Annotated in this window: 122 protein-coding genes and 2 tRNA genes (2 of these 124 only partly in view); 105 read left to right on the top strand and 19 right to left on the bottom strand. The window is 69.9% G+C overall.

Features of this window, described 5'->3' with window-relative positions; all coding sequences use genetic code 11:
* From MICNX66_RS13270 to rplQ, 31 genes are all read left to right on the top strand, one after another.
* Positions 1 to 25: the 3' portion of a hypothetical protein gene (locus tag MICNX66_RS13270; protein WP_062632875.1), read on the top strand. The gene continues 188 nt to the left of window position 1, outside the view; only the last 25 of its 213 coding nucleotides appear in the window; its start codon lies beyond the left edge, outside the window; its stop codon occupies positions 23 to 25.
* Between the two features lie 861 nt (positions 26 to 886).
* Complete coding sequence (gene rpsJ / locus MICNX66_RS13265) at positions 887 to 1195, top strand: 30S ribosomal protein S10 (protein ID WP_017201594.1); 309 nt, start codon at positions 887 to 889, stop codon at positions 1193 to 1195.
* An 8-nt stretch (positions 1196 to 1203) separates the two neighbouring features.
* Positions 1204 to 1863, top strand: a complete 660-nt coding sequence (gene rplC, locus MICNX66_RS13260) for a 50S ribosomal protein L3 (RefSeq protein WP_025102408.1) — start codon at positions 1204 to 1206, stop codon at positions 1861 to 1863.
* 2 nt (positions 1864 to 1865) lie between these two features.
* The gene (gene rplD / locus MICNX66_RS13255) at positions 1866 to 2528 is read left to right on the top strand and encodes a 50S ribosomal protein L4 (RefSeq protein WP_187662253.1); all 663 of its coding nucleotides are present in this window, start codon (positions 1866 to 1868) and stop codon (positions 2526 to 2528) included.
* Positions 2525 to 2848 (top strand): 50S ribosomal protein L23, encoded by a 324-nt coding sequence (rplW, locus tag MICNX66_RS13250; RefSeq protein WP_025102406.1) that lies wholly within the window; start codon positions 2525 to 2527, stop codon positions 2846 to 2848. The genes rplD and rplW overlap by 4 nt, the downstream gene beginning before the upstream one ends.
* Before the next feature lie 21 nt (positions 2849 to 2869).
* Positions 2870 to 3709, top strand: a complete 840-nt coding sequence (gene rplB / locus MICNX66_RS13245; protein ID WP_025102405.1) for a 50S ribosomal protein L2 — start codon at positions 2870 to 2872, stop codon at positions 3707 to 3709.
* Positions 3710 to 3721: 12 nt separating this feature from the next.
* Positions 3722 to 4003, top strand: a complete 282-nt coding sequence (rpsS, locus tag MICNX66_RS13240; protein WP_017201589.1) for a 30S ribosomal protein S19 — start codon at positions 3722 to 3724, stop codon at positions 4001 to 4003.
* Between the two features lie 25 nt (positions 4004 to 4028).
* Entirely contained in the window at positions 4029 to 4427 is a 399-nt protein-coding gene (gene rplV / locus MICNX66_RS13235) for a 50S ribosomal protein L22 (RefSeq protein WP_060927232.1), read from the top strand.
* A complete protein-coding gene (rpsC, locus tag MICNX66_RS13230; RefSeq protein WP_025102403.1) occupies positions 4427 to 5179 on the top strand; it encodes a 30S ribosomal protein S3 in 753 nt (250 codons plus the stop codon). The genes rplV and rpsC overlap by 1 nt, the downstream gene beginning before the upstream one ends.
* A complete protein-coding gene (rplP, locus tag MICNX66_RS13225; protein ID WP_187662252.1) occupies positions 5179 to 5598 on the top strand; it encodes a 50S ribosomal protein L16 in 420 nt (139 codons plus the stop codon). The genes rpsC and rplP overlap by 1 nt, the downstream gene beginning before the upstream one ends.
* Positions 5598 to 5915, top strand: a complete 318-nt coding sequence (gene rpmC, locus MICNX66_RS17010; RefSeq protein WP_025102401.1) for a 50S ribosomal protein L29 — start codon at positions 5598 to 5600, stop codon at positions 5913 to 5915. Before rplP ends, rpmC begins: the two co-directional genes overlap by 1 nt.
* Positions 5915 to 6247: a 30S ribosomal protein S17 gene (gene rpsQ / locus MICNX66_RS17005; RefSeq protein ID WP_021201120.1), complete on the top strand. Its 333-nt coding sequence runs from the start codon at positions 5915 to 5917 to the stop codon at positions 6245 to 6247. Before rpmC ends, rpsQ begins: the two co-directional genes overlap by 1 nt.
* Positions 6244 to 6612 (top strand): 50S ribosomal protein L14, encoded by a 369-nt coding sequence (gene rplN, locus MICNX66_RS13210; RefSeq protein ID WP_025102399.1) that lies wholly within the window; start codon positions 6244 to 6246, stop codon positions 6610 to 6612. The genes rpsQ and rplN overlap by 4 nt, the downstream gene beginning before the upstream one ends.
* Positions 6613 to 6614: 2 nt before the next feature.
* On the top strand, positions 6615 to 6974 hold the full coding sequence (gene rplX, locus MICNX66_RS13205; RefSeq protein ID WP_187662251.1) for a 50S ribosomal protein L24: 360 nt from the start codon (positions 6615 to 6617) through the stop codon (positions 6972 to 6974).
* Complete coding sequence (gene rplE / locus MICNX66_RS13200) at positions 6974 to 7564, top strand: 50S ribosomal protein L5 (protein WP_187662250.1); 591 nt, start codon at positions 6974 to 6976, stop codon at positions 7562 to 7564. The genes rplX and rplE overlap by 1 nt, the downstream gene beginning before the upstream one ends.
* 133 nt (positions 7565 to 7697) lie before the next feature.
* Entirely contained in the window at positions 7698 to 8096 is a 399-nt protein-coding gene (rpsH, locus tag MICNX66_RS13195; RefSeq protein WP_025102396.1) for a 30S ribosomal protein S8, read from the top strand.
* 6 nt (positions 8097 to 8102) lie between these two features.
* Positions 8103 to 8639: a 50S ribosomal protein L6 gene (rplF, locus tag MICNX66_RS13190; protein ID WP_187662249.1), complete on the top strand. Its 537-nt coding sequence runs from the start codon at positions 8103 to 8105 to the stop codon at positions 8637 to 8639.
* Positions 8640 to 8641: 2 nt separating this feature from the next.
* On the top strand, positions 8642 to 9001 hold the full coding sequence (rplR, locus tag MICNX66_RS13185; RefSeq protein ID WP_187662248.1) for a 50S ribosomal protein L18: 360 nt from the start codon (positions 8642 to 8644) through the stop codon (positions 8999 to 9001).
* Positions 9002 to 9021: 20 nt separating this feature from the next.
* Positions 9022 to 9696 carry a 30S ribosomal protein S5 gene (gene rpsE, locus MICNX66_RS13180; RefSeq protein ID WP_269474805.1) on the top strand — a complete coding sequence of 225 codons (675 nt, stop codon included), beginning with the start codon at positions 9022 to 9024 and terminating at the stop codon, positions 9694 to 9696.
* Positions 9696 to 9881 carry a 50S ribosomal protein L30 gene (gene rpmD / locus MICNX66_RS13175; RefSeq protein ID WP_017201575.1) on the top strand — a complete coding sequence of 62 codons (186 nt, stop codon included), beginning with the start codon at positions 9696 to 9698 and terminating at the stop codon, positions 9879 to 9881. Before rpsE ends, rpmD begins: the two co-directional genes overlap by 1 nt.
* A complete protein-coding gene (gene rplO, locus MICNX66_RS13170) occupies positions 9881 to 10498 on the top strand; it encodes a 50S ribosomal protein L15 (protein ID WP_232089087.1) in 618 nt (205 codons plus the stop codon). Before rpmD ends, rplO begins: the two co-directional genes overlap by 1 nt.
* Positions 10499 to 10650: 152 nt before the next feature.
* Positions 10651 to 11973 (top strand): preprotein translocase subunit SecY, encoded by a 1323-nt coding sequence (secY, locus tag MICNX66_RS13165; RefSeq protein ID WP_187662246.1) that lies wholly within the window; start codon positions 10651 to 10653, stop codon positions 11971 to 11973.
* Positions 11970 to 12614, top strand: a complete 645-nt coding sequence (locus tag MICNX66_RS13160; protein ID WP_187662245.1) for an adenylate kinase — start codon at positions 11970 to 11972, stop codon at positions 12612 to 12614. The genes secY and MICNX66_RS13160 overlap by 4 nt, the downstream gene beginning before the upstream one ends.
* Position 12615: 1 nt before the next feature.
* Positions 12616 to 13467, top strand: a complete 852-nt coding sequence (gene map / locus MICNX66_RS13155) for a type I methionyl aminopeptidase (protein WP_187662244.1) — start codon at positions 12616 to 12618, stop codon at positions 13465 to 13467.
* Complete coding sequence (locus MICNX66_RS13150; RefSeq protein WP_187662243.1) at positions 13467 to 14138, top strand: DsbA family protein; 672 nt, start codon at positions 13467 to 13469, stop codon at positions 14136 to 14138. Before map ends, MICNX66_RS13150 begins: the two co-directional genes overlap by 1 nt.
* A 173-nt stretch (positions 14139 to 14311) precedes the next feature.
* Positions 14312 to 14533 carry a translation initiation factor IF-1 gene (gene infA / locus MICNX66_RS13145; RefSeq protein WP_017201569.1) on the top strand — a complete coding sequence of 74 codons (222 nt, stop codon included), beginning with the start codon at positions 14312 to 14314 and terminating at the stop codon, positions 14531 to 14533.
* A gap of 64 nt (positions 14534 to 14597) precedes the next feature.
* Positions 14598 to 14714, top strand: coding sequence for a 50S ribosomal protein L36 (gene rpmJ, locus MICNX66_RS13140; protein WP_005050492.1), 117 nt, complete (start codon positions 14598 to 14600; stop codon positions 14712 to 14714).
* 193 nt (positions 14715 to 14907) lie between these two features.
* Positions 14908 to 15282: a 30S ribosomal protein S13 gene (gene rpsM, locus MICNX66_RS13135; protein WP_187662242.1), complete on the top strand. Its 375-nt coding sequence runs from the start codon at positions 14908 to 14910 to the stop codon at positions 15280 to 15282.
* Positions 15283 to 15312: 30 nt separating this feature from the next.
* Entirely contained in the window at positions 15313 to 15711 is a 399-nt protein-coding gene (gene rpsK / locus MICNX66_RS13130; protein ID WP_017829189.1) for a 30S ribosomal protein S11, read from the top strand.
* Positions 15712 to 15841: 130 nt separating this feature from the next.
* Positions 15842 to 16831, top strand: coding sequence for a DNA-directed RNA polymerase subunit alpha (locus MICNX66_RS13125; protein WP_025102386.1), 990 nt, complete (start codon positions 15842 to 15844; stop codon positions 16829 to 16831).
* A 34-nt stretch (positions 16832 to 16865) separates the two neighbouring features.
* On the top strand, positions 16866 to 17438 hold the full coding sequence (gene rplQ / locus MICNX66_RS13120) for a 50S ribosomal protein L17 (protein ID WP_187662241.1): 573 nt from the start codon (positions 16866 to 16868) through the stop codon (positions 17436 to 17438).
* Positions 17439 to 17493: 55 nt separating this feature from the next.
* On the opposite strand, the gene MICNX66_RS13115 is transcribed toward rplQ, so the two are convergent.
* On the bottom strand, positions 17494 to 18714 hold the full coding sequence (locus tag MICNX66_RS13115; RefSeq protein WP_187662240.1) for a PAS domain-containing protein: 1221 nt from the start codon (positions 18712 to 18714) through the stop codon (positions 17494 to 17496).
* Positions 18715 to 18874: 160 nt separating this feature from the next.
* Here MICNX66_RS13115 and MICNX66_RS13110 point away from each other — a divergent pair, with 160 nt between their 5' ends.
* The 18 genes from MICNX66_RS13110 to MICNX66_RS13025 all read left to right on the top strand — a co-directional run bounded on the left by MICNX66_RS13110 (position 18875) and on the right by MICNX66_RS13025 (position 35988).
* Positions 18875 to 19894 carry a Bug family tripartite tricarboxylate transporter substrate binding protein gene (locus tag MICNX66_RS13110; protein WP_187662239.1) on the top strand — a complete coding sequence of 340 codons (1020 nt, stop codon included), beginning with the start codon at positions 18875 to 18877 and terminating at the stop codon, positions 19892 to 19894.
* Between the two features lies 1 nt (position 19895).
* Positions 19896 to 20456, top strand: a complete 561-nt coding sequence (locus tag MICNX66_RS13105; RefSeq protein WP_187662238.1) for a tripartite tricarboxylate transporter TctB family protein — start codon at positions 19896 to 19898, stop codon at positions 20454 to 20456.
* Positions 20456 to 22003 (top strand): tripartite tricarboxylate transporter permease, encoded by a 1548-nt coding sequence (locus tag MICNX66_RS13100; protein WP_187662237.1) that lies wholly within the window; start codon positions 20456 to 20458, stop codon positions 22001 to 22003. Before MICNX66_RS13105 ends, MICNX66_RS13100 begins: the two co-directional genes overlap by 1 nt.
* A gap of 46 nt (positions 22004 to 22049) precedes the next feature.
* Positions 22050 to 22847 (top strand): sulfite exporter TauE/SafE family protein, encoded by a 798-nt coding sequence (locus MICNX66_RS13095; RefSeq protein WP_187662236.1) that lies wholly within the window; start codon positions 22050 to 22052, stop codon positions 22845 to 22847.
* Positions 22848 to 23037: 190 nt separating this feature from the next.
* Complete coding sequence (locus MICNX66_RS13090) at positions 23038 to 24042, top strand: SIS domain-containing protein (RefSeq protein WP_187662235.1); 1005 nt, start codon at positions 23038 to 23040, stop codon at positions 24040 to 24042.
* Positions 24043 to 24061: 19 nt separating this feature from the next.
* Positions 24062 to 25345 carry an ABC transporter substrate-binding protein gene (locus tag MICNX66_RS13085; protein ID WP_187662234.1) on the top strand — a complete coding sequence of 428 codons (1284 nt, stop codon included), beginning with the start codon at positions 24062 to 24064 and terminating at the stop codon, positions 25343 to 25345.
* Positions 25346 to 25409: 64 nt separating this feature from the next.
* Positions 25410 to 26291 carry a carbohydrate ABC transporter permease gene (locus tag MICNX66_RS13080; RefSeq protein WP_187662233.1) on the top strand — a complete coding sequence of 294 codons (882 nt, stop codon included), beginning with the start codon at positions 25410 to 25412 and terminating at the stop codon, positions 26289 to 26291.
* A gap of 1 nt (position 26292) precedes the next feature.
* Positions 26293 to 27135: a carbohydrate ABC transporter permease gene (locus MICNX66_RS13075; protein WP_187662232.1), complete on the top strand. Its 843-nt coding sequence runs from the start codon at positions 26293 to 26295 to the stop codon at positions 27133 to 27135.
* Positions 27132 to 28046: a PfkB family carbohydrate kinase gene (locus tag MICNX66_RS13070; protein ID WP_187662231.1), complete on the top strand. Its 915-nt coding sequence runs from the start codon at positions 27132 to 27134 to the stop codon at positions 28044 to 28046. Before MICNX66_RS13075 ends, MICNX66_RS13070 begins: the two co-directional genes overlap by 4 nt.
* Before the next feature lie 14 nt (positions 28047 to 28060).
* A complete protein-coding gene (locus MICNX66_RS13065; RefSeq protein WP_025102374.1) occupies positions 28061 to 28798 on the top strand; it encodes a GntR family transcriptional regulator in 738 nt (245 codons plus the stop codon).
* Positions 28799 to 28889: 91 nt separating this feature from the next.
* Positions 28890 to 29345: an FAS1-like dehydratase domain-containing protein gene (locus MICNX66_RS13060; RefSeq protein ID WP_187662230.1), complete on the top strand. Its 456-nt coding sequence runs from the start codon at positions 28890 to 28892 to the stop codon at positions 29343 to 29345.
* Positions 29342 to 29746, top strand: a complete 405-nt coding sequence (locus MICNX66_RS13055) for a MaoC/PaaZ C-terminal domain-containing protein (RefSeq protein WP_062632840.1) — start codon at positions 29342 to 29344, stop codon at positions 29744 to 29746. The genes MICNX66_RS13060 and MICNX66_RS13055 overlap by 4 nt, the downstream gene beginning before the upstream one ends.
* Positions 29743 to 30873, top strand: a complete 1131-nt coding sequence (locus MICNX66_RS13050) for a UDP-N-acetylmuramate dehydrogenase (protein WP_187662229.1) — start codon at positions 29743 to 29745, stop codon at positions 30871 to 30873. The genes MICNX66_RS13055 and MICNX66_RS13050 overlap by 4 nt, the downstream gene beginning before the upstream one ends.
* Positions 30870 to 31580, top strand: a complete 711-nt coding sequence (locus MICNX66_RS13045) for a FadR/GntR family transcriptional regulator (RefSeq protein ID WP_187662228.1) — start codon at positions 30870 to 30872, stop codon at positions 31578 to 31580. Before MICNX66_RS13050 ends, MICNX66_RS13045 begins: the two co-directional genes overlap by 4 nt.
* A 136-nt stretch (positions 31581 to 31716) precedes the next feature.
* A complete protein-coding gene (locus MICNX66_RS13040) occupies positions 31717 to 33144 on the top strand; it encodes a four-carbon acid sugar kinase family protein (protein WP_187662227.1) in 1428 nt (475 codons plus the stop codon).
* Entirely contained in the window at positions 33141 to 34031 is an 891-nt protein-coding gene (locus MICNX66_RS13035; protein WP_187662226.1) for an NAD(P)-dependent oxidoreductase, read from the top strand. The genes MICNX66_RS13040 and MICNX66_RS13035 overlap by 4 nt, the downstream gene beginning before the upstream one ends.
* A gap of 39 nt (positions 34032 to 34070) precedes the next feature.
* The gene (locus MICNX66_RS13030; protein ID WP_187662225.1) at positions 34071 to 35492 is read left to right on the top strand and encodes a GntP family transporter; all 1422 of its coding nucleotides are present in this window, start codon (positions 34071 to 34073) and stop codon (positions 35490 to 35492) included.
* 94 nt (positions 35493 to 35586) lie between these two features.
* Positions 35587 to 35988: a VOC family protein gene (locus MICNX66_RS13025; protein WP_187662224.1), complete on the top strand. Its 402-nt coding sequence runs from the start codon at positions 35587 to 35589 to the stop codon at positions 35986 to 35988.
* Positions 35989 to 36071: 83 nt separating this feature from the next.
* Here MICNX66_RS13025 and MICNX66_RS13020 read toward each other — a convergent pair whose 3' ends face one another.
* Both MICNX66_RS13020 and ald read right to left on the bottom strand, forming a co-directional pair.
* Complete coding sequence (locus MICNX66_RS13020; protein WP_187662223.1) at positions 36072 to 37301, bottom strand: pyridoxal phosphate-dependent aminotransferase; 1230 nt, start codon at positions 37299 to 37301, stop codon at positions 36072 to 36074.
* A gap of 81 nt (positions 37302 to 37382) precedes the next feature.
* Complete coding sequence (ald, locus tag MICNX66_RS13015; RefSeq protein ID WP_187662222.1) at positions 37383 to 38477, bottom strand: alanine dehydrogenase; 1095 nt, start codon at positions 38475 to 38477, stop codon at positions 37383 to 37385.
* Between the two features lie 106 nt (positions 38478 to 38583).
* Here ald and MICNX66_RS13010 point away from each other — a divergent pair, with 106 nt between their 5' ends.
* Positions 38584 to 39102 carry an Lrp/AsnC family transcriptional regulator gene (locus tag MICNX66_RS13010; RefSeq protein ID WP_187662221.1) on the top strand — a complete coding sequence of 173 codons (519 nt, stop codon included), beginning with the start codon at positions 38584 to 38586 and terminating at the stop codon, positions 39100 to 39102.
* A gap of 16 nt (positions 39103 to 39118) precedes the next feature.
* Here the strand turns inward: MICNX66_RS13010 and MICNX66_RS13005 are convergent, their stop codons facing one another.
* The 3 genes from MICNX66_RS13005 to aceA form a co-directional block, all read right to left on the bottom strand.
* Positions 39119 to 39550 (bottom strand): hypothetical protein, encoded by a 432-nt coding sequence (locus tag MICNX66_RS13005; RefSeq protein ID WP_187662220.1) that lies wholly within the window; start codon positions 39548 to 39550, stop codon positions 39119 to 39121.
* Positions 39551 to 39639: 89 nt separating this feature from the next.
* Complete coding sequence (gene aceB / locus MICNX66_RS13000) at positions 39640 to 41274, bottom strand: malate synthase A (RefSeq protein WP_187662219.1); 1635 nt, start codon at positions 41272 to 41274, stop codon at positions 39640 to 39642.
* Positions 41275 to 41400: 126 nt separating this feature from the next.
* The gene (gene aceA, locus MICNX66_RS12995) at positions 41401 to 42726 is read right to left on the bottom strand and encodes an isocitrate lyase (RefSeq protein ID WP_187662218.1); all 1326 of its coding nucleotides are present in this window, start codon (positions 42724 to 42726) and stop codon (positions 41401 to 41403) included.
* A gap of 245 nt (positions 42727 to 42971) precedes the next feature.
* Here aceA and MICNX66_RS12990 point away from each other — a divergent pair, with 245 nt between their 5' ends.
* The 7 genes from MICNX66_RS12990 to MICNX66_RS12960 all read left to right on the top strand — a co-directional run bounded on the left by MICNX66_RS12990 (position 42972) and on the right by MICNX66_RS12960 (position 50891).
* Positions 42972 to 44417 (top strand): helix-turn-helix transcriptional regulator, encoded by a 1446-nt coding sequence (locus MICNX66_RS12990; protein WP_187662217.1) that lies wholly within the window; start codon positions 42972 to 42974, stop codon positions 44415 to 44417.
* Positions 44418 to 44439: 22 nt separating this feature from the next.
* A complete protein-coding gene (locus MICNX66_RS12985; RefSeq protein WP_187662216.1) occupies positions 44440 to 45567 on the top strand; it encodes a DUF6226 family protein in 1128 nt (375 codons plus the stop codon).
* Between the two features lie 218 nt (positions 45568 to 45785).
* Positions 45786 to 46889, top strand: coding sequence for an ABC transporter substrate-binding protein (locus MICNX66_RS12980; RefSeq protein WP_232089086.1), 1104 nt, complete (start codon positions 45786 to 45788; stop codon positions 46887 to 46889).
* Positions 46889 to 47686 (top strand): ABC transporter ATP-binding protein, encoded by a 798-nt coding sequence (locus tag MICNX66_RS12975; protein WP_187662214.1) that lies wholly within the window; start codon positions 46889 to 46891, stop codon positions 47684 to 47686. Before MICNX66_RS12980 ends, MICNX66_RS12975 begins: the two co-directional genes overlap by 1 nt.
* Complete coding sequence (locus tag MICNX66_RS12970) at positions 47679 to 48527, top strand: ABC transporter permease (RefSeq protein ID WP_187662213.1); 849 nt, start codon at positions 47679 to 47681, stop codon at positions 48525 to 48527. The genes MICNX66_RS12975 and MICNX66_RS12970 overlap by 8 nt, the downstream gene beginning before the upstream one ends.
* A 107-nt stretch (positions 48528 to 48634) precedes the next feature.
* Positions 48635 to 50014, top strand: coding sequence for an NtaA/DmoA family FMN-dependent monooxygenase (locus MICNX66_RS12965; protein WP_187662212.1), 1380 nt, complete (start codon positions 48635 to 48637; stop codon positions 50012 to 50014).
* Complete coding sequence (locus MICNX66_RS12960) at positions 50007 to 50891, top strand: ribokinase (RefSeq protein WP_187662211.1); 885 nt, start codon at positions 50007 to 50009, stop codon at positions 50889 to 50891. The genes MICNX66_RS12965 and MICNX66_RS12960 overlap by 8 nt, the downstream gene beginning before the upstream one ends.
* Before the next feature lie 22 nt (positions 50892 to 50913).
* Here MICNX66_RS12960 and MICNX66_RS12955 read toward each other — a convergent pair whose 3' ends face one another.
* A complete protein-coding gene (locus MICNX66_RS12955) occupies positions 50914 to 51501 on the bottom strand; it encodes a PadR family transcriptional regulator (protein WP_187662210.1) in 588 nt (195 codons plus the stop codon).
* A gap of 103 nt (positions 51502 to 51604) precedes the next feature.
* On the opposite strand from MICNX66_RS12955, the gene MICNX66_RS12950 reads away from it, so the two are divergent.
* Together MICNX66_RS12950 and MICNX66_RS12945 are read left to right on the top strand one after the other, a co-directional pair.
* Positions 51605 to 52114 (top strand): flavin reductase family protein, encoded by a 510-nt coding sequence (locus tag MICNX66_RS12950; RefSeq protein ID WP_187662209.1) that lies wholly within the window; start codon positions 51605 to 51607, stop codon positions 52112 to 52114.
* Positions 52111 to 52524 (top strand): riboflavin kinase, encoded by a 414-nt coding sequence (locus MICNX66_RS12945; protein ID WP_187662208.1) that lies wholly within the window; start codon positions 52111 to 52113, stop codon positions 52522 to 52524. Before MICNX66_RS12950 ends, MICNX66_RS12945 begins: the two co-directional genes overlap by 4 nt.
* Here MICNX66_RS12945 and MICNX66_RS12940 read toward each other — a convergent pair whose 3' ends face one another.
* The gene (locus MICNX66_RS12940) at positions 52525 to 53175 is read right to left on the bottom strand and encodes an amino acid deaminase (protein WP_187662207.1); all 651 of its coding nucleotides are present in this window, start codon (positions 53173 to 53175) and stop codon (positions 52525 to 52527) included.
* A 118-nt stretch (positions 53176 to 53293) separates the two neighbouring features.
* Between MICNX66_RS12940 and MICNX66_RS12935 the strand changes: the two genes are divergently transcribed.
* Genes MICNX66_RS12935 through MICNX66_RS12910 form a run of 6 tightly spaced genes read left to right on the top strand, consistent with a single transcriptional unit; the run spans position 53294 to position 58278 of the window.
* Complete coding sequence (locus MICNX66_RS12935) at positions 53294 to 53986, top strand: HAD family hydrolase (protein WP_187662206.1); 693 nt, start codon at positions 53294 to 53296, stop codon at positions 53984 to 53986.
* A gap of 2 nt (positions 53987 to 53988) precedes the next feature.
* Positions 53989 to 54978 carry a phosphate/phosphite/phosphonate ABC transporter substrate-binding protein gene (gene phnD, locus MICNX66_RS12930; protein ID WP_232089085.1) on the top strand — a complete coding sequence of 330 codons (990 nt, stop codon included), beginning with the start codon at positions 53989 to 53991 and terminating at the stop codon, positions 54976 to 54978.
* A 1-nt stretch (position 54979) separates the two neighbouring features.
* A complete protein-coding gene (gene phnC / locus MICNX66_RS12925) occupies positions 54980 to 55804 on the top strand; it encodes a phosphonate ABC transporter ATP-binding protein (protein ID WP_232089084.1) in 825 nt (274 codons plus the stop codon).
* Positions 55805 to 55830: 26 nt separating this feature from the next.
* Positions 55831 to 56625 (top strand): phosphonate ABC transporter, permease protein PhnE, encoded by a 795-nt coding sequence (phnE, locus tag MICNX66_RS12920; protein ID WP_187664214.1) that lies wholly within the window; start codon positions 55831 to 55833, stop codon positions 56623 to 56625.
* Positions 56622 to 57437: a phosphonate ABC transporter, permease protein PhnE gene (gene phnE / locus MICNX66_RS12915; protein ID WP_187662204.1), complete on the top strand. Its 816-nt coding sequence runs from the start codon at positions 56622 to 56624 to the stop codon at positions 57435 to 57437. The genes phnE (MICNX66_RS12920) and phnE (MICNX66_RS12915) overlap by 4 nt, the downstream gene beginning before the upstream one ends.
* Positions 57424 to 58278, top strand: a complete 855-nt coding sequence (locus MICNX66_RS12910) for a MurR/RpiR family transcriptional regulator (RefSeq protein WP_187662203.1) — start codon at positions 57424 to 57426, stop codon at positions 58276 to 58278. The genes phnE (MICNX66_RS12915) and MICNX66_RS12910 overlap by 14 nt, the downstream gene beginning before the upstream one ends.
* Before the next feature lie 130 nt (positions 58279 to 58408).
* Here MICNX66_RS12910 and MICNX66_RS12905 read toward each other — a convergent pair whose 3' ends face one another.
* Positions 58409 to 59917: a PucR family transcriptional regulator gene (locus MICNX66_RS12905; RefSeq protein WP_187662202.1), complete on the bottom strand. Its 1509-nt coding sequence runs from the start codon at positions 59915 to 59917 to the stop codon at positions 58409 to 58411.
* A 93-nt stretch (positions 59918 to 60010) separates the two neighbouring features.
* On the opposite strand from MICNX66_RS12905, the gene gabT reads away from it, so the two are divergent.
* The 8 genes from gabT (at position 60011) to poxB (ending at position 70483) form a co-directional block, all read left to right on the top strand.
* Complete coding sequence (gene gabT / locus MICNX66_RS12900) at positions 60011 to 61372, top strand: 4-aminobutyrate--2-oxoglutarate transaminase (RefSeq protein WP_187662201.1); 1362 nt, start codon at positions 60011 to 60013, stop codon at positions 61370 to 61372.
* Between the two features lie 91 nt (positions 61373 to 61463).
* Complete coding sequence (locus MICNX66_RS12895; RefSeq protein ID WP_101848465.1) at positions 61464 to 62846, top strand: flavin monoamine oxidase family protein; 1383 nt, start codon at positions 61464 to 61466, stop codon at positions 62844 to 62846.
* On the top strand, positions 62846 to 63730 hold the full coding sequence (locus tag MICNX66_RS12890) for a universal stress protein (protein ID WP_187662200.1): 885 nt from the start codon (positions 62846 to 62848) through the stop codon (positions 63728 to 63730). Before MICNX66_RS12895 ends, MICNX66_RS12890 begins: the two co-directional genes overlap by 1 nt.
* Complete coding sequence (locus MICNX66_RS12885; RefSeq protein ID WP_187662199.1) at positions 63730 to 65286, top strand: APC family permease; 1557 nt, start codon at positions 63730 to 63732, stop codon at positions 65284 to 65286. The genes MICNX66_RS12890 and MICNX66_RS12885 overlap by 1 nt, the downstream gene beginning before the upstream one ends.
* Positions 65287 to 65300: 14 nt before the next feature.
* Positions 65301 to 66767, top strand: a complete 1467-nt coding sequence (locus MICNX66_RS12880) for an NAD-dependent succinate-semialdehyde dehydrogenase (protein WP_187662198.1) — start codon at positions 65301 to 65303, stop codon at positions 66765 to 66767.
* A 25-nt stretch (positions 66768 to 66792) separates the two neighbouring features.
* A complete protein-coding gene (locus MICNX66_RS12875; protein ID WP_187662197.1) occupies positions 66793 to 68157 on the top strand; it encodes an NAD-dependent succinate-semialdehyde dehydrogenase in 1365 nt (454 codons plus the stop codon).
* A 123-nt stretch (positions 68158 to 68280) separates the two neighbouring features.
* Positions 68281 to 68718: a pyridoxamine 5'-phosphate oxidase family protein gene (locus MICNX66_RS12870; protein ID WP_187662196.1), complete on the top strand. Its 438-nt coding sequence runs from the start codon at positions 68281 to 68283 to the stop codon at positions 68716 to 68718.
* Between the two features lie 40 nt (positions 68719 to 68758).
* Entirely contained in the window at positions 68759 to 70483 is a 1725-nt protein-coding gene (poxB, locus tag MICNX66_RS12865; RefSeq protein WP_187662195.1) for a ubiquinone-dependent pyruvate dehydrogenase, read from the top strand.
* A gap of 63 nt (positions 70484 to 70546) precedes the next feature.
* Here poxB and MICNX66_RS12860 read toward each other — a convergent pair whose 3' ends face one another.
* Together MICNX66_RS12860 and MICNX66_RS12855 are read right to left on the bottom strand one after the other, a co-directional pair.
* Positions 70547 to 73339, bottom strand: a complete 2793-nt coding sequence (locus MICNX66_RS12860) for a tetratricopeptide repeat protein (RefSeq protein ID WP_187662194.1) — start codon at positions 73337 to 73339, stop codon at positions 70547 to 70549.
* A gap of 28 nt (positions 73340 to 73367) precedes the next feature.
* Complete coding sequence (locus MICNX66_RS12855) at positions 73368 to 75188, bottom strand: HSP90 family protein (RefSeq protein ID WP_187662193.1); 1821 nt, start codon at positions 75186 to 75188, stop codon at positions 73368 to 73370.
* 192 nt (positions 75189 to 75380) lie between these two features.
* Between MICNX66_RS12855 and MICNX66_RS12850 the strand changes: the two genes are divergently transcribed.
* From MICNX66_RS12850 to MICNX66_RS12810, 9 genes are all read left to right on the top strand, one after another.
* A tRNA-Trp gene (locus MICNX66_RS12850) sits at positions 75381 to 75453 on the top strand.
* 39 nt (positions 75454 to 75492) lie between these two features.
* Positions 75493 to 75765 carry a preprotein translocase subunit SecE gene (gene secE / locus MICNX66_RS12845; RefSeq protein ID WP_025102339.1) on the top strand — a complete coding sequence of 91 codons (273 nt, stop codon included), beginning with the start codon at positions 75493 to 75495 and terminating at the stop codon, positions 75763 to 75765.
* Positions 75766 to 75807: 42 nt separating this feature from the next.
* Entirely contained in the window at positions 75808 to 76842 is a 1035-nt protein-coding gene (nusG, locus tag MICNX66_RS12840) for a transcription termination/antitermination protein NusG (RefSeq protein ID WP_025102338.1), read from the top strand.
* Between the two features lie 305 nt (positions 76843 to 77147).
* Entirely contained in the window at positions 77148 to 77579 is a 432-nt protein-coding gene (gene rplK / locus MICNX66_RS12835; protein ID WP_025102337.1) for a 50S ribosomal protein L11, read from the top strand.
* An 11-nt stretch (positions 77580 to 77590) separates the two neighbouring features.
* Positions 77591 to 78280 (top strand): 50S ribosomal protein L1, encoded by a 690-nt coding sequence (rplA, locus tag MICNX66_RS12830; RefSeq protein WP_025102336.1) that lies wholly within the window; start codon positions 77591 to 77593, stop codon positions 78278 to 78280.
* Between the two features lie 190 nt (positions 78281 to 78470).
* Complete coding sequence (locus tag MICNX66_RS12825) at positions 78471 to 79286, top strand: amino acid ABC transporter substrate-binding protein (RefSeq protein WP_187662192.1); 816 nt, start codon at positions 78471 to 78473, stop codon at positions 79284 to 79286.
* Positions 79287 to 79289: 3 nt separating this feature from the next.
* The gene (locus MICNX66_RS12820; RefSeq protein WP_187662191.1) at positions 79290 to 79955 is read left to right on the top strand and encodes an amino acid ABC transporter permease; all 666 of its coding nucleotides are present in this window, start codon (positions 79290 to 79292) and stop codon (positions 79953 to 79955) included.
* Positions 79942 to 80745, top strand: coding sequence for an amino acid ABC transporter ATP-binding protein (locus MICNX66_RS12815; protein WP_269474804.1), 804 nt, complete (start codon positions 79942 to 79944; stop codon positions 80743 to 80745). The genes MICNX66_RS12820 and MICNX66_RS12815 overlap by 14 nt, the downstream gene beginning before the upstream one ends.
* A 40-nt stretch (positions 80746 to 80785) precedes the next feature.
* The gene (locus MICNX66_RS12810; protein WP_187662190.1) at positions 80786 to 81142 is read left to right on the top strand and encodes an iron chaperone; all 357 of its coding nucleotides are present in this window, start codon (positions 80786 to 80788) and stop codon (positions 81140 to 81142) included.
* Positions 81143 to 81146: 4 nt separating this feature from the next.
* On the opposite strand, the gene lysE is transcribed toward MICNX66_RS12810, so the two are convergent.
* Positions 81147 to 81800 (bottom strand): L-lysine exporter, encoded by a 654-nt coding sequence (lysE, locus tag MICNX66_RS12805; protein WP_187662189.1) that lies wholly within the window; start codon positions 81798 to 81800, stop codon positions 81147 to 81149.
* A gap of 69 nt (positions 81801 to 81869) precedes the next feature.
* Here lysE and MICNX66_RS12800 point away from each other — a divergent pair, with 69 nt between their 5' ends.
* Positions 81870 to 82754: a LysR family transcriptional regulator ArgP gene (locus tag MICNX66_RS12800; protein WP_187664212.1), complete on the top strand. Its 885-nt coding sequence runs from the start codon at positions 81870 to 81872 to the stop codon at positions 82752 to 82754.
* A gap of 34 nt (positions 82755 to 82788) precedes the next feature.
* On the opposite strand, the gene MICNX66_RS12795 is transcribed toward MICNX66_RS12800, so the two are convergent.
* Positions 82789 to 83469: a YqaJ viral recombinase family protein gene (locus MICNX66_RS12795; protein ID WP_187662188.1), complete on the bottom strand. Its 681-nt coding sequence runs from the start codon at positions 83467 to 83469 to the stop codon at positions 82789 to 82791.
* Between the two features lie 247 nt (positions 83470 to 83716).
* Between MICNX66_RS12795 and MICNX66_RS12790 the strand changes: the two genes are divergently transcribed.
* From MICNX66_RS12790 to rplL, 3 genes are all read left to right on the top strand, one after another.
* Positions 83717 to 84691, top strand: coding sequence for a hypothetical protein (locus tag MICNX66_RS12790; protein WP_187662187.1), 975 nt, complete (start codon positions 83717 to 83719; stop codon positions 84689 to 84691).
* Positions 84692 to 85015: 324 nt separating this feature from the next.
* Positions 85016 to 85504, top strand: a complete 489-nt coding sequence (gene rplJ, locus MICNX66_RS12785; RefSeq protein ID WP_025104226.1) for a 50S ribosomal protein L10 — start codon at positions 85016 to 85018, stop codon at positions 85502 to 85504.
* A gap of 48 nt (positions 85505 to 85552) precedes the next feature.
* Entirely contained in the window at positions 85553 to 85936 is a 384-nt protein-coding gene (gene rplL / locus MICNX66_RS12780; RefSeq protein ID WP_025104227.1) for a 50S ribosomal protein L7/L12, read from the top strand.
* Between the two features lie 66 nt (positions 85937 to 86002).
* Here the strand turns inward: rplL and MICNX66_RS12775 are convergent, their stop codons facing one another.
* Positions 86003 to 87007 (bottom strand): LacI family DNA-binding transcriptional regulator, encoded by a 1005-nt coding sequence (locus tag MICNX66_RS12775; protein ID WP_187662186.1) that lies wholly within the window; start codon positions 87005 to 87007, stop codon positions 86003 to 86005.
* 283 nt (positions 87008 to 87290) lie between these two features.
* On the opposite strand from MICNX66_RS12775, the gene MICNX66_RS12770 reads away from it, so the two are divergent.
* From MICNX66_RS12770 to MICNX66_RS12740, 7 genes are all read left to right on the top strand, one after another.
* Positions 87291 to 88613 (top strand): ABC transporter substrate-binding protein, encoded by a 1323-nt coding sequence (locus tag MICNX66_RS12770; protein WP_187662185.1) that lies wholly within the window; start codon positions 87291 to 87293, stop codon positions 88611 to 88613.
* A 110-nt stretch (positions 88614 to 88723) separates the two neighbouring features.
* On the top strand, positions 88724 to 90061 hold the full coding sequence (locus MICNX66_RS12765) for a carbohydrate ABC transporter permease (RefSeq protein WP_187662184.1): 1338 nt from the start codon (positions 88724 to 88726) through the stop codon (positions 90059 to 90061).
* Entirely contained in the window at positions 90061 to 91029 is a 969-nt protein-coding gene (locus MICNX66_RS12760) for a carbohydrate ABC transporter permease (protein WP_187662183.1), read from the top strand. The genes MICNX66_RS12765 and MICNX66_RS12760 overlap by 1 nt, the downstream gene beginning before the upstream one ends.
* Before the next feature lie 191 nt (positions 91030 to 91220).
* Positions 91221 to 92591, top strand: coding sequence for a cystathionine beta-synthase (locus MICNX66_RS12755; RefSeq protein ID WP_187662182.1), 1371 nt, complete (start codon positions 91221 to 91223; stop codon positions 92589 to 92591).
* Between the two features lie 54 nt (positions 92592 to 92645).
* Positions 92646 to 93806: a cystathionine gamma-synthase gene (locus MICNX66_RS12750; RefSeq protein WP_187662181.1), complete on the top strand. Its 1161-nt coding sequence runs from the start codon at positions 92646 to 92648 to the stop codon at positions 93804 to 93806.
* Positions 93807 to 93853: 47 nt separating this feature from the next.
* Positions 93854 to 94495, top strand: coding sequence for a phosphatase PAP2 family protein (locus MICNX66_RS12745; RefSeq protein WP_232089083.1), 642 nt, complete (start codon positions 93854 to 93856; stop codon positions 94493 to 94495).
* A gap of 18 nt (positions 94496 to 94513) precedes the next feature.
* Complete coding sequence (locus MICNX66_RS12740; RefSeq protein ID WP_187662180.1) at positions 94514 to 95116, top strand: GNAT family N-acetyltransferase; 603 nt, start codon at positions 94514 to 94516, stop codon at positions 95114 to 95116.
* 51 nt (positions 95117 to 95167) lie between these two features.
* Here the strand turns inward: MICNX66_RS12740 and MICNX66_RS12735 are convergent.
* Positions 95168 to 95255 (bottom strand) — tRNA-Ser (locus tag MICNX66_RS12735).
* Positions 95256 to 95420: 165 nt separating this feature from the next.
* Here MICNX66_RS12735 and mpaB point away from each other — a divergent pair.
* The 12 genes from mpaB (at position 95421) to trhO (ending at position 105027) form a co-directional block, all read left to right on the top strand.
* Positions 95421 to 96488, top strand: coding sequence for a daptide biosynthesis RiPP recognition protein (mpaB, locus tag MICNX66_RS12730; protein WP_187662179.1), 1068 nt, complete (start codon positions 95421 to 95423; stop codon positions 96486 to 96488).
* Entirely contained in the window at positions 96485 to 97744 is a 1260-nt protein-coding gene (mpaD, locus tag MICNX66_RS12725) for a daptide-type RiPP biosynthesis aminotransferase (protein ID WP_187662178.1), read from the top strand. Before mpaB ends, mpaD begins: the two co-directional genes overlap by 4 nt.
* 234 nt (positions 97745 to 97978) lie before the next feature.
* On the top strand, positions 97979 to 98914 hold the full coding sequence (gene mpaC / locus MICNX66_RS12720) for a daptide-type RiPP biosynthesis dehydogenase (RefSeq protein WP_232089082.1): 936 nt from the start codon (positions 97979 to 97981) through the stop codon (positions 98912 to 98914).
* 5 nt (positions 98915 to 98919) lie between these two features.
* Positions 98920 to 99054 (top strand): MpaA1 family daptide-type RiPP, encoded by a 135-nt coding sequence (mpaA1, locus tag MICNX66_RS17000; RefSeq protein WP_259951368.1) that lies wholly within the window; start codon positions 98920 to 98922, stop codon positions 99052 to 99054.
* A 44-nt stretch (positions 99055 to 99098) separates the two neighbouring features.
* Positions 99099 to 99224, top strand: coding sequence for an MpaA2 family daptide-type RiPP (mpaA2, locus tag MICNX66_RS16995; protein ID WP_257721411.1), 126 nt, complete (start codon positions 99099 to 99101; stop codon positions 99222 to 99224).
* Positions 99225 to 99234: 10 nt separating this feature from the next.
* Complete coding sequence (gene mpaA3, locus MICNX66_RS17030) at positions 99235 to 99354, top strand: MpaA3 family daptide-type RiPP (RefSeq protein WP_292788270.1); 120 nt, start codon at positions 99235 to 99237, stop codon at positions 99352 to 99354.
* A 68-nt stretch (positions 99355 to 99422) separates the two neighbouring features.
* Positions 99423 to 100235, top strand: coding sequence for a daptide-type RiPP biosynthesis methyltransferase (gene mpaM / locus MICNX66_RS12715; protein ID WP_187662177.1), 813 nt, complete (start codon positions 99423 to 99425; stop codon positions 100233 to 100235).
* Entirely contained in the window at positions 100232 to 101917 is a 1686-nt protein-coding gene (mpaP, locus tag MICNX66_RS12710) for a daptide biosynthesis intramembrane metalloprotease (protein WP_187662176.1), read from the top strand. The genes mpaM and mpaP overlap by 4 nt, the downstream gene beginning before the upstream one ends.
* Before the next feature lie 2 nt (positions 101918 to 101919).
* Complete coding sequence (locus MICNX66_RS12705; RefSeq protein ID WP_187664210.1) at positions 101920 to 102636, top strand: ATP-binding cassette domain-containing protein; 717 nt, start codon at positions 101920 to 101922, stop codon at positions 102634 to 102636.
* Complete coding sequence (locus MICNX66_RS12700; RefSeq protein ID WP_187662175.1) at positions 102633 to 103361, top strand: ABC transporter permease; 729 nt, start codon at positions 102633 to 102635, stop codon at positions 103359 to 103361. Before MICNX66_RS12705 ends, MICNX66_RS12700 begins: the two co-directional genes overlap by 4 nt.
* Positions 103358 to 104089 (top strand): hypothetical protein, encoded by a 732-nt coding sequence (locus MICNX66_RS12695; RefSeq protein WP_187662174.1) that lies wholly within the window; start codon positions 103358 to 103360, stop codon positions 104087 to 104089. Before MICNX66_RS12700 ends, MICNX66_RS12695 begins: the two co-directional genes overlap by 4 nt.
* A 29-nt stretch (positions 104090 to 104118) precedes the next feature.
* Positions 104119 to 105027, top strand: coding sequence for an oxygen-dependent tRNA uridine(34) hydroxylase TrhO (gene trhO, locus MICNX66_RS12690; RefSeq protein WP_187662173.1), 909 nt, complete (start codon positions 104119 to 104121; stop codon positions 105025 to 105027).
* A gap of 18 nt (positions 105028 to 105045) precedes the next feature.
* Here trhO and MICNX66_RS12685 read toward each other — a convergent pair whose 3' ends face one another.
* The 4 genes from MICNX66_RS12685 to MICNX66_RS12670 all read right to left on the bottom strand — a co-directional run.
* Positions 105046 to 107313, bottom strand: a complete 2268-nt coding sequence (locus MICNX66_RS12685; protein WP_187662172.1) for a transglutaminase family protein — start codon at positions 107311 to 107313, stop codon at positions 105046 to 105048.
* Positions 107300 to 108490 (bottom strand): DUF58 domain-containing protein, encoded by a 1191-nt coding sequence (locus MICNX66_RS12680; RefSeq protein WP_187662171.1) that lies wholly within the window; start codon positions 108488 to 108490, stop codon positions 107300 to 107302. Before MICNX66_RS12680 ends, MICNX66_RS12685 begins: the two co-directional genes overlap by 14 nt.
* Positions 108491 to 108500: 10 nt before the next feature.
* Complete coding sequence (locus MICNX66_RS12675) at positions 108501 to 109490, bottom strand: AAA family ATPase (protein WP_187662170.1); 990 nt, start codon at positions 109488 to 109490, stop codon at positions 108501 to 108503.
* Positions 109491 to 109599: 109 nt separating this feature from the next.
* Positions 109600 to 111129, bottom strand: the 3' portion of a protein-coding gene (locus MICNX66_RS12670; RefSeq protein WP_187662169.1) for a DEAD/DEAH box helicase family protein. Its footprint extends 1404 nt past the window's final position; only the last 1530 of its 2934 coding nucleotides appear in the window; its start codon lies off the right edge, out of view; it ends in the stop codon at positions 109600 to 109602.

The following is a 111129-nucleotide window of genomic DNA, read 5'->3' as shown; positions in this document are numbered from 1 at the left end:
TGACAAGAGCATCGGCAACGAGTAGAGCCGGACGTCTCCGCGAAGAGCGGCGGTCCCCGCACCCGGGACCGCCGCTCTTCCGCGTCGGGGAGAAGCGCGGCGCCCTCGGATGTGGCGGATTCTCCGAGGGATCGAGTAGGATCGTCTCGACCGCCTGGGGATCTTGCGGTCGGGGCGCCGAAGGGGTTCGGCTCCCGAATCACGCGGGTCTTCCGCGTTCACACTGGGGAAAGCGATCTTGGGGATCATCGTGCGACGCGCGCACTCCGTGCGCCTGAGCGTCTCCCCGCCTGCGCGGCGGGTCTTCCGCCGTGCCCTCGGTCGAGGCGTCCGGCGTCCCTTCACGCCGGATTCCTCGCGTTCGGTGTGCCCCCTCGCACCGGACGCCCTCCCCAAGCGGGGCGAGGCATGGGGATGCCTCGCCCCGCGCTCCTCTGCGCGCTGAGGCCCCGCGGCGACGAGGTTCGCTGGGAGTCCGGTGAGCGCGACACGCCCGGGTTTGCAGAAGTGAAATCAGCCGTGGCAGAATAGACAGGTTCGATATTCCGTCGCCGCTGTGCGTGCGCCGGATCACTGCCAGGGCAGTGCATAGACGGCGCCTCCTCCGGGAGGCTGCAGGGTTCTAGGCCGCGGGTAGCAGAACACAATCCCGACACCTTCATCATCGAGGGCACTGCCGTGCGCGGCGGGGGTCGGACATCCGTTCACCTTCGGGTGGGCGGCTGACAGCAGAACAGTGGTGCAGCCTCTTCGACAGGCTCCCGGGCCGCGAGGTCGAGGAGTCCGAGAAGACGAGTGCCGAGGCGCGAACAGCGCCGACGTGCGTCCAATGCCCCAGGGCCACCCGGTCCAGGACGGTAAGACGCTGAAAGAGAGAGAGCAGACAATGGCGGGACAGAAGATCCGCATTCGCCTGAAGTCGTATGACCACGAGGTCATCGACACGTCCGCACGCAAGATCGTCGACACCGTGACCCGTGCGGGCGCGACCGTCGTCGGCCCCGTGCCCCTTCCGACCGAGAAGAACGTCGTGTGCGTCATCCGGTCGCCCCACAAGTACAAGGACAGCCGCGAGCACTTCGAGATGCGCACCCACAAGCGTCTGATCGACATCGTCGACCCGACGCCCAAGGCCGTCGACTCGCTGATGCGTCTCGACCTGCCGGCTGACGTCAACATCGAGATCAAGCTCTGAGGTCCGCCATGGTTGACATCAACTCCAAGGTTTCCAAGGGCATGCTCGGCACCAAGCTCGGCATGACCCAGGTCTGGAACGAGAACGGCAAGCTCGTTCCCGTCACCGTCATCGAGCTCGCCCCGAACGTGGTCACCCAGATCCGTACCCCCGAGAAGGACGGCTACAACGCCGTGCAGATCGCGTACGGCCAGATCGACCCCCGCAAGGTGAACAAGCCCCTTTCGGCTCACTTCGAGGCTGCCGGCGTCACGCCGCGTCGCCACGTGACCGAGGTCCGCACGGCCGACGCCGCCGACTACACCCTGGGCCAGGAGCTCACGGTGGACGGCACGTTCGAGGCCGGCCAGCTCGTCGACGTCGTCGGCACGAGCAAGGGCAAGGGCACCGCCGGTGTCATGAAGCGCCACAACTTCAAGGGCGTCTCGGCATCGCACGGTGCACACCGCAACCACCGCAAGCCCGGCTCCATCGGCGCATCGTCGACCCCGAGCCGCGTCTTCAAGGGCATGCGCATGGCCGGCCGTATGGGTGGCGAGCGCGTGACCGTCCTCAACCTCACGGTGCACGCCATCGACATCGAGAAGGGACTCATGCTCGTCAAGGGCGCCGTCCCCGGTGCTCGCGGCCGCATCGTCTACGTCCGCAACGCAGTGAAGGGTGCCTGATCATGGCTGACTCCACTCTCGCGCTCGACGTCCTCAAGGCAGACGGCAAGAAGGCAGGCTCCGTCGAGCTTCCCGCCGCTCTGTTCGACGTCAAGACGAACATCCCGCTCATCCACCAGGTCGTCGTCGCGCAGCTCGCGGCGGCTCGCCAGGGCACGCACTCGACCAAGCGTCGTGGTGAGGTCTCCGGTGCCGGCCGCAAGCCCTTCAAGCAGAAGGGCACGGGTAACGCCCGTCAGGGCTCGATCCGCGCGCCGCACATGACCGGCGGTGGCATCGTGCACGGCCCGAAGCCGCGCGACTACTCGCAGCGCACCCCCAAGAAGATGATCGCGGCCGCCCTGCTGGGCGCGCTCAGCGACCGCTTCCGCGGCGACCGCCTGCACGCGATCGACACGTTCGGCACCGACGGCGCGCCGTCGACCAAGGCTGCTGCGGGCTTCCTCGCCCAGGTCGCCACGTCGAAGAACGTCCTCGTGGTCATCGAGCGCGGCGACGAGCTCGCGCTCAAGAGCCTGCGCAACCTCGGCAACGTGCACCTGCTGTCGTACGACCAGCTCAACGCCTACGACGTGCTCGTCTCCGACGACATCGTCTTCACCCAGGCCGCGCTCGAGGGCTTCATCGCCTCCAAGTCCGGCGCCAACCAGGAGGTCTCCGCATGAGCGAGCAGGCATCTGTTCTCCAGACGGCCCTGAACAAGGACCCGCGCGACATCATCCTGAAGCCGGTCGTGTCCGAGAAGAGCTACGGCCTGATCGACGAGGGCAAGTACACCTTCCTCGTCGACCCGCGCGCTTCGAAGACCGAGATCAAGCTCGCCATCGAGAAGATCTTCGGCGTCAAGGTCGCGTCCGTCAACACGATCAACCGCGTCGGCAAGGCCCGTCGCACCCGCTTCGGCACCGGTAAGCGCAAGGACACCAAGCGCGCCATCGTGAGCCTGAAGTCGGGCACCATCGACATCTTCACGGCAATCGGCTGATCCGGGGGATAAAGGACAATCATGGCTATTCGCAAGTACAAGCCCACGACCCCGGGCCGTCGCGGCTCGTCGGTGGCTGACTTCGCCGAGATCACCCGATCGACGCCGGAGAAGTCGCTGCTGCGCCCGATCTCGAAGACCGGTGGTCGCAACAACCAGGGCCGCATCACGACCCGTCACATCGGTGGTGGCCACAAGCGCCAGTACCGCGTCATCGACTTCCGTCGCAATGACAAGGACGGCGTGAACGCCAAGGTCGCTCACATCGAGTACGACCCCAACCGCACCGCGCGCATCGCGCTGCTGCACTACTTCGACGGCGAGAAGCGCTACATCCTCGCGCCGGCGAAGCTGAAGCAGGGCGACATCGTCGAGTCGGGCCCCGCGGCGGACATCAAGCCGGGAAACAACCTCCCGCTGAAGAACATCCCCACGGGTACCGTCATCCACGCCATCGAGCTCCGCCCCGGCGGCGGCGCGAAGATGGCGCGCTCGGCCGGTGCATCGGTCCGCCTCGTCGCCAAGGACGGCCCCTACGCCCAGCTGCGTCTGCCCTCCGGTGAGATCCGCAACGTCGATGCGCGCTGCCGCGCGACCATCGGCGAGGTCGGCAACGCCGAGCAGTCGAACATCAACTGGGGCAAGGCCGGCCGCATGCGCTGGAAGGGCGTCCGCCCGACCGTCCGCGGTGTCGCGATGAACCCGGTCGACCACCCGCACGGTGGTGGTGAGGGCAAGACGTCCGGTGGACGTCACCCCGTCTCCCCGTGGGGTCAGGCCGAGGGCCGCACCCGCCACGCCAACAAGGAAAGCGACAAGTACATCGTGCGTCGTCGCAACGCCGGCAAGAAGCGCAAGTAGGAGTAAGAGAAGATGCCTCGCAGTCTCAAGAAGGGCCCCTTCGTCGACGAGCACCTGCTTCGCAAGGTGGTCGTGCAGAACGAAGCCGGCACGAAGAACGTCATCAAGACCTGGTCCCGCCGGTCCATGATCATCCCGGCCATGCTGGGTCACACGATCGCGGTCCACGACGGTCGCAAGCACATCCCCGTGTTTGTCTCCGAGACCATGGTCGGTCACAAGCTGGGCGAGTTCGCGCCCACCCGCACCTTCCGCGGCCACGAGAAGGACGACAAGAAGGGCCGCCGCCGCTGACGCGGTGGCGATAGAGGAGAGAGAAATGGTGGAGTCCATCGCACGCGTGCGACACATCCGCGTGACCCCTCAGAAGGCTCGTCGTGTCGTCGCGCTCATCAAGGGCAAGCAGGCCCAGGAGGCTCTGGCGATCCTGAAGTTCGCTCAGCAGTCCGCCAGTGAGCCGATCTACAAGCTTGTCGCGTCGGCCATGGCCAACGCGCAGGTCAAGGCGGATCGTGACGGCGAGTACCTCGACGAGCAGGACCTGTACGTGGCTAACGCCTACGTCGACGAGGGCACGACGCTCAAGCGTTTCCAGCCCCGTGCACAGGGTCGCGCTTTCCAGATCAAGAAGCGCACGAGCCACATCACGGTCGTGCTCTCGACGCCGGAGGCGGCTCCTGCCGCGGCCGGCGACAGCAACAAGAAGGCGAGCAAGTAATGGGACAGAAGGTCAACCCGTACGGCTTCCGCCTCGGCATCACCACGGACCACGTGTCGCGCTGGTTCTCCGACTCGACGAAGCCGGGTCAGCGTTACGCCGACTACGTGGCCGAGGACATCAAGATCCGTCGCCTGCTGCAGACGCAGCTCGACCGTGCCGGCGTCTCGAACATCGAGATCGAGCGCACCCGTGACCGCGTCCGCGTCGACATCCACACCGCCCGTCCGGGCATCGTGATCGGTCGTCGTGGTGCAGAGGCCGAGCGCATCCGCGGCGACCTCGAGAAGCTCACGGGCAAGCAGATCCAGCTGAACATCCTCGAGGTCAAGAACCCCGAGGCCGACGCTCAGCTGGTCGCCCAGGGCATCGCCGAGCAGCTCTCGGCTCGTGTGGCGTTCCGCCGCGCGATGCGCAAGGGTCTGCAGGGCGCGCAGCGCGCCGGCGCCAAGGGCATCCGCATCCAGGTCTCGGGCCGTCTCGGCGGCGCGGAGATGAGCCGGTCGGAGTTCTACCGCGAGGGTCGTGTGCCGCTGCACACGCTGCGCGCGAACATCGACTACGGCTTCTACGAGGCCAAGACCACCTTCGGCCGCATCGGCGTGAAGGTGTGGATCTACAAGGGCGACCTCACCGCCAAGGAGCTCGCGCGCGAGCAGGCCAACGCGCCGAAGTCGCGCCGTGACGACCGTGGTGACCGCCGCCGTGCCCCGCGCAACGAGGCACCTGTTGCAGAAGGAGCGTCGGCATAATGCTCATCCCCCGTAAGGTCAAGTACCGCAAGCAGCACCACCCGGGGCGCTCGGGTCAGGCCACCGGCGGCACGAAGGTCTCCTTCGGCGAGTACGGTATCCAGGCCCTCACCCCCGCGTACGTGACGAACCGTCAGATCGAGTCCGCTCGTATCGCGATGACCCGTCACATCAAGCGTGGCGGCAAGGTGTGGATCAACATCTACCCGGACCGTCCGCTCACGAAGAAGCCGGCCGAGACCCGCATGGGTTCCGGTAAGGGTTCCCCCGAGTGGTGGGTCGCCAACGTCAAGCCGGGCCGCGTCCTCTTCGAGGTCGCGGGTGTCGACGAGCAGCTCGCTCGCGAGGCACTGACCCGTGCAATCCACAAGCTGCCGCTCAAGGCACGCATCATCAAGCGCGAGGAGGGCGACGCGTAATGGCGATCGGCACCAAGGAGCTCGCTCCGGCAGAGCTCGACACGTTCGAAGACCAGCGCCTCGTTGAGGAGCTGCGCAAGGCCAAGGAGGAGCTGTTCAACCTCCGTTTCCAGTCGGCCACCGGCCAGCTGGAGAGCCACGGCCGCATCCGCGCCGTCAAGCGCGACATCGCGCGCCTCTACACGGTGATCCGCGAGCGCGAGCTGGGCATCCGTGCGACGCCCGCTCCGGTCGAGGCTCCCGCGAAGAAGGCGACCAAGTCGAAGGCGAAGAAGGCGGACGCCGCCGAGGACGCCCCGAAGGAAGAGGCTGAGTGATGGCCACCAAGAAGGAAGCGACTGTGGAGACGCAGGCCGCAGGACACGAGTCGTCCGAGCACGACGTCCGCGACTCCGCTGCCCGCGGCTACCGCAAGGCCCGCCGTGGCTATGTCGTCAGCGACAAGATGGACAAGACGATCGTCGTCGAGGTCGAGGACCGCGTGAAGCACCCGCTTTACGGCAAGGTCATCCGCCGGACGTCGAAGGTCAAGGCGCACGATGAGGCGAACTCCGCCGGCATCGGCGACCTGGTCCTGATCAACGAGACCCGCCCGCTGAGCGCCACCAAGCGCTGGCGTCTGGTGGAGATTCTGGAGAAGGCCAAGTGATTCAGCAGGAGTCCCGCCTCAAGGTCGCCGACAACACCGGCGCCAAGGAGCTGCTCACGATCCGCGTCCTCGGTGGCTCGCGCCGCCGCTACGCCGGTCTGGGCGACACCATCGTCGCGACCGTCAAGGACGCGATCCCCGGTGGCAACGTCAAGAAGGGCGACGTCGTCAAGGCGGTCATCGTCCGCACCAAGAAGGAGACCCGTCGTCCCGACGGCTCCTACATCAAGTTCGACGAGAACGCCGCCGTCATCCTGAAGAACGACGGGGAGCCCCGCGGCACCCGTATCTTCGGGCCGGTCGGCCGTGAGCTTCGCGACAAGAAGTTCATGAAGATCGTCTCGCTGGCACCGGAGGTCATCTGATCATGGCGAAGATCAAGAAGGGCGACCTGGTTCAGGTCATCTCGGGCGCCAAGCCCGAGCGTGGTGGCGACCGCGGCAAGCAGGGCAAGGTCCTCGACGTCCTCGTCGGGCAGAACCGTGTCGTCGTCGAAGGCGTCAACTACGTCACCAAGCACACGCGCGTCGGTCAGACGCAGCGTGGCACCAAGACGGGTGGCCTCGAGACCGTCGAGGCGCCCATCCACATCTCGAACGTCGCACTCGTCGACCCCTCGACCAAGAAGCCGACCAAGGTCGGCCACCGGGTCGAGGAGCAGACCAAGGACGGCGTGAAGCGCACCGTCCGCGTGCGCTTCGCGAAGAAGAGCGGTAAGGACCTCTGATGGCAACGACCGACGCTGCGGTGGCTGGCAAGATCCAGCCCCGCCTGAAGGCGAAGTACAACGCCGAGATCAAGAAGGCTCTGCAGGACGAGTTCGGCTACGAGAACGTCATGCAGATCCCCGGCCTGGTCAAGGTCGTCGTGAACACCGGTGTCGGCGAGGCTGCTCGCGACAGCAAGGTGATCGATGGGGCGGTCGACGACCTCACCAAGATCACCGGCCAGAAGCCGATCGTCACCAAGGCCCGCAAGTCCATCGCGCAGTTCAAGCTGCGTGAGGGCCAGGCCATCGGCGCGCACGTCACCCTCCGTGGCGACCGTGCGTGGGAGTTCGTGGACCGCCTGGTGTCGCTCGCGCTGCCCCGCATCCGCGACTTCCGCGGTCTGTCGGGCAAGCAGTTCGACGGCAACGGCAACTACACCTTCGGTCTCCAGGAGCAGAGCGTGTTCCACGAGATCGATCAGGACAAGATCGACCGCGTCCGTGGTTTCGACATCACTGTCGTGACCTCGGCGAAGACGGACGACGAGGGACGCGCGCTGCTGCGTCACCTCGGCTTCCCGTTCCGCGCGGACGACGCCCAGGCGTGACCCTTCGACGGGCTCAGTGGTCTCCGTGTCACTGAGCCCGTCGATGTGCACGTACAATTGAAGATTGCGTGCTCATCGCAGGCCGTCTGTCGTGTAACGGCAGCCGGAACCTCATGATCGAAAGTAGACAACAATGACAATGACAGACCCGGTCGCAGACATGCTGACCCGTCTGCGCAACGCGAACTCGGCGCACCACGACACCGTGACGCTGCCGTCGAGCAAGCTCAAGACGCACATCGCAGAGATCCTCCAGCAGGAGGGCTACATCGCCGGTTGGGAGACCTCCGACGCTCGCGTGGGCAAGAACCTCACGCTGACGCTGAAGTACGGTCCGAACCGCGAGCGCTCGATCGCGGGCATCAAGCGCGTGTCGAAGCCCGGCCTGCGCGTGTACGCGAAGTCGACCGAGATCCCCACGGTCCTCGGCGGCCTCGGCGTGGCCATCCTGTCCACCTCCTCCGGTCTCCTCACGGACCGCCAGGCTGAGCAGAAGGGCGTGGGCGGAGAAGTTCTCGCCTACGTGTGGTAATCCGAAATGTCGCGTATTGGACGACTTCCCATCGACGTTCCCGCGGGCGTGACCGTTTCGGTCGACGGCCGTGAGGTCGCGGTGAAGGGCCCCAAGGGTGAGCTCACCCTCACGGTGGCCAGCCCCATCGAGGTGTCGGTCGAGGAGAACCAGGTTCTCGTCACCCGCCCCGACGACGAGCGCGAGTCCCGGTCTCTCCACGGCCTGACCCGCACGCTCATCAACAACAACATCATCGGCGTGACCCAGGGCTACACCAAGGGTCTCGAGGTCGTCGGCACCGGTTACCGCGTGCAGCAGAAGGGGAACTCGGTCGAGTTCGCCCTCGGCTTCTCGCACCCGGTCCTGATCGACCCGCCCGCCGGCATCACGCTCACGGTCGAGGGCACGAACAAGCTCACCGTCAGCGGGATCGACAAGCAGGCCGTCGGTGAGGCGGCTGCGAACATCCGCAAGATCCGCAAGCCCGAACCGTACAAGGGCAAGGGTGTGCGCTACGCCGGCGAGAACGTGCGTCGCAAGGCCGGAAAGAGTGGTAAGTAACCATGGCTCTCAAGTCAAAGTCTGACGCCCGCGCGCGTCGTCACGCCCGTCTTCGCAAGAAGATCGTGGGCACCGAGGTGCGTCCGCGCCTCGTCGTCAACCGTTCGGCGCGTCACGTCTTCGTGCAGCTCGTCGACGACAGCAAGGGCCACACGGTCGCCTCGGCCTCGACGCTCGAGACCGACCTGCGTTCGCTGGATGGCGACAAGACCGCCAAGGCTCGCAAGGTCGGCGAGCTCCTCGCCGAGCGCGCGAAGGCCGCAGGCGTTTCCGAGGCAGTGTTCGACCGTGGCGGCAACCGCTACGCGGGTCGTGTCGCCGCCATCGCCGACGGCGCCCGTGAAGGGGGTCTGGCACTGTGAGTGACAACAAGGAGAACGAAGTGACCGAAGCGGCTGCTGCCACTTCCGAGACGGCCGCCGGCACCACGCAGGCTGAGCCCTCTCGCGACCAGCGGGACGGCCGCCGCGGCGGACGTGACCGTAACCAGGGCGGCCGCGACCGCAACTCGCGCGACCGCGGCGACAACCAGTTCCTGGAGCGCGTCGTCACCATCAACCGCGTCTCGAAGGTCGTGAAGGGTGGTCGTCGCTTCAGCTTCACCGCTCTCGTGGTCGTCGGTGACGGCAACGGTCTGGTGGGCGTCGGCTACGGCAAGGCCCGTGAGGTCCCGCTGGCGATCTCGAAGGGTGTCGAAGAGGCCAAGCGCAACTTCTTCCGCGTCCCGCGCGTCGGCAGCACCATCCCGCACCCCGTGCAGGGTGAGTCGGCCGCCGGTGTGGTGCTCCTGCGCCCCGCCGCTGCCGGTACCGGTGTCATCGCCGGTGGTCCGGTCCGCGCCGTGCTCGAGTGCGCCGGCATCCACGACGTGCTGTCCAAGTCGCTCGGCTCGTCGAACACGATCAACATCGTGCACGCGACGGTCACCGCCCTGAAGGAGCTCGAGGAGCCCCGCGCCGTCGCCGCACGCCGTGGTCTCGAGTTCGACCAGGTCGCCCCGGCCCGGCTCGTCCGCGCCGAGGCCGAGGCCATCGCCGCACAGAAGGTAGGTGCCTGATGGCCGCGCGACTCAAGGTCACGCAGATCAAGTCCAAGGTGAGCGAGAAGCAGAACCAGCGCGACACGCTGCGCAGCCTCGGTCTCAAGCGGATCGGTGACACCACCGTCCGCCCCGACGACGCGCAGACGCGCGGCTACGTCAAGACCGTCGCCCACCTCGTCAAGGTTGAGGAGATCGACTAATGGCTGAGAAGAACGAGGCCGTCGAGGCCGAGAAGGCCACCAAGAAGGCGGCGGCTCCCAAGGCCGACGCTGCCAAGAAGCCCGCCGCGAAGAAGGCACCGGCCAAGACCAGTGCCGCCGACGCCAAGGCTGACGGCTCCGCGAAGGCTGCGCCGAAGAAGGACGCCGCGGCGTCCCGCCCCGGTGTGCTGAAGGTCCACCACCTGCGTCCCGTCCCCGGGTCCAACACCGCGAAGACCCGTGTCGGTCGCGGTGAGGGCTCGAAGGGCAAGACGGCCGGTCGCGGCACGAAGGGCACCAAGGCCCGCAACACCGTGCGCGTCGGCTTCGAGGGTGGCCAGATGCCGCTGCACATGCGCACGCCGAAGCTGCGCGGCTTCAAGAACCCGTTCCGCGTCGAGTACCAGGTCGTGAACCTGGAGAAGCTCGCGGAGCTCTACCCCCAGGGTGGCGACGTCACCGTCAGCGACCTGGTCGCCAAGGGTGCGGTTCGCAAGAACGAGAAGGTCAAGGTTCTCGGCAACGGCGACATCGCCGTGAAGCTCACCGTCGCGGTCGACAAGGTCTCGGGTTCTGCCGAGCAGAAGATCGTGGCTGCGGGCGGATCCGTCAAGTAACCACTGCGGAAGAGGGGTCGGAGATTCTCCGGCCCCTCTTCTGGTTCGGCGGGGGAGAAGCCGACCGCACGCATTCCCCCGGCCTCGGAGTGGGTTACCCTGGTGTTTCAGCCGCCCCTCGGGGTTCGGCCACCTTTTCAGGAGGAACGTTCTTGTTTAGCGCCATCGCGCGGATCTTCCGCACGCCCGACCTGCGTCGGAAGATCGGTTTCACTCTCGCGATCATCGCGATCTACCGCCTCGGCTCGAACGTCCCCGCGCCGTTCGTCAACTTCCCGAACGTCGAGCAGTGTCTCGCGGCCAACGCCGGCACCGAGGGTCTGCTCGGACTCGTCAACCTCTTCTCCGGAGGCGCGCTGCTGCAGCTGTCGATCTTCGCGCTCGGCGTCATGCCGTACATCACCGCGACGATCATCACCCAGCTCCTGCGCGTCGTCATCCCGCACTTCGAGGCGCTGCACAAGGAAGGCCAGGCCGGGCAGGCCAAGCTGACCCAGTACACGCGGTACCTCACGATCGCCCTCGCGCTCCTGCAGTCCACGACGCTCGTCACCGTGGCCCGCACCGGCCAGCTCTTCGGTACGACCGACATCGGCGCGTGCACCCAGCTCCTCACGAACGACGTCTGGTGGGCGCAGGTGCTCATCATCATGGCGATGACGGCCGGTACCGGTCTGATCATGTGGTTCGCTGAGCTCGTCACCGAGCGCGGCATCGGCAACGGCATGTCGCTGCTGATCTTCACCTCGATCGCCGCGACGTTCCCCGGCGCGATGTCGATCATCTGGCAGACCCGGGGCTTCGAGGTCTTCCTCCTCGTGCTGCTCGTCGGCATCATCGTGATGGGACTCGTGGTGTTCGTCGAGCAGTCGCAGCGGCGCATCCCCGTGCAGTACGCGAAGCGCATGGTGGGCCGTCGCACCTACGGCGGCACGAACACGTACATCCCGATCAAGGTGAACATGGCCGGTGTGATCCCCGTCATCTTCGCCTCGTCGCTGCTGTACATCCCCGCGCTCATCGCCCAGTTCAACACCCCGCAGGACGGCTCCACCCCGCCCGCGTGGGTCAGCTGGGTCAGCGCGAACTTCACCACCGGCAACAGCCCGATCTACATGGCGGCATACTTCCTGCTGATCATCGGGTTCACCTACTTCTACGTCGCGATCACGTTCAACCCGGTCGAGGTCGCCGACAACATGAAGAAGTACGGCGGCTTCATCCCCGGGATCCGGGCCGGCCGTCCGACCGCGGAGTACCTGGATTACGTGCTCACCCGCATCACGCTCCCCGGTTCCCTCTACCTGGGCCTGATCGCCCTGATCCCGCTCATCGCGCTCGCGACGGTCGGTGCCAACCAGAACTTCCCGTTCGGTGGCGCGTCGATCCTCATCATCGTCGGCGTGGGTCTCGAGACGGTCAAGCAGATCGACGCCCAGCTGCAGCAGCGACACTACGAAGGACTTCTCCGATGACAGTGCCCCACCTGGTCCCTGAGCCCGTCGAAGGGCACCGACCCACTGCCCGTTTGCTCATCGTCGGCCCCCAGGGTTCCGGCAAGGGCACCCAGGGTGTGCGCATCGCCGAGTCCTACGGCATCCCTGTCGTCTCGACCGGCGACATCTTCCGCGCGAACATCAAGGAGGGGACGCCGCTCGGCCAGCAGGTCACCGCGATCCTCGACAAGGGCGACCTGGTGCCGGACGAGCTGACCAGCGAGATCGTGCGCGACCGGCTGAGCCAGGAGGACGCGGAGAACGGCTTCCTCCTCGACGGCTACCCCCGCAACACCGCGCAGGTGGCGCACCTCGATGCGTTCCTCGAAGGACGCGGCGAGGCGCTGGACGCGGTGATCCTCCTCGACGTCCCGCGGGAGGAGAGCATCGCCCGCCTCGCCCTTCGCGCTGCGGAGCAGGGGCGTTCCGACGACACCGACGAGGCCATCGCGCACCGACTCGACATCTACGAGAAGGAGACGGCGCCGATCATCGAGGTCTACAGCAGCCGGGGCATCGTCGACCGCATCGACGGTGTGGGCTCGCTCGAGGAGATCACGGAGCGCATCGCCGCCGCTCTGGCCGCTCGCGGGCTGCGTTCCCCCGCCTCCGCCGCCTGAGATGTTCCGCCGCTCGATCTACAAGACCCCGGCTCAGCTACGAGCCATGGTCGAACCCGGCCTCATCACCGCCGAGGCCCTGGACGCCGTCCGCGCCCTCATCAAGCCGGGGGTGAAGACGATCGAGCTCGACGCCGCCGCGAACCGCGCCATCCTGCAGCGGGGTGCGGAGTCGAACTTCCAGCTCGTCAAGGGGTATCACCACACGATCTGCGTCTCGGTCAACGAGCAGGTCGTGCACGGCATCCCGGGGGAGCGGGTCCTCCAGCCCGGCGACATCGTCTCGGTCGACTGCGGAGCCCAGTTCGAGGGCTGGAACGGGGACAGCGCGATCACCGTCGTCGTCCCGGATCCCGAACACCCTGAGCTCGTGGCCCGCCGTGAGGAGCTCTCGCGTGTGACGGAGGGGTCGATGTGGGCGGGGATCGCCGCGATGGCCTCGGCGTCCTCGATCGACGAGATCGGCGCCGCGATCCAGGACTACATCGAGGCGCAGGGGCCGTCCGCCGTGAGCGGCGAGCCCTACGGCATCCTCCGCGAGTACGTCGGTCACGGCATCGGTCGGAAGATGCACGAGGCGCCCAGCGTCTTCAACTACCGCACGCCCGACCGCGGTGCAGACGTGAAGCCGGGACTCGTGCTCGCCATCGAGCCGATGGTCACCGCCGGGGGTGAGGCGACGTTCGTGGAGGACGACGACTGGACGGTCACCACGGTCGACGGCACCGACGGCTCACATTGGGAACATAGCGTCGCCCTGCATGATGGGGGCATCTGGGTGCTCACCGCGCCCGATGGTGGAAGAGCCGGACTCGCCCCGTTCGGGGTCGAGCCTCGAGAGATCGGAAAGTAATGGCAGCGGCGAAGAGCAACACCAACTGGTTCGCGATCGGCGTCTCCATCGCCGTCGTCGTGGTCCTGGTGGCCCTCGGCGGACTCGTGGTGTTCCTCAACAACCAGGCGACGTCTCCCGGCGCCACCCCGTCCGCCAGCGACAACTTCGACGCCGAGGCCGGCTCCGTCTCCATGGGCGACGGAGACACGACCGTGTCGGTCTTCCTCGACTTCCAGTGCCCGGTCTGCAAGTCCTTCGAGGACCAGTTCGGTGCGGCGCTCGAGGCGAAGGCCCAGAGCGGGGAGATCACGCTCGAGCAGCACCCCATCGCGATCCTCGACCGCTTCTCGCAGGGCACCGAGTTCTCCTCCCGTTCGGCCGGCGCGGCGTTCTGCGTCGCCGAGTCGGACTCCGACCTGTACTTCGACTACGCCAAGGTCCTGTTCGAGAACCAGCCGGCGGAGAACACCCCCGGCCTGACGAACGAACAGCTCGCCGAGTTCGCCACGCAGGTCGGCGCGGGCGACGACGTCGTGTCCTGCATCACGGACGAGACGTACCGCAAGTTCGGCGCCGCACAGGCGAAGAGCAACGACATCCAGGGCACGCCGACCGTCGAGATCGACGGAGAGCGCCTCGACCTGCAGAACCAGGAAGACATGAAGCGGTTCACCGACCTGCTCGGCTGACACCCGCCCATCCGCTCGACGCCCCGTCCGGCCAAGTTGCCGGATGGGGCGTCGTCGGATAACATAGATCTTTGGTGCCTTGTGCCATGCGTTCGGCGTGTCCGATCCGGCCCGGTACCGCACACCACCCACCCACCGCAGATCGACCGATCTGCAGAAGCGTCAGCGAGGCTATGGCTAAGAAAGACGGTGTCATCGAGATCGAGGGCGTGATCTCCGAGGCTCTCCCCAACGCGATGTTCCGCGTTGAGCTCAGCAACGGACACAAGGTCCTGGCAACGATCTCCGGAAAGATGCGGCAGAACTACATCCGCATCATCCCCGAGGACCGTGTGGTCGTGGAGCTCAGCCCCTACGACCTGACACGCGGCCGCATCGTCTACCGCTACCGCTGATCGGTCGAGAAGTAACACCCCAGGCTTCGCGCCTGCCCGGTGAAGACAGCGAACAGGAAACATCATGAAGGTCAACCCCAGCGTCAAGCCGATCTGCGACCACTGCAAGGTGATCCGCCGCCACGGCCGCGTCATGGTGATCTGCAAGAGCAACCCGCGTCACAAGCAGCGCCAGGGCTGAGCGCCCCCGCTGCGTGAGCGCCGCTCTCGCAATCTCATAACTCAATACGAAACGGCAGGATCAGACGCTTCGATCCTTCGACAGGCTCAGGAACCCAGGTTCCCGCCTGTCGGACGACGCGGAGCTGACACCTCGGGGCGGAGGCCCGGGCACCGATCCTGCTCCACACCTCCACAACACCCAGGAGAACCGCATGGCACGTCTTGCCGGCGTTGACATCCCGCGCGACAAGCGCGTGGTGATCGCCCTTACCTACATCTACGGCGTCGGCCGTACCCGCTCCGTCGAGATCCTCAAGGCGACCGACATCGACGAGAGCATCCGCGTGAAGGACCTCAGCGACGACCAGCTCGTCGCCCTCCGCGACTACATCGAAGGCAACTACAAGGTGGAGGGTGACCTGCGCCGCGAGGTCGCCGCAGACATCCGCCGCAAGGTCGAGATCGGCTCCTACGAGGGCATCCGCCACCGTCGTGGTCTCCCGGTCCGCGGTCAGCGCACCAAGACCAACGCCCGTACCCGCAAGGGCCCGAAGCGCACCGTCGCCGGCAAGAAGAAGGCCCGCTAAGCAGCGGCCAGGGACTAGGAGAACACTTTCATGGCTGCACCCAAGGCCGCCGCGCGCAAGCCGCGCCGCAAGGAAAAGAAGAACATCGCGCTGGGCCAGGCCCACATCAAGTCGACGTTCAACAACACCATCGTTTCGATCACCGACCCGTCCGGCGCCGTCATCGCCTGGGCCTCGTCGGGTGGCGTGGGCTTCAAGGGCTCCCGCAAGTCGACCCCGTACGCCGCCGGCATGGCAGCGGAGTCCGCTGCCCGCCAGGCTGCGGAGCACGGCGTGAAGAAGGTCGACGTCCTCGTGAAGGGTCCGGGCTCCGGCCGCGAGACCGCGATCCGCTCGCTGCAGGCCGCCGGCCTCGAGGTGGGTTCGATCCAGGACGTCACCCCGCAGGCGCACAACGGCTGCCGTCCGCCGAAGCGCCGCCGCGTCTGATGCGTGTGCCGAGCCGCTCGTCCTTCGGGTCGAGCGGCTCGGCGCCCCGCGTGGGGCATCGACTTCCACAACTCAAGACCTCACCCCACCACATGTCATATAGCGGGCATGTGATCGAAAGGAACACAGAGTGCTTATTGCACAGCGTCCCACACTGACCGAGGAAAAGATCGTCGAGAACCGGAGCCGGTTCATCATCGAGCCTCTGGAGCCCGGCTTCGGCTACACGATCGGCAACGCGCTGCGCCGCAGCCTGCTGTCGTCGATCCCCGGTGCCGCTGTCACCAGCGTCCGCATCGACGGTGTGCTGCACGAGTTCAGCACGATCCCCGGCGTGAAGGAGGATGTCACCGAGATCATCCTCAACATCAAGCAGCTGGTCGTCTCCAGCGAGCGCGACGAGCCCATCACCGCGTACCTCCGCAAGACCGGTGCCGGTGAAGTGACCGCCGCCGACATCTCGGCTCCGGCCGGTGTCGAGGTGCACAACCCCGAGCTCGTCATCGCGACGCTGAACGACACCGCCAAGTTCGAGCTCGAGCTCACCATCGAGCGCGGCCGTGGCTACGTCTCCGCGACGCAGAACCGCAACGAGTACGCCGAGGCCGGTCAGATCCCGATCGACTCGATCTACTCGCCCGTGCTCAAGGTCAGCTACCGCGTCGACGCCACCCGTGCCGGTGAGCGCACCGACTTCGACAAGCTCATCCTCGACGTCGAGACCAAGTCGGCGATCAGCCCGCGCGACGCCGTCGCCTCGGCTGCCAAGACGCTCACCGAGCTGTTCGGTCTCGCCCGCGAGCTGAACGTCGAGGCCGAGGGCATCGAGATCGGCCCGGCGCCGGTGGAGGCTGTGAACTCCAGCGAGCTGTCGATGCCGATCGAGGACCTCGACCTGTCGGTCCGCTCGTACAACTGCCTGAAGCGTGAGGGCATCAACACCGTTTCTGAGCTCGTCGCCCTGTCGGAGACGCAGCTCATGAACATCCGCAATTTCGGCCAGAAGTCGGTCGACGAGGTGCGCGACAAGCTCATCTCGCTCGGTCTGTCGCTCAAGGATTCGGTGCCCGGTTTCGACGGCGCCCACTTCTACGGCGGCAGCGAAGACGAGTCCTTCTGATACCCGACCCTTTCTGACCAGGAGTTAGACGATTATGCCCAAGCCCACCAAGGGTCCCCGCCTCGGAGGCGGCCCCGCCCACGAGCGCCTGCTGCTTGCCAACCTCGCCGCTGCGCTGTACACCCACAAGTCGATCAAGACGACCGAGACGAAGGCCAAGCGCCTGCGTCCGCTCGCCGAGCGCCTCATCACCTTCGCCAAGCGCGGCGACCTGCACGCCCGCCGTCGCGTGCTGTCGGTCATCGGTGACAAGGAAGTCGTGCACGTCCTGTTCAACGAGATCGCTCCGCTCGTCGCGGACCGCGAGGGTGGCTACACGCGCATCACCAAGGTCGGCAACCGCAAGGGCGACAACGCTCCCATGGCCGTGATCGAGCTCGTCCTCGAGCCCGTCACCCCGAAGGCGAAGTCGACCAAGAAGGCCGCCGCGGCTCCGAAGGACGAGAAGCCCGCCGCCGAGGAGGCTCCCGCCGAGGAGACCGTCGAGGCTCCCGCGGACGAGACCCCTGCCGACGACACGGCTGCCGAGGCCGGCGCCGAGTCGCAGGCCGAGGGCGAGGCCGCTGAGGCCGCCGCCGAGGACGCTGTCGAGAAGAAGTCCGAGTAAGGACCTCTCTCCCCACGAAGCCCGCCGCCCCTTCCGGGGTGGCGGGCTTCGTCGTTCATCGAGGGGCGGTGATCCGGTAGCGTGCCCCCGGCCGTCCCTTCGTGGAGTAGTCCAGCGAGCGCACCGCCTGTCCGGTCGCCGCGAGGTGCTCCAGGTAGCGGCGGGCACTGACGCGGGAGATGGCCAGGTCGTCGCCGATCTCGGTCGCCGAGGCGTCGGGCCGAGCCGCGAGGGCCGCTGAGACCCGCTCCAGCGTCTCCGCGCTCAGACCCTTCGGGAGGCCGTAGCGCTCCCGGAAGGCGATGATGGCGTCGGCCGCCTCGACCCGGCGAACGACGTCGTGCAGCTCGGTGTGGTCGCGGAGCAGGAGCGTCGCCCCCACATCGGCGGAGCCGTTCCCGGACGCCGTGCTCCGGGCGACGAGCACATGCGAGCCGACGATCACGGGGCGTCCCGCGGCCTCGCCCTCGCGGAGCACCGTGGCGAGCTCGGTGCCGAGGACCTCGTCCGCGGCAGCGCCGTCGAGGTCGGCGGCATCGCGACCGAGGAATCGTGCGGCCGCGTCGTTGACCAGGGTGATCCGCCCGGCCCCGTCCACCGTCACGACGCCTTCGCTCAGCCCGTGCAGGGTCGTCTCCTGGTTCTTGACGAGCGCCGCGATCTGGTGCGGCTCGAGACGGTAGATGCGGCGACGGATGAACGACGTCACCCACGCGGCGCCGAAGACCCCGAGCACCGCCGCAGCGAGCATGGCGGAGATGAGTCCCACGAGGTTGCTGGTGAACTCCTCGTTCAGCTCCGACTCCAGGATGCCGACCGAGGCCGTGCCGATCACCGCGCCGTCCTCGTCGCGGATGGGCACCTTCACCCGCCACGACGTCCCGAGCGTGCCGGTCTGCGTGCCCACGAAGATCTCCCCGCCCAGCGGGATCGACGGGTCGGTGGACACCCGCTCCCCGATGCGGTCGGTGTTCGGATGCGAGTATCGGATGCCCTCGTCGTTGGCGACCACCACGTAGGCGAGGTCGGAGGCCTCGCGGATGACCTCGGCGACCGGCTGGATGGCGGCGGCCGGATCCTCGTCGTCGAAGGCGTCGAGGACGACGGGGAGCGCGGCGACGGACTGGGCGACCGCCTGCATGCGGTCCTTGTAGGCCTCGCGGAGCGCGTTCTCCTGGAACGCTCCGGCGGCGATGCCGGTGCCGAGGGTCACCAGGAACACGATCAGCGCCTGCAGCGCGAGCAGCTGCACGCGGAGCGTCATCTTCGAGGCCACGGTCCCATTCTCCCGGCTGGGTTCCCGGGCCGCGAGCCGCCGGCAGAGGTGTTCGCGACCAATAGTTACGGAACGCGACCAATGGTTTCCGAAGGTTGAGCGTGCGCATCTGCGCCTCGACAGTGGACGGATTGCATCCGAACGCTCAAGGAGGAGCGCCATGAATCATGCCCGCATCGGGACTCTCGCCGCGGCCGTCGCCGCGACCGCCCTCGTCCTCACCTCGTGCTCGACGACCGACGGCGGAGCCGCCGGCTCGGACGGCGGCGATGAGGCGGTCGCCATCACCGACGTGAACATCGTCGTCCCCGCCGACCCGGGCGGAGGGTGGGACCAGACGGGCCGGGCCCTGTCGCAGCTGCTCACGCAGGAGGACATCGTCGGCTCGGCGCCCGTCACCAACGTCGGCGGCGCGGGCGGCACGGTCGGCCTCGCACAGCTCGCCAACGAGAAGGACCCGGCCACGCTCATGGTCATGGGCCTCGTGATGGTGGGAGCGGTGGAGACCAACGCCTCCGCCGTGCGCATCGAGGACATGACACCGATCGCCCGGCTCACGGATGAACCGCTCGTCGTGGTCGTGCCCGCCGACTCGGAGTACGACACTCTGGAAGACCTCGTCGAGGATGTCGTGGACAAGGGCCAGGAGGTCACGATCACCGGCGGTTCCGCGGGAGGAGCCGATCACATCCTCGCCGGGCTGCTGCTCGAGGAGGCAGGGCTCGACGGCGCGGAGATCGCCGAGAAGCTGAACTACACGCCCAACTCGGGCGGCGGCGAGGCGACGTCGCTGATCCTCGGCGGCAAGGTCTCGGCGGGCATCTCCGGTGTCGGCGAGTTCCTGCAGCACATCGAGGCCGGGACCATGAAGGCCCTCGCTGTCTCGTCGGAGGAGCCGGTCACACAGCTGCCGGACGTCGACACGATCACCGACTCCGGATACGACGTCGTGCTCACCAACTGGCGCGGTGTGATCGCTCCGGGCGGGCTCAGCGACGCCGAGCGCGCGGAGCTCGAGCGCCTCGTCACCGAGCTGGAGGCGTCCGACGCGTGGAAGGACGAGCTGGAGACGCGGGGGTGGGCGGACGCGTTCCTCACGGGCGCGGAGTTCGACGAGTTCCTGGACGGCAACATCGCCGAGGTCACCACGACGCTGCAGAACATCGGGCTGGTCGGCTGAGATGACGACCGGGTCTTCCGGACCCGGCGAGGAGGTGCGGACCGACGCCCGTCGGTCCGCACGCCTCGTCGCGTCCCTCCCGCGGGGGGAGCTCGTCTTCGCCCTGCTCATGGTGGCCCTCGGCGTGTTCGCGTTCGCCGGGGTCTTCACCATCCATGTGCCCGCAGGCGGCCAGGTGGGGCCTACGGTCTTCCCGCTGTTCGTCTCCGTGCTGCTGCTCGGTTCGTCGCTCGCCGTCGTCGTGAGCATCTTCCGCGGACACCGCGGTGTGCCGGAGGACGGAGAGGACGTCGATCAGAGCCTCCCGACCGACTGGCTGACGCTCGTGAAGATCATGGCGCTGGTGGTCGCGCACCTGCTCCTCATCGAACCGCTCGGCTGGGCACCCGCCGCGGCCCTGCTGTTCGGCGGCGTCGCCTGGGCGCTCGGTGCGCGGCGCTGGTGGATGGCGCTCCTCATCGGCGTGATCATCGCGCTGGTCGTGCAGGTCGTGTTCGGCGGTCTGCTCGGGCTGTCGCTCCCGTGGGGACCGGCGCTCGGCTGGTTGGGAAGGATGTTCTGATGGACAGCTGGAGTCTGCTCCTCGAGGGGTTCGCGACCGCGCTGCAGCCCCAATACCTCGTCTTCGCCTTCTTCGGCGTGCTGATCGGCACCGCCGTGGGCGTCCTTCCGGGCATCGGGCCGGCGATGACCGTCGCCCTGCTCCTGCCGCTCACCTACACGCTGGAACCGGCCGCCGCCCTGATCACCTTCGCCGGGATCTACTACGGCGGAATGTACGGCGGGTCGACCACGAGCATCCTCCTGAACACACCGGGGGAGTCGTCGTCGATCGTGACGGCGATCGAGGGCAACAAGATGGCCAAGCTCGGTCGGGGAGCGGCGGCCCTGGCCACCGCGGCGCTCGGGTCGTTCGTCGCGGGCACCCTGGCGACCGTCGGCCTGACGCTGCTCGCCCCGGTACTCGCGCAGTTCGCCGTGAACCTCGGGCCGGCCGACTACGTGGCTCTCATCGTCGTGGCCTTCGTGACGGTCGGCGCGCTCATGGGGTCCTCCGTCTCGCGGGGCCTGCTGTCGCTCGGCGTCGGTCTGTTCCTCGGCCTGGTCGGCACCGACTGGCTCTCGGGGCAGCAGCGCTACACGCTCGGCCTGCTCCCGTTGGCGGACGGCATCGACGTGGTGCTCGTGGCCGTCGGGCTCTTCGCCGTCGGCGAGACGCTCTACGTCGCGGCCCGCCTGCGGCACGGCGCGATCGACGTGATCCCCGTCTCCCGAGGGTGGCGCAGCTGGATGACGAAGGACGACTGGCGCCGCTCGTGGAAGCCCTGGCTCCGCGGCACCGCCATCGGATTCCCGATCGGCACGATCCCGGCCGGCGGGGCCGACGTGGCGACCTTCCTGTCCTACGCCACCGAGCGCAAGCTCTCGCGCCGCAAGGACGAGTTCGGCCGCGGGGCCATCGAGGGTGTCGCGGGCCCGGAGTCGGCGAACAACGCGGCCGCCGCGGGCGTGCTCGTGCCGCTGCTGACGCTGGGCCTGCCGACGACGGCGACGGCGGCGATCATCCTCACCGCGTTCCAGACCTACGGCCTGCAGCCCGGGCCGCAGCTGTTCGCCGGACAGGCGGACCTCGTCTGGGCGCTGGTGGCGAGCCTCTACATCGGCAACGTGATCCTGCTCGTGCTGAATCTGCCCCTGGTGGGCATGTGGGTGAAGCTCCTGCAGATCCCGCGGCCGTACCTGTACGCCGGCATCCTCCTGTTCGCCGCCTTCGGGGCGTACGCGCTGAACTTCGCGGTCGTCGACATCCTCATCCTGCTCATCATCGGCGTCCTGGGCTACTTCCTGCGGCGGTACGGATTCCCGGTGGCGCCGCTGGTGGTGGGCATGATCCTGGGGCCGATGGGGGAGGAGCAGCTCCGTCGTGCGCTGCAGCTCAGCCAGGGCGACCTGACGACGCTCATCGCGCAGCCGTTCTCCGCGGTCGCCTACGTCATCCTCGCGCTGCTCATCGCCGGCGGGCTGTGGCTGCGGCGCCGGCAGCGACGCTACGAGCAGGCGCTCACGGAGTCCATCGCGGTGCCCGTCACAGCGGACTCGGAGGTCTGACCCGGCACGATTCGAGCGGGGGAGAGGCCGGGAGTAGGCTGATCCGGTGAACGATGCGACGGTCCTGAAACGCGGGCCTCGCGCCTACGCGGCATTCATCGGCATCGGCCTCCTCGCGGGCCTCCTCTCCGGTCTCTTCGGCGTCGGCGGCGGCACGGTCATCGTCCCGCTGCTGGTGCTCCTGCTCGCGTTCGACCAGCGGCTGGCAGCCGGAACCTCGCTGGCGGCGATCGTCCCGACGGCGACCGTCGGCGTCATCTCCTACGCCGCATCGGGCTCCGTCGCCTGGATCCCGGCGCTGATCCTCGCCGCCGGGGCCGTGGTCGGCGCGCAGATCGGCACCCGCCTGCTCCCGCGGATCTCGCAGACCGCCCTCCGCTGGGGCTTCGTCGGCTTCCTCGTCGTCGTGATCGTGAGCCTCTTCCTCGTGATCCCGTCGCGCGACGCCGTCTTCGAGCTCACCTGGCTGACCGGGATCGCCCTGGTGGTCGTCGGAATCGGCACCGGCGTCCTGGCCGGCCTCATCGGCGTCGGCGGCGGCGTCATCGTCGTCCCGGTGCTCATGCTCGCGTTCGGGACGAGCGACCTCGTCGCGAAGGGCATCTCGCTGCTCATGATGATCCCGACGGCTCTCTCCGGCACAGTCGGCAACCTCCGCAACCGCAACGTCGACCTCCTGGCCGCACTGCTCATCGGCGTCTCGGCGTGCACCACCACGGCCCTCGGCGCGTGGCTGGCGACCATCGTCGACCCGACGGTCGGGAACCTCCTCTTCGCCGCCTACCTCGTGGTGATCGCGGTGCAGATGGCCATCAAGGCCGTCCGCGGCCGCCGGCGCGGCTGATCCCGCGGCCGCCGGACACCCGGTGTGCGCCGCCGGAAGAAGCGCGTGAGGCCCGCTCTTTCGGTGACTCCGGCGAACGATTTTCGCCGTACCTCTTTACAGGCGTCTTCGTGCTCGCTATCGTCAGTCATCACATGACGTTATATAACGAGTCATGATGTTTGATCGAAGGTCATCAGAAGGGACCATCTTGTCTGCCACCGCTCTGTTCGTCGACTCCGCCGCTATCGAGAACCAGCTCGCTGCGGCCCGCCAGGCGATCGCGACCCGGGACACCATCTCGCGCGTCGTGCTCACCGCCTGCGGCGGCTCCTTTGCCGTCATGCAGCCCATCGAGTACCTGTTCGGCACCAAGGCGGTGTCGCTCGACGCGACCGCGCTCAATGCGGCCGAGTTCACCAGCCGCGCCTCGTCGCGCGTCGACGCCGACACCCTCGTCCTGCTCTGCTCGCACTCCGGAACCACGCCGGAGACGGTGGCCGCGGCGAAGCACGCACGCGAGCGCGGTGCGCTCACGGTCGCCTTCACGTTCGACCCGACGTCGCCGCTCGCCGAGGCATCGGAGCACGTGGTGGCGTATCAGCACGGCGAGGGGAAGAGCGAGGCCCACGTCGGTCCCGCGCTGCTGCTGCGCCTGGCGGCCGGCATCCTGGACGACCGCGAACAGGCCGGCATCGCCTGCGCAGTCGACGAGGCCGTCGCCCAGCTGCCGGCCCTCGTGCCGGCAGCGCGCGAAGCGCACTCCGCTGCCGCCGATGCCTGGGGGTACCGCCACCGTCGCGCGCCCCTGATCTACACGATGGCGGCAGGCTCCAACTACGGCTCCGCCTACTCGTTCGCCATCTGCCTGCTGCAGGAGATGCAGTGGGTGCACTCCGCCGCCATCCATGCCGGCGAGTACTTCCACGGCCCCTTCGAGATCACCGAGGAGGACGTGCCGTTCATCGCCCTCCTCGGACTCGACGAGACGCGGGCCGTCGAGCAGCGCGCGGTGGACTTCGTCACGAAGCACTCGGATCGGGTGCTCGTCCTCGACGCCCAGGAGTTCGGCCTGGACGTCGTCGCTCCGGAGGTGCGCGGCGTCTTCGCCCACCTCCTCTTCAACGTCGTGCTCCGCGCGTACGCGGATGCACTCGCCGACCACCGAGGACACCCCCTCAGCGTGCGCCGCTACATGTGGCGCATGGAGTACTAGGAACGAAAGGATCGCAACGATGCGAACATCAGCCCGGATCGGCCTGGCGGCTGCGGCCGCCGCAGCCCTCGTCCTACCCCTGGCCTCGTGCGCCGGAGGCGAGAGCGAGGCGTCGGACGGCCAGGTGGAGATCAGCTTCTTCCACCGCTGGCCCAACGAGCCGAAGAACTCGTACTACAACGACATGGTGGCGGAGTTCGAGAAGGAGAACCCCGACATCAAGGTCTCCGTCGAGAGCGTGCTCAACGACGCCTACAAGGACAAGGTGAAGGTCGTCGCGGGCTCCGCCAATGCTCCTGACGTCCTATTCACCTGGAGCGGTTCGTTCGTGGACGAGCTCGTCTCCAATGACGCCCTGCTCGACCTCGGGCCGTGGCTCGAGGAGGACGCGGACTTCCGGGACAGCTTCTACCCGAGTCAGCTGGAGGCCTTCGAGGTCGACGGCACCTCCTACGGCCTGCCGGTGGGGATGCAGTCGAAGCTGTTCTTCTACAACAGGGACGTCTTCGAGGAGCTGGGACTCGAGGCGCCGGCGACGTGGGACGAGTTCATCGACGTCCTGGAGACGATCCAGGACGCCGGTATGACCCCGATCGAGTACGGTGCGCAGGAGCAGTGGACGATCGCGCACTACGTCGGCACGCTGAATCAGCGTGTCGTCGATCCGGAGGTGTTCGCAGCGGATCAGGATCCGGCGACCGGCGAGTTCACGGACGAGGGATATGTCCGGGCACTGGAGCGCTTCCAGGAACTCGCCGAGTACATGAACGACGACCTCACGGCCGTCGGGCATGAGATCGCGCGCAACGCCTGGATCGCGGGGGAGGCGCCGATCATGTACATGCAGAGCGCCGAGGTGGGGTACTTCGGCGACGCGCAGTTCGAGTACGGCACGTTCAACTTCCCCGCCGTCACGGGTGGCAAGGGTGATCCGGCGGAACTGACCGGAGCGCCGGAGGGCTTCGCGATCTCGAAGACCACGGAGCATCCCGAGGAGGCCCAGCGGTTCCTCGAGTTCCTGCTCAGCAAGCAGAGCGGTATCGCCTACGCGGAACGAGCGGGCGAGCTGAGCCCGGTCAAGGGGGCCGTGGAAGAGGCGGATGTGCCCGAGATCTCACGGGAGCTCGCCCAGGGGATCGTCGACGCCTCGGCGATGACGACCTGGCTCGACAACGCCTACGATCCGCAGATCGTGCAGGCGTATCTGTCCGAGACCCAGCTGATGCTCAGCGGCCAGCAGACCCCCGAGGGGGTCATGGCCGCCGTGCAGGAAGCGGCGAAGCGCGTGCGCGACGCCTCCTGATCCGCACCGGGGCTGCCGGCACCCGTGGCCGGCAGCCCCTCCCACCTTCGGAAGAGACACCGTGATGAGAACACGCTCCCGAGCCTGGTCGAACCTGCTCTACGTGCTTCCCGCGATCATCCTGATCGGGGTGTTCGTGTACTACCCGCTGGTCGCCAATGCGGCCTTCGGCTTCTTCTCCTTCAGCGCCGGCAGCGGGGAGATGCGCTTCGTCGGCCTCGACAACTTCGCGCGGCTCTTCGGCGATCCGATCATCGCGACGGCCCTGGGCAACAACATCCTGTACGCGGTCGTCTCGATCGTCTGCCAGGTGGGTGGCTCCCTCGTGATCGCCGCCTGGCTGACCCGGCTGCTCGGACCGCGCATGGGCGCGTTCCTGCGCAGCGTGTACTTCCTTCCCGCCGTGATCTCGATGACCGTGATCGCGCTGCTGTTCACGTTCGTGTACAACGCTCGCGGCGGACTCCTCAACGCTCTGCTGGAGGCGATCGGACTCGGCAGCCTGCAGACGGCGTGGCTGGCTGATGTCGACACGGCGATGGGAGCGGTCATCGGCGTCTCCCAGTGGCAGAGCATCGGCTACGTCTGCATGCTCTACGTCGTCGCACTGCAGCAGATCCCGGAGGAATACTACGAAGCCGCGTCGCTGGACGGCGCCGGACGGGTTCGCCAGTTCTTCAGCATCACCGTCCCGCAGGCCAAGGAGATGATCTTCGTCGCGATGATCCTCACCGTCTCCGGCGCTTTCACGGTGTTCAACGAGCCTTACATCCTGACCAAGGGCGGTCCGGGAAACACCACCCAGGTCCTCGCGACCTATATGTACAACCAGGGTTTCTTCCAGAACGAGATGGGCTACGCCTCAGCCATCGCGAGCCTGATCTTCGTGATCACCCTCGTGCTGTCCGTCGTGCAGATGGTCTCGTTCCGAAGCGGGAGGCAATGACATGAGCAGTACCCGGCTTCGTCCGGCGGAACGTGTCCGCCGTGCCCCGGTCCAGGTGATCCTGGCCGTCTACGCCGTCGTGATCGCCTACCCCCTGCTCTGGATGGTGATCTCCTCTTTCAAATCCTCGTCCGAGATCTTCGCCGATCCGTGGGGCCTGCCGTCGGTCTGGCTCGTCCAGAACTACGCCGCCGCCTGGGACCGCGGGATCTCCGACTACTTCGTCAACTCCGTCATCGTCACGATCATCTCCACCGTCGCGACCGTCGCGATCGCGGCCCTGTGCGCCTACGGCATGGTGAGGCTGTCGAGCCGGGTCGCGAACATCGTGCTGATCGTGGCGATGGGCGGGCTGGTGGTGGCGCCCCAGGTGAGCCTCATCCCGCTCTACCGGCTTCTCGACACGATGGGGCTGCTGAACACGTACTGGGCGATGATCCTCCCTTACGTGGCCTTCCGTCTGCCCATGGCGATCCTGCTGATCCGTTCGGTGTTCCTCGGCATCCCCCGTGAGCTCGAGGACGCGGCGACCATCGACGGCTGCCGCTCGTTCGGAGTCTTCCGGCACGTCTACCTGCCGTTGAGCGCGTCCGTGCTGACGACCGCTGCCGTCCTCACCGGTTACTTCGCCTGGAACGAGTTCCTGTTCGCGATCGTCTACATCGACGCCGATGCGCTGCGCACCATCCCCGCGGGACTGATGTCGTTCCGCGACTCGCTCTCCACCGAGTGGGGTGTGCTCCTGGCAGGATTGACCATCGCGGCCCTGCCCATCGTGGTCGTGTTCCTCGCGCTGCAGCGGTACTTCGTCGCCGGAGTCGCGGCGGGGAGTGTGAAGGGATGACGATGGATACGGGTCAGCTCAGGGACGCACTCGCCGCGGTGCCGCCCCCCTCTCTCGTCGGCGTCGGGGACAACGTGCTCGACTGCTATCTGCATGAGGACCTGGCCTATCCCGGGGGTAACGCACTGAACGTCGCCGCGTACAGCAGGCTCTTCTTCGGCGGCACCGCCGGATTCGTCGGGATCATGGGGGACGACCGCTTCGCAGAACACGTGCGGGGCGTCCTCGACGAGATCGGAGTGGACGGCGCCCGCGTCAGACGCGTGCGCGGCGCGAACGGCATGGCTTTCGTCGCGCTGGACGAGGACGGCGACCGGCGCTTCGTCGCCTCGAATCGCGGGGGAGTCCAGGCCGAGCTGAGGCTGCGGCTGGGCGAGGCCGATCATGAATACCTCTCCGGCTTCGACCGGGTGCACACCTCGGTCTATTCGTCGTTGGAGCCGGAGCTCCCGGCCATCGCGGAACGGGGGAGCCGCGTGTCGTACGACTATTCCGACGACGCGTCGCCGGACGTGATCCGGGCGACCGCTCCGCACGTCGACGTGGGGTTCTTCTCGGGAGGGGACCGCAGCGATTCCGAGATCGACGACCTCGGCCGCTTCGCCGTGGCCTGCGGCATGGGATCGGCCGTGGTGACGCGGGGTGCCCGCGGCTCCGTGGGCTTCGACGCCACTTCCGTGCGGCGCACCGGTATCCGGGAGGTCGACGCCGTCGATGCGCTCGGGGCCGGGGACGCCTTCCTCACCGGGTTCCTCGCGGCACGGGCGGGTGGGGCCGATCTCGCCGGATGCCTCGATGTGGCCGCCGTCAGCGGAGCGCTCGCCTGCACGTTGCGCGGGGCGTTCGGATACCCTGTGCATGCGGGGGACGACGCACGCGCGCAGATGCTGCGGCGATACCCGGCGACGTAGAGGAGGGCTCCGACGTGACTCAGCTGTCGTCCGCCGTCGGCTCGACCCCGCTGCACGAGCAGGTGCGAAGCCTGCTGATGCGGGAGATCGACGCCGGGACCTATGCCGAAGGCGAACGGCTTCCGTCCGAACCCGAGTTGTGTGAGCGCTTCGGCGTCAGCCGCATCACCGTGCGGCGGGCGGTGGCCGATCTGGAAGGACTCGGCATCGTGCGCCGACAGCAGGGCCGCGGGACCTTCGTCGCTCCGCGACGCGAGGTGATCGGTGCCATGACCCTGGGTGGCTTCGCAGACACCGTGGTGGCGGACGGGGTCAAATCCCGACGGATCATGCGCGCCGAGACGACCCCCGCCGACGAGAAGCGCGCCCGGCGCCTCGGCGTCCCGGTCGGCGACCCGGTCTTCCGGTTGGTACGCGTCTTCGCTCTCGACGGCATCCCCCTCTCCATCGACGACAGCCGGTATTCACTGACGCGCTTCCCTGATTTCGACCGGCACATCGACCACGACACCTCCACATATCAGGTGCTTCGCGACGTGTACGGCGTGGAGTTCTCGGAGATGTACCGGGAGATCGACGTCGGCTTCACCACCGCCCAGACCGCGGAGTGGCTGGCCCGCCCGGAGCACGATCCGCTCATCGTCGTCCGCAAGCGCGCGCTGGACCGGGCCGGCGAGGTCGTTCACACCTCACGGGTGAAGGTCGTTCCGAGTCGGATGACGTTGAACATGGTGGTCCGCTCCCAGGGGTGAGGCCCGCCGGTCCCCGCGATGTGGCATATCATCCGGGTTTCGGACGGCCCGCGCACGGCGGGCCGTCGGCGGGCCTCGGTAGGATCGACGGGTGGCAGTGAACCAAGAACTCGTCGGCCGGGAGTTCCCGCCGACCGCCCCCTACCTCGTCGGGCGGGAGAAGGTGCGCGAGTTCGCGCGCGCCGTCTTCGCCGACGCCCCCCAGCACACCGATGTCGAGGCCGCCCGTGCGGCCGGCTTCGCCGACGTCGTCGCGCCGCCGACCTTCGCGATGGTCCTGCAGGATCTCACGCTCCAGCAGCTGCTGGCCGAGCCGGACTCCGGCATCGTGCTGGCGCGCACGATCCACGCGGAGCAGCGATTCCGCTACACCAGGCCGATCGTCGCGGGAGACGAGCTGACGGCGCAGCTGCGTGTCACCGGCATCCGCATGATGGGCGGGAACGCCATGATCACGAGCGAGGCCGAGATCACCGACGAAGCGGGCGCGCACGTGGTGACCGCCACCAGCGTCCTGCTCGTCGGCGCCGAGGAGGAGACCGCATGAGCGCGTTCACCGTGGGAGACGTGCTCGCCGAGCGCACCGTGCACCTGACGAGGGAGTCGCTCGTCCGCTACGCCGGAGCCTCCGGCGACTTCAACCCGATCCACTACCGCGACGACGTCGCCGCCGCGGTGGGCCTTCCCGGCGTGCTCGCGCACGGCATGCTGACCATGGGCATCGCCTCGTCGGTGGTCGTGGCCGCGCTCGACCCGCAGACCCGGATCCTCGATTACGGCGTGCGCTTCACGAAGCCGGTGGTGGTCGACCCCGAGACCGGCGCCGATGTGCACGTCGTCGCGACGGTCGGCGCCGTGGACGAGGAGTCCGCGCGCATCGACCTCAAGGTCACGACCGGCGACACCACCGTGCTCGTCAAGGCGCAGCTGCGCGTCGCCGTCCGATGAGCGAGGTCGAGCCGATCCGCCTGGCCGAGCTCACCACGCTCCGCACCGGCGCTGCGCCTGCGCACATGCGCGAGGCGACGACGACGGCGGAGCTCGTCTCGGTCCTCCGCGAGACCTGGGCGGAGGGCGACCCCTGGCTGGTGCTCGGAGGGGGCTCGAACCTCTTCGTCGGCGACGAGCCGTTCGAGGGCACCGTCATCCGCATCCGGACCCGGGGCGTCGAGGAGCTTCCGTCGCCGCATCCCGGTCGCGTCCGTCTGCGTGTGCAGGCCGGACACAGCTGGGACGACCTGGTGTCGTACGCGGTCGAGCGCGGGTACGCCGGGCTGGAGGCGATGAGCGGCATCCCCGGCACGGTCGGCGCGTCACCCGTGCAGAACATCGGCGCCTACGGCCAGGAGATCCAGGAGACCCTCGTCGAGGTCGAGCTGATCGATGAGGGCTCCGACGAGATCTCCACCGTGCCGGCGACGGAGCTCGGGCTCGGATTCCGCACCTCGGTGCTCAAGCATCACCACGGCAGCGAGCCGCAGCGTCGTGCCGTGATCCTGTCCGTCACGGTCGATCTGCTGGTCGCCCGCGAGCGCGTGGTGCGCGGGGAGCAGCTGCGTCGCGCCCTCGGCCTGACCGACGACACCCCGGTGCCGCTGACCTGGGTGCGCGAGCGCATCCTCGCCACCCGCGCATCGAAGGGCATGCTGCTCGATGCGGACGACCCGGACACGCATGGCGTCGGCTCCTTCTTCCAGAACGCGATCGTCACGGCCGCTCAGGCCCGGTCCCTCCCGCCGGAGTGCCCGCGGTGGCCGGTGGCCCCCGACCTCGACGCGGTCACCGTCATCCCCCTCGCCTCGTACGACGGGCACGTGCCGCCGACGAAGACCGAGGCCCCCGACGTGAAGGTGAGCGCCGCCTGGCTCATCGAGCAGGCGGGCATCCGCAAGGGGTTCAAGCTGCCCCGCTCGCGGGCGTCCGTCTCGACCAAGCACGCCCTGGCGCTCACCAACCGGGGTGGTGCCACGGCGGCCGAGGTCGCCGAGCTCGCCCGTTTCATCCAGAACCGCGTGCACGCCGAGTTCGGCCTCGTGCTGCAGCCGGAGCCCGTGCTGGTGGGCGTCGACCTGTGACGAAGGTCGAGCGGGTGTCGCGGACGCAGGCGGTCGTGGACGGACTGCTCGACGCCATCATCGCGGGCCGGCTCGAGGCCGGGCAGCCGCTGCCTCCCGAGGGGGAGCTGGCGGAGCAGTTCGGGGTCTCCCGTCTCACGATGCGCGAGGGTGTCCGTCTCCTGCAGGCGCAGGGCGTGATCGTCGCCGTTCCGGGCACCCGGCACCGCATCGCGCCGACCGACGAGTGGACGGGCCTCGACGCGGTCGTCCGGCACGCCCAGAGCGCGGGCGCTCGTGAGCGCTCGTCGCTGGAGATGCTCGAGATGCGCATGATGTTCGAGACCGGAGCAGCGGAGTTCGCGGCGGGTCGGCGCACCGAGGAGCACCTCGCCGAGATGGCCGCACTCCTCGAGGAGATGCAGGCGGCCCACGAGCGGGCCGACGTGGATGCGTTCGTCGCGGCGGACCTCGCCTTCCACGACGTGATCATCCGCGCGGCGGAGAACCGCATCCTCGTCGCCTCGATGCGTCCGCTCACGACGATGCTCCAGGCGACCCGCAGTGAGACGAGCGCCATCCCGGAGATCCGCGAGCACGCGCTGGCCGAGCATGCGGCGGTGCTGGAGGCGATGCGGACCGGCTCCGGCGCGGCCGCTCGTCAGGCCATGCGCAGTCACATGCGCCAGACCCGCGACGACCTGCTGCACTTCGTCCACGGTCGCTGATCCGCGCGCTCCCCGTCGGTTTGGAGCCGCGATGATCGTGAGGTACGCTCGTCGTTATCTGATATCGGATAACGATGCAGATTCCCCTGGTCCGTGGCCCCCACCACGGACCATCTCCCGGAACGAAGGAGTTCGTGTGCACATCGACGCCCTGCTGGCCCCCCTGCCTGCACCTGTCGCCGTCACCGCCGCCGACGTCCGTGCAGAGGTCGATCCCACGGATGTGCTGGTCGTCCTGGACGACGACCCCACCGGCACGCAGTCGGTCGCGAACCTCCCCGTCCTCACCCGGTGGGAGCGTGCCGACCTGGACGAGGCGCTCGCCACCGGCGCCGCCGCGGTATACGTGCTCACGAACACCCGGTCGCTCGACGAAGACGCCGCGGCCGCCCGCAACCGCGAGATCGTCGACGTGGCTCTCGCCGCCGCCGAGGCCCAGGGGCGGCGCGTCACGTTCGTCTCGCGCGGCGACTCGACGCTGCGCGGGCACTTCCCGCTCGAGACCGACGTCCTCTCCGCGGAGATCGGCTCCCGCACCGGTCGCGCCCCCGCGCTGACCCTGCTCGTGCCCGCCTTCCCCGACGCCGGCCGGATCACGGTCGACTCCGTGCACTACTGGGTGACCGACGGCGAGGCCACTCCGGTCGGCGAGACCCCCTTCGCGGCCGATGCGACCTTCGGCTACGCGTCCTCAGACCTGCGCGACTGGGTCGCCGAGAAGACGGGTGGCCGCATCCCGGCGTCCGCGGTAGCGGGCCTCGACATCCGCACCATCCGCGCGGGCGTGGACGCCGTGGCCGGCTTCCTCGCACCCCTGACCGACGGCACGGTCGTCGCGGTCGACGTGGTCGAGGAGTCCGATATGCGTGTGGTCGCGCTCGCACTGCACCGTCTGCGGGACCGCGACGTGCTCCTCCGGGTCGGCCCGCCCTACGTGCGCGCGCACATCGGGCAGGAGATCGCCGAGCCGGTGCGCGCGGACGACATCCCCTTCGCGCACGACCGCGGCGGTCTCGTGGTCGTCGGAAGCCACGTGCCGCTCACCACCGCCCAGCTCGAGGCCCTCACGGCAGCTCGACCGAACACCCGCACGATCGAGCTCGACGTGCGCGCCCTCATCGGCCCCGAGCGCGAGACCCACCTCGAGACGCAGGCGCACGCGGTCGCCGACGCCCTCGCCACGGGTACCGTGATCGTGCACACCACCCGCGAACTCGTCACCGGCGCCGACGGTGACGAGAGCCTCGCGATCGCCCGCCGCATCTCCAGCGGAGTGGTCGACCTCGTGCGTCGAGTGCTCGCCATCGCGCCGCCCCGCTTCGTCATCGCGAAGGGCGGCATCACGTCGAGCGACGTCGCCAGTGAAGCGCTCGAGATCCGCCGGGCCACCGTGCTCGGCCCCATGCTGCCCGGCCTCGTGTCGCTGTGGCAGCCGGAGACCGGCCCCGCGGTCGGCATCCCGTACGTCGTGTTCGCCGGCAACGTCGGCGACGCGGACTCCCTCGTCACCGTCGTCGCCACTCTCGCAGGCGACGATGGAAACAACCCGGAAGGACACTCATGACATCCACCGTCGCTGTCATCGGACTCGGCGCCATGGGGCTGCCGATGGCCACCCGCCTCGCCGAGCGCTTCGACGTGCGCGGCTTCGACATCGCCGCCGAACGCATCGCTCTCGCGGCGGAGGCGGGCGTGACGCCGGCATCGTCCGCAGCCGACGCCGTGGACGGTGCGGACGCGGTGCTCGTCGCCGTCCGGACCGGTGCGCAGCTCGAGGCGCTGCTCTTCGGTGAGGACGGGCTCGCCCCGCACCTCGCCGAGGGTGCGGTCGTGATCCTCACCAGCACGGTGGGGACGGACGGCATCGACGCGATCGCCACCCAGCTCGCCGCGCACGGTGCGCAGCTCGTGGACGCCCCGCTCTCCGGCGGTCCGGTCCGGGCGGGGGAGGGCGACCTCCTCATCGTCGTCGGCGCCACCCCGAGCGCTCTGGAGACGGCGCGCCCGGTGCTCGACCAGCTCGCCTCCACGCTGTCCATCGTCGGCGACAAGCCCGGCGACGGCCAGGCGCTGAAGACCGTCAACCAGCTCCTCTGCGGCGTGCACATCGCCGCGGCCGCGGAAGCGCTCGCCCTCGCGGACGCCCTCGGCCTGGACCGCGCCCGCACACTCGACGCGCTGACCGCCGGGGCTGCCAACTCCTTCATGCTCGGCAACCGCGGCCCGCGCGCCCTGCAGGCGTACGACGAGGACGGCGCGGAGGTGCTCAGCCGCCTCGACATCTTCGTCAAGGACCTCGGCATCGTCGGCGACGCCGCGCGCCGTGCGCACCTGTCCACGCCGGTCGCCGCCGCGGCCGAGCAGCTGTTCCTCCTCGGCGAAGCGCAGGGCCTCGGCGCTCTGGACGACTCCGCCGTCATCCGCGTCGTCGCACCCGAACGACTGTCCTGAGCGCGACGTCGCGCCCTCACTGAAAGAAGAGATCCAGAGATGCTTCCTCTTCCGATCCTCATCCTGATCGGCCTGGCGGGCCTCGGCCTGCTGCTCCTGCTCATCATCCGGTTCAAGATGCAGGCGTTCTACGCCCTCATCCTCGTATCGATCATCGTCGGCATCGCGGCAGGCCTGCCGCTGACCACGATCCCCGCCGACGGCGACACCCCTGAGCAGCTCGGCGTCATCCAGGCGATCATCGCCGGTGTCGGCGGCACCCTCGGCTCGGTCGCGGTACTCGTCGCCCTCGGGTCGATGCTCGGCAAGATCATCGAGCTGTCCGGCGGTGCCGAGTCGCTCGCGGGGCGCTTCACCGGCTGGCTGGGCCCGAAGCGCGTCGGCATCGCGCTCGTCATCGCCGCCGGCATCCTGGCGATCCCGGTGTTCTTCGACGCCGGCTTCATCATCCTCATCCCCATCGTGTTCGCCTTCTCGAAGGTGGCCGGTCTCAACCCGATCAAGTTCGGTCTCCCGGTCGCCGGCATCATGCTCGCCGTGCACGTCGCGGTGCCCCCGCACCCGGGCATCGTCGGCGGGTCCGCGATCCTCGGCGCCGACATCGGCTGGGTGACGATCTTCGCGCTCGCGATCTCCGTGCCGCTCGCGGTCCTGTCCTACCTCGTGGCGAAGTGGATCAACACCCGTGAGTTCGCGATGCTCGCCGCCACCAAGGAGATGTACGACAACTTCGGCACGGAGAAGTCGACGCTCACCGGCGGACTCGGCGAGGGCGAGAAGGCGCCGGGCGCCGGCACGGTCCTCGGCCTCATCCTCCTGCCGCTCGTGCTCATCATGCTCGGCACCGCCGTGGCGCCGCTGTTCGAGGCGGGCACGTTCTGGAACGGATTCCTCAGCATGGTCGGCCAGCCGATCTTCGCGCTCATGGTCGCGATCGCCGCCGCGATGTACCTGCTCGGCGTGCGCCGCGGCTGGTCGGCTGCGCACCTCGGCGAGGTCATGGAGTCGGCGCTGCCGGCCGCTGCGGTCATCATCCTCGTCACCGGTGCCGGTGGCGCCTTCGGCCGCGTCCTCACCGAGACCGGGATCGGCAGCGCGGTCGCCGAGGTGCTCGCCTCCAGCGGGATGCCCCTGCTGCTCGCGGCCTTCCTCATCTCGCTCATCATGCGTGCGGCTCAGGGGTCGGCCACCGTCGCGATCGCGACGACCGCGGGCCTCCTCCTGCCCTCGGTCTCCGCGATGGGACTCGACACCGTGCACACCGCGCTGCTCGCGGTCGCCATCGGGTACGGCGGCCTCGGCCTCAGCCACGTGAACGACTCCGGCTTCTGGGTGGTCACGCGGTACCTGGGTCTCTCGGTCAAGGACGGCCTGCGCACGTGGACGCCTCTGACGACGGTGCTCGGGGTCTCCGGATTCGTGCTGACCTGGGTGCTGTACGCGGTGATCCCGGTCTCCTGACCGCGCTCGCACGGACGGCCGTCACCTCCGGGTGGCGGCCGTCCGTCGTTCTCGGCAGGTGGTGACCGGAGCCGCCGCGGACTACGCTCGCGGGATGAGCGGACTGATCCCGTACCTGCTGTTCCCCGGCAACGCCGCCGAAGCACTCGGCCATTACCGCGATGTGTTCGGCGGTGAGCTCCAGTTGATGGACTACGCGAGCGCCGGCCGTCACGACGGCCCAGGCGACGCGGTCGCACACGGGCAGCTCGGCGGTCCGGTCGAACTCGCCGGAGCGGACGCGGGAGCCGATGACGATGCCGTCCAGATGAGCGGGATGTTCCTCTCGCTCCTCGGCACAGCCGACCCCGGAACGCTGACCCGCTGGTACGACGAGCTTTCCGGCGGCGGCCGCGTCATCGATCCGCTGCAGCAGCGCCCGTGGGGAGATGTCGACGGCACCCTCGTCGACCGCTACGGCATCCGCTGGCTGATCGGCTTCCACCCCGAAGACTGACCCGAGACCCCGGGTTCACGCCGAGACCCCCTCCTACCTGCGCAGGTACGAGGGGGTCCCGGCGGTAAAGCGGGGTCTCGGGGTCAGGAGGAAGAGGAGGAGAACAGGCGCTGGAGGCGCTGCACGCCCTCGAGGAGCTGGTCGTCGCCGAGCGCGTACGACATGCGGATGTAGCCGGACGGACCGAACGCCTCTCCGGGGACGACGGCGACCTCGGCCTGGTCGAGGATGAGGTCGGCGAGCTCGAGGGACGTCGTCGGGGTCACGCCGCCCCAGGTGCGGCCGAGCAGGCCCTGCACATCGGGGTAGACGTAGAACGCGCCGAGCGGGTTCGGCACCACCAGTCCGTCGATCTTCGACAGCTCCGACACGATGAGCTGACGGCGGCGGTCGAAGGCCTCGCGCATCTTCTCGGCCTCGTCCTGCGGACCGTTGAGCGCCGCGATCGCCGCCTTCTGTGCGACGTTGTTGACGTTGCTCGTGAGGTGCGACTGCAGGTTGCCGGCGATCTTGATGGCGTCGGCCGGGCCCACCATCCAGCCCACGCGCCAGCCGGTCATGGCATAGGTCTTGGCCACGCCGTTGACGAGGATCGTCTGGTTCGCGGCCTCCGGCACGGCATCCACGATCGAGGTCGCCGTCACCGCGGTCCCTGAGCCCGTCGAAGGGTAGGTGAGGTTCTGGTAGATCTCGTCGCTGATGATCCAGATGCCGTGCTCCACGGCCCACTCGCCGATGGCCTTCGTCTCCTCGGCCGTGTACACGGAACCGGTGGGGTTCGACGGCGACACGAAGACGAGGACGGTGGTGCGGTCGGTCCGGGCGGCCTCGAGCTGCTCGACGGTGACCTTGTACTCCTGGTCGGCGCCCGCGAAGACCTCGACCGGGGTGCCGTCGGCGAGACGGATCGCCTCGGGGTACGTGGTCCAGTACGGCGCGGGCAGCAGCACCTCGTCGCCCGGGTTCACGACCGCCTGGAACGCCTGGTACACCGACTGCTTGCCGCCGTTGGTGACGATGACCTGACCGGGGGAGACCTCGAGTCCGGAGTCGCGGAGCGTCTTTGCGGCGATCGCCTCGCGGAGCGCCGGGAGGCCGGGAGCAGGGGTGTAGCGATAGCTCGCCGGGTCGGCCAGCGCCTCAGCCGCCGCGTCCACGATGAACTGGGGGGTGGCGAAGTCGGGCTCGCCCGCGGCATACGAGATGACGGGCTTGCCCTCGGCCTTGAGGGCCTTGGCCTTGGCGTCGACCTTGAGGGTCGCGGACTCGGCGATGGCGGACAGCTTGCGGGAGAGAGGAGCGCGTTCGGTCACGGTTACGAGCGTACTCGGGTCGATGCGGCGGATGAGGTGTGGGATGCCGCCAAGATCCGAGGTTCTTTCGGGTTCGACAGGTCAGTCGGTGGAGAGGCCGTGGGCCTGCGCGACGGCGTCCAGCGTGATGCGCCCGCTCTGCACGTTGAGCCCCTTCGCGAGGGCAGCGTCGTCGGAGGCCGCCCGCTCCCAGCCCTTGGCGGCGATGGCCGAGACGTAGGGGAGAGTGGCGTTCGTCAGCGCCCGGGTCGCGGTCGTCGGAACGGCTCCCGGCATGTTCGCGACGCAGTAGTAGATCGAGTCGTGCACCGCGAAGGTCGGGTCGTCGTGCGTGGTCGGACGGGAGCCCTCGAAGCAGCCGCCCTGGTCGATCGCGATGTCGACGAGCACGGACCCCGGCTTCATGGCGGCGACCATGTCGTCGGTCACCAGCTTGGGGGCCGCGGCACCGGGGATGAGGACCGAGCCGATGACGAGATCCGCCGACGTCAGCTCCTCGGCGATGTCGTAGCGGCTCGATGCCCGGGTCTCCAGAGCGCCGCCGTAGCGGTGCTCGAGCTCGCGCAGCCGGGGGAGCGCCACGTCGACGACGGTGACCTTCGATCCGAGTCCGAGCGCGTTCGCGGCCGCGTGCTCTCCGGCGACGCCACCGCCGATGACCACGGTCTTGGCCCGGGGAGTACCGGCGATGCCGCCCAGCAGCATGCCGCGGCCGCCCTGCGAGCGCAGCAGCGAGTGGGAGCCCATGATGACGGACAGGCGACCGGCGATCTCGCTCATCGGCACGAGCAGGGGCAGCGTGCGGTCGGGCAGCTGCACGGTCTCGTAGGCGACGGCGGTCGTGCCGGCTGCGACGAGGGCCTCGGTCAGCGGACGGTCCGCCGCGAGGTGGAGGTAGGTGAAGAGCGTGAGGTCGGGTCGGAGGAAGCCGTACTCCTCGGCGACGGGTTCCTTGACCTTGATGAGCAGGTCGGCCTCTCCCCAGGCGTCGGCGGCGGTGTCCACGATCTCCGCACCAGCCGCGCGGTACGCGTCGTCGTCGATGCTCGATCCGATGCCGGCACCCGACTGCACGAGCACGCGGTGTCCCTCCCGCACGAGCCGATCGGCGCCGGCCGGGGTGAGGGCGACGCGGTTCTCGTTGTTCTTGACTTCGGTCGGGACGCCGATCTTCATCGATCCTCCAGGTGTCGGGGCGCAGGGTGCAGACAAGGATCGCAGAAACGTCGCGAGATGGACAGAATGAGTGAAGAGTCTTCGGCGACGGGTCGGATCCTGAATAATGCTTCGTATGACCACCGCCTCCGCGTCGTCCGAGCCGAACAGCGTTCGGGCGCCCGCCCTCGACCCCATCGACGCGCGGATCGTGCAGCTCCTCACCGCCGACGGGAGGATGACGAACGCGGAACTCGCCGGGCGACTGGGAGTCGCGCCGTCGACGGCGCACGCACGGCTGCGCGGGCTGATCGAGCGCGGGGTCATCACCGGCTTCCATGCGAGCGTCGACGAACGCGAGCTCGGCGCCGGACTCCAGGCGATCATCGGCGTCAGCCTGCGTCCGGCCGCCCGACGGGAGAGCATCGTCGAGTTCGCCGATCGGGTGCGCGCGCTGCCGCAGGTGATCCAGGTGTTCTTCCTCGGCGGTGACGACGACTTCCTCCTGCACATCGCCGTCGCCGACTCCTCGGAGATGCGCGAGTTCGTGCTCGAGCACCTGTCCGCGCAGAGCAGCGTGGCGTCGACCCGCACGAGCATCGTGTTCGATTACCACCGCAACTCGGTCGCCGCGTCGTTCCACTGAGTCGGCGGGCGGCGACTCAGGTCTCGAACGAGGAGGGGACTGCGCAGTAGTCGGCGAAACGCCGGGTGGGATGGGCCGGATCGGTCACGTCGACCAGGGCGTTCGCCGCGGTGTGCGGGGGCTCGTCTCCCGCGAGCTGCCAGAGGACGTAGTTCCACATCCCGCGCGTACTCGGAGCCACGATCGGGCCAGGGCCGGACACGAGGAGCACAGCTCCGCTGTCCGTGGCGCGGAAGGGGCCCACCACGTCGGCGCGGAGGGCGGCTTCGTCCCCGTCAGCGGTGTGCGCACGCTCGACGGTCTGGCCCGCCGTGGTCAAGGCTGTCGCGAGGTCGTCCGCGGCTGCGCGGGAGCGCTCGGCATCCGCGCCGGCGACCGCGAGCAGTCGTCGTCCGCGCGGATAGAGGTGCAGGAACTCCTCGGCGATGCTGCTCCATACGTCGCTCATGGCTCCAGGCTACGCCCGGCAGGGAGGGGGCGGGCCGGGCACGACGCGGCGATGCCGCAGACCCCACGGCCTGCGGCATGCTCGCGTCGTCAGTCCTCGTCGACCAGGAACCGGCTGTAGGCGCCCAGGGTGAGGAAGGTCGGGAACTCCTCACGGAGCGCGACCTCGCGGAAGATCTCGGCGGCGTCGTCGAAGCGGTCGCCCTCGCGCCTGTCGACCTCGCTGAGCACCTCCGCGATCAGCCCCTCGACGTACTCGACCGTGATGGCCGTGCCGTCCTGCGTGGTGCGGTCCTGATGGATCCACTGCCACACCTGCGAGCGGCTGATCTCCGCGGTCGCGGCGTCCTCCATGAGGTTGTCGATGGCCACGGCGCCGAGTCCGCGCAGCCACGCCTCCAGGTAGCGGATGGCGACGGACACGTTGTCCCGCACGCCCTGCGCGGTGATCGGCCGACCGATGTGCAGGTCGAGCAGGTCGCGCGCCTCCACGTGCACGTCGTCGCGCTGACGGTCGACCTGGTTCGGGCGGTCGCCGAGCACGGCGTCGAACTCGGCCTGCGCCGTCGGGATCAGGTCGGGGTGGGCGACCCAGGTGCCGTCGAAGCCGTCGCCGGCCTCGCGCTTCTTGTCAGCCGACACCTTCTCGACCGCGCGCGCCGTCACCTCGGGGTCGCGGCGATTCGGGATGAACGCGCTCATGCCGCCGATCGCGAAGGCTCCGCGCTTGTGGCAGGTCTGCACGAGGAGCTCGGTGTACGCCCGCATGAAGGGCACCGTCATCGTGACCTCGCTGCGGTCGGGGAGCACGAAGCGGGCGCCGCGGCCGCGGTAGTTCTTGATGATGGAGAAGATGTAGTCCCAGCGTCCGGCGTTGAGGCCCGCGCAGTGGTCGCGCAGCTCGTACAGGATCTCATCCATCTCGAACGCGGCCGGCAGGGTCTCGATCAGCACGGTCGCGCGGATGGTGCCGTGCGGGATGCCGATGTACTCCTCGCTGAAGGAGAACACGTCGTCCCACAGCTTCGCCTCTTCGCTGGACTCGAGCTTGGCGATGTAGAAGTACGGTCCGCGGCCGGCCTCGATCAGCGCCTGCGCGTTGTGCAGGAAGTAGAGACCGAAGTCGACCAGGGAGCCGGATGCCGACGTGGGCCGGCCGGCGCGGTCGATGAAGGTGAGGTGCTTCTCCGGCAGATGCCAGCCACGGGGGCGCATCACGATCGTGGGCGTGCGCTCAGCGGTGACCCGGTACTCCTTGCCCTCGGGGGAGGTGAAGGAGAGCTCGCCGCGGATCGCGTCGCGAAGGGACAGCTGCCCCTCGATGACGTTCTTCCAGGTCGGGCTCGTGGCGTCCTCCTGATCGGCGAGCCACACTCGCGCGCCGGAGTTCAGGGCGTTGACGGTCATCTTCGGATCGGTGGGCCCGGTGATCTCGACGCGGCGGTCCTCGAGCCCCGGTCCGGCGCCGGCGACCCGCCAGGTGGTGTCCTGGCGGATGTGCGCGGTGTCCTCTCGGAACTGCGGGTCGTGTCCGTTGCCGATCTCGAAGCGGCGACGCATCCGGTCGGCCAGCCGGTCGTGGCGGCGGGAGGCGAACCGGTGGTGGAGTTCGGTGAGGAAGGCGATCGCCTCCGGGGTCAGGATCTCGTCGTAGCGGTCGCGCATGGGCCCGGCGATCTCGATCGCGGGGCCCTGTCGGGTCGTCTGCATCGGTGCGGTGGTCATGATGGTGTCCTTTGCCTTATGCCGAGCCCCCGGGTTGTCGTCGAGACCCCGGGCTCCCGGCGTGTGCGGGGCGGGGTCTCGACGAGAACCGGGGGTCTCGGGGGAAGTGGGGGGAGAAAACGGGGGTCAGTGGAACTGGGCGGTCTCGGTGGAGCCGGCGAGGGCGAGGGTGGCGCTGTCGGGGTTGAGCGCGGTGGAGATGACGTCGAAGTAGCCGGTGCCCGCCTCACGCTGGTGCTTGGTGGCGGTGTACCCGTCGGCCTCGGCGGCGAACTCGGCCTCCTGCAGCTCGACGTAGGCGCTCATGGCGCGCTCGGCGTAACCGCGGGCGAGGTCGAACATGGAGTGGTTCAGGGCGTGGAACCCGGCCAGGGTGATGAACTGGAACTTGTAGCCCAGGTCTGCCAGATCCTGCTGGAACGTCGCGATCTCGGCGTCCGACAGGTGGCGCTTCCAGTTGAAGCTCGGGGAGCAGTTGTAGGCCAGGAGCTTACCGGGGAACCGCGCGTGGATGGCCGCGGCGAACTCCCGCGCCAGCTCGATGTCCGGCTCCCCGGTCTCGACCCAGAGCAGGTCGGCGTACGGGGCGAAGGCGAGGCCGCGGCTGATGACCGACTCGATGCCGGGGCGGATCCGGTAGAAGCCCTCGGACGTGCGCTCGCCTGTGGTGAACTCCCGGTCGCGCTCGTCGACGTCGCTCGTGAGCAGATCGGCGGCGAGGGCGTCGGTGCGGGCGATGATGACGGTCGGAACACCGGCGACGTCCGCCGCGAGACGGGCCGCGTTGAGAGTGCGGATGTGCTGCTGCGTGGGCACGAGCACCTTGCCGCCGAGGTGGCCGCACTTCTTCTCGCTCGCGAGCTGGTCCTCCCAGTGGATGCCGGCGGCACCGGACTGGATGAGCGACTGCGCGAGTTCGTACGCGTTCAGCGGTCCGCCGAAGCCGGCCTCGGCGTCGGCGACGATCGGCGCGAGCCAGTCCTGCGTGATCTCACCCTCGGCGTGCTCGAGCTGGTCCTGCCGGAGCAGGGCGTTGTTGATGCGACGCACGACCGCCGGGACCGAGTTCGCCGGATAGAGCGACTGGTCGGGGTAGGTCTGTCCGGCGAGGTTGCCGTCGGCGGCGACCTGCCATCCGGAGAGGTAGATGGCCTTCAGGCCGGCGCGCACCTGCTGCACGGCTTGGCCGCCGGTGTAGGCGCCGAGCGCCCGGATGTAGTCCTCCGTGTGCAGGAGGTTCCAGAGGTTCTCCGCACCGCGGTGGGCGAGGGTGGCGTCCTCGCGGACCGAGCCGCGGATGCGGACGACGTCTTCGGCGGAGTACGTGCGCTCGACACCGTCCCAGCGCGGGTCGGTGTCCCAGATCTCCTGGAGCTCCGCCGCCGTCTGGACCTGATCGCCGGCGCGCAGGCCGGCGGGGCGCGGGGTGGGGGTCGCTGCGGTGTTCGTCATGGTGTCTCCTCGGATGGGAATCGGCGTCGGTGCCGATGGCGTGCCTCCACTCTGTGTGAAGTTCGGCGCCTCTCCGGTGCCGAAATGAGGAGAAGTTTGACTGGATTTCTGTTTTCGTGACAGACTCGGCCCGCACGCACCGCTCACGCGGCCTCGCGGGATCAGGAAAGACCCCGGCCCGGCCTCGCGAGGAGCGTTCCCGATCCCGCACCGACGCGGACGGCGGTGGGCTGAGAGGAGCCGACATGGACGACACCACGGAAGAGACCGACGCCCTCACTGTCGGGCGGCGCATCCGCCAGCTGCGCACCGCGCGGGGCCTGACGCTCGAAGAGCTCGCGGCCGCGGTCGAGCGGGCGCCGAGCCAGATGTCGATGATCGAGACGGGCAAGCGCGAGCCCAAGCTCACGCAGCTCCAGGCGATCGCCCGCGCGCTCGGGGTGACCATCGACGCGCTGCTCACGGGGGAGCCGCTCGACGAGCGCAGCGCGATCGAGGTCGCCCTGGAACGCGCGATGAAGGGGCAGACGTTCCAGGCGCTGGGCATCGCGCCGTTCCGCATCGCCAAGAGTGTGCCGACGGAGGCGCTGAAGGCCCTGCTGGCGCTGCAGGGGGAGATCGACCGACTCAAGGACGAGCGCGCCGCGACCCCGGAGGAGGCCCGGCGCGCCAACGTCGAACTGCGGCATCTGATGCGCCGGCAGGACAACCACTTCGCCGAGCTGGAGGCGAAGGCGGCCGAGATCCTCGCGGCCGTCGGCCATCCCGGGGGACCGCTGACCCAGCGCACCGCCTCGGAGATCGCGGCCCATCTCGGCTTCACCCTCCACTACGCCCCCGACCTGCCGCAGACGACCCGCAGCGTCGCCGACCTCGCCAACGGCCGGCTGTACCTGTCGAGCAGCGTCCCGGCGAAGGGAGACGCACGCACCGCGGTGCTGCAGGCGCTGTCGAGCCGTATCCTGGGGCACTCCGAGCCGCGCAGCTATGCCGAGTTCCTCCGGCAGCGGGTGGAGACGAACTACCTCACCGGTGCCCTGCTCATCCCGGAGGCGCACGTCGTCCCCGCTTTGCAGGATGCCAAGCAGCGGAGGGCGATCTCCATCGAAGACCTCCGTGACGCATACTCGGTGTCGTATGAGACGGCGGCGCACCGGTTCACGAACCTCGCGACGCGGCACCTCGACATCCCCGTGCACTTCCTCAAGGTGCATGAGTCGGGCACCATCACGAAGGCGTACGAGAACGACGACGTGAACTTCCCGACCGACCGGCTCGGCGCCATCGAGGGGCAGATGTGCTGCCGCCGGTGGACCTCCCGGGTGGTGTTCGACGAGGACGACCGGTTCAACCCGTACTACCAGTACACCGACACCGGGAACGGCACCTACTGGTGCACCGCCCGTGTGGAGGCATCGAGCGAGGGTCTGCACTCGGTGAGCGTCGGGGTGCGGTTCGATGACACGAAGTGGTTCGTCGGCAGGGACACCCCGCACCGCGGTGTGTCGAAGCACTCGGTCGAGGTGTGCTGCCGTCGGGCTCCCGCCGAGCTGGAGGAGCGGTGGCGCGAGAACTCCTGGCCCAACGTGAAGACCCCGCGCACGCTGCTGGCGACGCTGCCCACCGGTGCCTTCCCCGGCGTGGACACCACCGATGTGTACGAGTTCCTGGAGTCCCACGCGCCCCGGTGATCCCGCTCGTTACGCTCGGTCGATGAGCAGTGACGTCTTCCCCGGTCCCCTCGGCCCGATGCCCGAGGCGGGTGCCGCCGCGATCCTGTGGATGCCATCGCCGGCGGAGGCCCTGCGGCCGGTCCGCTTCGTCGACGGTTTCGAGCCGTTCGCCGACTTCCTGCGGGGCCTCGGGATCGACCCCGCGCTGCTGGCCGACGACCTCGCGGCGACGTGGGATGTGGTGGCAGCGCGTCCGGAGATCCTCGACCGCCCGGACCTCGCGGCGGCCGCCGCGCGCTTCGTCGGCAACGTCATCGCGGTCGTGCACCCGGCCGCGACCTGGCGGATGACGAGCGAGCCGGAGATCGGGACGAACACCCTCTCCATCCCGGTCGCGGGTCTCGTGCAGGGGATGGTGCAGCAGCCCGACCAGCGGGATGCGTTCCTGCAGATGCTCGCGTCGTGGGAGCAGGACGACATCGATGACGAGGAGATGAGAGCGCTGTCCGCGGAGGATTCCGCTCCCGCGGTCGTCGTCGTCCCGGCGCGCGCGTATGTCCGGCCCGCTCTCCCGCCCCTGACCTTCCACGACGACCGCGGCGAGGTCATCCGTTACGGACGCCGCTGGCCCGATGGCATCGCACCGGAGGAGTCGTACTCTCGGGAGAGCCACCCGGAGCGCTTCGCACCGCTGCTTCTCGTGGTCGACGCGCTCGTCGAGCACCTCTCCCGCGAGTACGAAGTCGAGGCGCGGCGAGAGTCGGGGGAGGACGGGACGGAGCGCGTCGTGCTCGAACCGGCGCGCGGTGCGCGAGTCGTCATCACGCCGACCGTTCCCTCCGTCAGCGTAGAGGCGGGCGCCCACTTCCACGCGATCGTGCCGTCGTGCATCTGCGATGCCTGCGACGAGACCGCCGAGACGGCGGCGGACGAGCTGGAGCGGATCCTGCTGTCGGTCGCCGCCGGTGGCTTCCGGGAGAAGTATCCCGTCGGCCGCCGCGCGTGGCTGTACACCGAGATCCGGTCGCCGGACGGCGACCGGCGGGAGAGCAGCTCAGGCCCCGCTCCGGAGATGCCCGCGGAGGCGCGAGAGCGCACGGGCGCCCTGCTGCGCGGGCTCGACGACGGCTGGTGGCCCGCCTGGCCGCTCCGCTCGACCCCGGTCTGAATCCGCCCGTCCCGTCCCGTCCTGGACACTGTTCCTTCTCGTTCTCTCCCCGGGCCACGGATGCACGACCGTGTTTCGCGCGCACGAGCCGAGGCCCGGGGGAGTCGTGCATCCGTCACCGGATCGTGCCGATGGAGTTAGTTTGATCTTGCTTAGTCAAGATTGACTATGTTACTTTCATCGAGCCATCAATGACGAACGGCCGAGAAGGGACCCTCATGGCTACTTCCTCTGCGGAAACCCGATTCCGCACCACTGCCACCCTGACGTGCGTTCTCGCCGCCACGCTGACGCTCGGAGCCTGCTCCTCGCCGGCGCCCGGCGGCGATACCGCCCCCACGAGCGCGGGCGGCAGCGACGCCTGCCAGCGCAACCAGGATGCCGGCACCATCACCTACATCTCCGGCTACGGCTACTCCGCCAGCGCCGGGCAGCTCGACGTGTTCCTGGCGAAGGAGCTGGGCTACTTCGACGACCTCTGCCTCGACGTGGAGATCAACGCGTCCGGTGCGAACGGGCAGCAGCTCGTCGCCTCCGGGCAGGCGCAGTTCACCGCTCTCGGCTCCGCCTCCGATGTGATGCTCGCCGCGGCGAACAGCAAGAACCTCACCGCGGTAGCGACCTACGGCACGACCCCGCCGTTCTCGATCTTCGGCAACGAGAAGCTCGCCGACCTCACCGACCTCGAAGGCGGCTCGCTGGGGTACTTCATCAACCTCACGCCCATCGCCTCGGCCATGCTCGATGAGGCCGGGGTGGACGTCTCGAAGGTCGAGATGGTGAAGATGACCAACTACGACCCGACCGTCGTCGTGCGCGAGCAGGTCGACGCGATCGTCGGCTACGCCTCCAACCAGCCGCAGACCCTCAAGGCACAGGACCTCCCGTTCAGCGAGTTCCTGCCCTCCGCCCTCGGCGTCGAGGGCACGTACAACGTCATGGAGGTGAACTCGCGCTTCCTCGACGAGCACCGTGAGGTCGCCGCCGACTTCATGCGCGCGAGCCTCAAGGCCCTGCAGTTCTGCCTCGACGAGGCGGACGAATGCATCGACATGCTGGCGGCCCTCGCGGAGGAGAACGGCCAGGGTGCGGCGTTCCCGCGCGATCAGCTCGCCCGTACGTGGGAGGTCGAGTCGGCCTGGGTGCGCGAGAGTGCGGGCGGCAACCCCGGCGTGCAGACCGAGGACATGTGGCAGCCCGAGTACGAGATCGTGCAGGAGTACGGCGACGTCAAGGACCTCCCCGCCATCGCCGACATGATGGACCCGGATCTCGTGGCCGACCTGTACGACGGCGACACCCTCGTCTGGGCGGAGAAGTGATGACCGCGGCACACGGCGCGGGCGTCGAGGTCAGGAACGTCTCGAAGTCCTTCGGCGTCGACGGAGCCCAGGTGACGGTGCTCGACGACGTGAGCCTCACGATCGGCATGGGCGAATTCGTGTCGGTGATCGGGCCCAGCGGGTGCGGCAAGTCCACGCTGCTCAAGGTGGTCGCCGGACTCCTCGACGCCGACTCCGGCACCGTCACGATCGACGGCGAGAGCGTCACGGCGGCCTCCCGCGACAAGAAGATCGGTCTCGTCCCGCAGTCCCCGGCGCTCCTGCCGTGGAAGACGGTGCGCGAGAACGTCGAGCTCCCCGTGCGGATCAACCGCGGGGCCAACGGCGACCGCGCCCTCCGCGACCCCGCCGAGCTGCTGTCGACGTTCGGACTCGGGCATGCGCTGAAGAAGTACCCGGGGCAGCTCTCCGGCGGTATGCAGCAGCGCGCCGCGATCGCCAGGGCCTTCGTGTTCGACCCGGCGATCATGCTGATGGACGAGCCGTTCTCCGCCCTCGACGAGATGAACCGCGACCTGCAGCGCATCGCCCTGCTGGACTTCTGGCAGTCGAACCGCAAGGCCGTGATGTTCGTGACGCACTCGGTGCCGGAGGCGATCATGCTCTCCGACCGGATCGTGGTGATGGCGGCCCACCCTGGCCGCATCGCCGAGGTGATCGATGTGAACCTCCCGCGACCGCGCACCGAGGAGGCGTACGCGACGGACGAGTTCCGCGACCTGGAGGCAGTCGTGCGCGGTGCGCTGCGCGCGCAGACGGAGAAGGCCCATGTCTGAGCTGACGATGAGAGACACCACCGCCACCCTCGCCACGGCGCGGCTGAAGGCGCAGCCCCGCCGCGGCATCCCCGGCTGGCTCCGCTGGGGCTCGTGGGGACCGACCCTGATCACGTTCGTGATCGCGGCTCTGCTCTGGCAGATCGTGGCGTGGACCAACCCGTACGTCCTGCCGACGCTGGAGGCCATCGGCGCCAGCCTCGTCGAGGACGCGGGCATGTACTGGTCGAACTTCCTCGTGACGCTGCTGGAGGTCGTCGTCGGGGCCTCCGCCGGCATACTGGCGGGCTTCCTGCTGGCCGTCGTGATGGCCGAGTTCCAGATCATCGAGCGGGCCGTCATGCCGCTGGTCATCATCGTGATGGTGACGCCGATCGTCGCGATCGCCCCGGCGCTGGTCGTCGCCTTCGGGTTCGGCATGGTGCCGAAGTTCATCGTCACAGGACTCGTGGTCTTCTTCCCCATGCTCGTGAACTCGCTCGCCGGCCTCCGCGACGTGGACCAGAAGGCGTTCGACGTGTTCACGACGCTGCACGCCTCGCGGTGGGAGATCTTCCGCGAGCTGCGGTTCCCCGGCAGCATGCCGTACGTGTTCGCCGGTCTGCGGATCGCACTGCCCCTCGCCGTCGTCGGCGCCGCCGTGGCCGAGTTCGTCGCGGCCGGTCAGCAGGCCGGTCTCGGCTCCCTCGTCACCACCTCGGCGGCACAGGCGAACCTGCCCGTGACCTGGGCGAGCATCGCTCTGCTCTGCCTGCTCGGGGTGCTCCTCATCGTGCTCCTCGCGGTCGTGCGCCGGCGCGTCCTGTGGTGGAGCGACGGCGAGGTCACCGCGAAGGGCTGACCGCACGACCCCCGGTCCCGGGAGCGCGACCCCGCGCCCCCGGGTTCCCCCGGCGTGCCCGGAAACTCCGAACGACTCCATCCCCCACTCCCAGGAAGGCATCCGCCATGACCGCTCAGCACCCCGTGAAGACCCTGCGGCTCGGACTCTTCGAGAACGCCCAGGCGAACGACTCCGGCACCGCGACCTGGCGCCACCCCGACAATCGGCGCTACCTCTTCGACAAGCTCGACTACTGGCGCGACACCGCGCGCCTGGTCGAGAACGCGGGCTTCGACTTCCTCTTCCTCGCCGACGCGTGGGGCTGGGCCGACGTCGCCGGTGAGCGGCCGGAGATCTGCTCCGTCGAGGGCCTGGATCTGCCGCGGCTCGACCCGGCGATCATCCTCGCCGCCCTCATCCCGGAGACCACCCGCCTGGGCCTGGTCGCCACCGGATCGACCCTGCTCGAGCCGCCGTACTCCTTCGCCCGACGCCTGGCCACTCTCGACATCCTGTCCGGGGGCCGGATCGGCTGGAACGTCGTCACCACCGGCACGGCCGACACCGCGGTGCAGGGCTTCGGCGTGCCGATGGTGGGACACGACGAGCGCTATCTGATGGCGGACGACTTCATGCAGGTCGTCTACAAGCTGTGGGAGGAGGCCTGGGAGGAAGGGGCGCTGGAGCGCGACAAGTCCGGCCGCTTCGCCGACCCGGCCAAAGTCCACCGCATCGCGCACGACGGGCCCTACTTCCGCTCGCACGGCTACGGCAACACGCAGCGCTCGCCGCAGGGCACGCCGGTGCTGTTCCAGGCCGGGGCGTCGCCCGCCGGTCGCGAGTTCGGCGGCAAGCACGGCGAGGCGATCTTCGTCGGGAGCGGCTCGGTCGAGCAGCTCCGCACGCATTCCTCGGCGATCCGCGAGGAGGCGGTGAAGAACGGCCGTGCGGCGCACGAGGTGAAGATCATGTCGGCGTTCGCCGCGGTCGTCGGCAGCACCGAGGAGGAGGCCCGCCGCACCTACGCGGAGGTCGCCGATGCGCAGAATCCCGAGGTCACCGTCGCCTCCTACGCCTGGTTCACCGGTCTCGACCTGTCGTCGTACGACCCGAGCACGCCGATGTCCGAGCTCCGCACCGAACTCTCGCAGACGCAGGTCGCGCGCTTCGCCGACAAGACGGTGGGCGATGTCCTGGGCGACTGGCACGCGCACGGCGTGGGCGCCCGCCCGATCGTGGGCACGCCGGAGCAGGTGGCGGACCGGATGATGGAGCTCGCCGACGGCGCCGACCTCGACGGCTTCCTCTTCGCTCCGGTGATCCCGCCGGCCTCGACCGCCGACTTCATCGAGCACGTCTTGCCGATCCTCAAGGAGCGCGGGGCGATCGCCGACCCCGCAGCCGAGCCGGAGTCGCTGCGGGAACGGCTGATGGGCACCCCGACGCCCGCGCTCGCCGACTCCCACATCGGGTCGTCGTTCCGGCGGACGATGGCCCGTGTCTGACAGCCTCGCCGGCGTCGCCGTCGTGGGGAGCGCGAACCTCGACCTCGTGGTCGAGGTGTCGCGTCCTCCCCGCGTCGGTGAGACGCTGCTCGGCCGGGCCGGAGGCCGCTTCCCCGGTGGCAAGGGTCTGAACCAGGCTGTCGCCGCGGCCCGCGCGGGAGCCGTGACCACGTTCTGCGGCGTCGTCGGAGCGGACGAGGCCGGCGCCGTTCTGGAGGCGGCGCTGACGGAGGCGGGAGTGGACGCCGCGCTCCGCCGCTCCGCGTCCGCGCCGACCGGGGTCGCGCACGTGCTGGCCTTCGACGACGGCGACAACAGCATCCTCGTGGCGGCGGGGGCGAACGGCGAGCTCACTCCGGAAGACGCCGTGGCCGGGACCGTCGGGGCGGCCGTGATGCTCACTCAGCTCGAGGTGCCCTTCGCCGCGGTCGCCGCCGCCCTGGCCGCCGCACATGCCTCCGGGACCCTCACGATCCTCAACGCCGCCCCCGCGCACCCCGCCGCCGTCGACCTGCTGCCGGAGGTGGACGTGCTGGTCGTGAACGAGACGGAGTGCGCGGAACTCGGCGGCGTCGAGCGGCTCCTCGGCGCCGGCGCCGGGGCGGTCGTGCTCACGGAGGGGGCCGCCGGTGTGACGCTGCATCGGCCAGGGCGCCCCGGCGTGCACGTGCCGGCCTTCCGCATCGACGCCGTCGACACGACGGGAGCCGGGGATGCCTTCTGCGGCGCCCTCGCTGCGGGGCTCGCCCAGGGTCACGACATCGAGCACGCTCTCGTCCGTGCCTGTGCCGCGGGGGCGATCGTCGCCCGTCACCGTGGGGCGACCACTCCGGCGCTGTCCGTCACCGCTCTGGAGGCTCTGGTAGCGCGGCGCTGAGTCCGCGCTGGGCGCGGCGGTATCAGCGCGTAGGGGTGGTCTCCGCCGTCTCGCCGGCGAATGTGTACGCTCCGGCACGCAGCCGCTCCAGCAGCGTCAGGAGCCACTCCTTCTCGGCGGTGAGTCGGGCGGTGGAGAGGTCGAAGATCTCGCGCACGTACTCCGGGGTCGTCTCCGAGCGCAGGGTGTCCTGCACGTCGAAGCCGTTCTGCGTGATGATCGCGTCGCTCTTGATGAGCCGGTGCTCGAGGCCGGCGATGACCTCCTGCCGGCTGAGGACGAACATGAACGAGGCCACGGTCATGATCGCCTGGGTGTCGAAGGCCGCGACGTTCCAGAGGTTCTCGCGCAGCATGCGCTGCAGCTCCACCTCGCCGGCCGGGGTGATGCGGTAGGTGGTGCGCGCGGGGCGCTTGCCCTCCGTCTCGGTGCCGCTCTCCGCCACGTAGCCGTCGACTTCGAGCGCGCGGAGGGCGTTGTAGATCGAACCGGGCTGGATGTGCGCCCACTCGTCGACGTGCCAGGTCATGAGCTCGCGGCGCAGGAAGTAGCCGTGCACCGGTTGGAACTGCTTGACGGCACCGAGGACGACGAGGCGGGTGGTCGACATGCGCTTCATGCTAACGGCTCGGTGCGGTGGAACCTGTTGTTTGCATGGTCAAAAATACATATAATCCAAACTAGTCAAAGTTGACTACCGAAAGGACTTCGTGATGACCACTGCCGTGACCGACGCCCTGCCGCGGGACCGCGCTCTCCGTCGCGCCTTCTCCGTCTACCCGACCGGTGTGGTCGCGCTGGCCGCGCACGTCGAGGACCGCGCCGTCGGTATGGCGGTCAACTCCTTCACCTCGATCTCGTTGGAGCCCGCCCTCGTCGCCGTCAGCGCCGCGCGCACCTCGAAGACGTGGCCCGTGCTGCGCGCCGTCCCCGAACTGGGGATGAGTGTCCTCGCGGCGCACCATGAGCCGCTCAGCCGCTCCCTGTCCGCGCGCGAAGGCGACCGGTTCGGCGGCCACGCGTGGCATCGCTCGGAGGGTGGGGCCGTGCTGATCGACGACGCCGCGCTCTGGCTCACGTGCCGGCTGCACAGCACGTTCGACGGTGGCGACCACGAGATCGCGCTCTACGAGATCCAGGATGTGACGCTCTTCGACGGCGTCGAGCCGCTCGTGTTCCACCAGAGCCGTTACCGCGCCATCTCGCCCGCCGGAGACGTGTGAGCGGACCGGCGCCCCGGGTGCTCTCCGGCCTGGTCGTCCCCGGCGACGGTCGCGGTCGGCTGCTCGGCTTCCCGACCGCGAATCTCGCCCTGTCCGAGCGGCTGCTGCCCGACGATGGGATCTATGCGGCGTGGGCGCTTTTGCCCGGCGACGACCGGCGGTGGGAGGCGACGGCGAGCATCGGCGTCAATCCGACGTTCTGTGGCGACCGGGCGCGGCGTCTCGAGGTGCACCTCCACGACATCGATCGCGACCTCTACGGGCAGCTGCTGTCGGTCGAGCTCGTCGCGCTGCTCCGGCCGACGCTCCGTTTCGATGGGGTCGCGGAGCTCGTCGCCCGGACCGCCGCGGATGTCGCGGCCTCGCGGCGGCTTCTCGCCGCGGAGCGGCGCACGTTCGCGAGGCGCTGACTACGCCGCGTTCCAGCGGAGTCGCGGCAGCGCGGGGAACTCGGTGAGGATCGCCGCCGCGTCGGTCACGGGGAAGAGCGTGACCGGGAGCGGGGGGAGCCCCGGGGATGGTGCGACCGCGTAGGCCAGGGCCGCCGGCCCCTCCGACGCGCTCAGAGAGACCCGACTCTCGCGGCCGGCGACGGCGACCGTGGATCCGTGCAGGCCTGCGGACAGGGCGGCGGCCGCGGCGGTCGCTCGGGCCAGGAGCGTCGGACCGGGGAGCCAGGGGAGGAAGGCGTCCTCGGGGAGTCCGCAGGCGACAGGCAGCGCCGGGGTCAGCCAGCGGTCGCTCTTGAGGCCGTAGGGGGTGGGCTCCCGCGAGAGCAGGTAGCCGTAGCAGTGCAGGAGCCCGGCGTTACCGACCGGCCAGGTCGCCGGCAGGCCCGCGCGCCGGTGGAGTTCGTCGAACAGGGCGGGCGCGATGACGCCCGTGCCGGTGTTCTCGTCGACGGCGGTCGACCGGCCCCACGCGGCGAAGCGCCTCGCATCGCGATCAGCCCGGAGTGAGGCATCGAGCCAGGGCAACGCGTCGATCGCGCTCTGCGCGGCGACCGGGGTGCTGGTCGCGGCGCGGTCGGCGGCGTGCATGAGGGCAGCGAGTTCGGACACGGCGTTCACCATACGGGAACGACGTGGACGGAGTGTTCACGCGGCGTTCATGCGCTGTGGGCGTTCCGTCCATGTCGTTTGCCCATGCTGGACGGAGCGTCCGCACGGAAGGAACCCCGTGACCACCATCCTCCTCTTCGACTTCGACGGCACGATCGCGCTCGGCGACGGCCCTGTCCTCGCCTACGCCCGACATGTGGCCACCGCGCTGGGCGCGTCGGAGCGGTTCGTCGACGACGTCCGCGTCGCGCTCGCCGTCGCGGGCCCCGACGCCGTCGACGGGTACGACGTCGTCCGCCGCGCGGCGGACAGCTTCGGCGCCGACGGTGCCGTGCTCAGCGCGGCCTACCTGGCGAGCCGCGCCCAGCTCGCCACGGCTGCGGCTCCGGTCACGGTCCCGAGCGGCCTGGTCGAGTTCCTTCGGACCGCCGGCCCCGTAGCGGAGCGCGTGCTGGTGACCAACGCCCCCGCCCTGCGTCTTCCGGAGGCTCTGGAGCACCTCGGGCTCGCGGGACTGTTCGACCGCATCGTGACCGATGCCCGCAAGCCCGCCGGGATGGAGAAGGTCCTCGATGCGCTGCCGCCCGATGCCCGCATCCTGAGCATCGGCGACATGTGGCGAAACGATCTCGCTCCCGCACACGCCCGCGGTCACGCCACCGCGCTGATCGGGGGCTTCGCCGACCCGGCAGCGACCCCGACCTTCCGCGCGGCCGACTTCGCCACTCTCGCACCGCAGCTCGAGGCTTGGCTGCGGGCCACCGACTCCTCCGTTCCGTCCACTTCACACACCCTCACCACCGAAGGATGATCATGCGTACCTCCCCCTTCCGCCGCCCGGTTCTCGGTCTCGCCGCCGCCGGTGCCCTGCTGACCGTCGCGCTCGCCGGGTGCTCCGGCACCACTGCCGGGGCCGACCCGTCCGCCGCCCCCGCCGAGGATCCGGACTCCCTCGTCCTCGCCCTCGTCCCGTCGCAGGACCAGGACGGCCTCGTGGAGACAGCCGCCCCGCTGACCGACTACCTCACGGAAGAGCTCGGGATCGAGGTGACCGGTGTCGTCTCGAAGGACTACCAGGCCGCGGTCGAGGCGATGGGCGCGGGGCAGGCGCAGATCGGCTTCCTGCCGTCGCTGCAGCTCTGGCAGGCGAACGACATGTACGACGCGTCCGTCGTGTTGCAGACCGAGCGCAACGGCAACATCACCTACCCGGCGCAGTTCATGACGAACAACCCCGACAAGTACTGCGAGGACGAGCCGGTCGCGCGTGACGGGATGCTCTTCTGCAACGGCGCCGACGCCATGACCGGACCCGCCGGTCTCGACAGCATCGACAAGGTGGAGGGCGCGAAGGTCGCCGTCCTCGGCCCGGGGTCCCCCGCCGGTTACATCTACCCGATCCTCGCGCTCCAGGAGGCGGGCCTGGACACGGACGCGGACATCGAGCAGATCCCGGTGACTGCGAACGACGCGTCCGTGCTGGCCGTCTACAACGGCGACGCGGAGGTGGGCTTCAGCTTCTGGGACGCCCGCACGATCGTGCAGAAGGACACCCCGGACGTGGGGGAGAAGGTCGTCGTCTTCGCCATGACCGAGGAGATCCCGAACGACGGCGTCGCTCTGTCTGCCGACCTGTCCCCGGAGCTGCAGGAGCGCATCACGACCGCGCTCGAGGAGTTCTCGAACACGGAGGAGGGCTCGACGATCCTGGAGAGCATCTACTCGATCACCAAGCTCGCACCGGCCGACCCCGCGTCGCTCGACGTCGTCGCCCGGGCCGCCGAGGCCCTGGGGCTGCAGTAAATTGTCCGCTCCGCATCACCCGGTGGACGCCGCGGCTCCGGCCGCGGCGTCCACGCCGTGGAACATCCGTCTCGACGATGTGACGGTGCGCTATCCGAACGGCACGATCGGGTTGAACCGCGTCTCACTGGAGATCGCCGCGGGCGAGATGGTCGCCGTCGTCGGGCTCTCCGGCTCGGGGAAGTCGACTCTCATCCGCACGATCAACGGCCTGGTGCCGGTCACGTCCGGCACCCTCGACGTCGGCGGGCATCGCGTCAGCGGCGCCTCCCCGCGCACGCTGCGCCGGCTCCGGGGGGACATCGGCATGGTCTTCCAGGGCTTCAACCTCGCCGGTCGCGCCAGCGTGCTGCACAACGTGCTCGTCGGGCGTCTCGCCCACACGCCGCTGTGGCGCACACTCCTCGGTGCCTATCCTGAGGTTGACCGGCAGCGCGCGTACCACGCGCTCGACCGGGTCGGGATCCTGCCCAAGCTGCACGCGCGGGCCTCCGATCTCTCCGGCGGCCAGCAGCAGCGCGTCGCGATCGCCCGCGCTCTGGCGCAGGAGCCTCGCGTCGTCCTGGCGGACGAGCCGGTGGCGAGCCTCGACCCGCCCACGGCGCACGGCGTGATGAACGACCTGCGGCGCATCAACCGCGATCTCGGCATCACGGTGCTCGTCAACCTCCACCTGCTCGACCTCGCCCGTGAATACGGCGCCCGGATGATCGGCATGCGCGCGGGCGAGATCGTCTACGACGGCCCCGCCGCCGGTGCCTCGGACGCGGACTTCGAGGGCATCTACGGCCGGTCGCTCACCTCGGACGATCGGCTGGACGCGTGACCCCCGTCGTCGACCAGGACACCGCGGTGGCACCGCTCGACGTGCCCGGGCGCCCACCCGGTGCCTGGAAGGGAGCCGCTGTCCTGGCGGGTGTGGTCGCCGTGACGGTCGTGATGTGTCTGCCCGGTGTCGGCATCGGAGTCGACCTCGACGCGATCGCGCGCAACTGGCAGAACGGCGCCGACAAGGTGCTGAAGCTGCTGGTGCCCGACTGGTCGTTCTTCCCGCGCACGGTCCCGCCGCTGATCGAGACCTTGCAGATGGCGGTCATCGCCACCGCCCTGGGCGCCGCCGTGTCCTTGCCCCTGAGCTTCTGGGCGGCGCGGGCGACGAACCCGAACACGGGCGCGAGACTGGTCGTGCGCGGGGTCCTCAACGTCGTGCGCAGTGTTCCCGACCTGCTGTACGCCGCCATCCTCGTGGCGATGGTGGGCGTCGGCGCCCTTCCCGGGATCCTGGCGCTGGTCCTGTTCAACATCGGCATCATCGTCAAGCTCGTGTCCGAGGCCATCGACACGAACGACCGCGGGCCCCTCGAGGCCGGCCGGGCCGTGGGCGCGACGCAGATGCAGATCAACCGGACGCTCGCCCTTCCGGACGCCTGGCCCGCCTTCGCGAACCAGACCCTCTACGTCTTCGAGCTCAACGTGCGCGCATCGACCGTGCTCGGACTCGTCGGCGCGGGCGGGATGGGGCTGCTCATCGACGCCGTCCGCACGTTCTACCGCTACGACCAGCTCTCGCTCATCATCCTCGAGATCCTCATCGTGGTGATCGTGATCGACGTGGTCTCCGACGCCGTTCGGCGGAGGCTCGTATGACCGCGCCCCTCACCGCCGTCCCCGCCCGGCCTCGGCGCCCCTGGCTCCTCGTCGGATGGGGCCTCGTGACCGCCGTGATCGTGCTGGCCTTCTGGTCGATCGACATCTCCTGGGCGCGCCTCGCCGATCTCCCGGCGGAGATCGTCCGCTACACCGTGCTCATGTTCGGCGACCCGAACTGGGAGAAGCTCCCCGAGGCCCTGGGGCAGACCTGGCGGAGCATCGAGATGGCCTGGGTCGGCACGGTGCTCGGCATCCTCCTCGCGACACCCCTGAGCCTGCTGGCCGCTCGCGGCTTCGGACCGGTCTGGCTGCGCAATCTGCTTCGCGGGCTGTTCTCGCTCATCCGCGCGGTCCCGGAGATCATCATCGCGATCGTGATCCTCTCGGTGACAGGGCTCACACCCTTCACGGGAGCCTTGGCGCTCGCACTCAACGGCATCGGCACCCTCGGCAAATGGGGCTATGAGGCCGTCGAAGCCGTGCCCCGTGGCCCCATCGAGGCGGCACACGCGGCCGGCGGCAGCACTCTCCAGGTGCTGCGATGGGGAGTGTGGCCACAGGCGGAACCGGCGTTCTGGTCGTTCTGGCTCTACCGCTTCGAGATCAACGTGCGCTCGTCGGCCGTCCTCGGCCTCATCGGCGTCGGCGGCATCGGTGACATGCTCACCTCCTACACCCAGTACCGTGAGTGGTCGACGGTGGGTGTCCTGCTCATCGTGGTTGTCACGGTGACGATGCTGATCGACGCGGTATCCGGCGCGATCCGCCGCCGGATCATGGAGGGAGCCCGAGCCCGTGTTCGCCCCTAGCGCTCCGCCGACCGTGCGCATCGCCGCGGTCCGCAACACCTTGCAGCCCGCGGAGCGGCGGGTGGCCGAGCTCATCCTGGACTCCGCCGACGCCGTCGTGGAGTGGACAGCGCAGGAGCTCGCCGACCGGGCGGGTGTCGGCCGCGCCACCGTCGTCCGTGCGTGCCAGGGCTTCGGCTACCGCGGCTACCCGCAGCTCCGGGTCGCGCTGGCCGCCGAGCTCGGCGGGGGGAGCGGTGACGCTGCGGTCGATCACGGGCCGGGTGTGCTGGGGCGGATGCGCGGTGAGATCGACCGTGTCGCGGCGTCCCTCCCCGTGCTGGCGAGTCTCCTGGACCCGGCGACCGTCGACGCGGCAGTCGCCGCGACCTCTTCCGCGCGACGTGTGCTGGTCCTGGCGAACGGTCTCTCGTCGCCGATCGCGAGCGATCTGGCGATGCGGCTCACGGCGGCAGGGCGACCGGCGGAGTTCATCGCCGACGCCATCGCCCAGCAGATCGCGGCCCGGCATCTCACGGAGCAGGACGTGTGCGTCATCGTCAGCGGGTCCGGAGCCAATGAGGCGAGCCTGCGTGTCGCGACCGCCGCCGCCCGCGGCGGTGCGACGGTGATCGCACTCACCTCGTTCGCGTCCTCCGCGCTGACCGACGCGGCCTCCCTGTCGCTCGTCATCACCCCGGCCGGGGTGAGCTTCCGCGAAGAGCTGCAGCACGCCTCCCGCGTCGCCTTCCTCGTGTTCGCCGAGGTCTTCGCGGCCGCGGTCACCTCCGCGCGCGGCGACGCCGCCGTCCAGGCTCGGGCACACGCTCTCGAAGTGGTCTCCGACAACCTCGACGGCTGAGGGCCCGCGGTTCCGGCTGCACGACCTCGGTCCGCGGGCATGACCTGGCGGGCCGATCCGTCGTGCAGGTGTCGCGCAGTCGTGCAGGTGTCGCGGGGGAAGGGGGGAGGCGGGGACGGAAGGGGCCGGGTCAGTCGCGGGCGGTCTGCAGGAGGGCCCACACCTCGGCCCGGGCGGGGAAGGTCGTGAGGTCGACCCCGAGGAGGGCGCCGGCATGGGAGACCCGGGAGCGGAGGGTGTGCCGGTGGATGCCGAGGGCGGCCGCGGCCTGCTCGGCCCGCGTGTCGTGGTCGAGCCAGGTCCGCAGCGCGTGTTCGAGCGCGGTGCCGTGGGCGGCGTCGTGTTCCCGGAGCGGAGCGAGCCGCGACTCCGCGACGAGCCGGGCCTCATCCGTCGCCAGCGCCGTGAGCAGGCTGGATCCGACCGTGTCGGCGTACCGGACGGCGCCGCTCGTGCCCGGCTGTCGGAGAGCGATGAGCGCCTGGGCGTGCGCGCGGGAGAAGGCGTCGTACCCCTCCGGGGCCGAGACGCCGACGCGGGCGCTGAAGCGCGAGGCCGCGTCGTCGAGAAGAGCCTCGTCGGCCGCTGACACGCAGATGACCACGCCGTCCTCGGAGTCCGCGAGGAAGACGGGCGTCCCGTGCTCGACCCGTCGGCGCTCCCACCAGTCGAGGAGAGGCTCGGCCGGGGCATCCCCGGTCACCGCCACCACCACGGGGGCGGGCGGAAGGCTGCCGAGGACACGGCGCGCGAGGCCGGGGTCGTCGCCCAGGAGCGAGCGCAGCAGCTGCGTGTGCAGCCGGCGGCGGCCGCGGGCGAGCTGCTCGCTCTGCTCACGCGCCAGTCCCGCCATCGCGATGACCGAGGTGACGACGGCCCTGGCCTCCTGGTCGAGGGCGTCCGCCGCCACGGCGAGGACGCCGCGCAGGTGCCCGCCCCGCCCCACCGTGAAGAGCATGAAGGTGTGCGCATCGAGGGTGAGGGACTGCCCCGCCTCGAGTCCGCGGTCGAGGATCTCCTGGACCCGCGTCCCGAGCCCTTCCCGGACAGTCGCCGAGAGGGCGTCGCGGGGGTGGGCGACGATCAGGTCGCCCGCCGCGTCGAACATGCCCGCCCAGGCGCCGAGTCGACGGCCGAGTTCGGTGATGATCGCCTCGAGCCCGCGCGGCCGGAGGGCGGCGAGGGCGAGGGCGCGCTGGGTGTCCAGCGCCCAGGTGCGCCGGGCGTAGGCCTGCGCCGCGATCGCCTCGGAGTGCGCGCGGGCCACGGCGATGAACGGCGTGCGGTACGGCACCTCGAACAGGGGGATGCCCTGGTCGGCGCACGCCGCGATCAACTCTTCCGGTGTTCCCGAGCGATGCACGTCGGTCCCGAATCCGAGCCCCAGCACGCCGCGCTCGGCGAGGCGGACGACGTAGGGGGCGATGGCCTCCGCGTCGTCGAACTGCGTGCCGGTGGTGAGGAGGACGAGGTCTTCCGCGAGGAAGGGCGTCGGGTCCGCGAGGTCGGAGCTGTGCACCCAGCGCAGTGGCCGGTCGAGCGCGCCGTCCGGCAGATCCGCTGCGGTGGAGACGAGGCGCAGGTCGAGATCCCGGCGGCGCAGCAGGGCGGACAGCGTGGAGGGATCGGCGGGGGCCATACGATCTCCGGTTGTACGAGACGGCGAAATCAATTCTCCGATTGTACGACCCGGCGAATGCGGGCGTCTCCGCTGCCGCCGTACGCTCGCGACATGGCTCTCCTCGACACCGCAGCACCCGCAGTCCCCCTCGGCGGCCCCGACCTCCCGCAGGAGCGTCGCCTCGTCACGGAACTCCCCGGCCCGCGGTCGGCCGAGGTCCTCGCCCGCAAGGCGGACGCGGTCGCCGCCGGTGTCGGTCACACGGTGCCGGTCGCCGCCGTCGCGGCCGGGGGAGGAGTGGTCGTCGACGCCGACGGCAACTCGCTCATCGACCTCGGCTCCGGCATCGCCGTGACCACGGTCGGCAATTCGCACCCGAAGGTGGCCGCCGCCGTGGCCGCGCAGGCGGCGCAGTTCACGCACACCTGCTTCATGATCTCGCCGTACGAGTCGTACGTCGGCGTCGCCGAGGCGCTCAACCGCGTCACCCCCGGCGACTTCGCCAAGAAGAGCGCCCTGTTCAACTCCGGCGCCGAGGCTGTCGAGAACGCGATCAAGATCGCCCGCAAGCACACCGGTCGTCAGGCCGTCGTCGCGTTCGACCACGGCTACCACGGCCGCACGAACCTCACCATGGCGCTGACCGCGAAGTCGATGCCGTACAAGAGCGGCTTCGGACCGTTCGCCCCCGAGGTGTACCGCGCGCCGATGTCGTACCCGTTCCGCGACGGGCTCGAGGGCGGCGAGGCCGCGGCCCGCGTGATCCTCCAGCTCGAGAAGCAGATCGGCGCCGACAACCTCGCCGCCGTCATCATCGAGCCGATCCAGGGTGAGGGGGGCTTCATCGTCCCCGCCGACGGCTTCCTCCCCGCGATCGTCGACTGGTGCCGCGCGAACGGCGTCGTCTTCATCGCCGACGAGGTGCAGACCGGGTTCGCCCGCACCGGACACATGTTCGCCAGCGAGATCTTCGGCATCGAGCCCGACCTCATCACCACCGCCAAGGGCATCGCGGGCGGGCTGCCGCTCGCCGCCGTGACCGGCCGCGCCGAGATCATGGATGCGTCGCACTCCGGTGGCCTCGGCGGCACCTACGGCGGCAACCCCATCGCGTGCGCCGCGGCGCTCGCGGCCATCGACGTGTTCGAGAACGACGGCGTCATCGAGCGTGCCCGCGAGATCGGCGAGATCCTCCTCGGCCGCCTCACAGCCCTCCAGGCCGAGGACGCCCGCATCGGCGACGTCCGCGGTCACGGTGCGATGGTCGCCGCCGAGTTCGTCGACCCGGAGACCAACGCTCCGGACGCCGCGCTCACGGCTGCTGTGGCCAAGGCGTGCATCGCCCAGGGCGTCATCGTCCTCACCTGCGGCACGTACGGCAACGTCATCCGCTTCCTCCCGCCGCTGTCCATCGGCGACGAGCTGCTGAACGAGGGCCTCGACGTCGTGGCCGAGGCGCTGGCCGGCGCCTGACACCCTGTCCGGTCGCGTCCCCGGATCGGGGGATTTCGGGACGCGACCGGTACTTCATCCCCCGCATCCCCCGACGACGAAGGAGTTGCAGATGGCTGAGATCACCCGCGACGTGCTGATCGTGGGCGCCGGAGCCGCAGGGCTCACGGCGGCCAACGACCTGCGGAAGGCCGGGCTGTCGGTCGCCGTGCTGGAGGCCCGCGACCGCGTGGGTGGCCGCCTGTGGACCGACGTGATCGACGGCGCCATGCTGGAGATCGGCGGCCAGTGGGTCTCGCCCGACCAGGACGCGCTCAAGGACACGATCGAGGAGCTGGGGCTCGAGACCTACAGCCGGTACCGCGAGGGCGACAGCGTCTACGTCGGCCCGGACGGACAGGCCCACCGCTTCACGGGCGAGATGTTCCCGGTGTCGGCGGAGACCGAGGCCGTGATCGCGCGCATCACCGGCATCCTCGACGCCCTCGTCGCCGAGATCGACCCGGACAAGCCGTGGGAGCACCCGAACGCGGCCGAGTGGGACTCGATCTCCTGGGACGCCTGGCTGCGCTCGCAGACCGACGACGACGAAGCCGTGCGTAACCTCGCCTTCGCCACCGGCTCGGCGATGCTGACCAAGCCGACCCACGCCTTCTCGCTGCTGCAGTCGCTGCTCATGGCGGCCTCGGCCGGCTCGTACTCGAACCTCGTCGACGCCGACTTCATCCTCGACAAGCGCGTCGTGGGAGGGCTCCAGCAGGTGCCGCTGCGCCTCGCCGAGCGCCTGGGCGAGGACGTGCTGCTGAACCAGCCCGTCCGCAGCCTGGAGTGGTCGGATGACGGGGTCGTGGCGACCACCGACGACCTCACGGTGCGGGCGCGGTACGCGATCCTCGCGCACGCCCCCATCCTCTACAACCGCATCTCCTTCGTCCCGCCGCTGCCGCGTCGCCAGCACCAGCTGCACCAGCACCTCTCGATGGGCTTCGTCATCAAGGTGCACGCCGTCTACGACCGCCCGTTCTGGCGCGAGCAGGGCCTGAGCGGCACGGCGTTCAGCCCGTACGAGCTCTCGCACGAGGCCTACGACAACAGCAACCACGGCGACGAGCGCGGCACTCTGGTCGGCTTCGTGTCCGATGCGAACGCCGACGGCGTGTTCGAGCTGTCCGCCGAGGAGCGCAAGGAGCGCATCCTCGAGTCGCTGTCGCACTACTACGGTCCCGAGGCGAAGAACCCGGTCGTGTACTACGAGAGCGACTGGGGCAGCGAGGAGTGGACGCGTGGCGCCTACGCCGCGAGCTTCGACCTGGGCGGCCTGCACCGCTACGGCGCCGACCTGCGCACGCCCGTCGGACCGATCCACTTCGCCTGCAGCGACATGGCAGGAGCGGGTTACCAGCACGTCGACGGGGCGATCCGCATGGGCCACTTCGTCGCGGCGAACATCGTCGACGCCCGCCGCGAGGCCGGCGCTCCCGAGAGCATCGGCTGATGACCGGCTCGGTCGTCGTCGGCTACACGGCGACGGATGCGGGGGCGGACGCGGCGGCGCTGGGCGCACGTCTGGCGCGCAGCATCGGTGCGACCCTCCACCTCGTGATCGTGCTGCCGACCGAGGGCACCCGGAGCGCCGCCGTGCCACCGGAGCGCGCCTACGAGGACGTCATCCGGAAGCAGGCGCGGAGCTGGCTGCAGGACGCGGTCGTGCGTCTCCCGCAGGAGCTGGTGCGCAGCGGCCATGTGCGCTTCTCCGAGTCGTTCGCCGAGGGCCTCATCGCCGCCGGTGAGGAGTTCGACGCCAGCGTCATCGTGATCGGCACGGCCGGCGGCGGCCTCTTCGGCCGGCATCGCCTGGGCAGCGTCGCATCGGAGCTGCTGCACTCCTCGCCGATCCCGGTGGCCCTCGCACCCTCCGGGCTCGCCCAGCAGGACGACCACGTGCTTCCGCGCGTCACGGTCGCCGTCGGCACGCGTCCCGGCGCGGAGGGCGTGCTCGACCAGGCCGTCGCCCTCGCCGGCGCGGCCGAGGTGAGCCTCCGGCTGGTGTCGCTCGTGCCGTTCGACGTGCCGCCGGGACTCGACACCGGCGCGATCCGCCTCGCCGGCAGCGAGCACGCGCACCAGGTGCTGGCCGTGGCGGCCGGGCGCCTGCCGGACGGCCTCGGCGCCGTCGTCGAGGAGGCGCCGGGCGAGACGGTGGAGGACGCCGTCGCCGGACTCTCCTGGCTCCCCGGGGAGGTCGTGCTCGTCGGCTCCAGCCGTCTGGCGCAGCCACGCCGTCTCTTCCTGGGCTCCACGGCGGCGAAGATGCTGCACGAGCTGCCCGTCCCCATGATCGTCGTCCCGCGCACCCGCATCGAAGCAGGAGACCGCTGATGAGCAGCACCAACCGGGCGACGGAGCCCGCATCCGGCGTCACGACCGGAATCTCGACGAAGGGCCTGAGCGCCGGCACCGTCGGCCTGATCGGCGCCGTCGTGATCGGCATCTCGTGCATCGCCCCCGCCTACACGTTCACGGCCGCCGTCGGCCCCACCGCGTCCGAGGTGGGCGCGCAGATCCCGGCGATCATCCTCGTCGGCTTCATCCCGATGCTCCTCGTGGCCTTCGGCTATCGCGAGCTCAACAACCGCATGCCCGACTCCGGCACCTCCTTCACCTGGGCCGCCAGGGCGTTCGGGCCGTGGGTGGGCTGGATGGCCGGCTGGGGCCTCGTGGTCGCCACGATCCTCGTGCTGTCCAACCTCGCCGGGGTCGCGGTCGACTTCCTGTTCCTGCTGCTGTCGCAGATCACGGGCAACGCCGAGATCGCCGATCTCGCCGGCGTCACCTGGATCAACATCGGCGTGTGCCTGCTCTTCATGCTGGGCGCGACGTGGGTGTCGTACCGGGACATGCAGACCACGCAGAAGCTGCAGTACTGGCTGGTCGGATTCCAGATCCTCGTGCTCGTGTTCTTCGCGGTCGCCGCGATCGTGCAGGCCGTGGGCGGCAACGGCTTCGACTACCAGCCGTTCGACCTCAACTGGTTCAACCCGTTCGCGATCTCGTCGTTCAGCGCGGTCGCCGCCGGTCTGTCGCTGTCGATCTTCATATTCTGGGGCTGGGACGTCACCCTCACCATGAACGAGGAGACGAAGGACCCGGAGAAGACCCCGGGTCGCGCGGCCACCGTCACGGTGCTCACGATCGTCTCGCTCTACCTGCTCCTCGCCGTCGCGATGATCATGTTCGCGGGCGTCGGTACGGGGGAGCTCGGCCTCGGCAACGGCGACATCCAGGAGAACGTGTTCTTCCACCTCTCCGGGCCGATCCTCGGGCCGCTCGCGTTCCTCGTCTCCCTCGCGGTGCTCACGAGCTCGGCGTCGTCGCTGCAGTCGACGTTCGTCGGTCCGGCGCGCACCCTGCTCGCGATGGGTCACTACGGCGCGCTGCCGAAGTCGTTCGCGAAGGTGAGCCCCCGGTTCTTCACCCCGGGCTACGCCACCATCGTGTCGGCCATCGTGGCCTCCGCGTTCTACGCCGTGATGCGCGTGGTCAGCGAGGACACGCTGTGGGACACGATCCTCACGCTCGGCATGATGATCTGCTTCTACTACGGGATCACCGCGTTCGCCTGCGTCTGGTATTTCCGCAAGCAGTGGTTCGACTCGGCGCGGAACGTCTTCTTCACCTTCCTGTTCCCGCTGGTGGGCGGCATCATCCTGGCGATCCTGTTCTTCACCACGCTGATCGACTCCATGGACCCGGCCTACGGCTCCGGGTCGGAGATCGGCGGCATCGGGATCGTCTTCATCCTCGGCATCCTCATCATCGTCGTCGGGATCGCCGTGATGATCTGGAACGCCATCCGCCGCCCCGCCTTCTTCCGCGGTGAGACGCTGGGTACGGACGCTCCGCCCAGCCGCCGTCGTCGTCCCACGTCCGTCTGAAAGAGAGAGAATCCATGAGCACTCAGAACGAGCAGGCGCTGCTCGACAGCATCCCCACCGGCCTCTTCATCGGCGGGGAGTGGATCGAGGGGGAGACCGGCGCGACCTTCGACGTCAAGGACCCCTCGACCAACCAGGTGATCCGCACGATCGCTGACGCCACCCCCGCGGACGGCATCCGGGCGCTCGACGCCGCCGTCGCCGCACAGGACGAGTGGGCCGCGACCGCGCCGCGCGTGCGCGGGGAGATCCTCCGCCGGGCGTTCGACCTCGTGCAGGAGCGCAAGGAGGACCTCGCGCTGCTGATGACGCTCGAGATGGGCAAACCCCTGGCCGAGGCCCGCGGCGAGGTCGCCTACGGCGGCGAGTTCCTCCGCTGGTTCAGCGAGGAGGCCGTGCGCATCAGCGGCCGCTACGGCCTGAACCCCGAGGGCACCGGTCACATGATCGTGTCGCAGCGCCCCGTCGGTCCGTCGTTCTTCGTCACGCCGTGGAACTTCCCGTTCGCGATGGCCACGCGCAAGATCGCCCCGGCCCTCGCCGCCGGCTGCACCGTGGTGATCAAGCCCCCGGCACTCACGCCGCTCACGACCATCTTCTTCACGACGCTGCTCGAAGAGGCCGGTCTGCCCAAGGGTGTCGTCAACGTCGTGCAGACCTCGAAGTCGAGCGCCCTGTCGGCGCCGATCATCGCCGACCCGCGTCTGCGCAAGCTCTCCTTCACCGGATCGACCGAGGTCGGCCGCAAGCTCATCGCGCAGGCCGCCGAGGGCGTGCTCCGGGTGTCGATGGAGCTCGGCGGCAACGCCCCGTTCGTCGTGTTCGACGACGCGGACCTGGACAAGGCCGTGGAGGGTGCGCTGGCCGCGAAGTTCCGCAACATCGGTCAGGCCTGCACGGCGGCGAACCGCTTCATCGTGCACAAGGATGTCGCGGGCGAGTTCGCCAAGCGCGTCACCGAGCGCGTCAACGGCATGAAGATCGGTCGCGGCACGGAGGACGGCGTGGCGATCGGCCCGCTCATCGACGAGGACGCCGTGGCCAAGGCCGGCGAGCTCGTCGACGACGCCGTCGAGCGCGGCGCGACCCTGCTCGCGGGCGGCAAGGCGCTCGAGGGCACCGGCACGTTCTACGAGCCCACGGTCCTCACCGACGTCGTCCCCGGTTCCGCGATCCTCCGCGAGGAGATCTTCGGCCCGGTGCTCGCGATCGCGACCTTCGAGACGGAGGACGAGGCCGTGCGTCTCGCCAACGACACCGAGTACGGCCTGGTCTCCTACGTGTTCACCGAGAACCTGCAGCGCGGTCAGCGGATGATCGACGCGCTGGAGACGGGCATGATGGGTCTCAACGTGGGTGTCGTCTCGAATGCGGCGGCTCCCTTCGGCGGCGTCAAGCAGTCCGGCGTCGGCCGCGAGGGCGGCTTCGAGGGCATCCACGAATACCTGTCCACCAAGTACACGCTGATCCCGGTCTCCTGACCGGCACGGCAAGAGGAGGAGAGACATGACCGACTACGCCGTCGTCAACCCCGCCACCGGCGAGACCCTGGCGTCGTACGACACGTTCACCGACGCGCAGATCGAGGAGGCCGTCGCCGCCGCGGACGAGGCCCACCGCGAGTGGTCGCGCTCCACCACGGTCGCCGACCGTGCAGCGCTTCTGCGCCGTGCGGCCGAGCTGCACCGCGAACGCCGCGAGGAGCTGGCCGACATCTTCGTGCGCGAGATGGGCAAGCCCCGGGAGGCCGCACTCGGCGAGGTCGACTTCGCCGCCGACATCGCCGAGTACTACGCGGACCAGGCCGAGGACATCATGGCCGACCAGCCCATCAAGATCCTCGGGGAGGGGTCGGCGATCATCCGCCGCTCCTCGCTGGGACCGCTCGTGGGCATCATGCCGTGGAACTTCCCGGCCTACCAGATCGTGCGCTTCGCGGCGCCGAACCTGATCGTCGGCAACACGATCCTGCTGAAGCCCGCGCCGCAGTGCCCGGAGTCGTCGAGCGCGATCGAGGCGATCTACCACGACGCCGGCTTCCCGAAAGGCGCGTACCAGAACGTGCTCGCGACGAACGACCAGATCGCGGCCATGATCGCGGACCGGCGGGTGCAGGGGGTGTCGCTGACCGGCTCCGAGCGCGCCGGCGCCGCGGTCGCCGAGGTCGCGGGGCGCAACCTCAAGAAGGTCGCGCTGGAGCTGGGCGGGTCCGACCCGTTCATCGTGCTCTCCACCGACGACCTCGACGCCACCGTGCAGGCGGGTGTCGACGCGCGGCTCGACAACAACGGTCAGGCCTGCAACGGCGCCAAGCGCTTCATCATCGTCGACGACCTCTACGACGCGTTCGTGGAGAAGTTCACGTCGGCGATGGCGGCCGTCGAGGCGACCGACCCCACGCTCGACGACACGGTCCTCGGCCCGGTCTCGTCGGAGGCGGCCGCGGAGAACCTGCAGAAGCAGATCGACACGGCGGTCGCCCAGGGTGCGACGCTGCTCACGGGCGGTACGCGCGACGGGGCGTTCTTCGCACCGACGGTGCTCGCCGACGTGACCCCGGAGATGGACGTCTACCGCGAGGAGCTGTTCGGTCCCGCGGCGGTCGTGTACCGCGTCGCGGACGAGGACGCGGCGGTCGCGCTGGCCAACGACACCACGTTCGGCCTCGGCTCCTACGTCTTCACGACGGACGAGGCGCAGGCGGAGCGGGTGGCCGACAGGATCGAGGCGGGCATGGTCTACGTGAACCTCGTGCTCGCCGACAGCCCGGAGCTCCCGTTCGGCGGCATCAAGCGCAGCGGCACGGCACGCGAGCTGGGCCACCTCGCCGCCGACGAGTTCGTCAACAAGAAGCTGATCCGCATCGGCTGATCGTCGACCCACCCCCTTGCGGCCGAGCGGCCCCCTTGCGTGCGTACGCAAGGGGGCCGCTCGCACGAGAGGGGCCGGGTCGACGGGGGTGCGCGTCGAGGACGGACGAGGCACAATGGCGGCATGAGCGCGCACACGGATCCGGTCCAGACCCTCACCGCGGAGCAGAGCTGGGAGCACCTGCGCAGCCAGGAGCTCGGGCGGCTCGTGACCCGGGTCGGCGACACCATCGACATCTTCCCCGTGAACTATGCCGTGGACGGCGAAGGCCTGCTGTTCCGCACCGCCCCCGGGAGCAAGCTGTTCGAGCTGACGGTCACCGCCGACGTGCTCTTCGAGGTCGACGACCACACGGACACCGCGGCCTGGAGTGTCATCGTGCGCGGACGTGCGGAGGCTCTGGAGACCGACGCCGACATCGAGCGGGCGGAGGCGGCGGGTCTGCGCCCGTGGATCCCGACCGACAAGCGCGTGTACGTGCGCATCGCGCCGACATCGGTCTCCGGCCGTGCGTTCCGGCGCGATCCGGAGCCCGACCGGGACGGGCCGCAGGAGTACTGAGCCCGGCCCGGGGAGGCCTCGGCGGGCGTAGGGTCGGGGTATGGCCAACGTCGCTGAGAACATCGTCAAGACTCTGAACGCCAACGGAGTCGACCGGGTCTACGGCATCCCGGGCGACTCCCTGAACGGACTCACGGACGCCCTCCGCAAGGACGGCCGGATCCGCTGGGTGCATGTGCGCCACGAGGAGTCCGCCGCCTTCGCCGCCGCGGCCGACGCCGGCACCACCGGGGACCTCGCCGTCGTGGCGGGTTCATGCGGCCCCGGCAACCTGCACCTCATCAACGGCCTGTACGACGCACAGCGCTCCCGGGTGCCGGTGCTGGCCATCGCCGCCCACATCCCCACCGTCGAGATCGGCACCGGATATTTCCAGGAGACGCATCCGCAGGAGCTGTTCCGCGAGTGCAGCGTGTACGTCGAATACGTCGCGGACCCGTCGCAGATGCCGCGGCTGATGGAGATCGCCATGCGCGCGGCCATCGAGCAGCGCGGCGTCGCGGTCCTCGTGATCCCCGGTGATGTGGCGCTGTCCGAGATCGCGGATGACCGCGCCGTGGTGATCGAGCGCACCCGCCCGCTGATCCAGCCCAGCGGTCCGGAGCTGGAGAAGGCCGCGACCATGCTGAACGCGGCCAAGAAGGTCACCATCCTCGCCGGGGCCGGCGTGGAGGGCGCGCACGACGAGGTGATCGCGCTCGCCGACGCACTCGGTGCCCCCATCGTCCACGCGCTGCGCGGCAAGGAGTTCATCGAGTACGACAACCCGTTCGACGTCGGCATGACGGGGCTGCTCGGATTCGCGTCGGGCTATCGGGCGATGGAGGCGGCGGACACGCTCCTCGTCCTCGGCAGCGACTTCCCGTACGAGCAGTTCTACCCGGAGCACGCGACCACCATCCAGGTCGACATCCGCGGCTCGCAGCTCGGCAAGCGGCACCCGCTCGACCTCGGGCTCGTCGGCGACGTGAAGGCGACCGCCGAGGCCCTGCTGCCCCGACTCGCCCGGAAGGACGACCGCGGCCACCTCGACGACGCCGTGGCCCACTACCGGAAGACGCGGAAGAAGCTCGACGAGCTCGCGGTGCCGGCGAAGGGCGCACGCCCCATCCACCCGCAGTACCTGGCACGCCTCCTGGACGAGTACGCCGCCGACGACGCGATCTTCACCGCCGACGTGGGCTCGCCGACCGTCTGGGCCGCGCGCTACCTGTCCATGACCGAGGGGCGCCGGCTGATCGGGTCGTTCACGCACGGCTCGATGGCGAACGCCCTGATGCACGGCATCGGCGCGCAGGTCGCCCATCCGGATCGTCAGGTCGTGGCGCTCGCCGGCGACGGCGGCCTCGCGATGATGCTCGGCGAGCTGCTCACGCTCACCCAGAACGGTCTCCCGGTCAAGACGATCGTGGTGAACAATTCATCGCTGAACTTCGTGGAGCTGGAGATGAAGGCCGCCGGCTTCGTCACCTACGGCACGGGGCTCGACAACCCGAGCTTCGCGGCGATCGCCGAGGCCATGGGCATCTTCGCCCGTCGGGTGGAGCGTAGCGAGGATCTGCCGGAGGCGGTCCGTGAGGTCCTCGCGCACGACGGTCCCGCGCTGCTCGACGTCGTGACCGAGCGCCAGGAGCTGTCCATGCCGCCGGCGATCGAGGCCGCGCAGGTCAAGGGCTTCGCGCTCTACGCGATCCGCACGGTCATGTCGGGCCGCGGGGACGAGCTGCTCGACCTCGCACGGGCGAACTGGCGTCAGCTGTTCTGACGCGGCTCACCACCGCGACGACGCCGGCTCGGGACCCCCTGTGGATCCCGAGCCGGCGGCGTGTCAGCTCTCGACGAGGGCCCTGACCTCTGCGGCCTCGGCGTGCCGTCCCAGTGCCTCCAGCACATCGCCGAGCTCCAGTGCCGCGACCTGACGCAGCGGCGGGAAGCTCTCGGCATGGTCCAGGGCGCTCCGGTAGACGGGTACGGCGTCGGCCGGACGGTCGTTCCCCGCGAGGACGCGCCCCGCGAACAGTTCCGAGCTCCCGGCGGCGCCCTGATCCCCGAGCGCGGCGAAACCATCGGCGGCAGTGAGGGCGGCGGCGACGGACTCGTCGATCCGGCCGAGCTGGGCCAGGGCGCGGCCGCGGGAGTCGGTCACGTCGGCGAGCAGCCATCCGGCTTCATGCTCCTGGGCGAGCGCGGCGACCTCGTCGAAGAGGGGGAAGGCGCGCTCGTCGCCGCAACCGCCGTAGGCCTGGCCGAGGCTGTGCAGCACCTCGGACAGCGCGCCGACGGCCTCGGGGGCGCGACGAGCGATGTCCGCAGCGCCCTCCAGCAGCCGCACGGCGTCGTCGTGCTCCTCGAAGCGGGCGAGGATCTTCGCCTGCTCGGTCATGGCCATGGCCTGGTCGGCGTGCGCCTCCGCCTGTCCGAACAACTCGGCGGCGTAGCCGTGTGCGCCGACCGCCTGGCCGAACTCTCCGGACTCGGCGAGAGACCGGGCGAGGAGAGAGGCGGTCATGGCACGGGAGCCGGCGGGCGTCTCGGCGTCCTCCTCGCGCTGGAGCACGTCGCCGAAGAGCTCCGCGGCCTCCTCGGCGTCTCCCGCGCGGAGCATCGCCCTGGCCAGCCGGAAGTCCACGCCGGTGCGATCGCCGTCATCCTGCAGCCGAGCAGCCAGACGGTAGCGGGTGACGGCCTTCTCGGGCTCCTCGGCGTCCTCCCAGAGCGCGCCCGCGAGCACATGGGCGTCGGCGAGAGCCCGCGTGGCGCCGAGCTCGGCGAGCAGCCGGCACACCTCGTCGGCGTCCGTCGCCCCATCCTGGTACGCGCCCGTGCCGCCCCGCACGCGGGCCCGAGTCTGCAGCGCGTGGGCCCGATGACCGGCGGACAGGTCGTCCTGGGCGAGGAAGCGGTCGAGGAGCGTGCGGCCGGCGTCGAGGTCGCCCTTGCTCAGCACGGCGCCGATCGCCACGAGGGTGGTCGTGTTGGACAGCCGGGTGTCCTCCGCCTCCGCGAACGAGCGGGCCGCGAGCTCGGCGAGGTCGAGGGCCGCGTCCGGCTCCTCGGCCCTGAGGTGCAGCGACGCGCGGCTGATGGCCAGGTCGCCGCGCGACCAGGCCGGCAGACGGTCGGCCGCGGCCAACTCCTCTTCGAGTGCCGCCATGGTCTCGTCGGTGTGCAGCCCGAAGGTCGCGAGCTTCAGACGCTCCTCGAGGTCGGCCTGCGCGTCGTTCCCTGCGGCCCGCAGGGCGGCGATCCGCTCGGGGAGGAGGCGCTCGGCCTCGTCCACGCGATCGAGCGCGACGAGGATGCCGAGGTGCATCGACAGGAGCTGCGCGCGCTGGGCGGGGTCGTCGACCTCCAGGGCGTGCGGGAGCGCGGCGAGGGTCTCCTGCTCGGCGCCGAACTGCGCGAGCTGCATCGCCCGCTCGTACCAGGCCTCCGGATCCGCCGGAGTGGCGGCCGGGGCCGGGGCGACGAACGCATCGGAGCGGATCGGGACGTCGTAGCTCTCGTCGGCGAGAGCGCGCATCCGGGCGAGGCTGCGGGCGTGGCCGTCGGTGCCGTCCCGCTCGTCGAACTGCGCCCCGATGCGCTCGGCCGTGGACCAGGCGGCCGCGGCGAGGTCGGCGGCGCTCCACGGGCCGTCGTGGGCCCCGAGCAGCGGCACGAGTGCAGGGGCGTCGGCACCGCGGACCGGGGTGTCGCCGTGGCCGGCGGCGGTGACGCGGTCGAGAGCGACCGCGAACGCCGTGAGGGCGGCGAAGTGTGCGTCGACGTTGAGGCCGTCGTGGGCGAGCCACGCGACGTGCTTCTCGATCAGGGCCAGCGCCCGCGCCTCGTTGCCGGTGATCGCGGCGAACACGATGTTGTTCGCCACGATGCGCAGGTTGTCGGGGTTGTCCTTGGCCAGTCGGTAGCTGCGCAGGTGCGCGGTCTTCGCATCTTCCGTGCGTCCGGCGCGGAGGTACGGGAGGAGGACGCGGGAGAGCGCGTGCTCCGGCTCCTCGCCGCAGGAGAAACCGCCCTCGATCATCTCCTCGACGAGCCGGATGGCGTCGGCGTCGCGATCGGTCTCCGCGAAGAATCCCGCGAACTGGCTGCGGCTGCACGCGTCGCAGTGGCTGTGCTCGTCGCGCGGCGTGGCCTCGAGCTGCACGCGGAGGGCTTCGGCGGCGTCGAACCGGCCGGCGTCCCAGGCGTCCTCGAAGCGGGCGGTCAGCACGCCGCTGAGGCCGAGTCCTGCGGCACGGTAGTGCGACTCCATGTCGTCGAGCACCGCGGCGATCTGCTCCTGCGAGAAGGCGGGGGAGGAGCGCAGCGAAGACGCCATCCACTTGAACTGCCACATCAGGTCGGCGCCGCCGTTGTCGAGGTCGGCGGGGAACCGCTGCGGGTCGGCGTCGTGATGCGCGAGGCACCACGCGAAGGAGTTCAGCATGACGTCGGTGGCGCCGACCATGTTCGCCGACGCGGTCTGCCGCATCCGGGCTTCGTATTCCAGCCGTTCGTCGCCGATCTCGATGGCCAGCGCGACCGCCTCCGCCACGAGGGCCTGCTCCGCCGGGCCCCACGGGGTGCGATCGATCTCCTCGATGAGCTGCTGGAAGCGCTTCTTCGGACGTGCCATGGAGGGCCCTTCGGGTAGTCGGGGGGTGTCAGCGCGCGTCGAAGGGGAGAGTGTCCCCCTCGATGCCGGCGGAGAGTGAGACGAGGTCGGAGAGGGCGCTGGTCATGAGCGCCCGATCGGCGTCCGAGAGGGGGTGGTGACCCGCGAGAAGCGCCTGGATGTAGAGCAGCTGGACCGTGCGTGCGAAGACGGCGTCGTCCTCGACGCGGACGAGGGCCCGGACGACGCGGTTCGACCAGTTCAGGCACAGTCGCGCCGTGAGGTCGTCGTCCCGCGAAGAGGAGAGCGTCTGGTCGATGCGGTCGAGCACCCCGCCCCAGAGCGTGCTCGCGATGCCCTTGGTGCGCCCGCGGTCGATCGTCCGCAGCACCTCGGGGTCCGCCACGTACAGTCCGGTCAGCTCCGGGCGGTCGATCGCCCGGACGACCACGGCGCAGTCCGAGGACTGCAGGACGGCGCCGGCGCGGGACTCCAGCGCCATCGCGATGTCCCGGTCGTCGAGCGGCGGCGGGTCGAGGCGATCGAGCTCCCCGGTCACGTCGACCTTCTCGACCGTGACCTGCGGGTAGAGGTCGGGGAGCAGCCGGATCAGGTCGGCGTCGTAGAGGTAGCCGCCGTTGACGAGGACCTCGTCGGACGGCGAGATCCCGGCCACCTGGCGGAACTCGTCGACCGTCTGGGCGTAGCGCACGTGCGGGTACCGCTCCACGAGGTCGCCGATCCGCAGCGTGCCGTGCGTGGTCTCCACCGTGAGCCAGCGGGTGATGAAGCGCGCGAGCTCCTCGTCGTGGCGCACCAGGGACTTGAGTCCGACCTCGTGCACGGCGACGAACTGGGCGAGGCGATGCGGTTCACGCAGTCCGAGTTCGAGCACCCAGCGGCGGATCCCGGCGCCGAGCTGTTCGCGGACGTGCTCCAGCGCCGTGTCCTCGACGAGGGATTCGCGGCTCGCGGTCGGTGCGAGGCCGGTGGAGTCGATGACGGCGCGCACGAAGAACGCCCAGTCGGGCAGCACGTCGTCGACGCGTTCCGACAGCAGCATGCGGCCCAGATACATGCGGGTCGCCTGCCGGGCGCCGGGCGGAGGAGCGAAGGGCAGGACGTATGCCAGGCCCTGCGTCCCGGTCGCCGGCTCGGTCAGCGGGATCACGTCCAGCGGCGCCGCACCGAGCAGGTCGCGGCCGTACTGCACGGCCGCTTCGACGTCGGCGGCGGGGTCGAGGAAGGGCGCCTCGCGGGTCACGTCGATGTCCCCGCCGGTCGCATCGATGGTCACCCGCACGGGCAGGAACTCGCCGAACGTGGTCGCGAGCTCGTGCACGGCGGCCGGTCGCAGCAGCTCGTCGGCGTCGAAGCGCGGCACGAGGTGCACGCTGGTGCCGATCGGCAGGTCGTCATCGATCTCCGCGACCCGGAAGGTGCCGTCGGCGCTGCCCGTCCACTCCACCGCGGAGCCGCCTCTGGCGCTGCGGGAGCGGATGACGATGGTGTCGGCGACCATGAAGCAGCTCAGCAGCCCGATGCCGAACTGGCCGAGGAAGTCGCTCCGGGGGAGGTCGAAGATGTCCCGCTTGGAGCTGCGCCCGACGGTCGCGAGGAGATCGGCGACCTCGGCCGCGGTCAGCCCCACCCCGTCATCGCGGAGCACGAACGCGCCCGTCTGCGCGGTGAGCGGCGTGATGCGGATGCGGCCTCCGCCCCCGTCGACCTCGCGGCGCGCCGCGATCGCGTCCCGCGCGTTCTGGAGCAGTTCCCGCAGATAGACGCGGGGACTGGAGTAGATGTGCCTGCTGAGCAGGTCGACGACTCCGCGCAGATCCACCTGGAACTGCTGCACATCCCCACTCACATGCGTCCCTTCCTGCTTCGTCCGCCCGCCGAGCCTAGCAACAACGCGGGTTCCGCTTCCTGTTCGGCACCACGGGATCGATGCCGTATGCTTGGTGAGCAGTTGTTCTCTGCATTCTTTCGCCGTGCCTGGCGTCTTCGACATCGGCCGGTGGCAGGGTGGGGAGGGCATCCCCGAGACCTCCGGGTCTCTAGGGCGGTAGCTCAATTGGCAGAGCAGCGGTCTCCAAAACCGCAGGTTGCAGGTTCGATTCCTGTCCGCCCTGCGCGTCAGCGCACGCTGACACACGAAAGGTACATTCAGGATGGATCAGGACGAACCGCGCGGCGACGTCGTCGCGGCCGGCGCCACGCGCCAGAAGAAGGGCAACCCCTTCTCCCGGTTCTTCGGGGGCATCGCCCTGTTCATCCGCCAGGTCATCGCCGAACTGCGCAAGGTCGTCACCCCGACCCGCAAGGAGCTTTTCAAGTTCACGGGTGTGGTGCTCGTCTTCGTCCTGATCGTCATGGGCATCGTCTACGGTCTCGACTACGTCTTCGGGCTCCTGACGCACTACGTGTTCGGAATCCCTGGCTGATGACCCCCGCGGCATCGGCCGCAGCTATGGAGAAGAAGCAACGTGTCTGAACGATATTCCGACGACGCCGACTGGGCGACCGCCGCAGAGCAGTCCAGCGAGGAGGACGAGGCCCAGGAGGGCAACGTGCTCGCCGCCGAGGAGCTCTCGGTCACCTCTGCCGAGCACGTCGCGGTCCACGTCGAGGACGAGGACGGCGAGCAGGAGACGGAAGACATCGACATCGACATCGACGACCCGGAGGCGGACGCCATCGTGAACGACGCTCTGAACCTGGACGAAGCCGCGGAGTCCGAAGCCGCCGCCGAGGTCCTCAACGATTCCGTGGCCGAAGAGGTCGCGGAGCAGGAGGCCGAGGCCGCCGACGAGGTCACCCCCTACGAGGGGCCCGACGTCAACGGCGAGGACGACCGTCCGGCCGCCGAGTCCGACGAGGACGAGTCGGCTTCCGAGGAAGACCCGTACGAGGCCTTCCGCATGGACCTGCGCATGCTCCCCGGCAAGTGGTACGTCATCCACTCGTACGCCGGCTTCGAGCGCAAGGTCAAGGCGAACATCGAGCAGCGCAAGTCGACGCTCGAGGTCGAGGACGAGATCTACCAGGTCGAGGTCCCGATGGAGGACGTCGTCGAGATCAAGAACGGCCAGCGCAAGATGGTCACCCGCGTGCGCATCCCCGGCTACGTGCTGGTGCGCATGGAGCTCACGGAGGACACCTGGTCGGTCGTGCGGCACACCCCCGGCGTCACCGGCTTCGTGGGCAACGCCCACAACCCGACGCCGCTGCGCTTCGAAGAGGCCTTCAACATGCTGAAGTCCCTCGTCGAGGTCAAGGACGTCCCGACCGCCAAGAACATCGCGGCCAAGGGCGGCGTCGCCGTCGCCCGTCCGCTTCCCGCCGAGGTCGACTTCGAGGTCGGCGAGACCATCACGATCAAGGAGGGCTCGTTCGCGGGTCTTCCCGGTTCGATCAGCGAGATCAAGCCGGAGAGCGGCAAGCTCACGGTCCTCGTCTCCCTCTTCGAGCGCGAGACCCCGGTCGAGCTGTCGTTCGACCAGGTCACCAAGATGATCTGACCGCGGGTCACTGAGCCCGCCGAAGTGCACGAGAACGGCCGTCCCTTCCGGGGCGGCCGTCTTCTCTTCCCGGACCCACCCCGTTCCGTGCCTCCCGGCCCTTTGCGGACGCACGCACGGGGCCGGCTCGCACTCGAGGGGCCGGCTCGCGAGTGGGGGAGTGATCAGGTAGACTTACGTGGTTTGTGTGATAGCCCGCTGGGGTCCCTGAGCTTGTCGAAGGGCGCGCAGACGACCACGGGCCGGAGAGGCCGGAGCCGTGGGAGAAGCGGATGCTCGCATCCGCCTCGAGGAAAGGAAAGAGAATGGCACCGAAGAAGAAGGTGACCGGCCTGATCAAGCTTCAGATCAACGCCGGTGCCGCCAACCCGGCGCCGCCGATCGGCCCCGCGCTCGGTCAGCATGGCGTCAACATCATGGAGTTCTGCAAGGCGTACAACGCCGCGACCGAGTCGCAGCGCGGCAACGTCATCCCCGTCGAGATCACCGTCTACGAGGACCGCAGCTTCACCTTCGTCCTGAAGACCCCGCCCGCGGCGGAGCTCATCAAGAAGGCCGCCGGTGTGCAGAAGGCTTCGGCCACCCCGCACACCGTCAAGGTCGGCAAGATCACCAAGGACCAGGTCCGTCAGATCGCTGAGCAGAAGCAGGCCGACCTGAACGCGAACGACATCGAGGCCGCCTCGAAGATCATCGCCGGCACCGCCCGTTCCATGGGCATCACGGTCGAGGGCTGAGGAGAATAATCATGGCTACCAAGTCCAAGGCTTACAAGGCTGCCGCCGAGAAGATCGAGGCAGACCGTTTCTACACGCCGTCCGAGGCCGTCGCGCTCGCGAAGGAGACCGGTTCGGCGAAGTTCGACTCGACCGTCGAGGTCGCGCTGAAGCTCGCCGTCGACCCGCGCAAGGCGGACCAGATGGTGCGCGGCACCGTCATCCTGCCCCACGGCACCGGTAAGACCGCCCGCGTCATCGTGTTCGCCACCGGCCCCGCGGCCGAGGCGGCGATCGCTGCCGGCGCCGATGAGGTCGGCGGCGCCGAGCTCATCCAGAAGGTCGCCGACGGCTGGACCAACTTCGACTCCGCGGTCTCGACCCCGGAGCTCATGGGCCAGGTCGGCCGTCTCGGCAAGGTGCTCGGTCCCCGTGGCCTGATGCCGAACCCGAAGACCGGCACCGTGACTCCGAACCCGGCCAAGGCCGTCGAGGAGATCAAGGGCGGAAAGATCGAGTTCCGCGTCGACAAGCACGCCAACGTGCACTTCGTCATCGGCAAGGCCTCGTTCTCGGCCGAGCAGCTGAACGAGAACATCGACGCCGCTCTCGAGGAGATCGTCCGCCTCAAGCCGTCCAGCGCCAAGGGCCGTTACATCCAGAAGGGTGCGGTGTCGACCACGTTCGGCCCCGGCATCCCGCTGGACGTCAACGCCATCTGACGCGTCGACGGGTTCGCACCTGTCGCACCGAACGCCCCCGGGTCCGCCCGGGGGCGTTCCGCGTTCCCGGGCCGCCCGCGACATCCGGCGTCATCCGATGCGGGGAACGCCCGGAGCGACGCGTACTGTGGGGGAGTTCCCGCGGTCGTCGCGTAAACTCGCACCCGCGCTTCTCACCCCAGGAGGGTCCATGTCCCGTCGTCTCATCGCCGTCACCGCACTGGTCGTCGCCGCTGCCGCCCTGACCGCGTGCAGCGGTTCGAGCACGCCCGCGAGCACGGACGGCGAGAGCGCCGCGGGCTCCGACTTCGGCCTGGTGAAGGACGGCACGCTGACGGTCGCGACCGAGGGCACCTACCGTCCGTTCAGCTTCCACGGCGACGGCGGCTCCGGCGACCTCACCGGCTACGACGTCGAGATCATCCAGGCCGTCGCCGACGAGCTCGGTCTGAAGGTCGAGTTCCAGGAGACCCAGTGGGACGCGATCTTCGCGGGGCTCGACGCGGGCCGCTTCGACGTGATCGCGAACCAGGTGTCGATCAACGACGAACGCGAGGCCAAGTACCTCTTCAGCACCCCGTACACGGTGTCGCCCGGCGTGATCGTGGTCAAGGAGGACGACGACTCCATCTCGTCGTTCGACGACCTCGAGGGCAAGACCACGGCGCAGTCCCTCACGAGCAACTGGTACGAGCTGGCCACCGAGTCCGGCGCCAAGGTCGAGGGCGTCGAGGGCTGGGCGCAGGCCGTGGAGCTCCTCCGCCAGGGCCGGGTGGACGCCACCGTCAACGACAAGCTGACCTTCCTCGACTACGAGACGACCAACAGCCCGACCGGCCTGAAGATCGCCGCGGAGACCGACGACGCCGGCGAGCAGGCCTTCGTGTTCACGAAGGACAAGGAGGCGCTCGTCGATGCGGTCGACGAGGCGCTCGACACGCTCCGTGCCGACGGCACACTGGCCGAGATCAGCGAGAAGTACTTCGGCGAGGACGTCTCGCAGTAGGCGATGCAGAATCCCTGGGAGCTCTTCTTCTCCTCGCTCGGGCCGATCGCCTGGGCAGGGCTGACGGCGACGATCCCGCTCGCCCTGGTGTCGTTCGTCCTGGGGCTCGTGATCGCGATCGGCATGGCGCTGATGCGGATCTCGGTGCACCCGGTGGTGTCCGGCATCGCGCGGTTCTACATCTCGGTGATCCGCGGCACGCCGATGCTCGTGCAGCTCTTCGTGATCTTCTACGGCCTGCCGTCCGTCGGGGTGACCCTCGATCCGTGGCCGAGCGCCATCATCGCGCTCTCGCTCAACGTCGGCGGCTACGGCGCCGAGGTCGTGCGGGCGGCGATCCTCTCGGTGCCGAAGGGGCAGTGGGAGGCCGCGTACACGGTCGGCATGAACCGCACCCGCACGCTGACCCGCATCATCCTGCCGCAGGCCGCCCGGGTCTCGGTGCCGCCGTTGTCCAACACGTTCATCTCGCTCGTGAAGGACACCTCCCTCACCTCGCTGATCCTCGTGACGGAGCTGTTCAAGGTGGCGCAGCAGATCGCCTCCACCACGCTCGAGTTCATGGTGCTGTACCTGGCCGCAGCGCTGGTCTACTGGGTGATCTGCCTGGTGCTCTCCTTCGGGCAGAGCGCCCTGGAGAGGAGGCTCGACAGTCGTGTCGCGCACTGACCCCACGGCCGAACCGCTGCTCACCGCACGCGGGCTGCACAAGAGTTTCGGCACCACCGAGGTGCTCCGCGGCTTCGACCTCACATTGCATCGGGGCGAGGTCGTGGTGCTCATCGGGCCCAGCGGCTCTGGCAAGACGACCGTCCTGCGCGCCCTGAACGGGTTGGAGACGCCGGACGCGGGGACCATCGTGATGGCCGGGGGACCGGAGATCGACTTCGCACCGGAGGTGCGCCCGAAACCGCGCGTGGAGAAGCAGCAGCGGCTGGCGCTGCGTGACCGGTCGGCGATGGTGTTCCAGCACCACAACCTGTTCCCGCACCTGACCGTGCTGGAGAACGTCATCGAAGGGCCGTGGCGGGTGCAGGGTCGTCCGAAGACCGAGGTCGTCGCCGAGGCCCAGGCGCTGCTCGCCCGGGTCGGCCTCGCCGACAAGGCGGACGCGCGGCCGCATCAGCTCTCCGGAGGGCAGCAGCAGCGGGTCGGCATCGTGCGGGCGCTGGCCCTGCAACCGGACCTGCTGCTGTTCGACGAGCCGACGAGCGCCCTCGATCCGGAGCTGGTCGGCGAGGTGCTGCTCGTCATCAAGGAGCTCGCCGATGAGGGATGGACGATGGCCGTCGTCACCCACGAGCTGAGCTTCGCCCGCGAAGCCGCAGATCACGTGCTCTTCCTGGACGGCGGCGTCGTCGTGGAGCAGGGGCCGCCTGCTCAGCTGTTCAGCGCCCCGCAGCATGAGCGCACGCAACGGTTCCTCACGCGCATCCTCCGTCCGCTCGACGGCGCCTGAGCCCTCGACCCCGAGGGCGATCGGTGGCAGGATGCGGTGCGTGGGCACCATCGACGACTACCTGACCGACCTCGACGCGGCGGACCGCGCAGTGATCGATCGCGTGTACGCGATCGCCACGGAGGAGGTGCCGGATGCGGAGCAGGGCAAGGGGTATGGGATGCCGGCGCTCGTGCTCGCCGGAAAGCCTCTGCTCTCGGTGATGCGTGCGAAGAAGCACATCGGTGTCTACCCGTTCAGCCCCGAGGCGGTTGCTGCCGTGGCGGGCCTCCTCGACGGTCATCCCGATATCAGCGTCGACAAGGGGACGATCCGGTTCCAGCCGGAGCACCCGCTGCCGGAGGACGCGGTCCGGGCCCTCGTCCGGGCGCGGGTGGCGCAGATCGACGCGGCGTGAGTGGCTAGGCGTCCAGCACCGGGAGCACCAGGCTCACCGCCAACGTGATCATCACGACCGCGATCACCGCGTCGAGGAGACGCCAGGAGCGCGGGGTGCGCAGCCACCGTCCGAGGTAGCGGGCACCGAAGCCGAGGGCGGTGAACCAGAGGAGGCTCGCGATGACCGCCCCTGCCGCGAACAGCCATCGCTCGTCGCCGTGCGTCGCGGCGATCGAGCCGAGCATCAGCACCGTGTCGAGGTACACGTGCGGGTTCAGCCAGGTCAACGCCAGTGTCGTGAGGATCACCGGGGCGAGGCGGGTGCGGGTGAGGGTCCCGGTGCCACCGGACGCCTCGAGGACCGGAGCGTCGCCCCCGTCGACCACCAGCTCCTCGCCGCCACGCCAGGCCCGTCGCGCCGCGAGCAGCCCGTAGCCGAGGAGGAACAGCGCCCCTGCCCAGCGGGCAACGACGACGAGCCAGGGAGCGGCGGACAGCACGAAGCCGAGCCCGGCGACGCCGGCGATGATCAGCACGGCGTCGGAGAGGGCGCAGACGATCACGACGGCGAGGACGTGCTCGCGCCGGATGCCCTGTCGCAGCACGAACACGTTCTGCGCGCCGATCGCGACGATGAGCGACAGGCCGAGGCCGAGGCCGGCGAGAACGGTGAGCATGCATCGAGCCTAGGGATGCTGGCCATGAGGTGCAGCGAAGATTCCTTTCTCACCATTAGCATGGCTGATGTGAGGATCGACCCGGAGCTCGCCGCCACGCTCGCCGCCGTCGCGGACGAGGGGACCCTCGACGCCGCCTCCCGCCGCCTGCGCGTCACCCCGTCCGCGGTCAGTCAGCGGCTCAAGGCGCTCGAGGAGCAGCTCGGGCGGATCCTCCTCGTGCGCAGCAAGCCGGTCCGCCTCACCGAGGCCGGGGAGTCCGTCGTGCGCCTCGCGCGGCAGATCGCGCTCCTGGAGCAGGATGCGCTCGCCGGGGTCGGCATCGAGGAGGGCGGTGGGGGACACCGCATCACGGTGCCTCTCGCCGTCAACGCGGATTCCCTGGCGACCTGGTTCCTCCCGCCGATGGCGCGCCTCTCGGCCGCGCACGACATCGACCTGGACCTGCACCGCGACGATCAGAACTTCACCGCCCGACTGCTCGAATCGGGAACGGTCATGGCCGCGGTGACGAGCGAGGCCACGGCGGTCGCGGGGTGCACGGTCACGCCCCTCGGCGTGCTCGAGTACCGCGCCATGGCCGAGCCTGCCTATGCCCGTCGATGGTTCCCTGACGGCGTGACGCCCGCCGCGCTGGCGCACGCGCCGTTCGTCGACTTCGACCGCCGGGACACCCTGCAGCATGAGTGGCTGGCGGCGCGGGGAGTGCCGGCGGCGGGCGTTCCGCGACACTACGTCCCGGCGTCGCACGACTACGCGCTCGCGGTCGGCCTCGGCCTGGGCTGGGGGATGGTGCCGCGACTGCAGGAGGTCCCCGGGCTCGTCGCGCTCGGCGGTCCGACCCTGCGCGTTGCCCTGTACTGGCAGCAGTGGAACCTGCGCTCCGCGCTGCTGGACACGATCGCGGCCGAGGTCGCGGGAGAAGCACGTCGCGTACTCGCTCGCGACCCCTGACGGGGCGGGTCGTCCCGAGGCCCTCGGCGTTCGCTCAGTCGGCGAGGGCGAGGGCGCGGAAGGCGTCGCGCTCGCGGAGCTGCTCGCGGCGACTGTCGACCGGGGCGACGGAGCGCGTCGGCACCGCGCGTCCCGTTGTGCGACGGTACAGCTCGTCGATGAGGTCGGTCGCGAGACCGACGAGTTTGGCGATCTCGCGGTCGTCCCGGTCGATCCACACGCAGCGGGGCTCGTCGTGGATGGGGGAGAAGTCGACGTGCTCCTCCCAGACGAACAGGGTGCGCTCGGCGCCCAGCACGTGCTGCTGCCACCAGACCTGGCGCAGGTACGTGCGCGGGATGCCGCGGAAGGCCTTGTTGGTGGTCTTGATCTCCGCGAGGCTGACGCGACCGTCCGCGTCCACCGAGATGCCATCGGGGGTGGCCAGGTGGCGGTGCTCGACCTCGGCGCGGAACAACGCGGAGGAGGGGAAGATGCCGTGCGTCGCGGCGACCCAGGCGGCGATCTCGGGCTCGCGGCGTCGACCGTGGTCCGTGTAGGCGTTGCCGCCGAACCGCGGCCCCCCGCCGAGCTTGGCGTCGGCGGCACGGGCGATCGAGCGTTCGCTGGTGAGTCCGGCGACGTCGGTGGCCGTGATGCCCCGGGACCGTGCCCTCATCCACGCCACGCGGTCGCGCGAGTCCGCGACGATGCGAGCTTGGAGTTCCGGGGTCACCAGAAGACTCTAACTCTCCCCCACCCCCGTTCCCGCCGTACACGCCGCCCCTCCCGCCCTCCCGACGAGCCACCCCCTTCCGTGCGTCCCGGCCCCCTGCGTGCGCGCACAAGGGGGTGGCTCGAACGCAAACGGGTGGGTCGAGGACGAGGGGTGTCTTCCTGCACAGGGCGCGGGAGGGAGAGAAAGGGTGTGGGGAACTGCGGGAAGGCCGGGGATCGGCGAGAGGAGAGGGAGAGTCGGGGGGATGAGACAGGTGAGTGTGGACGAGATCCGGGCGATGCTCCTCGGTCGTCGGCGGCTGGAGGAGGAGGGGTGGGGGTCTCGGACGCTCCACGCCGCGGTGGAAGGGCGGCAGCTGCATCATGTGCGTCGCGGGTGGTACCTCGCGCAACGGGACTGGAGCGATCTCGCCCCGGAGTCCCGGCACCGTGCGGAGGTGGTGGCCGCCGACCTCGCGGCCTCGGGGACGCGGCCCGTGTTCTCGCACGCCTCGGCTGCGGTGCTGTGGGGTCTGCCGCTGTACCGGGTGCGGCCGACGAGGGTCCATGTGACGGCGCCCCCCGACCGTCGCCACAGCACCTCGGGGATCCTGCGGCACGAGGGCGCGGTTGCCGCCGGCGACATCGTGGAGCGCGACGGCATCCGCTGCACCTCCCTCGCCCGGACGGTCGTCGACCTCGCCCGCACGGCCGCTCCGGAGGCGGCTCTCGCCGTCGCGGATGCCGCCCTCGCTCTGGTCGGCGGCGACCCGTGGGAGTTCGACGACACCGCGGCGCAGGCTCTCCTGACGGACCTCGCGGATCGAGTGCGTCGTCCCCGGCTCCGCGGCATCGTGCAGGCCCGTCGGATCGTGGTCCTGGCCGACGGGCGCGCGCAGCTTCCGCTGGAGAGCGTGACGCGGTACCGGCTCCATCAGCTCGGCTTCGGCAGGCCGCGTCTGCAGGTGCCGGTGGACGGACCGCGCGGCGGTCGGTTCTGGATGGACATCGCCGTCGACCAGTCCCGCACCTTCGTGGAGTGCGACGGCCGGGACAAGTACCTGGACGAGGGCCTCCGCGGCGGCCGGCCCGTGTCACAGGTCGTGCTCGACGAGAAGATCCGCGAGGACTGGGTGCGCGGGACCACCGGCTGGCGGGTGGTCCGGGTGACGAGCGAGCACGTCGCCTCCCTCGCCGCGGCCGACGCACACTTCCGCGCCCTCGGCCTCTTCGCCCGCTGAGTCGCTGACCCACCCCCTTCCGTGCGCTCCGGCCCGTTGCGTGCAGGCGTAAGGGGCCGGGGTGCACCGAAAGGGGTGGGTCGACGGAGGAGGAGGGGGATTTGGGGGGAGAGGGAGCGTGGGGTACAGTGGTCATAACCGAAGACCGCTGGTCATCGTGTGCGCGTGAGTGCACAGGATCGAAGCTCTGCATCGCAGGGGCCCGCGCAGGTGTCACGAACTTCCGAGCTCCGTGCGCTTGCGCCGGAGCTCTTCTCTTTTGCAGGGGGTCGGAGGCCGGCGCCCCACCACCGTGCGGCGCCTCGTACACACCAAGGAGTGACCATGGCGCAGAAGGATGCATCGGTCAACGAGCTCACGAAGTCATTCGAGAACTCGAACGCCGTCCTGCTGACCGAGTACCGCGGTCTGACGGTTGCCCAGCTCAAGCAGCTGCGCAACAGCATCCGTCAGGACGCTGAGTACGCCGTGGTGAAGAACACGCTGACCAAGATCGCCGCCAACAAGGCCGGCATCTCCGCGCTGGACGACGACCTCAAGGGGCCGTCGGCTGTCGCGTTCGTGCACGGTGACTTCGTCGCCACCGCCAAGGCTCTGCGTGACTTCGCCAAGGCCAACCCGCTTCTCGTGATCAAGTCGGGCATCTTCGAGGGCAAGGCCCTCACCGCCGACGAGGTCAACACGTACGCCTCGCTCGAGAGCCGCGAGGTTCTGCTGGCGAAGGCCGCGGGCATGATGAAGGCGACGATGGGCAAGGCTGCGGCCACCATCGACGCGCTTCGCGAAAAGCTGGAGACCGCCGAGGCCGCGTAAGCGACCGGCGATCTCGTCTACAAACCCCATCTATCTAGGAGATACATCATGGCGAAGCTTTCCACCGAGGAGCTGCTCGAGCAGTTCGCCGGCCTGACCCTCATCGAGCTCAACGAGTTCGTGAAGGCGTTCGAGGAGAAGTTCGAGGTCACCGCTGCTGCCCCCGTCGCCGTCGCCGGTGCCGCTGGCGGCGCAGGCGAGGCCGCGGCCGAGGAGGAGAAGGACTCCTTCGACGTCATCCTCGAGGCTGCCGGCGACAAGAAGATCCAGGTCATCAAGGCTGTCCGCGAGCTCACCTCGCTCGGCCTCGGCGAGGCCAAGGCCGTCGTCGACGGTGCTCCGAAGGCCGTCCTCGAGGGCGCCAACAAGGAGACGGCTGAGAAGGCCAAGGCTGCTCTGGAAGAGGCCGGCGCGACCGTCACCCTCAAGTAATTCCAGCGCACCAGCGCTTCTGCGAAGGCCCCGGGTTCCGCCCGGGGCCTTCGTGCGTCTGCGGGGTCAGCGCGGCGCCGCGGTCGAGCTGCGGACGACGAGCGCCGAGGCGGCCTCGACGCGCTCGACCGGAGCATCCGGCTCGCTCATCCGCCGCATCAGCAGGCGCACGGCTTCTCGTCCCTGATCCCGCGGCGACTGCCCGATGGTGGTGAGCGCGAACATCTCCGCATGCTCGTGGTCGTCGATCCCGACGACGCTGAGCTCGGTCGGCACCGCGATGCCCAGGCGGCGAGCCGCGATCACGGCGCCGATGGCCGCCTCGTCGCACACGCCGACGATGGCGGTCGGACGGTGCCGCCGGTCGCCGAGGAGTCCCGCCGCCGCCGCGTAGCCGCCCGGCATCGTGGGAGCCGAACCGGCGACCCGCGCCCGCGGCGTGAGTCCCGCCGCGTGCAGCGCCTCCCGGTAGCCGGCCAGGCGGCGGGCGTCGCCGTAGCTGAGGTCGGTGTCATCCGTGGCACCGCCCACGAACGCGATGTCGGTGTGCCCGAGGTCGATGAGGTGTTCGGTGGCGATCCGGGCGGCGGCCGCGTCGTCGATCGACACGGCGCTCGATCCCGCGCTGTAGGGGCCCACGCTCACGAGCGGTCGCCCCGTATGGTGCAGCCGTTCCAGCTCGCGGGCGCTGGGCTGGATGCCGACGGCGATGATGCCGTCGAACCTCCGGCCGGGCAGCACGCTCTCGAACAGCCGCTCCCTGGTCTCCGAGCGCTCGGGGACGCCGTAGAGCGAGAGGTCGTAGTCGAGCGCGAGCAGCGATTCCTGCACGCCCGCCAGCAGCTCGGCGAAGAACCACCGATCGACCGGCGGCATCACCAGGCCGATGGTGCCGGTACGCCCCGTGGCCAGGCTCGTGGCGGAGGAGTGCGCGACGTACGCGAGGTCCTGCGCCGCCTCCTCCACCCGCTGCCTGGTCTCCTCCGAGACATAGCCGCGGCCGCTGAGCGCACGGCTCACGGTCGCTTTGGACACACCGGCGCGCATCGCGACGTCGGCGATCGTGCTCATCGTGTCCTCCTCGACCCGGTTCCACGACGGCGAGCGATCGGGCACTCGCCGGGAGCCATCGTAGTCGTTCCACACCGGGGGAGGAACCGGTTCCAGGCGCGCCGGACTGGGAGCGCTCCCACCTTGTCGTCCACTCGGATGTCAAAGGGTTGTGATCTTGTAACCTTCCCCAGTTGTACGGCGCGAAGGAACCCGAGTAGGTTGGCCTGGAATCGGTTCCCCAATGGTTGCGGCGATTGCTCTCCTTGGGCGGACTGAAGATCCACCTGAAGAGGAGAAGTACATGGCTTTGTCACAGCGATACCGCCTGCTCGCCCCCATCGCACTCGTCGGCGTCGCGTCTCTCGCGCTCGCCGGCTGCGCCGAGGGCGGGGGCGACGAGGGCGGAGAGACCAAGGACACCGTCCGGATCTCCGGCGGCATCACGGGCGTCGAGGCCGACGACCTGAACGCGTCTTTCGAGCAGTTCACGAAGGACACCGGTATCAAGGTCGAGTACACCGGCGACAAGGGCTTCGAGGGCAACATCGTCACCAAGGTGACGGGTGGAGACGCCCCGGACATCGCGATCGTCCCGCAGCCCGGTCTGCTCAAGACCCTCGTCGACACGGGCAAGGTCATGCCGGCCCCCGAGGCCGTCGAGTCCGCCGTCGACGAGAACTGGTCCGAGGACTGGAAGAAGTACGGCACGTTCGACGACACCTTCTACGCGGCGCCGATGCTGGCGAACCTCAAGGGCTACGTCTGGTACTCGCCGAAGCAGTTCGCCGAGTGGGGCGTCGAGGTCCCGGAGACCTGGGACGACATGATCGCCCTCACCGACACGATCGTCGAGAAGACCGGCGGTCCGGCCTGGTGCGCGGGCTTCTCCTCCGAGGCGGCATCCGGCTGGCCGGGAACGGACTGGATCGAGGACCTCGTCCTGCGCCAGTCGGGCCCCGAGGTCTACGACGACTGGGTGGCCGGCGACGTGAAGTTCACCGACCCCGAGATCAAGCAGGCCTTCGACGCCGTGGGTGAGATCCTGCTCAACCCGGAGTACGTCAACGCCGGCTACGGCGACGTCAAGAGCATCAACTCGACCGCCTTCGGTGACGTCGCCAACGCGGTGGCCAAGGGCGACTGCGCACTGACCCACCAGGCCTCGTTCCTGTCGGCGAACTTCCTCGACACGGAGACCGCGGACGGCAACGTCCCCGAGGTCGCACCGGACGGCGACGTCTACGCGTTCATCATGCCGGGCGAGACCGCGGGCGAGCTCCAGGTCGAGGGCGGCGGCGAGTTCGTCGCGGCGTTCTCGGACGACGAGGCCACCCAGAAGGTGCTCGAGTTCATGGCATCGCCCGAGTTCGCCGACGCGCGTGTCGAGCTCGGCGGCGTCATCTCCGCCAACAAGAACGCCGACCCGAGCCTCGCTTCGAGCGAGTTCCTCCAGGAGGCGATGACCATCATGCAGGACGACGCGACGACCTTCCGGTTCGACGCTTCCGACCTGATGCCGTCGACCGTCGGCTCGGGCTCGTTCTGGAAGGGGATGGTCGACTGGATCGACGGCAAGGACACCGAGACGGTGCTCTCCGACATCCAGGCCGGCTACGAGAACTGATCGCCTCGACGCGATCTTCGTAGGCAGAGCGGGGCCGGGCTGCACAGCCCGGCCCCGCTCCACCGATCCGTACTGCGCGGGAACCCAGCATGATCCAGAAGGGGACGTTCATGTCGCACGCGACCATCGAGAAACCCGTCGAGGCTGACGCGCCGCCGACGACGCATGGCACCGACGAGAAGGGGAGGAAGGCCACGCGGACGGTCCTCGCGATCGGCTTCGTCGTCGTCGCCGCCCTCGCTCTCCTCCTCGTCTTCACCGCCCCGACCGAGGAGTCCTCGCGGATCACGATCGGGTTCTCGCTCAACAGCTTCTTCTTGTGGCTGGGCGGTCTGAATCCGTTGGTGCAGATCCCCGCCGTGCTGCTCGTGTTCGGCGTGGTCGTGGCGATCATCCTCGTGCTGATCGAGTTCGCGCCCCGCCCCGGTCGCGGCTACTCGATCATGCGGCTGGTCGCGTGCCTCGTCATCCCGGTGCTCGCCCTGCTGCTGCTTCGTCCCTACGCGAACGCCGTGGTGTACGTCGTCGCGATCGCACTGCTCGTCGGTGCGCTCCTCTTCTTCGCCGACTTCCGCGCCCGACAGGGAGCCGGTTACCTGTTCCAGCTCGTGCTGTTCATGGCTCCCGCGGCGATCATGCTGCTGCTGGGCCTCATCTACCCGGCGATCTCGACGATCTTCAAGTCCTTCTTCGACAAGTCGGGCAACCAGTTCGTCGGACTCGAGAACTACATCTGGGTCTTCACCAACCCGGTCGGCACGTCGTCGGTGATCAACACCATCATCTGGGCGCTGCTCGCTCCGGTGATCTCGGTGGTCATCGGTCTCGCGTACGCCGTCTTCATCGACCGTGCGCGCGGTGAGAAGTTCCTGAAGGTGCTCGTGTTCATGCCGGTGGCGATCTCGTTCGTCGGCGCGGGCATCATCTGGAAGTTCATGTACGACGCCCGCCAGGGCGACCAGATCGGTCTCCTCAACGCCATCGTCACCGCTTTCGGCGGCGACCCGGTGCAGTGGCTGGCCATCAAGCCCATCCTCAACACGCTCATGCTGCTCATCGTGTTCATCTGGACCCAGACCGGCTTCGCGATGGTCATCCTCTCCGCCGCGATCAAGGCCGTGCCGATCGAGCAGATGGAGGCGGCCGAGCTCGACGGCACGAACGCCTGGCAGCGCTTCCGCAACGTGACGGTGCCCGGCATCCGGTCGTCGCTGATCGTCGTCCTCACGACCATCACGATCGCCTCGCTGAAGGTGTACGACATCGTCGCCGTGATGACCGGCGGTCGTGACGAGACCAGCGTCCTCGGTTTCGAGATGGTCAACCAGCAGCAGCGGTTCCAGAGCTACGGGCACTCGTCGGCGCTCGCCGTCGTGCTGTTCCTGTTCGTGTTGCCGCTGATCGTCTACAACGCCCGATCGATGGCCAAGCAGAGGGAGATCCGCTGATGAGTGCAACCCAGGCCACCGTCGTGGACAACCGCACCAAGCGCCAGGTGGCGCGCGACACGCGTCGTAACGAGGCGACCGCCCACAAGAAGCTGACCTCGAAGGGGGCGACGATCGCGGCCGCGGTCATCGCGCTCTTCTGGACGATCCCGACCTTCGGCCTCTTCGTGACGTCGTTCCGTCCGGGCGCCGACACGCAGAACAGCGGCTGGTGGACGGTCTTCTCCAACCCGGAGTTCACGTTCGACAACTACGTGCAGGCGTGGAACTCGGGCGGGACCTCGACGACCCTCGCGACCGCGTTCATCAACTCGCTGGCCATCACGATCCCGGCCACCGTGTTCCCGATCGTGATGGCGGCGCTGGCCGCGTACGCGTTCGCATGGATCGACTTCAAGGGTCGGAACATGCTCTTCATCTTCGTGTTCGCGCTGCAGATCGTGCCGCTCCAGATGGCCCTCGTGCCGCTGCTGAGCCTGTTCTCGGACGGGCTGACGATCAACGACGTGCCGATCTTCCCCGGGTTCGGGCTGAACGAGGTGCAGTACAGCTTCGCCCGCGTCTGGATCGCGCACGCGATCTTCGCGCTGCCGCTGGCGACGTTCATGCTCCACAACTTCATCTCCGAGATCCCGGGCGAGATCATCGAGGCGGCCCGCGTCGACGGTGCCGGACACGGACAGGTGTTCTTCCGGATCATCCTGCCGCTGGCGGCTCCGGCGATCGCGTCCTTCGCGATCTTCCAGTTCCTCTGGGTGTGGAACGACCTGCTGGTCGCGACGATCTTCGCCTCGCCCGGCGCCCTGCCGATCACCCAGGCGCTGAACTCGCTCTCCGGGACCTGGGGCAACAAGTGGTTCCTGCAGTCCGCGGGAACGTTCATCTCGATCATCGTCCCGCTGATCGTGTTCTTCGCCCTGCAGCGCTTCTTCGTCCGCGGCCTGCTGGCCGGCGCGACGAAGGGCTGACCCTTCGACGGGCTCATGCCCTTCGACAGGCTCAGGGGCCCAGGCCCTTCGACAGGCTCAGGGGCCCAGGCCCTTCGACGGGCCCAGGCCCTTCGACGGGCTCAGGGACCCAGGTTCTGGGTCGCTGAGCCTGTCGAAGCGGCGGTGAAACACAGCCCCGGCGGCGGGAGCCCGCGCCGTACCCTGAACAGATGAAGTACGCAGACTCGATCGTCGACCTCGTCGGCGACACGCCCCTGGTGAAGCTCCAGCACGTCACCGAGGGCATCGCGTGCACGGTGCTCGTGAAGCTCGAGTACCTGAACCCGGGCGGGTCGGCGAAGGATCGGATCGCGGCCCGGATCATCGACGCCGCCGAGGCCGCGGGGGACCTGCAGCCCGGCGGGACGATCGTCGAGCCCACGAGCGGCAACACCGGCGTCGGGCTCGCCCTCGTCGCCCAGCAGCGCGGCTACCGCTGCGTCTTCGTGCTCCCGGACAAGGTGGGCGAGGACAAGATCGACGTGCTCCGCGCGTACGGCGCGGAGGTCGTCGTGACCCCGACCTCGGTCCCGGCTGACAGCCCGGAGTCGTACTACAGCGTGAGTGACCGGCTGGCACGGGAGATCCCCGGGGCGTTCAAGCCGAACCAGTACGAGAACCCGAACGGGCCGCGTAGCCACTACGAGACGACGGGACCGGAGATCTGGCGGGACACCGACGGCCGGGTCACCCATTTCGTCGCCGGCGTGGGGACGGGCGGCACGATCACCGGCACCGGCCGCTATCTGCGCGAGGTGTCAGACGATGCCGTGCGGATCGTCGGTGTCGACCCCGAAGGCAGCGTGTACAGCGGCGGCACCGGCCGGCCCTACCTCGTCGAGGGCGTGGGCGAGGACATCTGGCCGGGGGCGTACGACCCCGCGGTCCCGCACGAGATCGTCGCGGTCGGCGACGCGGAGTCCTTCGCGATGACGCGGCGCCTCGCCCGCGAGGAGGGCATCCTCGTCGGCGGCTCCAGCGGCATGGCCGTGGTCGGCGCGCTGCGGGTGGCGAAGGACCTCCCGGCGGACGCGGTCATGGTCGTGCTCCTCCCGGACGGCGGGCGCGGCTACCTGGGCAAGATCTTCAACGACGGGTGGATGCGTTCCTACGGTTTCAGCGAGGTGGAGGAGGGGGAGACGGTCGCCGACGTGCTCGCGGCCCGGTCCTCCCGCCACGGCCTTCCCGACCTCGTGCACGCACACCCCACCGACACGGTGCTCGAGGCGATCGGCATGATGACGGAGTACGAGGTGTCGCAGCTCGTCGTCCTCAGCGCCGAGCCGCCGGTGATGATGGGCGAGGTCGTCGGCACCGTCGACGAGAAGGGCCTGCTCGACCTGCTCTTCCGTGGCGACGCCGAGCCGAGCGACGCCGTCGGCGCGCACGTGGGGGAGCGGCTGCCGCTGATCGGCATCCATGCGCCGGTCGCGCAGGCACGGGCCGCGCTCGCCGACGCCGACGCCCTCCTCGTCACCGAGGACGGCAAGCCCCACACGGTGCTGACCCGGCAGGATCTGCTCGGCTACCTCTCGCGGTGACGCGGGACGTAACAGGCCGGGACCCGTCGGAGGACCCGGACGTAGGCTGAGAGCATGTCCGACCACGCCCACGCCTTCGCCACACGAGCCATCCACGCCGGACAGGCGCCCGACCCGATCACCGGGGCGATCATCCCGCCGATCTATCAGGCGTCGACGCACGTGCAGGACGGCATCGGAGGGTTCCGCGAGGGCTACGAGTACAACCGCGCGGGCAACCCGACGCGCTCCTCCTTGGAAACGCAGCTCGCCGCTCTCGAGGGCGCGGTCAGGGCCCTGTCGTTCGCCTCGGGGCTCGCGGCGGAGGACGGTCTGCTCCGCGGCATCCTCAAGCCCGGCGACCACGTGCTCCTCGGCAACGACGTCTACGGCGGCACCTACCGTCTGCTCACGAAGGTGCTCGCGCCGTGGGGGATCGACACGACCACGGTCGAGCTCTCCGACGTCGACGTGATCCGGGCGGCCATCCGTCCCGAGACCCGCATCGTGTGGCTGGAGACGCCGAGCAACCCGCTGCTGAAGGTCATCGACATCGCACTCATCGCCGAGGTGGCGCACGCGGCCGGGGTGCTCGTCGTGGTCGACAACACGTTCGCCTCGCCGGCTCTGCAGCAGCCGCTCGCGCTCGGCGCCGACCTCGTCGTGCACTCGACGACGAAGTACCTCGGCGGGCACTCCGACGTGCTCGGCGGCGCCGTCGTCTTCGGCGACGACCGCTTCGTCGAGGCCGTGAAGTTCCAGCAGTTCGCGGTGGGCGCGGTCTCGGCGCCCCTGGATGCCTGGCTGACGACCCGGGGCATCAAGACCCTCGCCGTGCGGATGCGGCAGCACTCCGAGAACGCCCAGGCGATCGCCGAGTGGGCGCAGGCGCGGCCGGAGTTCGCGCAGGTGTTCTACCCGGGCCTCGCCTCGCACCCCGGTCACGAGATCGCCGCGCGGCAGATGAGCGGCTTCGGCGGGATGCTGTCGCTGGGCCTCGCCGCGGGTGCGGACGCTGCCCGGGCCTTCGCCGAGAGCACGACCGTGTTCCAGCTCGCCGAGTCCCTCGGCGGCGTGGAGTCGCTCATCGGCTACCCGCCGGAGATGACGCACGCGTCGGTCCGCGGAACCGAGCTCGCCGTCCCGGAGAACGTCGTGCGTCTCTCCGTCGGCATCGAGGACGTGGCCGACCTCATCGCGGATCTCGAGGAGGGGCTCGCCCGCATCGCCCGCTGACCGGCACGCCGACCCGCGATCGCGGGGGCGTCCGTCACAATGGGACGATGAATCGACGGATGCTGCTGTGGTGGGGCGTCGCCTGCCTCCTCCTGGCCACTGCCCTCGGCGCTCTCGTCGTCTTCGTGTATCCGCAGACGCCGGGCCTCGACCAGTGGTGGAACGACACGATCGCCGCGGTCCGCGCGGACTGGATGCTGAGCTTCGCCCTCGCGCTGAACTGGATCGGCGGCGGCTGGGTCGCCATCCTCGCGGTGCCGCTGGGGACGATCCTCGTCCTGCTGCTCCTGCGGCGATGGCGGGGTGCGCTGTTCGCCGCGCTCTGCTTCCTCGTCAGCGCGGGCGCCGTGCAGCTCCTGAAGAACATCTTCGGCCGTGCCCGACCGCACGACATGCTCGTCGTGAGCGATTACGGCTCGTTCCCGTCCGGCCACACCGCGAACGCGGCGACCATCGCCCTCGTGCTGTGGGTGCTCTTCCCGCGGGTGTGGGTGGCGATCGTGGGCGCCGCATGGATCGTGCTCATGGCTCTGTCGCGCACCTTCCTGTCGGTGCATTGGGCGACGGACACGCTCGGGGGTGCGTTCGTCGGGGCCGGGGTCGTCCTCGTGCTGGCGGCCTGGCTGGTGCCGTGGGTGCGACGCGACGTCGAGGCGACCGCACGCGCCGATAGGCTGAGCGGAACCTGACCTGCCCGAGGAGCCTCCGTGTCGCGTATCCGTCCCTACCGTCCGACCGATCGCGCGGCGATGTTCGAGATCTGCCTGCGGACGGCCGACGCCGGGGGAGACGCCACCGGGGTGCTGTCCGATGACGAGCTCTGGGGGAACCTCTTCGCGGTGCCGTACGTCGAGCGGCACCCGGACCTCGCCTGGGTCGTGGAGGCGGAGGACGGGCGCACCATCGGCTACATCGTCGCCACCGACGACACCGACGCGTTCTACGCCTGGTTCCGTGATGAGTGGTGGCCCACCCTGCACGCGCGCTATCCGCGGTCGGCCGACCCGCAGACACGCGAGCAGAAGCTGATCGAGTACGGGTACACGAGGGAGCCGGGCGTCGAGCCGAACGCGGCGGAGTATCCGGCGCATCTGCACATCGACCTGCTGCCGGAGACCCAGGGGCAGGGGCTGGGGCGCGGTCTCATCGAGACGCTCTTCGCCGAGCTGCGCCGACGCGGTGTCCCGGCCCTGCATCTGGGGATGGACCCCGCGAACAGCGGCGCGGCCGCCTTCTACGAGCGGCTCGGCATGACCCGGCTGCCGTCCGGACCGGGTGGTCTGACGTACGGGGTGCGCTTCGACGGCTGACGGCATCCGAAACGAAGAAGACCTCCGCGATGCGGAGGTCTTCTTCGTCTGTGGCGGTGACGGCGGGATTCGAACCCGCGGTTGCTTGCACAACACACGCTTTCCAAGCGTGCTCCTTCGGCCGCTCGGACACGTCACCAGGGAACAACCTGTCCATCCTATCCGATGTCCCGCCGGCCTCGTGACATACCGGCGATCGCCGGGCGCGGCGGCGAGAGCTGTTATATTGCACGTCATCAGAGGTCTGGATATCTTCATATGAAGACGCAAAGGCGTCAGGCGGATCCGGTTCTCTGGGAGGATCATGGGGACGAGTGCGACGACGGCACGACGCGACGAGGGACCGACGGGCGAAGACCCGCTCCTCGGCCCGCACACCCTGCGGGCGTGGGTCACGGGAGCGCGGGAGGCCCGCACCCGCGTGTTCCTGCGGGAGACCGAGGCGGGGGCGGAGGCTGTCGCTGCGGCGGCAGGGCCAGAGGATGTGATCTTCCAGCCCCTCGAATCGACGTCGCGGCCGGGGACGGCGAGGATCGTCGGTTACAGCGGAACGCTCGCCGACCTCGGCGACGAGTTCTTCCTGGGGGAGCGCGGCGTCGAGCTCCAGGACTATATCGCGGCCTCGTTCGTCCAGATCATCGGACCGACGGCCGTGCGCTTCTTCGACGAGGCGAGCTGGCGCGCCTTCCTCGACGACGCCGATCTCGCCCGCAGCACCGGGGTCTTCGCCGCCGCGATGCTCGACCCCCGGGTGCTGCTCGCGGGTCGCCACGTTCTCGCGCGGCCACACGAGGTGGAGACTCCGGGCGCCCTGCGCATCGCCGCGGACGGTGGCGTGCACCTCGGGCTGCAGGGGCAGGAGATCGGTCACGTGCGCGACCTCCCCGCCGTCCTCGGGCAGGCCCTGCCTCGGGCATCGGCGCTGGGTGGCGTGCCCGGCTCGGCCGACCTCATCACCGAACTCGACGCCCGGCTGTGGATCGGCCGGTACCTCGATGCGGCCGATCTCCGGAAGATGCTCCGCCTGCCGAACGGCACCGGCCGGATCGCGGGCTTCGGGTGGACGCTCCTCGACGACGGCCTGGCGGATGCGGAGCCCGAGGCCACCGATCCGTTCCTGCTCGACACCGCCGAGGGGTTCCTGCTCGCCGATGTCGGGACGCGGCGCCGGCACCTGCTGTCCCCGCTGACCGCCACCGTGGTCGACGCGATCCAGACCTCGCGGACGCGCGGGCTGGCGGCGGCTCGCGTGGCACGGGCGTGCGGAGTGCCCGACGCGCATGCGCGGCGACTCTGCCTCGAGGCGCTGGAGGTGCTCGGCCTCCATCTCGGCCGTCCGGTCGAGAGCGGCCAGAGCGGCGGCACCCGATGAGCGTGCCGCACGCGCTGTGGACATCCATGCTCCCCGCCGACACCGCCTTCCCGACGGATCGCGTGGCGGTGGGCGCCTCCGGGCATCGGATCTCCTACGCCGACGGCTCCCACCGTCTGTGCGCGACGAGCGGGCTGTGGAACGTCCCCCTCGGCTTCGGCAACCCCCGGGTCGCCGAAGCGGTGAACAGGGCCGCGCACGACGCCTCGTATCTGTCGCTGTTCCGCGCACCGCACCGGTACGCCGAGGATGCCGCCGACGCCCTCATCGCCCTCGCGGGTTCCGAGCGCTACCGCCGCGTGATCTTCTCCACATCGGGCGGGGCGGCCAACGATGCCGCGATGAAGCTCGCGCGGCAGTACTGGGCGCAGCAGGGCGCGGGCTCTCGATCCCTCGTCGTCGGTCTCCGCGGCAGCTATCACGGCACGATGTACGGCAGTCACGTGCTGAGCGGCGACGAGCTGCTGCAGTCCGTCTACGGCGTCGACCGGCGGACGGTGCGGCACGTGTCGCACTCCGACGACGGGGAGGAACTCGCGGCGCTGCTGGAGCGCGAGGGGTCCCGCGTCGCCTCGGTCGTGGTGGAGCCGGTCCTGGGCAGCGGCGCCCACGCCCTGTCCGACGCCTTCGTCCACCGTCTCCTGGAGCTGCGGGAGCGGCACGGGTTCCTGCTGGTCGCGGACGAGGTCGCGACCGGCTTCGGCCGCACCGGCTCGCTGTTCGCCACCGACCGCTGGGCGTCCGCTCCGGACGTCCTCATCCTGTCGAAGGCGCTGACGAACGGCGCGATGGGGGCCGCCGTGCTCCTCGTCGGACACCGCATCGCGATGGCCTACGCGCGCGGCGGGTGGACCTTCGTCCACGGGGAGACGCAGGCGGGCACGCCGGCCTGCGCCGCGGCGATCCTCGCCGTGATCGACGAGCTCCGCTGTATCGACGTCGAGGCGACCGCCCAGGCACTGGCGACCGCGCTGCACCGCCTCGCCCGGAGCTGGCAGGACGAGGGGATCGTCACCGATGTCACCGGCTCCGGCTGCTTCGTCGGCCTGGGGCTCCGTCGGCCCGACGACTCCCCGCTCTCCGGCACCGAGGTCCTGGAGGTGGTGTCCGCCATCTCCGACAGCGGCGTCGTGGTCCACCCCGGTCCGAGCTCCTTCCAGCTCATCCCCGCCTACGGCTTCTCGCCGGCGGAACTGGCCGAGACCGATCGTGCCGTGCGGGCCGGTCTGGCGCTCGTGCGGGAGGCGGCGGCATGAGCGCGCCCTTCGCCGGCCGCGTCCCCACACTGTGGCACGGGCCCCGCGCCCGAGAGACGACGGGGCGTCTGACGGCGGGGCGGGACACGCTCGTGATCGCCGACGCGGCCGTCGCGCACACCTTTCCGACCGCACAGCAGGTGCGGAGGATGACGGTGGACGCCTCCGCGGTGGACGAGGTCGGGGGTCCTCCTGATCGCCGACGAGATCATCCGGCGCCCGCCCGAGGTCATCGTGGCCGTCGGAGGCGGAAGCGTCCTCGATGCGAGCAAGATCGCGGCCCTCGCGCTCAGCCCCGGACGCCTCTTCGACTTCGCCCTCCGGCACGCGGCGACGGCAGCGCTCACGGTCCTGCCCGACGCGCCTCCGCCCGTCGACATCATCGCGATGCCGTCGACACTCGGCACGTCCTCGGAGACGAACAGCGTCGCCATCCTCCGGAACAGGTACGGGTCCCGGCTCCTCATCGGTCGACCGCTGCGCCCGCGTCACGCCGTCCTCGATCCCGAACGGCTCGCCACGCTCAGCCCCGCTGCCGTGCGGGAAGGGGCGCTGGAGGCTTTCCTCCGGGTGGCCGGAGCGTCGACGAGCCCGCGGACGGAGCGAGCGGAGCGCGACGCGAGGCTGCTCGGCCGCGCTCTCCTCGAGGCCGCAGCCGGCGAAGCGATATCGGCGGCGGGGCGCCTGCGTCTCGCGCGCCTGAGTGCCGCCACCCAGCGCACGGCGGCGCTCCGCGGACCCGATCCGTACAGCGCCCGACACTGGTATCTCGCGAACGAGGTCGCCTTCCATCTCGGCGCGCGCAAGATGACAGCCACCGTGGCGGTCATCGCCGCGGTCTGGCGTCGGATCGGCGCGGGCGATCTCCGCTGGGGTGATCGCGTCAGCCTCGAGGCGTTCTGGACGGGCGTCGTGGGCGCGACCGGGCTACCCCGCGAGCCGGCCGCCGGCATCGCCGCGCTCGTCGATCAGGCAGACCTCCCGTCACCGCCGCGCCCGAGCGCACGGGAGATCGATCGGGTCGCCGCCGCGGTCGAGACCGCCTGGGGAGACCACCGACCCATGCTGCGCGGAATCCGTGCCGCGGACATCCGCGCCGTGCTCCACGACTCCCGGTGGAGCACGCCCCCGGTCGGCGATCGCCGGCCCCGAACGGCCGAGAGGAGGTGATGTGAATGAACGACAGCACGGAGATGAGCATCCGGTTCCAGGAGCTCGACCCGATGGAGGCGCCCAGCTGGGACAGCTTCTACCAGGGCGTGATCGGCGCGCTGGTCCTCATCGGGATCGGCGCGGCAGCCGCCACCTGATGCCGCCTGGCCGCATCCGGATCAGACAGAGGAAGGAGGGACGCATGACCGCAGCACTGCCGGCGCTCGAGTTCACCGAACTCGAGGCCATGGATGCGCCGGGCGATGCCGACGACTACATCCGCGGCTTCGCCGTGGGCGTGATCATCGGAATTCTCGCTCTGACCTAGGAGGTGCACGTTGCAGACCACGTCGCTGGAGTTCCTGGAACTCGAACAGATCGACACCCCGCTCGAGTGGTGGGAGCACGCGAGCTACATCATCGCGATCATCGGCGGAGCCGCCGCCATCGCGACCTGACAGAGGGTGCGGGCGGGATCGTCCGCCCGCACCCCCCGACCATCCCTGCGAGGAGAGGCGATGCACGGATGACATCCCTGATCACCGAGACCGTGGCGGCACGGCTCGACCTGGTCGGCGCGACCGCCCGCGGGCAGGATCTGTACGCCGGGGCCGGCACAGACTTCTACGACCGGCTCGTCGGCCCGGACCGGGCGGAGGTCCGGGAGGTCCTGGCGCTCGCGCGCGCGGTCCCCGGTCCCGTCCTCGACCTCGCGGCCGGGAGCGGACGGCTGACGGTGCCGCTCGTGCGCTCCGGGCATCACGTCACGGCGGTCGATCTCTCGGCGGACATGCTCGCGCGCCTCCGCGGAGCCGTTCCGCACGGCGCGACGGTCGAGTGCGTCGTCGCGGACATGCGCGACCTCGCGCTCGATGGGCGGTACGGTCTGGTCATCCTCGGGGCGACCTCCATCACCGTGCTCGACCGGGAAGGCCGGGCGCGTCTCTACGCGGGTGTCCGACGTCATCTCGACTCCACCGGTGTCTTCGCCCTCACCGTCGCGGGCAGAGCGTCGGCGGACCGCCTCGCGGTGACGGCCGACCGCGAGATCGTGGTTCCCGGAAGCGCCGGAGACGAGCCCTACCTGTTCGCGCAGCAGATCGAGGACGACGGCGCCGTACGGGTGGTCAACTGGGTCCGTCTCGCCGACATCGCCCCGGGCGCGGAGGTGCCGGTACTCACGAGTCGTCTGCATGTGCTGAGCCCCGAGATCCTGGCCGACGAACTCGTCGCGGCCGGCTTCACGGCCCCCCGGATCTCTCCGGTGCGGACGCCGGTCCCCGGGGAGATCCTGCTGCTCACGGCGTCTCCCTCCGGGGATCGAGGGGGTGCGCGATGACCGCCGCGGATTCCCGGTCCCTGTGGCGACAGCGCGGACGAGGGCGGGACCCCCTCACCGCGGAGACGTGTCCCGCTCTGGCGACCGGCGTGGATTTCGAGCCCACCGGCGAGGGCTCCGTGTGGCTCGCCACGGTGCAGGGTGTCCCGTCCGCGCGGCTGTCCCGGGCGGTGGTCGACCTGCTGACGGCGATGGACGGCCGGACCCCGGTCTCCGCGCTGCGGGTACGCTTCGCGCCGGAGGCGACCGACGAGAGCGTGCTGCGACTGGTGGAGCGCTTCCGCGACAACGGTCTCCTGGCCGGGGGCGCGTCCCGACCACCCGGCCGCGTCGCCTACCGACCGCCGTTCACCCTGCAGTTCGCGACGCTCCGTGCGCCCGCCCTCTTCGCGCACCTGGACCGGCTGGTCGTCCCCGTCCCGCGCCGAGCAGCCCTCGCGGCCGTCGCCGCGGTGCTCGTCGCCGGGGCCGTCGCCGCGATCCTGCAGGCCGGCGATCTCAGGAACGTGCTCACGCGCCCCCTACCGCTCACCGGCTTCGTCGTCGTCGTCGTGGCGCTGGGACTCGCGACGCTGTTCCACGAGGCCGCGCACGGGCTCACCCTCACCCGGCTGGGCGGTCGGCCCCGACGCGCCGGGTTCATGCTCTTCTACCTCACGCCCGCGTTCTTCGTCGATGTGACGGACGGATGGCGGCTCGCCGACCGTCGGCATCGTGTGGCGATCGCGCTCGCCGGTCCGGCCGTCCACGCCACCGCGGCGGCGGTGGCGATGCTCGCGGCTCTCGGCCTGCCGGCGTCGACGGCCCGCGAGACGCTGCTGCTCCTCGCGATCTCCTGCACTGTCGTCGTCCTCGTGAACCTGATCCCGTTCGTGCGGTTCGACGGGTACATCGCGTTGATGAGTGCGCTGGACGAACCGAATCTCCGGGGGAGGACGGTCCGCGACGGCGCGGGCTTCCTCGCCCGCGTCCTGTTCGGCGGTCCGCGGCAGCCTCAGGCGCTGGAGCGGTGGTGGAGTGTGCCGTTCGGCCTGTGCTGTCTGATCGCGCCGGTCGTGATGGTGCTGTTCGCGGTCGTGCGGACCGCACAGCTGCTCGCCGGAGGCGGGCCGGGGGCGAGCCTCGTCGTGCTCGCCCTGGAGAGCGTCGTGGTCGTGGTGGGCGTCGCCCTCCTGGTGCGCGCACTGATCCGTGTGCGGCGATCCGGTGTCTCCCGGACTCGTCTCGTCGCGGTGACCGCCGCGCTCGCCGTCGGCACGGTGGCCGCCGGCATCCTCATCCCCGTCCCGACGGCCGCGACACTCGGGTACTGGGTGGACGACGACCGCGTGGTCCTGGTCCGCGGAGGAGCGGACGCCGGTGCAGACATCCCGGACGGTGCACGCGTCATCCTGTCGACGCGGGGGATCCTCGCGAACGAGAACCGGGGCGAGGGGAGGACCGCGGTCCGCCCTGCGGCGGAGGCCGAGGTTCCGATCGAGGCGCTGTACCCGGTCAGGGTGCCCGGGGTGACTGTCGCGGCGACGGCCGTTGCGGAGGTCGAGGTGACCGGGGAGAGGAGCGCCCTGCCGGCAGCCGGACAGGCGCGGGTCGAGCTGGGCACGACCCCGCTGTGGCATGCGCTCTGGGCGGCGGCCGTCTCGCCGCTGGCGACCCCCACGAGCGAGGAGGAGAGAGGATGACCATGAATCAGCACGCCATCGAGGTGCGCGGCCTGACCAAGAGGTTCGGACACCGCACCGCCGTCGAGGACCTGTCGTTCGCCGTGCCCCGCGGAGCGATCGTCGGGCTCCTCGGACCGAACGGCGCGGGGAAGTCGACGACGCTGCGCGCGATCGTCGGCCTCGTGCGCCCGACCGGCGGAGAGACCCTCATCGACGGGGCGCCGTTCGGTGCGCTCGACAACCCCGCTACGCACGTCGGCGTCCACATGGACGGGTTCGGCTTCGAGCCGGGCATCTCGGGGCGACGGCATCTGGAGATCTGCCGACTCGCCGCCGGGGCGCCCCGCGACCGCGTCGACGAGGTCCTCACCGAGGTCGGCCTGGCCGCCGATGCGCGTCGGCGCGTGAAGACGTACTCGACGGGCATGGCCCAGCGGCTCGGGCTGGCCGCCGCATTGATCGGCGCGCCGCGGACGCTCATCCTCGACGAACCGGCCAACGGGCTGGATCCCGACGGCATCCGCTGGCTGCGCCGGTTCCTCCGCGGTTTCGCCGAACGCGGCGGCACGGTCCTCGTCTCCAGTCATCAGCTCCCCGAACTCGAGCAGGTCGTGGACGAGGTCGTCGTGATCAAGCGTCGGGCGCTCTTCGCCGGACGGCTGGACGATCTGGTCACCGGCGGGGCCGACTCGCTCGAGAGTCGGTACTTCGACCTCGTCGAGGGAGCCCCGGCGTGAGCGGCGTGATCCGCAGCGAGCTGCTGCGCGCGGTGAGCGGGCTGTCGATCCTCGCCGTGTACCTCGTCGCCGTCCTCATGCCGACGTTCGTGCTCTTCTCCGACGGCTCGCGCTTCGCTCTCGACGGCCTCGACCCCGGCGCGGCGACGGCTCGACTGCTGGAGCCGCTCGCGTGGTCGGTCATCTCGGCGGCGTTCGTCGGTGCCTACCCGGTGACGCGGGAGTACTACTACGGCTCCATGGACCGCACGCTCACGGCGGTCGGGTTCCGTCGCGCCTTCCGCGGGAAACTGGTCGCCGGCGTCCTCATCGCCCTGGCGCTGGCCGGCGTCGTCTTCCTGCTGTGGACGCTCGCGATCTCCCTCCTGCTCGCTCGCCACGGGCTCGCGCTCGTCTTCACCGCCGAGGCATGGCGGATCATCGCCGGGGCCGTGGCCGGGGTCGTCCTCGGTGCTCTCATCGGCGGGGCGATCGGCTGGATCACCCGGAACTACTACGCGACGGCGATCATCGTCCTCGTCTTCCCGATGGCGCTGGAGTTCGCGCTGCTACGGACGGCACCGGAGATCGCGCGGTTCTCACCCGGGATGGCCATCGCCGCGCTGAGCGTGCCGGAGTACCAGGGACGACTGCTCGCCTTCGTGCCTGCCCTCGGCATCGGGGTGGCGTGGGCGATCGGTCTCGTCGCGCTCGCCGCCGTCCGAGGACGCCGGAGCGTCGCGTGATCGGTCGGGCGCTGCGGGCGCAGGCGCGCGGCGCGGCCGGGGATGTCGTCCTCCTCGGGATGGCACTGGCGGCCTTCGTGCTGTCCCTGTCCCTGGCGACCAGCATCCCGGCGGAGCTCGGCGATGCGCCACGGGAGGCGCGGGAAGGACTGGTGGCCCCGTTCGACGCCGTGCTCGCGACCTACGCCGGCATCCTCGCCGCCGTCTACGGTTCCTTCCGCTACACGATCGACCGGCGGGACGGTGTCGTCGCGCAGCGACTGATGCTGGAGTCCCGGTGGGCGATGCTCGTCGTCCGTATGCCTGCCTCGGCGCTGGGCGGCGCGGTCGTCGCGGTCGCGGCCGTCCTCGGCGGCCGCGCGGCGCTGTTCGTCACGATGGGCGGGATCCCCGTGCATCCGTCCGCCGTCATGGCCGCCCTCGCCCTCGGCGCGGCCGCCGCCCTCTGGGGCCTGGGGGTCGGCATCGTCGTGCAGGCGCATCTCGCGGCGCTGTTCGTCACCGCGTTCTCGATGGGGGTCGGGCTGCTCGTGGCGATGTTCTGGAGCGCCGGCGCCGTCTACCTGCCTCTTCCTGCTCTGCTCGACGCCTTCCGGTTCGACGGGTCCGCCATCGGGATCCCGGCGGGCGGAGGACTCGGGCTGCTGGCGGCGCCGATCGCGGCGGGCTGGATCCTCCTCGCCGTGGGGGCGGGATCGGCCGTGTTCCTGCGGCGGGACGTGACCTAGGCCCGCGGGAGGCGACGTAGGATTCCTGGGTGGCCACCCCCAAGATCCTCCTCTTCTACGCGTTCACGCCGCTCGCCGACCCGGAGGCCATCCGCGTCTGGCAGCGCGATCTCGGCGAGGCGTTGGGGCTGCGCGGTCGGCTGCTGATCTCGTCGCAGGGCATCAACGGCACTCTCGGCGGCGACCTCCCGGTGCTGAAGAAATGGGTGCGGTCATTCCGCTCCTATGCGCCCTTCCGCGACGCCGACATCAAGTGGAGCGAGGGCACCGGGCTCGACGCGTCGGGTCGCAGCCTCGACTTCCCGAAGTTGAGTGTGAAGGTGCGCGACGAGATCGTGTCGTTCGGCGCCCCGGATGAGCTGCGGGTCGACGCGGACGGCGTCGTCGGCGGGGGCGCGCGGCTCACCCCCGAACAGCTGCACGCCCTGGTCGCCGAGCGCGGGGACGAGGTCGTGTTCTTCGACGGACGGAACGCGCTGGAGGCCGAGATCGGACGCTTCCGTGGCGCCGTCGTGCCGGATACGGAGACCACCAGGGACTTCGTGCGCCTGCTCGACTCCGGCACCTACGACGACCTGAAGGGCAAGCCCGTCGTCACGTACTGCACCGGCGGCATCCGCTGCGAGGTGCTGTCGAGTCTCATGGTCGCCCGCGGCTTCGGCGAGGTGTATCAGCTGGAGGGCGGCATCGTCCGCTACGGGGAGACCTTCGGCGACGACGGCCTCTGGGACGGATCGCTCTACGTCTTCGACGGGCGTGGATCCGTCGACTTCTCGGACCACGCGCGGGTCATCGGTGTGTGCGTGGGATGCGGCGCGGCGACCAAGCGCACCGCCAACTGCCCTGACCCGTCGTGCCGCGTGCAGTCCGTCGTCTGCGCGGACTGCGAGGCCGTCGCGTGCCCGGCGCATGCGGCCACCGTGCCGACGCGGGCCTGAGCGGCGCGACGACGACGGTCACACCAGGAGCCGGGCGTCTGATCCGCGCGGGGCGTAGAGCGACCGCGGCAGCAGCAGTGCGCGTGCCCGCGTCGACCCGTCGACATGCGCGCGGAGACTGACGAGCACGGACTGCAACGGCGCGCCGAGGTCGTCCTCCGCCGCGGACGCGCGGGCGTAGTTGGCGCGCTCCACCGCCGCGATGAGCCGCCCCAGCGCAGCCTCGTCGGCTCCCGCATCCCTGACGAGCCCGGCGGCCCGCATCCGCGGACTGTCCGCATCCGAGACCGCGATCCGGAGATCGATCAGGGTGTCGCGCAGTTCCGCCCAGGCCGCGGCGGCGTCTCCGCGTGCGGCACGGCGCAGCCGGAGGCGCCGCTCGACGAGCCGGACGAGCGCGGGAAGGAGGAGGAGCGCCACGACGCCGAGCACGGTGAGGACCACCGGCATCGGGTCCAGCCGGCGCAGCTCTCCGGAGTCCGTCGAGCCGGCATCGGCATCCCGCCGATCGACCTCGGGGCCGGAGGTCTCCTCCGTCTGCGGTGCGGTCGTCGGCGCAGGAGTGGCGGGGCCTCCGCCGGTCCCGCCTGCGGTCGTGCCCGCCCGGAAGGCCGTGGGGACGCCGAGCGAGGCGGTCGGCTCGAACGGCACCCAGCCGATCCCGGGGAACAGCACCTCGGGCCAGGAATGCAGCTGATCGCTCGACACCGAGAAGATCGACTCGTCTCCGCGCTTCTCGTCCGTGAGGGCCCCGGGGAGGTAGCCCACCACGATGCGCACCTGCATGCCCAGGCTCTCGGCCATGAGGGCGAAGGAGCCGGCGAAGTGCACGCAGTATCCGGACCGCTCTTCGAGGAATCGTGCCACCGCGTCCGCGCCGGTCCCGTCGAACCCCTCGTCGACCGGCGTCTCCAGCGAGTACTCGAACTGCGACCGGAACCAGTTCTGCAGGGCGACGAGGCGGTCGTAGTCGGTCTCCTCGTCCGCGGTGACCTCCGTCGCCAGCCGGGAGATGATCCCCGGAAGCTCGACGTCCTCGTCCTCCGCGTCCGCGAGGGGCGGGGCGGCCTCCGCGGCGCGGATCTGCTCCAAGGTCGGCGTCACGCGGAGCGAGGTGACCGTGTAGTCGTTGCCGACCGCATCGGCGCGGCGGGAGAAGAGGGTGCGGTTCTCGGGCGACACGCGCCACGCGGCGCTCAGACCCTGCACTTCCGTGGCCGGATACGGCAGCGGGAGCCAGGAGCTCGACATGCGCAGCACCCGGATCGAGGTCGTCTGCTCCGCGGTGGTGATGTCGTCCCCCCACTCCGGATCCCCGAAGCCGTCGACCTGAGACTGCAGGTCCCCGCGATCCGGCTGCCAGACGCGGCCGTCGAACCGGGAGAGCGTCGTGAGGCGGAGATACGGGGCGGTGTCGGTCTTCGCGGCCACGGTCAGCACCTCGACCGGACTCGGCTGCCGCAGATCGTCGCCCAGCCGTAGCGAGGCATCGACGGTCACGCCGACCCCGGTGCCGGTGATGGTCGAGCCGACCGGGAGCAGCGGCGTCACGACGAGGGTGGTCGCGACGGCGGCGGCACCGACGGCGACCGCGACGCCGGCCGACGCGCGGCGCGGTGACTCCGGATGCCGACGTGCGGTGAAGCGGAACACGAGGAGCGCCACGACCGCCGCGAGGGCGAACCAGGCCACATTCGGGGCACCAAGGGTGATGATCATGGGCACCGCACCGGTGACGCCCAGAAGAACGGTCGTGAACACGGCGGAGCGACTCGCGATCAGGAGATCGAGCAGGATCGCGACGACCGCGAAGCCCGCTCCGAGGGCGGCCGCAAGCCCCGGAGAGGCCTCCAGCGGGGCCGAACCGAAGACGATCTCCTCTGCCGCGGCGGATGCGAGGGCCTGGAACAGGCCGAAGGTGCGGGGCGTCGGAACGACCCCCGCGATCGCGGTGTCTCCGGCGAGGAGCAGCGTGAGGACGCCGACCGCCACGATGACCTGCGCCACAAGGGCGAGCAGCCCGGCGATACCCTCCGAACGCCCGCGTAGGAGATGACGCACGAGCGCGCCGATCCCCACGACCGCGATGATGACGACGGTCGCGACGAACGACCAGGTCCCCGGAGCGATGACGGCGGTGAACGGCCACAGCGCCGTGAGGGCCGCGAGGCCGGCGAGGGCCGCCGGAGCGAGGACACCGGACGGCGGCTCCTCCCGGTCACGGTGCCAGCGTGCGCGGGTGTCGGCGGGCACGGGGGCGGGTCGCGTGCGCTCAGCGCGGAACATCGGCGGCTCCCGTCCGCGCCGACAGCGCGTCGTCCCAGGCATCCGCGACGTCGACGCCGAGCCGGGTCACGGTCCAACCGTGCTGGCGGGCGGCGTCCTCCGTTCCCGGGAGCGGATCGGTACTGAACAGCAGCGGCGCTGCCGCCCCCGCCGGACGCAGGAGCGCGGCGTCCTCCTCGTCCAGCCGACCGGTCACGTAGACGAGCGGCCCCGGCGGTGTCCCGCCCAGGAGCGCGGCGAGGTCGCGCCTCTCGCCGCGCGGCGTCACCATCGCCAGGGCGACCAGCAGGCCGTCCCTGTCGTCCTCGTGTCCGCGGAGCACGCCGAGGAGCGTGCCGGCGCTGTCCAGCACGTCGACGCTGTACCCCTCCGCAGCGAGGTGCACGGCGGCGGACGCGCACAGGGAGACCGCGGCCTCGAACGCCGGGTCGACGGCATCGGTCCCCGTGGTCCAGCCGCCGGCGGCGCGGTCGAGCACGACGACCGCGTCGGGGCTCGACTCCTCCTCCTCCTGCCGGACCATGAGTTCGCCGCGGTGCGCCGTCGCCCTCCAGTGGATGCGTCGCATCGAGTCACCCGGTGCGTAGCCGCGGGGGGAGAGGTTGTCGCTGCCCTGGCCCAGGCGGGTGGACGAGGTGTGCGCGGTCCCGCCCGCGGCGCCGATCCGCACGGCGAGCGGGGTGAGCGCGAAGACCTCCGGCACGACCGTGATGGTGCGCGTGTCGCCGAAGGCCTGCTCGCGCTGGGCGAGACCGAACGGGTCGACGGTGCGCAGCAGGAGGGGGCCCAGCGGCCAGACACCCCGGCGGACGCCGGTGATGAGGTAGTCCAGCTGGGGTGTGTCCCCGGGATACTCGCCCCCCGAGTCGCCGGCGACCGCGGTGGGGAGGACGTCGTGCCAGAGCCCGTGCGGGACCCGGAGGGCGCGCAGCGTGAAGCGGACCGTCACCCGCGAGGTCTCCGAGACCGTGAGCAGGTCGGTCGAGATCTGTCGGCTGACCGTTCCGGAGCGTCGCGGGAGACGCACGGCGAGGGCGGCGAACAGCGTGAGCGCAGCCAGCAGGATCCCGAGGTACAGGAGGATCCTGGCGCCGAGGACGTTGGCCGCGATCACGCACCCGAGCGCGGCGACGAGCGCACCGGTGCCGCGCGGCGTGAGCAGTCGACGTCGGCGCATGATCGCGTCCTCAGGAGCGGGTCGCGACGGGGACGCGGACGCGCTCGGCGATCTGGGTGAGTGCGGCCTCGACCGGCTGCGCGCCGGCACGGTGGGCCCCGCGGGCGGGGAGCAGCCGGTGCGCGAACACGGGGATCAGCAGGTCGGTGATGTCGTCCGGGATGACGTAGTCGCGGCCGTCCAGCGCGGCCCAGACCTTCGCCGCGCGGACGAGCTGCAGCGTGGCCCGCGGGCTGGCGCCGAGGTGCAGGCTGGGGTCGTTCCGCGTCGCCTGCGCGAGGGAGACGGCGTACTCCTCGAGGGCGGGCGCCACGTGCACGGCGCGCGCCCACGCGATGAGCTGGGAGATCGCGGCGGCGTCCGCGACGGGGGTGACGGTCGCCAGCGGATTCACGACGTCACGCTGCCGGAGCATGAGGGCCTCGGCCGCGGGGTCGGGGTAGCCCATCGAGATGCGCATCATGAAGCGGTCGCGTTGCGCCTCGGGGAGCGCGTACGTGCCCTCCATCTCCAGCGGGTTCTGCGTGGCGACCACGAGGAACGGATCCGGCAGCCGGTGGGTGGAGCCGTCGACCGTGACCTGCCCCTCCTCCATGGCCTCCAGCAGCGCCGACTGGGTCTTGGGGGACGAGCGGTTGATCTCGTCGGCGATGACGATGTGCGCGAAGATGGCGCCGCGTTTGAACTCGAACTCGCGGTCGACGGGGTTGTAGACGGACACGCCCGTCACGTCGCCGGGAAGGAGATCCGGGGTGAACTGGATGCGCCGGACGGTGGCATCGACGGTGGCGGCGAGGGCGCGCGCCAGCATGGTCTTCCCGACCCCGGGCACGTCCTCGATGAGCAGATGGCCTTCGGCGAGCAGGCAGACGAGGGCGCTGCGCACGGCCTCGGGCTTCCCGTCGATCACCTGGCTGATCGAGCCGAGGATGGCCGCCGTCTGCGCGGCGAATCCGTCGGCGTCGATCGCGACCGGGCTCAGGGGGGCGTTCTCTGGCATGCGTTCCCTCTCGTCCGGCGCAACGATGCGCGTGCATCGATCGTACGCTCCGCACGGCCTGCGGGACCATGTCGGGCTGGCCGGTCTGCGGGGACGGCAGGGTCGGCCGTCAGCCCCAGATCCGGTACCGCGGCTCCGCGGGGTCGAGCAGCGCAGGGGTGAGGCGGGCGACCTGGAGCAGCGCGAGACCCGTCGTCCCCCGGAGTTCGTGGAGCTCGCACTGCCCGACCGTCTCCCGCCACCGCGCGGCGAAAGCCTCGGCGTCGGCTCGGCGGCGCGAGAGCGCTGCGGGAACCGGCAGCAGACGACGACCGGGGACGGCGCGGTCGACGATCGAGCGGAGGCGGTCGAGCACGGGACCGGGCCGGCCGAAGATCCCTTGGTCGACCCGCAGGAGGAAGCGCGGACTCTCGGCCACGGCGAACAGCTCCTGCAGGGCGTCGGCGATCAGTGCGCGGTCGCTCCGCGGTCCGGCGATCTCGATCCAGAAGTCGGCGGCGGAGCGGTTGCGCACCCGGACGGTCGAGGCATCGAAGGGCCCCGCCCGTCCGGCGTCGTGGAGGGACCGGGCGATGGCCAGCGCGGCGCCGCCGTACAGAGCAGCGGGGTCACGGAGGCGGTGCAACGCGCGCAGCACGCTGGACCCGCACACCACAGCGGTCGCCAGCACGCCGCCGAGCGCCGCGACGGTGACGCCCGCCTCCAGCGGGAGGGAGACTGCGCCGATCGCCCCCAACGCCGCCGTTCCGAGGGCGATGCCGGTCGCGCTGAATCCGAATGTCAGGGGCACGGCAGCGGCGAGGGTCGGTCCCGTCCGCAGCAGGCGGGCCTCCGGCGTCGTGCGGACGGAGACCACGTCGCGCTCCCGGGAGTCGTGAGGCTCGCCGATCCGCCAGTCCGCTCTGATCTGGGCGCGGGTGGGGAGCCGCGAGAGCGTCTCCTCGTTGATCCTCTCGATCGTGGCGCCGGGGACCTTCTCGAGGACGGCGTCGAGTGCGCCGATCGCGGCGGAGGGGAGCGCGTGGTCCAGTCCCGAGACGATCCGGGTGCCGTCGTCGGCGCTGAGCCCCCAGAGGTGTCCGTGTCGTCGTCGCAGGCGCTGCGTCTCGGCGGGGCTGTCCAGGTCGACGGACGCGGGGATGACGCACGCCACCGACCAGTTGTGCGCCACCTTCTCCGGCCATGCGGGGTCGAGACGCAGGGTGCGCCCCCGGAGCTGCTGGGTGCCGGTGCTCGTCGCCACCGCGGTCAGATCGATCAGCGTGTTCACCGACGGGCAGTCCCACCCCTCGCCGAGGAGTCCTCGGGTGCCGACGAGCACCCGCACGGTGCCGCGTCGGATCAGCTCCGAGACGGCCGCGACGACCTGGCCCCGTCCGGCCTCGGCGACGCGGAGATCCCGCGTGCCTCCTGCTCCGTCGACGACCGTCACCTCGTCCCCGAGCACCGCGGACAGCTGCTCCGCGAGGTCGGCGGCATCGACGGCCCGCACCCGCAGATGATGGGCGGTCAGCAGCACCGGACGCAGCGTCCCTGTCACCTCGTCGGCGGCCAGGAGGTCGAAGACGCGGAGCGCGCCGGCGGGTTGCCCGGTGAGCCCGCGGCGGCTCCCGTGCTCGACGAAGTCGGTCACGACCAC

This window comes from Microbacterium sp. Nx66, assembly GCF_904066215.1.
In the GTDB taxonomy this organism is placed as follows: Bacteria; Actinomycetota; Actinomycetes; order Actinomycetales; family Microbacteriaceae; genus Microbacterium; species Microbacterium meiriae.
This window is presented reverse-complemented; position numbering and strand designations above follow the sequence as displayed.

Bases quoted from the DNA above. Each gene is read 5' to 3' on its own strand.
- rpsJ (WP_017201594.1), top strand. From the start codon at position 887: ATGGCGGGACAGAAGATCCGCATTCGCCTGAAGTCGTATGACCACGAG.
- rplC (WP_025102408.1), top strand. From the start codon at position 1,204: ATGGTTGACATCAACTCCAAGGTTTCCAAGGGCATGCTCGGCACCAAG.
- rplD (WP_187662253.1), top strand. From the start codon at position 1,866: ATGGCTGACTCCACTCTCGCGCTCGACGTCCTCAAGGCAGACGGCAAG.
- rplW (WP_025102406.1), top strand. From the start codon at position 2,525: ATGAGCGAGCAGGCATCTGTTCTCCAGACGGCCCTGAACAAGGACCCG.
- rplB (WP_025102405.1), top strand. From the start codon at position 2,870: ATGGCTATTCGCAAGTACAAGCCCACGACCCCGGGCCGTCGCGGCTCG.
- rpsS (WP_017201589.1), top strand. From the start codon at position 3,722: ATGCCTCGCAGTCTCAAGAAGGGCCCCTTCGTCGACGAGCACCTGCTT.
- rplV (WP_060927232.1), top strand. From the start codon at position 4,029: ATGGTGGAGTCCATCGCACGCGTGCGACACATCCGCGTGACCCCTCAG.
- rpsC (WP_025102403.1), top strand. From the start codon at position 4,427: ATGGGACAGAAGGTCAACCCGTACGGCTTCCGCCTCGGCATCACCACG.
- rplP (WP_187662252.1), top strand. From the start codon at position 5,179: ATGCTCATCCCCCGTAAGGTCAAGTACCGCAAGCAGCACCACCCGGGG.
- rpmC (WP_025102401.1), top strand. From the start codon at position 5,598: ATGGCGATCGGCACCAAGGAGCTCGCTCCGGCAGAGCTCGACACGTTC.
- rpsQ (WP_021201120.1), top strand. From the start codon at position 5,915: ATGGCCACCAAGAAGGAAGCGACTGTGGAGACGCAGGCCGCAGGACAC.
- rplX (WP_187662251.1), top strand. From the start codon at position 6,615: ATGGCGAAGATCAAGAAGGGCGACCTGGTTCAGGTCATCTCGGGCGCC.
- rplE (WP_187662250.1), top strand. From the start codon at position 6,974: ATGGCAACGACCGACGCTGCGGTGGCTGGCAAGATCCAGCCCCGCCTG.
- rpsH (WP_025102396.1), top strand. From the start codon at position 7,698: ATGACAATGACAGACCCGGTCGCAGACATGCTGACCCGTCTGCGCAAC.
- rplF (WP_187662249.1), top strand. From the start codon at position 8,103: ATGTCGCGTATTGGACGACTTCCCATCGACGTTCCCGCGGGCGTGACC.
- rplR (WP_187662248.1), top strand. From the start codon at position 8,642: ATGGCTCTCAAGTCAAAGTCTGACGCCCGCGCGCGTCGTCACGCCCGT.
- rpmD (WP_017201575.1), top strand. From the start codon at position 9,696: ATGGCCGCGCGACTCAAGGTCACGCAGATCAAGTCCAAGGTGAGCGAG.
- rplO (WP_232089087.1), top strand. From the start codon at position 9,881: ATGGCTGAGAAGAACGAGGCCGTCGAGGCCGAGAAGGCCACCAAGAAG.
- MICNX66_RS13160 (WP_187662245.1), top strand. From the start codon at position 11,970: ATGACAGTGCCCCACCTGGTCCCTGAGCCCGTCGAAGGGCACCGACCC.
- map (WP_187662244.1), top strand. From the start codon at position 12,616: ATGTTCCGCCGCTCGATCTACAAGACCCCGGCTCAGCTACGAGCCATG.
- MICNX66_RS13150 (WP_187662243.1), top strand. From the start codon at position 13,467: ATGGCAGCGGCGAAGAGCAACACCAACTGGTTCGCGATCGGCGTCTCC.
- infA (WP_017201569.1), top strand. From the start codon at position 14,312: ATGGCTAAGAAAGACGGTGTCATCGAGATCGAGGGCGTGATCTCCGAG.
- rpmJ (WP_005050492.1), top strand. From the start codon at position 14,598: ATGAAGGTCAACCCCAGCGTCAAGCCGATCTGCGACCACTGCAAGGTG.
- rpsM (WP_187662242.1), top strand. From the start codon at position 14,908: ATGGCACGTCTTGCCGGCGTTGACATCCCGCGCGACAAGCGCGTGGTG.
- rpsK (WP_017829189.1), top strand. From the start codon at position 15,313: ATGGCTGCACCCAAGGCCGCCGCGCGCAAGCCGCGCCGCAAGGAAAAG.
- rplQ (WP_187662241.1), top strand. From the start codon at position 16,866: ATGCCCAAGCCCACCAAGGGTCCCCGCCTCGGAGGCGGCCCCGCCCAC.
- MICNX66_RS13110 (WP_187662239.1), top strand. From the start codon at position 18,875: ATGAATCATGCCCGCATCGGGACTCTCGCCGCGGCCGTCGCCGCGACC.
- MICNX66_RS13105 (WP_187662238.1), top strand. From the start codon at position 19,896: ATGACGACCGGGTCTTCCGGACCCGGCGAGGAGGTGCGGACCGACGCC.
- MICNX66_RS13100 (WP_187662237.1), top strand. From the start codon at position 20,456: ATGGACAGCTGGAGTCTGCTCCTCGAGGGGTTCGCGACCGCGCTGCAG.
- MICNX66_RS13085 (WP_187662234.1), top strand. From the start codon at position 24,062: ATGCGAACATCAGCCCGGATCGGCCTGGCGGCTGCGGCCGCCGCAGCC.
- MICNX66_RS13080 (WP_187662233.1), top strand. From the start codon at position 25,410: ATGAGAACACGCTCCCGAGCCTGGTCGAACCTGCTCTACGTGCTTCCC.
- MICNX66_RS13075 (WP_187662232.1), top strand. From the start codon at position 26,293: ATGAGCAGTACCCGGCTTCGTCCGGCGGAACGTGTCCGCCGTGCCCCG.
- MICNX66_RS13070 (WP_187662231.1), top strand. From the start codon at position 27,132: ATGACGATGGATACGGGTCAGCTCAGGGACGCACTCGCCGCGGTGCCG.
- MICNX66_RS13055 (WP_062632840.1), top strand. From the start codon at position 29,342: ATGAGCGCGTTCACCGTGGGAGACGTGCTCGCCGAGCGCACCGTGCAC.
- MICNX66_RS13050 (WP_187662229.1), top strand. From the start codon at position 29,743: ATGAGCGAGGTCGAGCCGATCCGCCTGGCCGAGCTCACCACGCTCCGC.
- MICNX66_RS13035 (WP_187662226.1), top strand. From the start codon at position 33,141: ATGACATCCACCGTCGCTGTCATCGGACTCGGCGCCATGGGGCTGCCG.
- MICNX66_RS13030 (WP_187662225.1), top strand. From the start codon at position 34,071: ATGCTTCCTCTTCCGATCCTCATCCTGATCGGCCTGGCGGGCCTCGGC.
- MICNX66_RS13025 (WP_187662224.1), top strand. From the start codon at position 35,587: ATGAGCGGACTGATCCCGTACCTGCTGTTCCCCGGCAACGCCGCCGAA.
- ald (WP_187662222.1), bottom strand. From the start codon at position 38,477: ATGAAGATCGGCGTCCCGACCGAAGTCAAGAACAACGAGAACCGCGTC.
- MICNX66_RS13010 (WP_187662221.1), top strand. From the start codon at position 38,584: ATGCTTCGTATGACCACCGCCTCCGCGTCGTCCGAGCCGAACAGCGTT.
- MICNX66_RS13005 (WP_187662220.1), bottom strand. From the start codon at position 39,550: ATGAGCGACGTATGGAGCAGCATCGCCGAGGAGTTCCTGCACCTCTAT.
- aceB (WP_187662219.1), bottom strand. From the start codon at position 41,274: ATGACCACCGCACCGATGCAGACGACCCGACAGGGCCCCGCGATCGAG.
- aceA (WP_187662218.1), bottom strand. From the start codon at position 42,726: ATGACGAACACCGCAGCGACCCCCACCCCGCGCCCCGCCGGCCTGCGC.
- MICNX66_RS12990 (WP_187662217.1), top strand. From the start codon at position 42,972: ATGGACGACACCACGGAAGAGACCGACGCCCTCACTGTCGGGCGGCGC.
- MICNX66_RS12985 (WP_187662216.1), top strand. From the start codon at position 44,440: ATGAGCAGTGACGTCTTCCCCGGTCCCCTCGGCCCGATGCCCGAGGCG.
- MICNX66_RS12980 (WP_232089086.1), top strand. From the start codon at position 45,786: ATGGCTACTTCCTCTGCGGAAACCCGATTCCGCACCACTGCCACCCTG.
- MICNX66_RS12975 (WP_187662214.1), top strand. From the start codon at position 46,889: ATGACCGCGGCACACGGCGCGGGCGTCGAGGTCAGGAACGTCTCGAAG.
- MICNX66_RS12970 (WP_187662213.1), top strand. From the start codon at position 47,679: ATGTCTGAGCTGACGATGAGAGACACCACCGCCACCCTCGCCACGGCG.
- MICNX66_RS12965 (WP_187662212.1), top strand. From the start codon at position 48,635: ATGACCGCTCAGCACCCCGTGAAGACCCTGCGGCTCGGACTCTTCGAG.
- MICNX66_RS12955 (WP_187662210.1), bottom strand. From the start codon at position 51,501: ATGTCGACCACCCGCCTCGTCGTCCTCGGTGCCGTCAAGCAGTTCCAA.
- MICNX66_RS12950 (WP_187662209.1), top strand. From the start codon at position 51,605: ATGACCACTGCCGTGACCGACGCCCTGCCGCGGGACCGCGCTCTCCGT.
- phnD (WP_232089085.1), top strand. From the start codon at position 53,989: ATGCGTACCTCCCCCTTCCGCCGCCCGGTTCTCGGTCTCGCCGCCGCC.
- phnE (WP_187662204.1), top strand. From the start codon at position 56,622: ATGACCGCGCCCCTCACCGCCGTCCCCGCCCGGCCTCGGCGCCCCTGG.
- MICNX66_RS12905 (WP_187662202.1), bottom strand. From the start codon at position 59,917: ATGGCCCCCGCCGATCCCTCCACGCTGTCCGCCCTGCTGCGCCGCCGG.
- gabT (WP_187662201.1), top strand. From the start codon at position 60,011: ATGGCTCTCCTCGACACCGCAGCACCCGCAGTCCCCCTCGGCGGCCCC.
- MICNX66_RS12895 (WP_101848465.1), top strand. From the start codon at position 61,464: ATGGCTGAGATCACCCGCGACGTGCTGATCGTGGGCGCCGGAGCCGCA.
- MICNX66_RS12890 (WP_187662200.1), top strand. From the start codon at position 62,846: ATGACCGGCTCGGTCGTCGTCGGCTACACGGCGACGGATGCGGGGGCG.
- MICNX66_RS12885 (WP_187662199.1), top strand. From the start codon at position 63,730: ATGAGCAGCACCAACCGGGCGACGGAGCCCGCATCCGGCGTCACGACC.
- MICNX66_RS12880 (WP_187662198.1), top strand. From the start codon at position 65,301: ATGAGCACTCAGAACGAGCAGGCGCTGCTCGACAGCATCCCCACCGGC.
- MICNX66_RS12875 (WP_187662197.1), top strand. From the start codon at position 66,793: ATGACCGACTACGCCGTCGTCAACCCCGCCACCGGCGAGACCCTGGCG.
- MICNX66_RS12870 (WP_187662196.1), top strand. From the start codon at position 68,281: ATGAGCGCGCACACGGATCCGGTCCAGACCCTCACCGCGGAGCAGAGC.
- poxB (WP_187662195.1), top strand. From the start codon at position 68,759: ATGGCCAACGTCGCTGAGAACATCGTCAAGACTCTGAACGCCAACGGA.
- MICNX66_RS12860 (WP_187662194.1), bottom strand. From the start codon at position 73,339: ATGGCACGTCCGAAGAAGCGCTTCCAGCAGCTCATCGAGGAGATCGAT.
- secE (WP_025102339.1), top strand. From the start codon at position 75,493: ATGGATCAGGACGAACCGCGCGGCGACGTCGTCGCGGCCGGCGCCACG.
- rplK (WP_025102337.1), top strand. From the start codon at position 77,148: ATGGCACCGAAGAAGAAGGTGACCGGCCTGATCAAGCTTCAGATCAAC.
- rplA (WP_025102336.1), top strand. From the start codon at position 77,591: ATGGCTACCAAGTCCAAGGCTTACAAGGCTGCCGCCGAGAAGATCGAG.
- MICNX66_RS12825 (WP_187662192.1), top strand. From the start codon at position 78,471: ATGTCCCGTCGTCTCATCGCCGTCACCGCACTGGTCGTCGCCGCTGCC.
- MICNX66_RS12820 (WP_187662191.1), top strand. From the start codon at position 79,290: ATGCAGAATCCCTGGGAGCTCTTCTTCTCCTCGCTCGGGCCGATCGCC.
- lysE (WP_187662189.1), bottom strand. From the start codon at position 81,800: ATGCTCACCGTTCTCGCCGGCCTCGGCCTCGGCCTGTCGCTCATCGTC.
- MICNX66_RS12790 (WP_187662187.1), top strand. From the start codon at position 83,717: ATGAGACAGGTGAGTGTGGACGAGATCCGGGCGATGCTCCTCGGTCGT.
- rplJ (WP_025104226.1), top strand. From the start codon at position 85,016: ATGGCGCAGAAGGATGCATCGGTCAACGAGCTCACGAAGTCATTCGAG.
- rplL (WP_025104227.1), top strand. From the start codon at position 85,553: ATGGCGAAGCTTTCCACCGAGGAGCTGCTCGAGCAGTTCGCCGGCCTG.
- MICNX66_RS12775 (WP_187662186.1), bottom strand. From the start codon at position 87,007: ATGAGCACGATCGCCGACGTCGCGATGCGCGCCGGTGTGTCCAAAGCG.
- MICNX66_RS12770 (WP_187662185.1), top strand. From the start codon at position 87,291: ATGGCTTTGTCACAGCGATACCGCCTGCTCGCCCCCATCGCACTCGTC.
- MICNX66_RS12765 (WP_187662184.1), top strand. From the start codon at position 88,724: ATGTCGCACGCGACCATCGAGAAACCCGTCGAGGCTGACGCGCCGCCG.
- MICNX66_RS12760 (WP_187662183.1), top strand. From the start codon at position 90,061: ATGAGTGCAACCCAGGCCACCGTCGTGGACAACCGCACCAAGCGCCAG.
- MICNX66_RS12755 (WP_187662182.1), top strand. From the start codon at position 91,221: ATGAAGTACGCAGACTCGATCGTCGACCTCGTCGGCGACACGCCCCTG.
- MICNX66_RS12750 (WP_187662181.1), top strand. From the start codon at position 92,646: ATGTCCGACCACGCCCACGCCTTCGCCACACGAGCCATCCACGCCGGA.
- MICNX66_RS12745 (WP_232089083.1), top strand. From the start codon at position 93,854: ATGAATCGACGGATGCTGCTGTGGTGGGGCGTCGCCTGCCTCCTCCTG.
- mpaB (WP_187662179.1), top strand. From the start codon at position 95,421: ATGGGGACGAGTGCGACGACGGCACGACGCGACGAGGGACCGACGGGC.
- mpaD (WP_187662178.1), top strand. From the start codon at position 96,485: ATGAGCGTGCCGCACGCGCTGTGGACATCCATGCTCCCCGCCGACACC.
- mpaA1 (WP_259951368.1), top strand. From the start codon at position 98,920: ATGAACGACAGCACGGAGATGAGCATCCGGTTCCAGGAGCTCGACCCG.
- mpaA2 (WP_257721411.1), top strand. From the start codon at position 99,099: ATGACCGCAGCACTGCCGGCGCTCGAGTTCACCGAACTCGAGGCCATG.
- mpaM (WP_187662177.1), top strand. From the start codon at position 99,423: ATGACATCCCTGATCACCGAGACCGTGGCGGCACGGCTCGACCTGGTC.
- mpaP (WP_187662176.1), top strand. From the start codon at position 100,232: ATGACCGCCGCGGATTCCCGGTCCCTGTGGCGACAGCGCGGACGAGGG.
- MICNX66_RS12705 (WP_187664210.1), top strand. From the start codon at position 101,920: ATGAATCAGCACGCCATCGAGGTGCGCGGCCTGACCAAGAGGTTCGGA.
- MICNX66_RS12685 (WP_187662172.1), bottom strand. From the start codon at position 107,313: ATGTTCCGCGCTGAGCGCACGCGACCCGCCCCCGTGCCCGCCGACACC.
- MICNX66_RS12680 (WP_187662171.1), bottom strand. From the start codon at position 108,490: ATGCGCCGACGTCGACTGCTCACGCCGCGCGGCACCGGTGCGCTCGTC.
- MICNX66_RS12675 (WP_187662170.1), bottom strand. From the start codon at position 109,490: ATGCCAGAGAACGCCCCCCTGAGCCCGGTCGCGATCGACGCCGACGGA.